Source organism: Pseudoxanthomonas fibrivorans, from assembly GCF_041464125.1.
Classification (GTDB): domain Bacteria; phylum Pseudomonadota; class Gammaproteobacteria; order Xanthomonadales; family Xanthomonadaceae; genus Pseudoxanthomonas.
Genome location: NZ_JBGNUG010000002.1, coordinates 280,249 through 393,576, shown reverse-complemented (window position 1 = coordinate 393,576; position 113,328 = coordinate 280,249). Strand labels below are relative to the sequence as shown.

The 113,328-nt window shown below is 71.6% G+C and carries 95 protein-coding genes, 1 other RNA gene, 1 pseudogene and 1 riboswitch (2 of these 98 cut by a window edge); of the genes and pseudogenes, 45 read left to right on the top strand and 52 right to left on the bottom strand.

Annotated features, from left to right (window positions below; genetic code table 11):
* Window positions 1–908: the 5' portion of a LysR family transcriptional regulator gene (locus ACA089_RS15255; protein WP_372018456.1), read on the bottom strand. 76 nt of this gene lie to the left of the window's left edge; 908 of the gene's 984 nt are visible here — the first part of the coding sequence; it begins with the start codon at window positions 906–908; the stop codon falls past the left edge of the window.
* 194 nt (window positions 909–1,102) lie between these two features.
* Here ACA089_RS15255 and cobA point away from each other — a divergent pair.
* Both cobA and cysK read left to right on the top strand, forming a co-directional pair.
* Window positions 1,103–1,894, top strand: a pseudogene (cobA, locus tag ACA089_RS15250) (uroporphyrinogen-III C-methyltransferase); the annotation flags it as partial.
* A 49-nt stretch (window positions 1,895–1,943) separates the two neighbouring features.
* Complete coding sequence (gene cysK, locus ACA089_RS15245) at window positions 1,944–2,903, top strand: cysteine synthase A (protein WP_372018453.1); 960 nt, start codon at window positions 1,944–1,946, stop codon at window positions 2,901–2,903.
* A 597-nt stretch (window positions 2,904–3,500) separates the two neighbouring features.
* Here cysK and ACA089_RS15240 read toward each other — a convergent pair.
* The 7 genes from ACA089_RS15240 to ACA089_RS15210 form a co-directional block, all read right to left on the bottom strand.
* Window positions 3,501–5,012: an acetyl-CoA hydrolase/transferase family protein gene (locus ACA089_RS15240; protein WP_372018450.1), complete on the bottom strand. Its 1,512-nt coding sequence runs from the start codon at window positions 5,010–5,012 to the stop codon at window positions 3,501–3,503.
* Between the two features lie 133 nt (window positions 5,013–5,145).
* Window positions 5,146–5,532 carry an SMU1112c/YaeR family gloxylase I-like metalloprotein gene (gene gloA2 / locus ACA089_RS15235; RefSeq protein ID WP_372018447.1) on the bottom strand — a complete coding sequence of 129 codons (387 nt, stop codon included), beginning with the start codon at window positions 5,530–5,532 and terminating at the stop codon, window positions 5,146–5,148.
* Between the two features lie 34 nt (window positions 5,533–5,566).
* Entirely contained in the window at window positions 5,567–7,108 is a 1,542-nt protein-coding gene (locus tag ACA089_RS15230; RefSeq protein WP_372018445.1) for an MDR family MFS transporter, read from the bottom strand.
* A 46-nt stretch (window positions 7,109–7,154) separates the two neighbouring features.
* The gene (locus tag ACA089_RS15225; RefSeq protein ID WP_372018444.1) at window positions 7,155–8,258 is read right to left on the bottom strand and encodes an efflux RND transporter periplasmic adaptor subunit; all 1,104 of its coding nucleotides are present in this window, start codon (window positions 8,256–8,258) and stop codon (window positions 7,155–7,157) included.
* 6 nt (window positions 8,259–8,264) lie between these two features.
* Window positions 8,265–8,735, bottom strand: coding sequence for a MarR family winged helix-turn-helix transcriptional regulator (locus ACA089_RS15220; protein WP_372018442.1), 471 nt, complete (start codon window positions 8,733–8,735; stop codon window positions 8,265–8,267).
* A gap of 167 nt (window positions 8,736–8,902) precedes the next feature.
* Window positions 8,903–10,228 (bottom strand): aminopeptidase P N-terminal domain-containing protein, encoded by a 1,326-nt coding sequence (locus ACA089_RS15215; RefSeq protein ID WP_372018974.1) that lies wholly within the window; start codon window positions 10,226–10,228, stop codon window positions 8,903–8,905.
* Window positions 10,229–10,496: 268 nt separating this feature from the next.
* A complete protein-coding gene (locus ACA089_RS15210) occupies window positions 10,497–11,045 on the bottom strand; it encodes a UPF0149 family protein (protein ID WP_372018439.1) in 549 nt (182 codons plus the stop codon).
* A 178-nt stretch (window positions 11,046–11,223) separates the two neighbouring features.
* On the opposite strand from ACA089_RS15210, the gene ACA089_RS15205 reads away from it, so the two are divergent.
* The 9 genes from ACA089_RS15205 (at window position 11,224) to ACA089_RS15165 (ending at window position 17,541) form a co-directional block, all read left to right on the top strand.
* On the top strand, window positions 11,224–13,377 hold the full coding sequence (locus ACA089_RS15205) for a putative bifunctional diguanylate cyclase/phosphodiesterase (protein ID WP_372018437.1): 2,154 nt from the start codon (window positions 11,224–11,226) through the stop codon (window positions 13,375–13,377).
* Between the two features lie 62 nt (window positions 13,378–13,439).
* Window positions 13,440–13,664, top strand: coding sequence for a TIGR02449 family protein (locus ACA089_RS15200; RefSeq protein ID WP_372018434.1), 225 nt, complete (start codon window positions 13,440–13,442; stop codon window positions 13,662–13,664).
* Entirely contained in the window at window positions 13,661–13,957 is a 297-nt protein-coding gene (locus tag ACA089_RS15195; protein ID WP_372018431.1) for a cell division protein ZapA, read from the top strand. The genes ACA089_RS15200 and ACA089_RS15195 overlap by 4 nt, the downstream gene beginning before the upstream one ends.
* A gap of 113 nt (window positions 13,958–14,070) precedes the next feature.
* Window positions 14,071–14,253: non-coding RNA, 6S RNA (ssrS, locus tag ACA089_RS15190), on the top strand.
* A 122-nt stretch (window positions 14,254–14,375) separates the two neighbouring features.
* The gene (locus tag ACA089_RS15185) at window positions 14,376–14,978 is read left to right on the top strand and encodes a 5-formyltetrahydrofolate cyclo-ligase (protein WP_372018429.1); all 603 of its coding nucleotides are present in this window, start codon (window positions 14,376–14,378) and stop codon (window positions 14,976–14,978) included.
* On the top strand, window positions 14,975–15,445 hold the full coding sequence (locus ACA089_RS15180; RefSeq protein WP_372018426.1) for an EVE domain-containing protein: 471 nt from the start codon (window positions 14,975–14,977) through the stop codon (window positions 15,443–15,445). Before ACA089_RS15185 ends, ACA089_RS15180 begins: the two co-directional genes overlap by 4 nt.
* Before the next feature lie 33 nt (window positions 15,446–15,478).
* Entirely contained in the window at window positions 15,479–16,126 is a 648-nt protein-coding gene (rpiA, locus tag ACA089_RS15175) for a ribose-5-phosphate isomerase RpiA (RefSeq protein ID WP_372018423.1), read from the top strand.
* Window positions 16,127–16,151: 25 nt separating this feature from the next.
* Window positions 16,152–16,610: a DUF192 domain-containing protein gene (locus ACA089_RS15170; RefSeq protein ID WP_372018420.1), complete on the top strand. Its 459-nt coding sequence runs from the start codon at window positions 16,152–16,154 to the stop codon at window positions 16,608–16,610.
* Window positions 16,611–16,710: 100 nt separating this feature from the next.
* Window positions 16,711–17,541 (top strand): SirB1 family protein, encoded by an 831-nt coding sequence (locus tag ACA089_RS15165; protein ID WP_372018418.1) that lies wholly within the window; start codon window positions 16,711–16,713, stop codon window positions 17,539–17,541.
* Between the two features lie 13 nt (window positions 17,542–17,554).
* On the opposite strand, the gene ACA089_RS15160 is transcribed toward ACA089_RS15165, so the two are convergent.
* A complete protein-coding gene (locus ACA089_RS15160) occupies window positions 17,555–17,743 on the bottom strand; it encodes a rubredoxin (protein ID WP_372018415.1) in 189 nt (62 codons plus the stop codon).
* Window positions 17,744–17,817: 74 nt separating this feature from the next.
* Between ACA089_RS15160 and thiE the strand changes: the two genes are divergently transcribed.
* The 3 genes from thiE (at window position 17,818) to ACA089_RS15145 (ending at window position 20,495) form a co-directional block, all read left to right on the top strand.
* Entirely contained in the window at window positions 17,818–18,447 is a 630-nt protein-coding gene (gene thiE / locus ACA089_RS15155; RefSeq protein ID WP_372018412.1) for a thiamine phosphate synthase, read from the top strand.
* A gap of 58 nt (window positions 18,448–18,505) precedes the next feature.
* Window positions 18,506–19,798 (top strand): glutamate-1-semialdehyde 2,1-aminomutase, encoded by a 1,293-nt coding sequence (gene hemL, locus ACA089_RS15150; protein WP_372018410.1) that lies wholly within the window; start codon window positions 18,506–18,508, stop codon window positions 19,796–19,798.
* Window positions 19,799–19,868: 70 nt separating this feature from the next.
* The gene (locus ACA089_RS15145) at window positions 19,869–20,495 is read left to right on the top strand and encodes an HAD-IA family hydrolase (RefSeq protein WP_372018408.1); all 627 of its coding nucleotides are present in this window, start codon (window positions 19,869–19,871) and stop codon (window positions 20,493–20,495) included.
* Window positions 20,496–20,549: 54 nt separating this feature from the next.
* On the opposite strand, the gene ACA089_RS15140 is transcribed toward ACA089_RS15145, so the two are convergent.
* Window positions 20,550–26,690 carry an autotransporter domain-containing protein gene (locus tag ACA089_RS15140; RefSeq protein ID WP_372018405.1) on the bottom strand — a complete coding sequence of 2,047 codons (6,141 nt, stop codon included), beginning with the start codon at window positions 26,688–26,690 and terminating at the stop codon, window positions 20,550–20,552.
* Between the two features lie 103 nt (window positions 26,691–26,793).
* Between ACA089_RS15140 and ACA089_RS15135 the strand changes: the two genes are divergently transcribed.
* The gene (locus ACA089_RS15135; protein ID WP_372018403.1) at window positions 26,794–26,973 is read left to right on the top strand and encodes a hypothetical protein; all 180 of its coding nucleotides are present in this window, start codon (window positions 26,794–26,796) and stop codon (window positions 26,971–26,973) included.
* A gap of 531 nt (window positions 26,974–27,504) precedes the next feature.
* On the opposite strand, the gene ACA089_RS15130 is transcribed toward ACA089_RS15135, so the two are convergent.
* Window positions 27,505–28,752, bottom strand: a complete 1,248-nt coding sequence (locus tag ACA089_RS15130; protein WP_372018401.1) for an acetylornithine transaminase — start codon at window positions 28,750–28,752, stop codon at window positions 27,505–27,507.
* A gap of 152 nt (window positions 28,753–28,904) precedes the next feature.
* Here ACA089_RS15130 and ACA089_RS15125 point away from each other — a divergent pair, with 152 nt between their 5' ends.
* Entirely contained in the window at window positions 28,905–30,032 is a 1,128-nt protein-coding gene (locus tag ACA089_RS15125; RefSeq protein WP_372018399.1) for a trans-sulfuration enzyme family protein, read from the top strand.
* A 39-nt stretch (window positions 30,033–30,071) separates the two neighbouring features.
* On the opposite strand, the gene ACA089_RS15120 is transcribed toward ACA089_RS15125, so the two are convergent.
* Genes ACA089_RS15120 through ACA089_RS15110 form a run of 3 tightly spaced genes read right to left on the bottom strand, consistent with a single transcriptional unit; the run spans window position 30,072 to window position 31,797 of the window.
* Window positions 30,072–30,509 carry a VOC family protein gene (locus ACA089_RS15120; protein ID WP_372018396.1) on the bottom strand — a complete coding sequence of 146 codons (438 nt, stop codon included), beginning with the start codon at window positions 30,507–30,509 and terminating at the stop codon, window positions 30,072–30,074.
* Window positions 30,506–30,916, bottom strand: a complete 411-nt coding sequence (locus ACA089_RS15115) for a DoxX family protein (protein WP_372018393.1) — start codon at window positions 30,914–30,916, stop codon at window positions 30,506–30,508. Before ACA089_RS15115 ends, ACA089_RS15120 begins: the two co-directional genes overlap by 4 nt.
* 59 nt (window positions 30,917–30,975) lie before the next feature.
* Window positions 30,976–31,797, bottom strand: coding sequence for an SDR family oxidoreductase (locus tag ACA089_RS15110; RefSeq protein WP_372018390.1), 822 nt, complete (start codon window positions 31,795–31,797; stop codon window positions 30,976–30,978).
* Between the two features lie 127 nt (window positions 31,798–31,924).
* Between ACA089_RS15110 and ACA089_RS15105 the strand changes: the two genes are divergently transcribed.
* Window positions 31,925–34,024: a bifunctional DedA family/phosphatase PAP2 family protein gene (locus ACA089_RS15105; RefSeq protein ID WP_372018387.1), complete on the top strand. Its 2,100-nt coding sequence runs from the start codon at window positions 31,925–31,927 to the stop codon at window positions 34,022–34,024.
* Here the strand turns inward: ACA089_RS15105 and ACA089_RS15100 are convergent.
* The 3 genes from ACA089_RS15100 to ACA089_RS15090 all read right to left on the bottom strand — a co-directional run bounded on the left by ACA089_RS15100 (window position 33,933) and on the right by ACA089_RS15090 (window position 36,672).
* Window positions 33,933–34,547 (bottom strand): LON peptidase substrate-binding domain-containing protein, encoded by a 615-nt coding sequence (locus tag ACA089_RS15100; RefSeq protein ID WP_372018384.1) that lies wholly within the window; start codon window positions 34,545–34,547, stop codon window positions 33,933–33,935. The genes ACA089_RS15105 and ACA089_RS15100 overlap by 92 nt on opposite strands.
* Window positions 34,548–34,592: 45 nt before the next feature.
* The gene (gene mpl / locus ACA089_RS15095) at window positions 34,593–35,996 is read right to left on the bottom strand and encodes a UDP-N-acetylmuramate:L-alanyl-gamma-D-glutamyl-meso-diaminopimelate ligase (RefSeq protein ID WP_372018383.1); all 1,404 of its coding nucleotides are present in this window, start codon (window positions 35,994–35,996) and stop codon (window positions 34,593–34,595) included.
* Between the two features lie 109 nt (window positions 35,997–36,105).
* Window positions 36,106–36,672 carry an adenylate kinase gene (locus ACA089_RS15090; RefSeq protein ID WP_372018381.1) on the bottom strand — a complete coding sequence of 189 codons (567 nt, stop codon included), beginning with the start codon at window positions 36,670–36,672 and terminating at the stop codon, window positions 36,106–36,108.
* Window positions 36,673–36,823: 151 nt separating this feature from the next.
* Here ACA089_RS15090 and ACA089_RS15085 point away from each other — a divergent pair, with 151 nt between their 5' ends.
* The 3 genes from ACA089_RS15085 to ACA089_RS15075 all read left to right on the top strand — a co-directional run bounded on the left by ACA089_RS15085 (window position 36,824) and on the right by ACA089_RS15075 (window position 39,407).
* Window positions 36,824–38,092 carry a 6-phosphofructokinase gene (locus tag ACA089_RS15085; protein ID WP_372018379.1) on the top strand — a complete coding sequence of 423 codons (1,269 nt, stop codon included), beginning with the start codon at window positions 36,824–36,826 and terminating at the stop codon, window positions 38,090–38,092.
* Between the two features lie 4 nt (window positions 38,093–38,096).
* The gene (locus ACA089_RS15080; protein WP_372018377.1) at window positions 38,097–38,885 is read left to right on the top strand and encodes a helix-turn-helix domain-containing protein; all 789 of its coding nucleotides are present in this window, start codon (window positions 38,097–38,099) and stop codon (window positions 38,883–38,885) included.
* 81 nt (window positions 38,886–38,966) lie between these two features.
* Window positions 38,967–39,407: a VOC family protein gene (locus ACA089_RS15075; protein WP_372018374.1), complete on the top strand. Its 441-nt coding sequence runs from the start codon at window positions 38,967–38,969 to the stop codon at window positions 39,405–39,407.
* Window positions 39,408–39,413: 6 nt separating this feature from the next.
* Here the strand turns inward: ACA089_RS15075 and ACA089_RS15070 are convergent, their stop codons facing one another.
* Window positions 39,414–39,992, bottom strand: a complete 579-nt coding sequence (locus ACA089_RS15070) for a hypothetical protein (protein WP_372018371.1) — start codon at window positions 39,990–39,992, stop codon at window positions 39,414–39,416.
* A gap of 217 nt (window positions 39,993–40,209) precedes the next feature.
* On the opposite strand from ACA089_RS15070, the gene ACA089_RS15065 reads away from it, so the two are divergent.
* The 3 genes from ACA089_RS15065 to ACA089_RS15055 all read left to right on the top strand — a co-directional run bounded on the left by ACA089_RS15065 (window position 40,210) and on the right by ACA089_RS15055 (window position 44,263).
* Window positions 40,210–42,237 carry a sodium-translocating pyrophosphatase gene (locus ACA089_RS15065; RefSeq protein WP_372018368.1) on the top strand — a complete coding sequence of 676 codons (2,028 nt, stop codon included), beginning with the start codon at window positions 40,210–40,212 and terminating at the stop codon, window positions 42,235–42,237.
* Between the two features lie 152 nt (window positions 42,238–42,389).
* The gene (ppa, locus tag ACA089_RS15060) at window positions 42,390–42,923 is read left to right on the top strand and encodes an inorganic diphosphatase (RefSeq protein WP_372018366.1); all 534 of its coding nucleotides are present in this window, start codon (window positions 42,390–42,392) and stop codon (window positions 42,921–42,923) included.
* 233 nt (window positions 42,924–43,156) lie between these two features.
* Complete coding sequence (locus ACA089_RS15055; RefSeq protein WP_372018363.1) at window positions 43,157–44,263, top strand: HDOD domain-containing protein; 1,107 nt, start codon at window positions 43,157–43,159, stop codon at window positions 44,261–44,263.
* A gap of 22 nt (window positions 44,264–44,285) precedes the next feature.
* Here ACA089_RS15055 and ACA089_RS15050 read toward each other — a convergent pair whose 3' ends face one another.
* The 5 genes from ACA089_RS15050 to thiC all read right to left on the bottom strand — a co-directional run bounded on the left by ACA089_RS15050 (window position 44,286) and on the right by thiC (window position 49,038).
* Window positions 44,286–45,179 (bottom strand): sulfotransferase family protein, encoded by an 894-nt coding sequence (locus ACA089_RS15050; protein WP_372018361.1) that lies wholly within the window; start codon window positions 45,177–45,179, stop codon window positions 44,286–44,288.
* On the bottom strand, window positions 45,176–46,162 hold the full coding sequence (locus ACA089_RS15045) for an aspartyl/asparaginyl beta-hydroxylase domain-containing protein (protein WP_372018359.1): 987 nt from the start codon (window positions 46,160–46,162) through the stop codon (window positions 45,176–45,178). The genes ACA089_RS15050 and ACA089_RS15045 overlap by 4 nt, the downstream gene beginning before the upstream one ends.
* Before the next feature lie 63 nt (window positions 46,163–46,225).
* Window positions 46,226–46,909 (bottom strand): ion channel, encoded by a 684-nt coding sequence (locus ACA089_RS15040; protein ID WP_372018357.1) that lies wholly within the window; start codon window positions 46,907–46,909, stop codon window positions 46,226–46,228.
* A gap of 2 nt (window positions 46,910–46,911) precedes the next feature.
* Complete coding sequence (locus tag ACA089_RS15035) at window positions 46,912–47,076, bottom strand: hypothetical protein (protein WP_372018354.1); 165 nt, start codon at window positions 47,074–47,076, stop codon at window positions 46,912–46,914.
* A gap of 84 nt (window positions 47,077–47,160) precedes the next feature.
* Window positions 47,161–49,038 (bottom strand): phosphomethylpyrimidine synthase ThiC, encoded by a 1,878-nt coding sequence (thiC, locus tag ACA089_RS15030; RefSeq protein WP_372018352.1) that lies wholly within the window; start codon window positions 49,036–49,038, stop codon window positions 47,161–47,163.
* Window positions 49,039–49,142: 104 nt separating this feature from the next.
* Window positions 49,143–49,243: riboswitch (TPP riboswitch) on the bottom strand.
* Window positions 49,244–49,339: 96 nt separating this feature from the next.
* On the opposite strand from thiC, the gene ACA089_RS15025 reads away from it, so the two are divergent.
* The gene (locus ACA089_RS15025) at window positions 49,340–50,890 is read left to right on the top strand and encodes a BCCT family transporter (RefSeq protein WP_372018349.1); all 1,551 of its coding nucleotides are present in this window, start codon (window positions 49,340–49,342) and stop codon (window positions 50,888–50,890) included.
* 12 nt (window positions 50,891–50,902) lie between these two features.
* Here the strand turns inward: ACA089_RS15025 and ACA089_RS15020 are convergent, their stop codons facing one another.
* The 5 genes from ACA089_RS15020 to ilvD form a co-directional block, all read right to left on the bottom strand.
* A complete protein-coding gene (locus ACA089_RS15020) occupies window positions 50,903–52,312 on the bottom strand; it encodes a glycoside hydrolase 5 family protein (protein ID WP_372018346.1) in 1,410 nt (469 codons plus the stop codon).
* A 123-nt stretch (window positions 52,313–52,435) separates the two neighbouring features.
* Window positions 52,436–54,145: a gamma-glutamyltransferase gene (gene ggt / locus ACA089_RS15015; RefSeq protein ID WP_372018344.1), complete on the bottom strand. Its 1,710-nt coding sequence runs from the start codon at window positions 54,143–54,145 to the stop codon at window positions 52,436–52,438.
* A gap of 77 nt (window positions 54,146–54,222) precedes the next feature.
* Window positions 54,223–55,260, bottom strand: a complete 1,038-nt coding sequence (locus tag ACA089_RS15010) for a hypothetical protein (protein ID WP_372018341.1) — start codon at window positions 55,258–55,260, stop codon at window positions 54,223–54,225.
* A 67-nt stretch (window positions 55,261–55,327) separates the two neighbouring features.
* Window positions 55,328–56,161: a phosphate/phosphite/phosphonate ABC transporter substrate-binding protein gene (locus ACA089_RS15005; RefSeq protein ID WP_372018338.1), complete on the bottom strand. Its 834-nt coding sequence runs from the start codon at window positions 56,159–56,161 to the stop codon at window positions 55,328–55,330.
* 14 nt (window positions 56,162–56,175) lie between these two features.
* A complete protein-coding gene (gene ilvD, locus ACA089_RS15000; RefSeq protein WP_372018335.1) occupies window positions 56,176–58,017 on the bottom strand; it encodes a dihydroxy-acid dehydratase in 1,842 nt (613 codons plus the stop codon).
* Between the two features lie 463 nt (window positions 58,018–58,480).
* Between ilvD and ilvC the strand changes: the two genes are divergently transcribed.
* The 8 genes from ilvC (at window position 58,481) to gdhA (ending at window position 67,108) form a co-directional block, all read left to right on the top strand.
* Window positions 58,481–59,494, top strand: coding sequence for a ketol-acid reductoisomerase (gene ilvC, locus ACA089_RS14995; protein ID WP_372018332.1), 1,014 nt, complete (start codon window positions 58,481–58,483; stop codon window positions 59,492–59,494).
* Window positions 59,491–61,233, top strand: a complete 1,743-nt coding sequence (ilvG, locus tag ACA089_RS14990) for an acetolactate synthase 2 catalytic subunit (RefSeq protein ID WP_372018329.1) — start codon at window positions 59,491–59,493, stop codon at window positions 61,231–61,233. The genes ilvC and ilvG overlap by 4 nt, the downstream gene beginning before the upstream one ends.
* The gene (locus ACA089_RS14985; RefSeq protein ID WP_372018326.1) at window positions 61,217–61,492 is read left to right on the top strand and encodes an ACT domain-containing protein; all 276 of its coding nucleotides are present in this window, start codon (window positions 61,217–61,219) and stop codon (window positions 61,490–61,492) included. The genes ilvG and ACA089_RS14985 overlap by 17 nt, the downstream gene beginning before the upstream one ends.
* 96 nt (window positions 61,493–61,588) lie before the next feature.
* The gene (locus ACA089_RS14980; protein WP_372018323.1) at window positions 61,589–62,734 is read left to right on the top strand and encodes a threonine dehydratase; all 1,146 of its coding nucleotides are present in this window, start codon (window positions 61,589–61,591) and stop codon (window positions 62,732–62,734) included.
* Entirely contained in the window at window positions 62,731–64,305 is a 1,575-nt protein-coding gene (locus ACA089_RS14975; protein WP_372018321.1) for a 2-isopropylmalate synthase, read from the top strand. Before ACA089_RS14980 ends, ACA089_RS14975 begins: the two co-directional genes overlap by 4 nt.
* A gap of 139 nt (window positions 64,306–64,444) precedes the next feature.
* A complete protein-coding gene (locus ACA089_RS14970) occupies window positions 64,445–64,624 on the top strand; it encodes a hypothetical protein (RefSeq protein ID WP_372018318.1) in 180 nt (59 codons plus the stop codon).
* A gap of 40 nt (window positions 64,625–64,664) precedes the next feature.
* The gene (leuB, locus tag ACA089_RS14965; protein ID WP_372018316.1) at window positions 64,665–65,723 is read left to right on the top strand and encodes a 3-isopropylmalate dehydrogenase; all 1,059 of its coding nucleotides are present in this window, start codon (window positions 64,665–64,667) and stop codon (window positions 65,721–65,723) included.
* Between the two features lie 44 nt (window positions 65,724–65,767).
* Window positions 65,768–67,108, top strand: a complete 1,341-nt coding sequence (gene gdhA / locus ACA089_RS14960) for an NADP-specific glutamate dehydrogenase (protein WP_372018314.1) — start codon at window positions 65,768–65,770, stop codon at window positions 67,106–67,108.
* Between the two features lie 76 nt (window positions 67,109–67,184).
* On the opposite strand, the gene ACA089_RS14955 is transcribed toward gdhA, so the two are convergent.
* The 8 genes from ACA089_RS14955 to ACA089_RS14920 form a co-directional block, all read right to left on the bottom strand.
* Window positions 67,185–68,786 (bottom strand): serine hydrolase, encoded by a 1,602-nt coding sequence (locus tag ACA089_RS14955; RefSeq protein WP_372018312.1) that lies wholly within the window; start codon window positions 68,784–68,786, stop codon window positions 67,185–67,187.
* Between the two features lie 19 nt (window positions 68,787–68,805).
* A complete protein-coding gene (locus ACA089_RS14950; protein ID WP_372018309.1) occupies window positions 68,806–69,921 on the bottom strand; it encodes a YkvI family membrane protein in 1,116 nt (371 codons plus the stop codon).
* Window positions 69,918–70,958, bottom strand: coding sequence for a DUF1611 domain-containing protein (locus ACA089_RS14945; protein WP_372018307.1), 1,041 nt, complete (start codon window positions 70,956–70,958; stop codon window positions 69,918–69,920). Before ACA089_RS14945 ends, ACA089_RS14950 begins: the two co-directional genes overlap by 4 nt.
* 61 nt (window positions 70,959–71,019) lie before the next feature.
* Window positions 71,020–73,359 carry a TonB-dependent receptor gene (locus ACA089_RS14940; protein ID WP_372018305.1) on the bottom strand — a complete coding sequence of 780 codons (2,340 nt, stop codon included), beginning with the start codon at window positions 73,357–73,359 and terminating at the stop codon, window positions 71,020–71,022.
* 146 nt (window positions 73,360–73,505) lie between these two features.
* Complete coding sequence (locus tag ACA089_RS14935) at window positions 73,506–75,260, bottom strand: N-acyl-D-amino-acid deacylase family protein (protein ID WP_372018304.1); 1,755 nt, start codon at window positions 75,258–75,260, stop codon at window positions 73,506–73,508.
* A 26-nt stretch (window positions 75,261–75,286) separates the two neighbouring features.
* Window positions 75,287–76,549 (bottom strand): peptide MFS transporter, encoded by a 1,263-nt coding sequence (locus ACA089_RS14930; RefSeq protein ID WP_372018302.1) that lies wholly within the window; start codon window positions 76,547–76,549, stop codon window positions 75,287–75,289.
* Complete coding sequence (locus ACA089_RS14925) at window positions 76,546–77,547, bottom strand: dipeptide epimerase (protein ID WP_372018300.1); 1,002 nt, start codon at window positions 77,545–77,547, stop codon at window positions 76,546–76,548. The genes ACA089_RS14930 and ACA089_RS14925 overlap by 4 nt, the downstream gene beginning before the upstream one ends.
* Before the next feature lie 58 nt (window positions 77,548–77,605).
* Window positions 77,606–79,621: a serine hydrolase domain-containing protein gene (locus ACA089_RS14920; RefSeq protein ID WP_372018297.1), complete on the bottom strand. Its 2,016-nt coding sequence runs from the start codon at window positions 79,619–79,621 to the stop codon at window positions 77,606–77,608.
* Window positions 79,622–79,832: 211 nt separating this feature from the next.
* Between ACA089_RS14920 and ACA089_RS14915 the strand changes: the two genes are divergently transcribed.
* Window positions 79,833–80,600, top strand: a complete 768-nt coding sequence (locus tag ACA089_RS14915; RefSeq protein ID WP_372018295.1) for a helix-turn-helix domain-containing protein — start codon at window positions 79,833–79,835, stop codon at window positions 80,598–80,600.
* Between the two features lie 39 nt (window positions 80,601–80,639).
* On the opposite strand, the gene leuD is transcribed toward ACA089_RS14915, so the two are convergent.
* Window positions 80,640–81,287 (bottom strand): 3-isopropylmalate dehydratase small subunit, encoded by a 648-nt coding sequence (gene leuD, locus ACA089_RS14910; RefSeq protein ID WP_372018292.1) that lies wholly within the window; start codon window positions 81,285–81,287, stop codon window positions 80,640–80,642.
* 14 nt (window positions 81,288–81,301) lie between these two features.
* Window positions 81,302–82,744: a 3-isopropylmalate dehydratase large subunit gene (gene leuC, locus ACA089_RS14905; RefSeq protein ID WP_372018290.1), complete on the bottom strand. Its 1,443-nt coding sequence runs from the start codon at window positions 82,742–82,744 to the stop codon at window positions 81,302–81,304.
* A gap of 150 nt (window positions 82,745–82,894) precedes the next feature.
* On the opposite strand from leuC, the gene ACA089_RS14900 reads away from it, so the two are divergent.
* Window positions 82,895–83,770: a LysR family transcriptional regulator gene (locus ACA089_RS14900; protein WP_372018287.1), complete on the top strand. Its 876-nt coding sequence runs from the start codon at window positions 82,895–82,897 to the stop codon at window positions 83,768–83,770.
* A gap of 357 nt (window positions 83,771–84,127) precedes the next feature.
* Here ACA089_RS14900 and ACA089_RS14895 read toward each other — a convergent pair whose 3' ends face one another.
* Window positions 84,128–87,292 carry an efflux RND transporter permease subunit gene (locus ACA089_RS14895; protein WP_372018284.1) on the bottom strand — a complete coding sequence of 1,055 codons (3,165 nt, stop codon included), beginning with the start codon at window positions 87,290–87,292 and terminating at the stop codon, window positions 84,128–84,130.
* Window positions 87,293–87,295: 3 nt separating this feature from the next.
* Window positions 87,296–88,423: an efflux RND transporter periplasmic adaptor subunit gene (locus ACA089_RS14890; protein WP_372018282.1), complete on the bottom strand. Its 1,128-nt coding sequence runs from the start codon at window positions 88,421–88,423 to the stop codon at window positions 87,296–87,298.
* 77 nt (window positions 88,424–88,500) lie between these two features.
* On the opposite strand from ACA089_RS14890, the gene ACA089_RS14885 reads away from it, so the two are divergent.
* The 3 genes from ACA089_RS14885 to ACA089_RS14875 all read left to right on the top strand — a co-directional run bounded on the left by ACA089_RS14885 (window position 88,501) and on the right by ACA089_RS14875 (window position 91,439).
* Window positions 88,501–89,163: a TetR/AcrR family transcriptional regulator gene (locus tag ACA089_RS14885; RefSeq protein WP_372018279.1), complete on the top strand. Its 663-nt coding sequence runs from the start codon at window positions 88,501–88,503 to the stop codon at window positions 89,161–89,163.
* Window positions 89,164–89,302: 139 nt separating this feature from the next.
* Complete coding sequence (locus ACA089_RS14880) at window positions 89,303–89,968, top strand: protein-L-isoaspartate O-methyltransferase family protein (protein ID WP_372018277.1); 666 nt, start codon at window positions 89,303–89,305, stop codon at window positions 89,966–89,968.
* 88 nt (window positions 89,969–90,056) lie between these two features.
* Window positions 90,057–91,439: a TolC family outer membrane protein gene (locus ACA089_RS14875; protein WP_372018276.1), complete on the top strand. Its 1,383-nt coding sequence runs from the start codon at window positions 90,057–90,059 to the stop codon at window positions 91,437–91,439.
* Between the two features lie 67 nt (window positions 91,440–91,506).
* Here the strand turns inward: ACA089_RS14875 and waaA are convergent, their stop codons facing one another.
* Window positions 91,507–92,841 (bottom strand): lipid IV(A) 3-deoxy-D-manno-octulosonic acid transferase, encoded by a 1,335-nt coding sequence (gene waaA, locus ACA089_RS14870; RefSeq protein WP_372018274.1) that lies wholly within the window; start codon window positions 92,839–92,841, stop codon window positions 91,507–91,509.
* Window positions 92,842–92,915: 74 nt separating this feature from the next.
* Between waaA and ACA089_RS14865 the strand changes: the two genes are divergently transcribed.
* Window positions 92,916–93,848, top strand: coding sequence for an LpxL/LpxP family Kdo(2)-lipid IV(A) lauroyl/palmitoleoyl acyltransferase (locus ACA089_RS14865; RefSeq protein WP_372018271.1), 933 nt, complete (start codon window positions 92,916–92,918; stop codon window positions 93,846–93,848).
* 10 nt (window positions 93,849–93,858) lie between these two features.
* Here ACA089_RS14865 and ACA089_RS14860 read toward each other — a convergent pair whose 3' ends face one another.
* The 5 genes from ACA089_RS14860 to ACA089_RS14840 form a co-directional block, all read right to left on the bottom strand.
* On the bottom strand, window positions 93,859–95,169 hold the full coding sequence (locus ACA089_RS14860; RefSeq protein ID WP_372018268.1) for an O-antigen ligase family protein: 1,311 nt from the start codon (window positions 95,167–95,169) through the stop codon (window positions 93,859–93,861).
* Window positions 95,150–96,265: a glycosyltransferase gene (locus tag ACA089_RS14855; protein ID WP_372018267.1), complete on the bottom strand. Its 1,116-nt coding sequence runs from the start codon at window positions 96,263–96,265 to the stop codon at window positions 95,150–95,152. Before ACA089_RS14855 ends, ACA089_RS14860 begins: the two co-directional genes overlap by 20 nt.
* A gap of 43 nt (window positions 96,266–96,308) precedes the next feature.
* A complete protein-coding gene (locus ACA089_RS14850; RefSeq protein WP_372018264.1) occupies window positions 96,309–96,506 on the bottom strand; it encodes a zinc-finger domain-containing protein in 198 nt (65 codons plus the stop codon).
* A gap of 149 nt (window positions 96,507–96,655) precedes the next feature.
* Window positions 96,656–97,237, bottom strand: coding sequence for a YceI family protein (locus ACA089_RS14845; protein WP_372018261.1), 582 nt, complete (start codon window positions 97,235–97,237; stop codon window positions 96,656–96,658).
* A 44-nt stretch (window positions 97,238–97,281) separates the two neighbouring features.
* Window positions 97,282–97,869 (bottom strand): malonic semialdehyde reductase, encoded by a 588-nt coding sequence (locus tag ACA089_RS14840; RefSeq protein WP_372018259.1) that lies wholly within the window; start codon window positions 97,867–97,869, stop codon window positions 97,282–97,284.
* A 114-nt stretch (window positions 97,870–97,983) separates the two neighbouring features.
* On the opposite strand from ACA089_RS14840, the gene ACA089_RS14835 reads away from it, so the two are divergent.
* On the top strand, window positions 97,984–98,946 hold the full coding sequence (locus tag ACA089_RS14835; RefSeq protein ID WP_372018258.1) for a mitochondrial fission ELM1 family protein: 963 nt from the start codon (window positions 97,984–97,986) through the stop codon (window positions 98,944–98,946).
* A gap of 31 nt (window positions 98,947–98,977) precedes the next feature.
* Here ACA089_RS14835 and glnE read toward each other — a convergent pair whose 3' ends face one another.
* From glnE to groES, 6 genes are all read right to left on the bottom strand, one after another.
* Window positions 98,978–101,680: a bifunctional [glutamate--ammonia ligase]-adenylyl-L-tyrosine phosphorylase/[glutamate--ammonia-ligase] adenylyltransferase gene (glnE, locus tag ACA089_RS14830; protein ID WP_459077398.1), complete on the bottom strand. Its 2,703-nt coding sequence runs from the start codon at window positions 101,678–101,680 to the stop codon at window positions 98,978–98,980.
* A gap of 495 nt (window positions 101,681–102,175) precedes the next feature.
* Complete coding sequence (locus ACA089_RS14825; RefSeq protein ID WP_372018253.1) at window positions 102,176–104,416, bottom strand: AsmA family protein; 2,241 nt, start codon at window positions 104,414–104,416, stop codon at window positions 102,176–102,178.
* A 100-nt stretch (window positions 104,417–104,516) separates the two neighbouring features.
* On the bottom strand, window positions 104,517–105,593 hold the full coding sequence (locus ACA089_RS14820) for a 3-deoxy-7-phosphoheptulonate synthase (protein ID WP_372018250.1): 1,077 nt from the start codon (window positions 105,591–105,593) through the stop codon (window positions 104,517–104,519).
* 264 nt (window positions 105,594–105,857) lie between these two features.
* Window positions 105,858–106,466 (bottom strand): DUF6445 family protein, encoded by a 609-nt coding sequence (locus tag ACA089_RS14815; protein WP_372018247.1) that lies wholly within the window; start codon window positions 106,464–106,466, stop codon window positions 105,858–105,860.
* A 193-nt stretch (window positions 106,467–106,659) separates the two neighbouring features.
* Window positions 106,660–108,300: a chaperonin GroEL gene (gene groL / locus ACA089_RS14810; RefSeq protein WP_372018244.1), complete on the bottom strand. Its 1,641-nt coding sequence runs from the start codon at window positions 108,298–108,300 to the stop codon at window positions 106,660–106,662.
* Between the two features lie 57 nt (window positions 108,301–108,357).
* The gene (gene groES, locus ACA089_RS14805; RefSeq protein ID WP_052631102.1) at window positions 108,358–108,648 is read right to left on the bottom strand and encodes a co-chaperone GroES; all 291 of its coding nucleotides are present in this window, start codon (window positions 108,646–108,648) and stop codon (window positions 108,358–108,360) included.
* A gap of 198 nt (window positions 108,649–108,846) precedes the next feature.
* Between groES and cutA the strand changes: the two genes are divergently transcribed.
* The 6 genes from cutA to accC form a co-directional block, all read left to right on the top strand.
* The gene (cutA, locus tag ACA089_RS14800) at window positions 108,847–109,164 is read left to right on the top strand and encodes a divalent-cation tolerance protein CutA (RefSeq protein WP_372018241.1); all 318 of its coding nucleotides are present in this window, start codon (window positions 108,847–108,849) and stop codon (window positions 109,162–109,164) included.
* Between the two features lie 11 nt (window positions 109,165–109,175).
* Entirely contained in the window at window positions 109,176–111,473 is a 2,298-nt protein-coding gene (locus ACA089_RS14795) for a protein-disulfide reductase DsbD family protein (protein WP_372018240.1), read from the top strand.
* Window positions 111,470–112,063, top strand: coding sequence for a TlpA family protein disulfide reductase (locus ACA089_RS14790; RefSeq protein WP_372018237.1), 594 nt, complete (start codon window positions 111,470–111,472; stop codon window positions 112,061–112,063). The genes ACA089_RS14795 and ACA089_RS14790 overlap by 4 nt, the downstream gene beginning before the upstream one ends.
* Window positions 112,064–112,205: 142 nt before the next feature.
* Window positions 112,206–112,646: a type II 3-dehydroquinate dehydratase gene (gene aroQ, locus ACA089_RS14785; protein ID WP_372018235.1), complete on the top strand. Its 441-nt coding sequence runs from the start codon at window positions 112,206–112,208 to the stop codon at window positions 112,644–112,646.
* A gap of 50 nt (window positions 112,647–112,696) precedes the next feature.
* Window positions 112,697–113,185, top strand: coding sequence for an acetyl-CoA carboxylase biotin carboxyl carrier protein (accB, locus tag ACA089_RS14780; RefSeq protein WP_372018233.1), 489 nt, complete (start codon window positions 112,697–112,699; stop codon window positions 113,183–113,185).
* A gap of 80 nt (window positions 113,186–113,265) precedes the next feature.
* Window positions 113,266–113,328, top strand: partial view of an acetyl-CoA carboxylase biotin carboxylase subunit gene (gene accC, locus ACA089_RS14775; RefSeq protein WP_372018231.1) — the beginning only. Its footprint extends 1,305 nt past the window's final position; 63 of the gene's 1,368 nt are visible here — the first part of the coding sequence; the start codon lies at window positions 113,266–113,268; its stop codon lies off the right edge, out of view.

Here is a 113,328-nt window from a genome sequence, read left to right as displayed (position 1 = left end):
ACGCGCCGCAGGTCGCGCTTGTCGATCTGCGGCGCCAATACGTTGACCAGCTCCAGCGCGTAGTCGCGCAGCACCCGCTCGCGCGGCAGCACCGCCCAGGCCACGCACGCGGTGATCTCGGTCGGCGCCGGCCACCCGCGCAGGTCGGTGTCGCCGACGCTCACCGCCATCTCGGCCAGCAGTCCCACGCCCAGGCCGGCGCGCACGTAGGTCTTGATCAGGTCGGCGTCGAGCGCGGTCAGGGCCAGGTTCGGCTCCAGGCCGACGCTGCTGAAGGCGCGTTGCAGCGACGACTCCGGACGGGTGGAGGATTCGTAGCTGATCAGCGGGTACTGGGCCAGCTCCTGGATGTCCGGCGGCTTGCCGGCGCGGTCCAGCGGGTGCCCGCGCGGCACCAGCGCCAGGCGGCGCCAGCTGTACAGCGGCACCGCCACCCCGCCCTGCGGCTCGCCGCCGGCGGTGCTGATCACGGCCATGTCGGCATCGCCCTGGCCGAGCAGGTCCAGCGCCGCGCCCTCGGTCGACTGCTGCAGGTGCACGCTCACCTGCGGGAAGTCGCGCTTGATCCGGGCGATGGCCGGCGGCAGGACGAAGCGGGCCTGGGTATGGGTGGTGGTGATGGTGAGCTGGCCCTGGCTCTCGCGGCGCTGGTTGGCGGCGTAGGCGCGGATGTTGGCGGTCTCGGCCAGGATCACCCGCGCGCGCTCCAGCACTTCGGCGCCGGCGGGGGTGATCGCCTCCAGGCTGCGGCCCTTGCGCACGAACAGCAGGAAGCCTAGCTCGTCCTCCAGCTGCTTGAGCTGCTTGGACAGCCCCGGCTGGGTCGCATGCACGCGCGCGGCGGCCAGGGTGATGTTGAGCCCTGCATCGGCGATGGCGACGAGGTACCGGAGCTGGGTCAGCGTCATCGGGCGGGGGAACCGGGCGCGGCGGGGGGTCTGGGCACTGTAGTGGCAATCAGCACCCCGATCTTATAACCGGGGAGCATGAGCATTGTGCGGCAAGTTATTTCCGCCGGTTTTGGACGGGGGTTACGGTCGGTGTCCCTTCTTTCCGGGCCTCCACCGTGAGCCTGAATGCGCCCACCGCCCCGTCCTTCGCGCTGCCGCCCGGGAGCGTCGCCCTGGTCGGCGCCGGGCCGGGCGACCCCGGCCTGCTCACGCTGAACGCGGTGCGCGCGCTCGAGGCGGCCGACGTCGTGCTGCACGACCGGCTGGTCGGCTCCGGCGTCCTGGCCCTCGCAGGTCCGGGCGCGCGGCTGGTCGAGGTCGGCAAGTCCGCCGGCCGGCACAGCATGCCCCAGGAACAGATCCACGCCCTGATGCTGGAACACGCGCGCGCCGGTGCCCGGGTGGTGCGGCTGAAGGGCGGAGACCCGTTCGTGTTCGGCCGCGGCGGCGAGGAACTGGAATTCCTGCATGCGCACGGCATCCCGTTCCAGGTCGTCCCCGGCATCACCGCCGCCCTGGCGTGCGCGGCCTATGCCGGCATTCCCCTGACCCATCGCGACCACGCCCAGTCGCTGCGCCTGCTCACCGCGCACTGCCGGGACTCGGTCGACACCGTGGACTGGGAGTCGCTGGCCCGCGACCGCCAGACGCTGGCGGTGTACATGGGCGTGGCCGCACTCGACCACCTGCGCCAGCGCCTGCTGGACGCCGGCCGCGACCCGGGCACGCCCTTCGCGCTGGTGGAAAACGGCTCGCGCCCGGAGCAGCGCGTCGTCACCGGTACGCTCGGCGACCTGGCCGACACTGCCCGCGCGCATGCCGTGGCCTCGCCGGCGCTGCTGATCCTGGGCGAAATCGCGGCGCTGGCCGCGCAGCTGCACTGGTTCGGCGCCGCCCCGCTCGGCCCGCTGCCCGCTGAACCCGTGCTGGCCCGGGCCGCCTGAATCCGACGTACTCCACCCCATCCCCGTTTCCTGGAACCCGGAACCACCCATGGCCATCCACGACAGCATCCTCGACACCATCGGCCGCACCCCGGTCGTCCGCCTGCATCGCGTCGCACCCGCCCATGTCGAGCTCTACGCCAAGGTCGAAGCCTTCAACCCGGCCGGCTCGGTCAAGGACCGCCTGGCACTGGCGATCGTCCTCGACGCCGAGGCCAAGGGCCTGCTGAAGCCCGGCGACACCATCATCGAGGCCACCTCCGGCAACACCGGCGTGGCGCTGGCGGCGGTGGCCGCCGCACGCGGCTACCGGTTCGTGGCGACGATGGTCGAGACCTTCTCGATCGAGCGTCGCAAGCTGATCCGCGCGTATGGCGGCAAGGTGATCCTGACCCCGGCCGCCGAACGCGGCAGCGGCATGGTCCGCAAGGCCGAGGAGCTGGCGAAGAAGCACGGCTGGTTCCTCGCCAGCCAGTTCGAGAACCCGGCCAACCCGGCCTACCACCGGCAGACCACCGCGGCGGAAATCCTGCGCGACTTCGCCGGCCGCCGCCTCGACCATTTCGTCAGCGGCTGGGGCACCGGCGGCACCCTCACCGGCGTGGGCGAAGTGCTGCGCGTGGCCCGTCCGGAGGTGAAGATCACCGCCGCCGAGCCGGTCAATGCCTCGCTGCTGGCCGGCAACGAATGGAAGCCGCACAAGGTCCAGGGCTGGACCCCGGACTTCATCCCGGCCGTGCTCAACCGGGAAGTCGCCGACCAGATCCTGGGTGTGTCGGACGACGAGGCCATCTCCACCGCGCGCCGGCTCGCGGCCGAGGAAGGCATCTTCGTGGGCATCTCCTCCGGCGCCACGGTGGCCGCGGCGCTGAAGGTCGCCGCCGATGCCCCGAAGGGCACGGTGCTGCTGGCGGTCCTGCCGGATACGGGCGAGCGCTACTTCTCCACTCCGCTGTTCGAGGGCGTCAACGAAGGCTCCGACGACGAGTGGCTGGCCTCCCTGGGCTGAGCCCGTTGCGGCCACGTCCACGATGACGGGCGGCACGCAGGTGCCGCCCGTTTTCTTTGCCATGCCGGTAACGGGTCGGCGGCCCCGGGGACGGAGACAGGGCGTCACGGGCTGCGATGCGGGCATCCCCTTCCGCGAATGTCCCCGGCCATCGCCCGCCGGCGATGCCTCCCCATGGTTTCGCTGCAGCAGGTACCCGCATCGCCTGGAGTGGATGGCGATCGACGGCGCTCCGCGGGGAGGAATCCAACGGAGCGCGGGCACCCGCCCCGGATGCGTGTGCCCGGCCCGGGAAGCGACCGCTTCCTGACGGGGCGTGGGGCGAAATCGAGGAGGAGGCGCCGCCTCACCGGCGCCGGAGGACATTTCGTCCCTGAGGGCATCACGCGCCGTCACCCCGGACCTGTCCGCCTGCGATCGGCCGGCGCCACGTCGCATCCCTGAGCGAAGCGGAGACACGCGGCCGCGAGATCGGTCCCGACAGCCACTGCGGCAGAGCCCCGGCTGCGCCGCGCGCGCAACACACGGCTGCCCACCGGCCGCCACGCCGCCCCGCGCTTCGGCGGGGCGGCGAAGGCGGATGCAGCCGGCGGGCGATCAGGTCCGCATCGTGCCCGTGTCCAGGAAGCGCTGGTGCCAGGACAGCGCCTCGGGCAGCAGGTGCGGCGTGTGCCGGCCGCGGCTGTGCAGGCAGGCGCGCTCGAAGTAGTCCTGCAGCATCGGCCGGTAGTCCGGATGCGCGCAGTTCTCGATGATCTTGCGCGCGCGCTGCTTGGGCGACAGGCCGCGCAGGTCGGCCAGGCCCTGCTCGGTGACGATCACCGCCACGTCGTGCTCGGTGTGGTCGACGTGGCTGACCATCGGCACGATCGCCGAGATCGCCCCGTTCTTGGCCGTGCTCGGGGTCAGGAAGCAGGACAGGAAGCCATTGCGGGCGAAGTCGCCCGAACCGCCGATGCCGTTGATGATGCTGGTACCGGCGACATGGGTCGAGTTGACGTTGCCGTACAGGTCGGCCTCGACCATGCCGTTCATGCCGATCACGCCAAGGCGTCGGATCAGCTCGGCGTGGTTGGACATCTCCTGCGGGCGCAGCACGATCCGCTCGCGGTACCGGTCGATGTTGGCGACGAAGTCCTCCACGCCCTGCGGGCTGAGCGCGAACGAGCTGGCCGAGGCGACCTCGATGGTGCCGTCGCCGATCAGCTCGAGCATGCCGTCCTGGATCACCTCGGTGAACGCCGTCAGGCCGCGGAAGCCGGCTTCGCGCAGCCCGGCCAGGACCGCGTTGGCGACGTTGCCCACGCCCGACTGCAGCGGCAGCAGCTGCTCGTGCAGGCGCCCGGCGCGGATCTCGTGGCGGAAGAAGTCGACCAGGTTGGCGGCGATGCGGCGCGAGGTGTCGTCCGGCGGCGCGAAGGCGCCGAGCCGGTCCGGCGCATCGGTTTCGACCACCGCGATCACCTTGTCCGGGTCGCAGCGCAGGTACGGCTCGCCGATGCGGTCGCCCGGGTGCACCAGCGGGATCGGCTTGCGCGCGGGCGGCAGCGCGGTCCCGTAGTAGATGTCGTGCATGCCGTCCAGGCCCAGCGGCTGGCGGTGGTTGACCTCGATGATCACCTTGTCGGCCAGGTCCAGCCAGGTCTTGTTGTTGCCCACCGAGGTCGATGGCACCAGCCGTCCGTCCGGCAGGATCGCGCTGACTTCCACCACCGCCACGTCCATGTGCCCGAGGAAGCCGAACCAGGTGTACTGCGCGACATGGCCCAGGTGGATGTCCATGTATTCGATCTCGCCGGCGTTGATGCGCGCGCGCAGCTCGGGATCGGACTGGTACGGCAGGCGGAAGTCGATGCCGCCGGCCCGGGCGAGCGCGCCATCGAGCTCGGGCGCGGTCGAGGCGCCGGTGAGGATGCGCAGGGCGAACGGCTCGCCGCGGTCGTGCGCGGCGGTGATCCGGGTCGCCAGGGCCAGCGGGATCGCCTTCGGGTAGCCGGCGCCGGTGAAGCCGCTCATGCCGACCGACATGCCCGGGCCGATCAGCGCGGCGGCCTGTCCGGCATCCATCCGCTTCGCGGCCAGTCCGGCGTGCGCGATCCTGTTGCTCATTCGACGTGGTCCAGTGGGGGGAATACCCGGAGTTTACCGGTGCACCACGCCCGCTCCGTGACCGCGAACATTGCAGCCGCTGCGATCTTCGGCTAATTGCACCGCGCCCATGCCCGTGTCCTCGCGCGATGGCTCAGGCTTCGTAGAGCTCCAGCGGGAGCCCGTCCGGATCGGCGAAGAAGGAGAAGCGGCGGCCGGTGTATTCGTCCACCCGCACCGGCTCGCTGTCCACGCTATGCGCGTGCAGGTGGGCCAGCGCGGCGTCCAGGTCGGCGACCCGGAACGCCAGGTGGCGCAGGCCGCAGGCCTCCGGGCGCGACACCCGCGGCGGCGGCGCGGGGAACGAGAACAGCTCCAACTGCGTGCCGTCGGCCAGGCGCAGGTCGAGCTTCCAGGAGTCGCGCGCCGCGCGGTACGCCTCGGCGACCACCTCCAGGCCCAGCACCTCGACGTAGAAGCGCTTCGAACGCCGGTAGTCTGAGGCGATGATCGCGACGTGGTGGAGGCCTGCGAGGTTCATCGGCCGATCATCGCCCGGATCCGTCCGCCCGTGTTCAATGCGCGGCCGCCGCCGCGTCCGACGCGCTGCCGCCGGGGTCGTGGCGCCCGCTGTGCATCAGCAGCACCAGCGGCATCGAGCACAGGGTCAGCACCATCATCAGCCAGAAGTCGTTGGCGTAGCCGATCGCGGCCGCCTGGCGCGTCACCTCGCCGTTGAGCAGCGCCGCGCCGGAAGCCGTCGCCGGATTCCAGATCGAGGGCAGCAGGCCCTGCTCGGCGCCGTAGGCGGGGATGCGCGCGGCGATCTCGGCGTGGTTGGTCTGGGTGGCGCGCGCCAGCAGCGCCACCACCATCGAGATGCCGACCGACGAACCGATGTTGCGGACCAGGCTGAACAGGCCCGCGGCCTCGGTGCGCTGCGAGGCATGCAGCGTGGAATAGGCGATCGTGGAAATCGGCACGAACACCAGGCCCAGGCCCATGCCCTGGACCACGCCCAGCCAGACCACCGCCTCGATCGAGGCCTCGGTGCCGAACTGCGACATGCCGTGCAGCGACAGCACCATCAGGCCCATGCCGGCCAGGATCGGGATGCGCGCATCGACCCGTCCCAGCATCCGCCCGACCAGCATCATCGTGAACATCGTGCCGATGCCGCGCGGCGCCAGGACCATGCCGATGGTCAGCACCGGGTAGTGCATCAGCGTGCTCAGGTACGGCGGCATCAGCGCCAGGGTGGCGAACAGGACGATGCCGACCACGAAGATCAGCACGCAGCCCACCGCGAAGTTGCGGTTGCCCAGCAGGCCCAGGTCCAGCAGCGCGTGGTCGCGGCGGTTCCACCACCACAGGCCGTAGAGGTACAGCGCCAGGAAGGCGATCGCCGCCTCGACCTGGATTTCCAGGCTGCCGAACCAGTCCATGGTCTCGCCGCGGTCCAGGAACAGCTGCAGCGAGCCGATGCCCAGTGCCAGCAGGGCGAGGCCGACGGCGTCCAGCGGGCGCGCGCGCGGCACTTCGGCCTTGACGCTGGCCATGATCCCGACCAGCGCGACCGCGCCGACCGGCAGGTTGATCAGGAACACCCAGTGCCAGCTGTAGTACTCGGTCAGCCAGCCACCCAGCGGCGGGCCCAGGATGGGACCCACCATGATCCCCATGCCCCACATCGCCATCGCCGCGCCGTGCTTCTCCTTCGGGAACGCGTCGAGCAGCAGCGATTGCGAGATCGGCACCAGCGAGGCGCCGAACACGCCCTGCAGGATCCGGAACAGGACCATCTGGCCGATGTCGCCGGCCATCGCGCACAGCAGCGAGGCGACGGTGAAGCCGCTGACGGCGATGATCAGCAGGCGCCGCCTACCGAGCCGCGAGGCCAGCCAGCCTGTCACCGGGGTAAGGATGGCCGCGGCCACGATGTAGCTGGTCAGCACCCACGACGCCTGGTCCTGGGTCGCCGACAGCGAGCCCTGCATGTCCGGCAGGGCCACGTTGGCGATGGTGGTGTCCAGCGCCTGCATCAGCGTGGCCAGCATCACCGAGCCGACCAGCAGCGCGCGGCTGCCGCCCTCGGAGGAGTTCAGGCGGGAAATCATGTCGGTGTCCGGAATGCGTCCGCGCCCGGCCGCGCCGGGCGGAGTGTCAGTGCTGGCCGGCGGCGACCGCGGCGGTCGCCTCGCTGCGGGCCGCGCCATCGCGCAGGTCGACCCTGACCTCGGCGCTCATGCCGGCGCGCAGCTGCGGCGCGTCGCTGCGGTCGGCGCCGTCGATCTCCAGCCGCACCGGGATGCGCTGCACGATCTTGACCCAGTTGCCGGTGGCGTTCTGCGCCGGCAGCACGCTGAACTCGGCGCCGGAAGCCGGGGCGATGGAGGCCACGTGCGCCTTCCATTTCACGCCCGGATAGCCGTCGACCTCGATGGTCGCCTTCTGGCCGACCTGCATCTTCGCCAGCTCGGTCTCCTTGAAATTGGCCTCGATCCAGACCGGGTCGGTGGCCACCAGCGGCATCGCGGTCTGGCCGACGTTGAGGAACTCGCCCACCTGCAGGTCATGGGTGCCGATCACCCCGTCCACCGGCGCGCGCACCTCGGCGTGCGCCAGGTCGAGCTTGGCCTTGGCCAGCATCGCCAGCGCGGCGCGGTAGTCGGGCAGCTCCTCGGTCGGGGTGCTGGCCTTGCCGCTGAGCGACGCGGCGGCTTCGCTCTGCGCGGCGATCGCGTCGGCCAGGTCGGTGCGCGCCTCGGCCACGGCATGGCGGGCGTCGTCGACCATCTTGCGCGAGACCAGCTGCTGCTCGCCGAGCTGCTGCAGGCGCTGCAGGTCGCGCTGGGCCCACGACAGGGTTTCGCGCGCGGCCTGGATCGAGGTGCCGGTGCCGGTGACCTTGGCCCGGCTGGCGTCCACGGCATTGGCCATGTGCGCGAGCAGCGCCTCGTTCTGCGCCACCGCGATCTCCAGCGGCTGGGCGTCGATCCGGAACAGCAGGTCGCCCTTCTTCACCGGCTGGTTCTGGGCCACCGCCACCTCGACCACGCGGCCGCCCACCTGCGGCGCGACCAGGATCCGCTCGGCCTTGACGTAGGCGTTGTCGGTATCGACCTCGCGCCCGGCGTTGACCCACTGCCAGCCGAAGAAACCGGCCACCGCGAGCGGACCGGCGACCCACAGCCATGCCGGAACGCGGCGCTTGCGGACGGGAACCTGGGCCGCGGCGGGCGCGGCGGAATCGGACGTGCTGGTCATGGGGTTTCAGCTCTGCGAGGAGGATTCGCCGCGGTCTTCGCGGTCGATCCGGGTGAGGTTTTCGCGGACGCGGTCGAGCACCGACAGCGTGGTCGCCAGTTCTTCGGCGGAAATGCCTGCCGTCGCGTCCTTGCGCAGCGCCTGGGCCACCGCTTCGACCGGGCCCATCACCTGCGCCGACTGCGGCAGCAGGTATAGGCGCCAGACCCGCCGGTCGGCCGGATCGGCACGACGTTCGACGAAACCGGCCTTCTGCAGGCGGTCGATCACCCGGCCCAGGGCGATCGGCTCCACGTCGAGCCGGTCGGCCAGTTCGACCTGGGTGGCGCCCTCGGCGTGGCCCAGGTGCTTGAGCGCGCGCCATTGCACGCGGGTCAGCTCCAGGTGGGCGACGCGGCGGTCGAACACGCGGCCGAACAGGCGGTGCAGGTCGGCGACCTGGTAGCCGAGGCTTTCGCGGGGATCGGTCTTGTTCATGGCTGCACAGGATATAGATGCCTAGGCAGGTATTTCAAGGGCCGGTCCCGTGGCGCCAGCCGGCGTTCAGGTGTGGAAAGCGCGGGCCCGGCACCGCGGCGGCCAGGACGGAAGACCGTGGCGCGGGTCCAAGGCCGGCAGTCCGGACCCGGGACGCGTGCGACGGGCTAGGCGCCCGCCATGAACGCCTCGATCTCGTCGGCCGAACGGGCCAGCCCGGCCGTCAGGACGCGATGGCCTTCGCCGGTGATCAGGACGTCGTCCTCGGTGCGGATGCCGATGCCGCGCCACTTCGCGTGGACCGATGTGTCGTCGGCGCCGACGTACAGGCCCGGCTCGATGGTGAAGACCATGCCCGGCTCCAGCAGGCGCGACTCGCCGTCGATCCGATAGTCGCCGACGTCGTGCACGTCCAGGCCCAGCCAGTGGCCGCTCTTGTGCCGGTAGAAGCGCTTGTAGTGGCCGTCGGCGATGTTCTTCGCCAGCGAACCCTTCAGCAGCCCCAGCCGGAGCAGCCCGTCGGTGAGCGTTTCCACCGCCGCCTCGTGGATCGCCGACCAGGCCGCGCCCGGCCGCGCGCAGGCCAGCGCCGCCGCCTGCGCCGCGCCGACCAGGTCGTGGAGGGCGCGCTGCTCCTTCGAATAGCGGCCGTTGACCGGGAAGGTGCGGGTGATGTCGGCGGCGTAGCCCCGGTACTCGGCGCCGGCGTCGACCAGCACCAGCTCGCCATCGGCGGCGCGGGCGTTGTTGGCCACGTAATGCAGCACGCAGCCGTTGGCGCCGGCACCGACGATGCTGCCGTAGGCCGGGCACGCGTCGGCGGCGCGGAACACCCGCTCGACCTCGGCCTGCAGCTCGTACTCGTGGATGCCGGGCCGCGCGGCGCGCATCGCCGCCTCGTGGGCCCGCACGCTGATCTCGGCGGCCTTCTGCATCAGCTTCAGTTCGTCGCGCGACTTGAACAGGCGCTGCTCGTGCAGCAGGTGGCCCAGTTCGAGGAACTCGTGCGGCGGCTGCGCGCCATGGCGCACCTGCGCGCGCACGCGGTTGACCCAGCCGATCAGCTTGAGGTCGAACTCGGCGTCGCGGCCGAAGTGGTAGTAGACGCGCGAACGGCCCTCCAGCAGCCCCGGCAGGATCTCGTCTAGGTCGTCGATCGGGTAGGCGTCGTCCATGCCGAACGCCTCGACCGCGCCCTCCTGGCCGGCGCGCGCGCCATCCCAGCCCTCGCGCTCGGGATCACGCTCGCGGCAGAACAGCAGCGCCTCGCCGTGGCGGCGGCCCGGCACCAGCACCAGCACGGCCTCCGGCTCGGGGAAGCCGCACAGGTACCAGAAGTCGGAATCCTGCCGGTACGGGTAGTGGGTGTCGTGGCTGCGCACCCGCACCGGCGCCGCCGGCAGGACCAGGATCGCGTCCTCGCCGGCCATCCGCATCAGCTGGCGGCGGCGGCGCGCGAACTCGGCCGGGGTGATCCCGGTGATCGAGCGCAGCATCAGGGCCTGCCGACGCTGGTGGTGCAGGCCACGTTGCCGTGTCCGGCCGCCAGGTGGTCGTGCGCGGCGCCGTGGCAGGCGGGCCGCCTGTCCAAGCCGTGCGCGGCCGGCTGGCGGCCGGACGCGGCAACCCGAAGGGCCGCGCTTGAATGCGCGCAGTACCGCATCATCACCCGGTCACTTGTCGGCATACGTTCGCTCGTTCTTCCTGGGTCCTGCACGCGTCCAGGCGCAGCGTGGCCTGTTCCACCAGCGTTGACAGGTCCTAGTTCAGGCTGCGGCGGTGGCGCGGCCCGAGCACGCAGTCCCCGTGCAGCAGCAGCACCGCGACGCGCACGAACTCTTCCAGTTCGGAGAGCGCGTCCTCGTCTTCATCCTCGTCCTCGTCGATGTCCTGGACGCTGGCGCCGGCCAGGCGGGCGATGTCCTGGAGCGCCTCGGCCCCCTCCTCCGACAGCGGCGGCTTGGCGCCTGCCGCCAGCCCGAACCCGCCGAGGAAGCTGCGGCACCAGTCGAACAGCGCCTGCGCGCGGTCGCGCAGCGCCATGCCCTCGTCGCCGAGCAGCAGCTGGAAGGAGAACTCCCCGTCCCCCAGCTGCGCGACCACGCCGCGGCGGAGGCGGTCCAGCGCGCTCCCCGGCGCCGGCGCCGGGACGCCGTCGTCGGCGAGCACCCGCGCCGGCCAGGCCACCGTATCCTCGCCGCCACCGGCGAGCCAGCCGCAGAGCGCGCCATGCAGTTCGGGAACCGTGGCACCGAGGGCCAGTTCACGGCCGGCGTCGGCGACTTCTTCGGGGGCGGGGAGGTCGGGCATGCGCTGCGGAGAGGGGTTGCGGTCGATCCGGTGAAGTGTAGCGCCTCGCGCGGTACGGCTTGTCGCCATTCCCCGGCCATGCCTACACTCGTGAAGATCACCCATTCCGCCGCCATCCCATGCCGTCCGACGTCGCTGTGCGATACCGCCAGACAGGACCCGCCCGGATGGGCCGCCCATGACCGCCGCGTTGCTGGCCCTGGCAGGCGGGCTGATGGTGGCGGTGCTGATCCTGTTGTGGCGCTGGCGTACCAGCCACCTCAAGCAGCACGACGCGCTGCAGGCCCGCGAGGAACACCTGACCGTCGCCCTGTGGGGCTCCGGCGAGCAGTTCTGGGACTTCGACCTGGCCCGCCGCGAACTGCACCTGCTGCACGCCGACGAATCGGGCTCCGAACTCGGCCTGGCGGTCACCACCCGCCAGGCATCGCTGCCGCTGGTGCACCCGCACGACCGCGCCAGCCTGCGCCGCCGCCTGCGCGCGCACCTGCGCGGCCACGAGCCGCTGTTCACCACCGAGCACCGGGTGGACCCGGACGGCGACGGCAACTGGGTATGGATCCGCATCCATGGCCGCACGGTCGAGCGCGACCACCGCGGGCGGCCGCGCCGCCTGGCCGGCACCGCCCGCGACACCACCGCCAACCGCCATGCCGACGCCGAGCGGCGCATCGCCAGCGAGGTGCTGCGCAGCATGAGCGAGGCGGTGGCGGTGCTGGACCGCGAGCTGCACTTCGTCGCGGTCAACCCGGCCTTCAGCCAGATCACCGGCTACAGCGACGTGGAGGCCCTGGGCCGGCCGTTCGCGATGCTCGACAGCGACGGCGAGGGCCGGGGCGGTTCGCTGAGCCGCGACCCGAACCGGCAGCACTGGCAGGGCAACGTGTGGATGACCCGCCGCGACGGCGAGGAGATCCTCTGCCACGTCAAGCACAACGGCATCCCGGACGCCGGCGGCGAAGTCAACTTCCACGTCGTCGTGCTCAGCGACATCACCGAACAGAAGCGGGCCGAGCAGGAGCTGCGCTACCTCGCCAACTACGACGCCCTGACCAGCCTGCCCAACCGCTCCCTGCTGTCCGAACGGCTGGCCCGCGCGATCGTGCGGGCGCGGCGCGAGGGCGGCCACGTCGCGGTCCTGTTCCTGGACCTGGACCGCTTCAAGGACGTCAACGACTCGCTGGGCCACGCCACCGGCGACCGGGTCCTGCGCGCGGCGGCCGAGCGGGTGCAGCATGCGGTCGGACCCCAGCACACCGTGGCCCGGCTCGGCGGCGACGAGTTCACCGTCGTGCTGGAGGGGCTGGCCACCCCGGGCGAAGCCGAGGACGTGGCGCGCCGGGTGATCGAGTCCTTCTCGCTGCCGCTGGTGCTCGACGAGCACCACGAGATCACCGTGTCGCCCTCGATCGGCATCAGCCTGTTCCCGGACCATGCGCAGGTCCCGACCGAACTGCTCAAGCACGCCGACACCGCGATGTACCAGGCCAAGGCGGCCGGCCGCCGCACGTGGGAGGTGTACTCGGCGAGCATGGACGAGGCGACCCGGCGCCGTGCCACCCTGGCCGGGCTGCTGCGCCGGGTGGTCGAGCGCCAGGAGCTGACCCTGGCCTACCAGCCGCGCTACTCGCTGCATGAAGGCCGGGTGGTCGGGGCCGAGGCCCTGCTGCGCTGGAACAACCCGGAATTCGGCTCGATCCCCCCGGACCACTTCATCCCGCTGGCCGAGGACACCGGCCTGATCATGGAGATCGGCGAGTGGGTGCTGAAGGAGGCCTGCACCACGCTGCGCCAGTGGCACGAGGCCGGCATCGAGGGCATGCGCATGTCGGTGAACGTCTCGCCGGTCCAGCTCATGCGCGGCGACCTGGCCGCGACCCTGGCGCGGATCCTGGCCGAGACCGGCGTGGCCTCGGGCCAGCTGGAGCTGGAGCTGACCGAGAGCGCGATCATGGCCAACGTCGGCCGCAGCGCCAGCGTGCTGCATGCCTGCCGGGTGCTCGGCGTCGGCGTGGCGGTGGACGATTTCGGCACCGGCTACTCCTCGCTGGCGTACCTCAAGCGGCTGCCGCTGACGACCCTGAAGATCGACCAGGAATTCGTCGGCGACCTGACCCGCGACCCCGACGACGAGGCCATCACCAGCACGGTCATCGCCATGGGCCACTCGCTGCAGCTGACCGTGGTCGCCGAGGGCGTGGAAACGGCCGGGCAGCTGCAGTTCCTGCGCGACCACGGCTGCGACGAGGTGCAGGGCCATTACATCGCCGCGGCGATGGATCGCGACGCCTGCCTGGCCTTCCTGTCGAGGCCGGCCGCCGTCCCGGCCTGAGCGCCGCGCCGCGCCGGGGCGCCGCTTGACCGCCCGCACGACCGCTGCCTATCGTGGCCGCCATGGACCCCTCCGCCGACGCCCTCTCCCAGCTCCGTGCACTGGCCGCGCGGGTCGAGGCGCTGGTCGAGCGCAGCCAGCGGCTGGCCGACGAGAACCGCAGCCTGCGCCAGCAGCAGGAGCAGCTGTTCGCCGAACGTGCGCAGCTGCTGAACAAGAACGAACAGGCACGTTCGCGGGTGGAAGCGATGATCGCGCGGCTGAAGTCGCTGGAGCAGCACACGTGAGCAGCCACGCCGAACCGGTCAGCGTCCGCATCCTCGACCGCGAATACACCGTCGGCGTGAACGCCGACGAACGCGACGGGCTGGTCGCCGCCGCGCGCCTGCTGGATGCGCGCATGCGCGAGATCCGCGGCAACAACCGCATGGTGGCGCTGGACCGCGTCGCGGTGCTCGCCGCGCTCAACCTGGCCCACGAGGTCCAGCAGCTGCGCCAGGAGCGCGATGCGCAGCAGCGCGAGCTGGCGGGGACGCTCGACACGCTGAACCGCCGCCTGGACGGCCTGCTCGGCGGCTGAATGCGCGCGGCCATAGGCCGCCTCTTGCGTCGCTGAACTGCGCATTGCCGATGCCTTCGCCGACACCGACGGACGGGCTAGGCAGTCGACGCCGCCGCGCTATACTTCACCTGCGTTCTCTGCCGTGTTCGACAGCTGGCAAAACATTCGCCTTGTCCCTTAAAAACGACACCGGGGATGCGACGACGCCGGGTGTGCATGTCCGCCATGCAGCGGAAAGCCCGATGGCTTCCAAGCATTCCCACTTGGACCCCGGGTTCAAGGTCGTTTCGCCGCATCGGCATGGTGGAGAATGCCTTATCCGACAACGCCTCCCCCGGGAGGCGTTGTCTTTTCCGGGCCGGCCGCGGACGCGGCCGGCCTTGGCGGCCGCCCGCGCGTCCGCGATGATGCACGGCCCCTTGCCCGCCCAGGCCCGATGACCCAGGACCGCGACACGCTGCGCCGCCAGCTGCGCCAACGCCGCCGCGAACTGCCGGCGCCGGCGCGCATCGCCGCCGCCGAAGCGCTCGCCGCGCGCATCCTCGCCCTGCCGTTCCTGCCGCGCGAAGGCTACGTGTCCGGCTACTGGGCGATGGACGGCGAGGTCGGCCTGCACGTACTGCAGCTGCGCCTGCCGCCGGGCCTGGTGTGGTGCCTGCCCGTCCTGCACGAGGACGGCACCTTGCGCTTCGCGCCCTGGCGCGCCGGCGATCCGCTGGTCACCAACCGCTTCGGCATCCCCGAACCCGACGTCGAGCCCGCGTCCGCCCTGCCGGCCGGGGCGCTGGCGCTGGCGGTGATGCCGCTGGTGGGCTTCGACGCGCAGGGCCACCGGCTGGGCATGGGTGGCGGCTGGTACGATCGCAGCTTCGCGTTCCGGCGCGCCCGGGCCGCGCCGCCATGGCTGGTCGGCGCCGGATTCGGCGTCCAGCAGGTCGACGCGCTGGCACCGGCCGACTGGGACGTCCTGCCCGACGCGATCTGCACCGAGGCCGCCACCCTCCTTCCCCGCCGCGAACCCGGAAGCGACCCCGCATGACCGCCCGCAAGCGCTACTGGCTGATGAAGTCCGAACCGGACGCCTTCTCCATCGACGACCTGCAGCGGGTCGGCACCGAACCGTGGAACGGCGTGCGCAACTACCAGGCGCGCAACTTCATGCGCGATGGCATGAAGGTCGGCGACGGCGTGCTGTTCTACCACTCCAACGCCAAGGTGCCCGGCATCGCCGGCATCGCCCGCGTGGCCAGCGCCGCCTACCCGGATGCGACCCAGTTCGACCCGAAGTCGGACTACCACGACCCCAAGGCCACGCGCGAGCAGCCGCGCTGGTTCCTGGTGGACGTCGCGTTCGAGCGCAAGCTCAAGCGCACCATCCCGCTGGAGGAGATCAAGCAGCACGCCGACGAGCTGGGCGAGGCCTTCCCGCTGGTCGCCCGCGGCAGCCGCCTGTCCGTGTTCCCGGTCACCGCCGCGCAGTGGAAACTGCTGCTGTCGCTGGAATGACCGCCCCGCCCGTTTGCCCCGAAGACTGATCCCATGAGCGAAGCGAAGCGCCTGGCCGGCGAGAAGGCCATCGATTACGTCGAGGACGGCATGGTCGTCGGCGTCGGCACCGGCTCGACCGTGGCCTACTTCATCGATGCGCTCGGCCGCATCCGCGACCGCATCGCCGGCGCGGTGTCCAGCTCCGAGCAGAGCACCGCGCGGCTGAAGGCGCTGGGCATCGAGGTGATGGACGCCAATGCCGCCGGGCCGCTGAAGCTGTACGTGGACGGCGCCGACGAATGCGACCCGCACAAGCGCCTGATCAAGGGCGGCGGCGCCGCGCTGACCCGCGAGAAGATCATCGCCGAGGCCAGCGAGACCTTCGTCTGCATCGTCGATCCGGCCAAGCGCGTGCCGGTGCTGGGGAAGTTCCCGCTGCCGGTGGAGGTGGTGCCGATGGCGCGCAGCCTGGTCGCCCGCCGCATCCTCGCCCTGACCGGCGGCCAGCCGGTGTGGCGCGATGGCGTGGTCACCGACAACGGCAACTGGATCCTGGACGTGCACAACCTGTCGATCACCGACCCGGTGGCGATGGAAACCGAGCTCAACCAGATCCCGGGCGTGGTCAGCGTCGGCCTGTTCGCCCGCCGCCCCGCCGACATCGTCATCGTCGGCGGCGAACCGCCGCTCGTCCTCTGACGCCCACGCTCCCGGAACCGCACCCATGCCCCTGCCCGCCCGCCTGCTGGCCCTGCCCCTGCTGCTGCTCCTGAGCGCCTGCGCGTCCGCGCGCACGCCGTGGGTCGAACTGGGCGGTGAACGGTTCAAGGTCGAGATCGCGGACGACGACGACGAACGGGCGCGCGGGCTCATGTTCCGCGACGTGCTCGACCCCGGCCACGGCATGCTGTTCATCCACGACCGCCAGGAACGGCAGGCGTACTGGATGAAGAACACGCGGATCCCGCTGGACATCCTCTACTTCGACCAGGACCGGCGGCTGGTTTCGCAGCAGCGCGACGTGCCGCCGTGCTCGGCCGGCGACCGCTGCCCGCCGTATCCCAGCCGCGGCCCGGCGCGCTACGTGCTGGAGCTCAACGCCGGCGAGGCGGCGCGGCTGAAGCTGGAGGATGGCGCCGAGCTGCGTTTCGGTCCCGGGATCGCGCCCGCGCCCGGCGGCTGAACGCACTCAACCCGACCCGTCGCCCGCCGATAGCGGAAGGCAGACGGGACTTGATCGCCACGCGCGCCGGCCCCAGTCTTGGCACATGGGGAACCGGAACATGCACCTGCCCGACTGGACCACGCTGGTCGCCCTCGACGACGAAGCACTGCCCCTGCTGCCGGCGGCGCTGCTGATCGCCCGCGACGAATATCCCGACCTGGACCCGGCGCCCTACGACGCGCTGGTCCAGGCCCACGCCGAGCACCTGCGCGCCGAAGTGGCGGCGATCGAGCTGCAGCCGCTGAAGATGGCGGCGATCAACCGCCACCTGTTCGACGAGCTGGGCTACACCGGCAACCACGACGAGTACTACGACCCGCGCAACAGCTACCTCAACCAGGTGCTGGACCGTCGCCTGGGCAACCCGATCTCGCTGGCGATGGTGCAGATGGAGGTCGCGCGGCGACTGGACATCCCGCTCGACGGGGTGTCCTTCCCTGGCCACTTCCTGGTCCGCCTGCCGGTGGACGGCGGCCTGCTGGTGATGGACCCGTTCAACGGCGGCCGCCCGCTGGCGGTGGAGGAGCTGCGCGAGCGCGCCAAGCCGCACCTGGGCCAGGCCCCGGACGACAGCACGCTGCTGCAGATCCTCAGCCCGGCGACTCCGCGCGCGATCCTGGTCCGGGTGCTGCGCAACCTGCACGGGCTGTATGCCGAAACCGGCGAATGGGACCGCGCCGCGCGCAGTGCCGACCGGGTGCTGCGGCTGACGCCGGCCCAGCCCGAAGCCCTGCGCGACCGCGGCCTGGCCTACCTGGAACTGGACTACCTGCCGGGCGCCCGCCAGGACCTGGGGCGCTACCTGGAGCTGGCGCCGGAGGCGACCGACGCCGAGCAGATCCGCGAGCGGCTGATCGACGCCGGCGGCATCCGCACCGCCCTGCACTGAGGGCGGCGGGGCGTCACAGCGCGACCATCTCGAAGTCGTCCTTGGTCACGCCGCAGTCCGGGCAGGTCCAGGTGTCGGGGATGTCCTCCCAGCGCGTGCCCGGGGCGATGCCCTCCTCGGGCAGGCCCTCGGCCTCGTGGTAGATGAATCCACAGACCACGCACATCCAGCTGCGGTAGGTGGTGGCGTCGGCGTCGCTCATCGGATAATGCGGGGATTCGGCACAGGTGCGCGGGACCGCATTGTCCCACCGCCGCCGCCGCTGCGGAAACCCCGATGGACCCCCGGCACGGCCGGCCGCCGCGCGGCCTCTACCTGATCACCCCCGACGACGCCGACACCGCACGCCTGCTTGCGCGGGTGGCGCCCCTGCTCGGCGAGGGCGTCGCCTGGCTGCAGTACCGCAACAAGGCCGCCGGCCCGGCCCTGCGCCGGGAGCAGGCCACGGCGCTGCAGGCGCTGTGCGCGGCGGCCGGCGTGCCGCTGCTGGTCAACGACGACCCCGCCCTGGCGCTGGCGGTCGGTGCCGCCGGCGCGCACCTGGGCGAGGACGACGGCGACATCGCCGCCGCGCGGGCATTGCTCGGAACCGGCGCGATCATCGGCGCCTCGTGCTACGACCGCCTGGACCTGGCCACCCGTGCGGTCGCCGCCGGCGCCGGCTACGTGGCCTTCGGCGCGTTCTTCCCCACCACCAGCAAGGCCACCACCCGACGCGCCGCGCCGGGGCTGCTGCGCGAGGCGGCGAGCCTGGGCGTGCCGCGCGTGGCGATCGGCGGCATCACCCCCGGCAACGCCGCGCCGCTGGTGGCGGCCGGCGCCGACCTGGTGGCCGTGATCGGCGGCGTGTTCGACGCGCCGGACCCGGTCGCCGCGGTGCGCGCCTATGCGCGCTGCTTCGCCTAGGGCCCGCCCGCGCCGCCCGCCTACAATTCCCCTTTCGCCGTACGCACAGGACCACCCCATGAACCATGACCGTTCCCACGCCCTCTTCTCGCGCGCCCAGCAGCTGCTGCCGGGCGGGGTGAACTCGCCGGTGCGTGCGTTCAAGTCGGTCGGCGGCGAACCGTTCTTCGTGCAGCGCGCCGACGGTCCCTACCTGTTCGACGTCGACGGCAACCGCTACATCGACTACGTCGGCTCCTGGGGCCCGATGATCGTCGGCCACAACCACCCCGCGGTGCGCGCGGCGGTCGAGCAGGCGATCGGCAACGGGCTGTCCTTCGGTGCGCCCTGCGCGGCCGAGGTGACCATGGCCGAAACGATCACCCGCCTGGTGCCGTCGTGCGAGATGGTGCGCATGGTCAACTCGGGCACCGAGGCCACGCTGTCGGCGATCCGCCTCGCGCGCGGCGCCACCGGCCGCCAGCGCATCGTCAAGTTCGAGGGCTGCTACCACGGCCACGGCGACTCGTTCCTGGTCAAGGCCGGCAGCGGCATGCTGACCCTCGGCGTGCCGACCTCGCCGGGCGTGCCGGCGGGACTGAGCGAGCTGACCGCGACGCTCAGCTACAACGACTTCGAAGGCGCGACCCGGCTGTTCGAGGAGATCGGCGGCGAGATCGCCGCGCTGATCATCGAGCCGGTGGTCGGCAATGCCAACTGCATCCCGCCGCGCGAAGGCTACCTGCAGCACCTGCGCGAGCTGTGCACGAAGCACGGCGCGCTGCTGATCTTCGACGAGGTGATGACCGGCTTCCGCGTCGCCCTCGGCGGCGCGCAGGCGCACTACGGCATCACCCCGGACCTGACCACGTTCGGCAAGATCATCGGCGGCGGCATGCCGGTCGGTGCCTACGGCGGCCGCCGCGAGCTCATGCAGCAGATCGCGCCGGCCGGCCCGATCTACCAGGCCGGCACGCTGAGCGGCAATCCGGTGGCGATGGCCGCCGGCCTGGCGATGCTCGAACTGGTGCAGGCGCCCGGCTTCCACGACCGCCTCGCCGCCGCCACCGCGGCGCTGTGCGAGGGCCTGGAGGCGGCCGCGCGCGAGGCCGGCGTGGCCGTGACCACCACCCGCGTCGGCGCGATGTTCGGCCTGTTCTTCACCGACCAGAAGGTGGAGACCTACGCGCAGGCGACCGCCTGCGACATCGGCGCGTTCAACCGCTTCTTCCACGCCATGCTCGAGCGCGGGGTATTCCTGGCGCCGTCGGCGTACGAGGCCGGCTTCCTGTCCAGCGCGCACGACGAGGCGGTGGTCGCCGCCACGATCGCCGCGGCGCGCGACGCGTTCAAGGCCGCCGCCGCGGGTTGATGCAGCCGCCGCCCGCCACGGCCTGGCGAGCACCGGCCGCCATGCCACGCCGCCGGTCGCCTCCCGCACGATGATCGTCCCGCGCCTGGAGCTGTTGCTGCTCGACTTCGACGGCGTGCTCGCGCGCTATGAACGGGCGCGGCGCTGCGCGCACCTGGCGGCGGGCGCCGGCTGCGCCCCGGCGCGGGTGATGGAGGTGCTGTTCGCTTCGGGCCTGGAAACGGCCTACGACAGCGGCGCGCTGTCCACCGGCGACTACCTGCGTCGGCTAAGCGAAGGACTCGGCGCCCCCATCGACGAGGATGCCTGGACCGCCGCGCGCGTCGCCGCCTGCCAGGCCGAACCGCGGATCCTCGCGATGGTCGCGGCGGTAGCGGAACAGCTCCCGGTGGCGGTGCTCACCAACAACGGCCCGCTGATGGCGCGGGCGATCCCGCGCATCGTTCCCGGGCTTTTCCCGATGCTCGACGGCCGGGTGCTGTGCAGCGGCATGCTGGGCGGCCGCAAGCCGCAGGCCACGGTCTACCGGCAGGCGCTCGAACAGCTCGGCGCGCGCGCGGCCGCGACGCTGTTCGTCGATGACCTGTTCGTCAACGTGCAGGGCGCGCGCCGCGCCGGCCTGCAGGCCGACACGGTGCGCGATGCGCGTTCGATGCGCCGCGTGCTGTCGCGCTACGGCCTGCCTGCCAGCGCCTGACGCGGCGGCGGCCGGGATTCCCGGCCGCTGCGTGATGCCCGCGGTGGGCGCCGGTCAGTTGCCCACGCCACCCGCGTTGCAGCGGCCTTCCTGGCCACGGCAGCGGCCGCGGGGACCGTCCTCGTAGCCCAGGCCGGGCTCATCCACGTACATCGGCGCGGCACCCGGCTGGCTGCCGTAGCGCACCTGCAGGCCGATGCTGTTGCTGCGCAGGCTGTTGCGCCCCTGCTCGTGGCCCAGCAGCAGCGAGAACATCCAGCCGCTGTCCAGCTGCAGGTCCATGCCCGCGCCCAGCGCCAGGGTGTCGTCGTTGTAGCTGCGCATCGACATCGTGTAGTCGTTGCCGAGCGGGCGCTGCACGTAGTTCATGGTCGCATCGCCCTGGTTCTCCAGCGCCAGCCGGTATTCGACCGTCCAGAACGGACGCCAGCTGGCCTGGTCGCCCTTGAACGGATGGTCGCCTTCCAGGCCGACCGCCAGCGCGCTGTTGTCCACGCGCTGGCGCCCGTACGCCAGGTCGTACTGGCCGAGGCCGCTTTCGCGGTAGGCATCCAGTTCGGAACGATGGCCGTCATAGCGGCCGTAGCCGGTCAGGCCCATTCCGCGCTGGCTGCGGTGCTCGTAGCCGAAGGTCAGCGAACCGAACCACTGGTCGCCATCGCGACTCGCGTGCGCGGTCGCGCCTGCGACCTCGCTCCAGCGCGCCAGCTCGTAGTCGAGCCGCCCGGTGGCGAGCATGCCATCCAGGAACAGGTGCTCGCCCGCGCGCCACAGGCCGTAGACCGCCAGCGAACGCTGGTCGGCATCGACCTTCGACGGAGTGCCGTCGAAGTCGGTGCCCTGCCGGCCCCAGCTGGCGGCCATGCCCAGCAGTACCTGCTCGCCGACGGCACGGTCGGCACCAAGGGTGATGCCGCCGGTGTCGAAGTCGAACGCACCGCCGGAACTGCCGGTGCGGCCGCTCTTGCCGAACGTGGCGGTACCGGCCAGCCACACGCCCCAGCCCTGCGGCAGGGCCGGGATCGCGCCGGTGGCCCCCTGGCCCGCCGGAACCGACAACCCGGGGGCGCCCTCGCTGCCGGCGTAGGCCAGGGTCAGCTGGGTACTGGACGGATTGGACCCGTTGCGGACCTGGCGCAGGCGGTCGCGGATGTTGGCCTGCTGCACCTGGGCGAAGCGCACCGCCGCGTCGACCTGGGCCTGCAGCCCGCCGGCGACCTGGCGGTCGGTGGTCGGATCCGGGCGCGCCGACACGGTCAGCTGCACCTGCACCGAAGCGGCCAGGTAGCTGCCGCTGGCGGCCTGGGTGGCGACCAGCACGGCGGTCCCTTCACCGACCACGCGCACGGTGCGCCCGCTGACCGTGGCCACGGCCGGGTCGCCACTGGAGAAGGTGAACGCGCCGGTGCTGGTGCTCTGCGGATCGGGCAGGTCGAAGTCCTGGTCGCCGACCACCTTGTCCAGCGCGTCGACCCAGGCCAGGACCGGCATGGCCGCGCCGATGGTCACGTCCAGCCGCACCTGGGGCGCGGCCTGGTATGCGGCGTTGCCGGCCTGGTCGGCGGTGAGCGAACACACGCCCGAGGCGAGCATCGTCACCGTGCCGCCCTGCACCGTGCACACCGCCGGCGTGGTGCTGGCGAACACCACGGCATTGCCCGACGCCCCGCCGCTGGCGGAGACGCTGAAGCGGCCGCCCGGGGCGTAGACCGGCTCGACCGGGTTGGCGAGGAAATCCACGATCGCCTGCGCGGCCGCTTCCACCGTCACCGTATAGGCCTGCGTGCCGGCGAAGCCGTTCGCATCGGTGGCCTGCACCGTGAACGCATAGTCGCCGGCAGCCGTGGGCGTGCCGGCGAGTTCGCCGGCGCCGGCCAACGCCAGGCCCGGCGGCAGCTGGCCGGCGCTGATGGCGAACTGGTACGGCGCCACGCCACCGCTGGCGGTCAGCAGCTGCTGGTAGGCCGCTGCACCGGTCGCGACCGGCAGCGTCGCCGGACCCACCGTGATCGCGGGCGCGTCGACCTGCAAGGTGTAAGCGCGCGTCGCCGTGAACGGCCCGGTGCCGGTGCTGCTGTCGGAAATGGTGATGCCGACGGTGAACGCACCGGCCACCGTCGGCGTGCCCGACAGCTCGCCGCTGGCCGACAGGCTCATGCCCGCCGGCAAGGCGCCGGAGGTGACCGCGTAGCTGTACGGCGCGGCACCACCGCTGGCCGACAGCGCCTGCACGTAGGCGGTCCCCGCCGTAGTCGCCGGCAGGGTCGCGGTGTCGATGGCCACGGCCGGAGCCGACACGGTGATGCTCACCGTGGCCGCCGTCGACGTGCTGTACGCGTCGCTGGCGGTATAGGTGAAGCTGTCCGGGCCGGCATAGCCGGCGGCGGGCGTGTAGCTGATCGTGGTGCCGCTCACCGCCACGGTGCCGTGCGACGGCGGCGAAGGCACCGCCACGCTGCCCGGCGTACCGGTGATGGCCAGTGCCACGGGCGTGGCCACCGCGCCATAGGCCACCGTGGCGCTCACCGGTGCGGCGACCAGCACCGGCACCACGGCCACGCTGTTGGAGACGGCGGAGGGCGACCCCGTGCCGGCGGCGTTGGTCGCCGTGACCCGGAACGTGTAGGAGCCCCCCGGACTGAGGCCGCCCATGCGGATCGGGCTGGCGCTGCCGGACTGGGTGAGGCCGCCCGGAGTGGCGGTGACGGTGTAGCCGGTGATGGCCGAGCCCCCGCTGGACGCGGGCGCGGTGAACGAAACGTCGACCTCGTCCCCGCCGGCGAAGACCGCCGTGCCGATGGTCGGCGCACCCGGCACCACCGCGTTGACCGGGAACGACCGGGTGACCTGCGTGGCGGACAGGTAGCTGCCGTTGCCCGCCTGGTCCGCGTTGATCGTGCAGGTCCCCGAGGCGACGAAGGTCAGCGCACCGCCGGCGGTGATGGTGCACACCCCGGTCGTGGATGAAGTGAAGCTCGGGGTCAGTCCGGAATCGGAGGTCGCGGTCAGGGTCGGCGTGGTGCCGAAGTTCTGCGCGCCGGGATTGTTGAAGGTGATGGTCTGCGTGGCCTTCGGCGTGATGCTGTTGGACGAAGACGAAGACGGACCGGTGCCGGCGACATTGTCGGCGGCGACGGTGAACGTGTAAGCCTGGCCGTTGGTCAGGCCGGTGACCACGATCGGCGAGCCGGCGCCGTTCACCGGCGCGACATCCGCCGGACTGACGGTGACGGTGTAGCCGGTGATGGAACTGCCGCCGGTGCTGGCCGGCGCGGTGAACGCCACGCTGGCCTGGGTGTCGCCGGCCGTGGCGGTGCCGATGGCCGGCGCGCCGGGAACGACCGCGTAGACCATGAAGGTGCGGCTGACCTGGGTCGCCGCCAGGTAGGCGAAGTCGCCGGCCTGGTCGGCGTGGATCGTGCAGCTGCCGGCGGACACGAAGCCCAGCACACCCTCGGACGTGACCGTGCAGACCCCGGTGGTGGCCGAGGTGAAGGTCACATCGTTGCCGGAAGTGGAGGACGCGCCGCCGTTCACGACCCGCAGGTCGGGGCTGGTGCCGAAACTCTGCGATCCGGGGTTGGCGAAGGTGATGGTCTGCGGCGCCTTCGGGATCACCGCATTGGATGCGGCCGACGCCGCACCGGTGAGGGGCGCGCTGTTCGTCGCGGTGACGGTGAAGGTGTAGCTGACGCCGTTGGTCAGGCCCGTGACGGTCAGCGGCGAGCTGGCACCGGTGCCGGTTGCGCCGCCCGGATTGGCGGTGACGGTGTATCCGGTGATGCTGGCCCCGCCGCCGGACGCGGGCGCGGTGAACGAGACCGTGGCCTGCTGGTCGCCTGCCGTTGCGGTGCCGATCGCCGGCGCGCCGGGCGCGACCGCGTTGACGGTGAAGCTGCGGGTCACCGTGGTCGCCGCATGGGTGGCCCCGTTGCCAGCCTGGTCGGCGTCGATGGTGCAGGTGCCGGCGGCGACGAAGGTCAGCGCGCCGCCGGAGGTGATGGTGCACACACCCGTGGTCGACGAGGTGAAGCCGACCGTCAGGCCCGAACTGGAGGTCGCGACCAGGCTCGGCGTCGCCCCGAAGTTGTAGTTCGTCGGCTGGGCGAAGGTGATGACCTGGCTGGCCTTGGGGGTGACGCTGTTGGACGCCCCGGAGGCGCTGCCGGTGCCGATGGCATTGGTCGCAGCCACGCTGAACGTATAGGCCGTGCCGTTGGTGAGGCCGCCGACCGTGATGACGCATGCCGTCGGACCCGCGCATGTGCCGGTCGCACCGCCAGGACTGGCGGTCGCGGTATAGGTGGTGATCGCCGAACCGCCGTTGCTGCCCGGCGCGGTGAAAGTCACCGTCGCCTGGCCCTCGCCGGCCGTGGCGGTGCCGATGGTCGGCGCACCGGGCGCGGTCGGTACGGCCACGGTATGGGTCGACCCGCTGCTGTAGGACGGGATGCGGTTCCCGGCGTCGTCGGCGATGTTGGTCGATCCGTTGAGGTTGACCTTGATCGTGCCGTTGCCGCTGATGCCGGCGATGTTGACGTCGATCGAGCTGCCGCTGGAGGCCGACACGCTGGCGATGGTGCCGGTGGCGCCACCGCTGCCGACCAGGGTGAAGTCGTCGGTGGAAACGTTCTGCACCGCTTCGTCGAAGGCCACCGTGAACGCCATCGAGGTGTCGGTCGACGCGGGGGAGCCGCTCGCCACGATGCTCGTCACCGAGGGCGGGTCGTTGTCGACGGTCGCGTTGGTCGAGTCGCTGGTCGTCCTCGCATTGCCCGCATTGTCGGTCACGGTCACCGAGACATTGCGGTTGGTCGCGTCGATGCTCCCGGACACCACCGTGTAGGTCGCCGTCCACGTGCCGGACCCGTTCGTCGCCAGCACCGCCGGGCCACCCCCGAAATCGGAGAAATTGACGACCACGCTGCTGATGGTGTCGAGGTTGTTCTCGCCGCCGGGCGTGTTGTCCCAGGTGGCCATGACCGTGTCGCCGATCCTGTAGGCGCCGGCGGTTCCGGAGGCGCCGCCGATGCTGATCCGCAGGTCGGTGACCGCCGGCGCCATGGTGTCGACCGTGGCGTTGGCGGTGTCGGTGGTGGTGGCGCTGCCGCCGGGTCCGGTGGCGGTCACGCTGACGTTGCGGCTGGTGGCGTCGATCGCGCCGGCGGTGAGGGTGTAGGTGGCCGACCAGGTGTTGCCGCCGTTGGTCGCGGCCACGGAGGCGCCACCGCCGAACTGGCTGAAATCGACGGTGACGCCGGTGACGCCGCTGTTGTTGTCGCCGCCGGCCGTGTTGTTCCAGGTCGCGGTGACGGTGTCGCCGATCCTGTACGCACCGCCCGTGCCGCTCGCGCCGCTGATGCTGATGTTGCCGGCGGTGACCGTGGGCACGCCCAGCGTCACGACCAGGCTGAGATTGCCGCTGACCCAGGTGTAGGGGCCCGTGCCGGTGGAGCTGTCGGTGACCTGGGCCGTGAAGTTGAACGTGCCCGTCTGCGAAGGCGTGCCGGTGAGCGTGCAGTCGGAATTGAGCTGCGTGCCGGACGGCAGCGCACCGGACGCCAGCGTGGTGGCGCAGGTGTAGGGCGCCCGCCCCCCGCTGCTTTGCACGGAGACGCCCGACAGGGGAGTGCCGAGCACGCCCGAGCCGCTCACACTGGAGGAAGGCGCCGGATTTCCGACGACCATGGTGACGGTCGCCGGGCTCGAGGTGCCGCTGGCGTTGGTCGCCGTGTAGGTGAAAGTATCGTTGCCACGGAAGCCGGCCGGTGCCGTGTACGTGATATCGCCGGTCGAATTGATGGCGACGGAACCGCCGTTGGCGGTGGTCGCCGAGCCCACCGCGTAGCCGGTCGGCGAGTTGCTTGCCGCGAAAGCCAGGTTGAAGCCGTACGGGAGGTCGGCGCCATCGTTGTAGGCGACCAGCGAACCGTGGGTGAAGCTGGTCGCGACCGGGGCCGCGTTGTAGCTGACGTTGAATGTGTTGAGCGTATTTGCCGGTGCGTAGGGCGGACCACCGCCGGGCAGATCGGGGCCGTCGTACGAATAGAGGGTGATGGCGTCGGTACTGCCGGCAGGTGCGGTCTTCAGCGTGATGCTCACCACGCCGGTACTCAGGTTGTGCGAGAACGTATAGACGCCGCCATTACTGACATTGCTGCCGTTGACGTCTGTCGGCTGGGGCGCACCGTTCACGGCATCGACGCCTACGCCATATACATCCTGCGCATCCGTTCCCGCGACTCGGAACAACCCGCCATACTCGCCCGCGGTGGCAGCGTAGGCATCGCAGCTGCTGGTGTTCACCTGGATCGTCTGGCCGACGCTGGTGAAGTTGAGCGGCCAGTCGCATGCGGCCACGGCGCTGGCGGCCGGGACAAGCCAAGCCAGCAGGAGTGGCAAAGCGTTGCGCGTGATCCTCGACAGGAACGAGTGGGGCATCTTTCCGGGCATGCGGGTGTCCTGGTGCGTGCGTTGATCGTCCGCCTCGGTGCGGATGGCATCCGGGCTGGCTATGCGGTTTGCGTCGACGAGGGGGTGCGCCGCATGTCTTCGTTCCACGGCGATGCTTTCCCGTTCGCCGGAACATGGGCGGGTGTCCGCACCGGGTCCAGCCGACAAGTCGTCTGCCCCCAACCTCACCGCAGTTGCGCACAGAGGCACGATCGCCCCGACGTCCAGCGCGTGGACGGGCCTGGCCAATGACATCTATTTCCCCCTGACTCATCGATACGCGGGCCACGCACGTCGATGGACGTGCGTCCCCTGCATTCCGGTGCCGCAAATCCAGTTACAGGACTACCGCAAAAAGCGGGCGAACCCCATCACCCATGGAAAACCGGGACTGCGTCACAGTCCGCGCGGGCGCAAGTCTACAGGTTCGAAGGCCTCGTGAGTCCGGCCTTCGAGCGGATGCCCGTCCCGTCGTGTATGCCGACCCCGTCCGAGTCGGCCGTGCGCCATCACGAACCTGGGCGCGAATGCACCCGGATTGGCGGGTGCACGCAGTTCAACCGCAACCAATGAACCCCGCGACCGCCGCGCGCAGCCGCTTCAGGCCTTCGGCGACGTCCGCGTCGGTGAGGTTCAGCGCCGGCACCAGGCGCAGCACGTCCGGGCCCGCCTGGAGCAGCAGCAGGCCGTGGGCGGCGGCGTGGTCCAGGACCTCGCCGGCACGACCGGCATGGGCCGGCTTGAGCACCGCGCCGAGCATCAGCCCGCGGCCGCGGACCTGCTCGAACAGGTCGAATTCGGCGCCGATCGCCAGCAGCCCTTCGCGCAACGCGTGCGACTGCCGCGAGACGTTGGCCCCGACCTGCGGCGAGGCGATCTTGCGCAGCGCCACGCGCGCCACCGCCGCGGCGAGCGGGTTGCCGCCGAAGGTGGTGCCGTGCGCGCCGAACTGCATGGCCTGGGCGACCTTCGGCCCGGCCAGCATCGCGCCGATCGGGAAGCCGCCGCCGAGCGCCTTGGCCAGGGTCACGATGTCCGGCACCACCCCGTCCTGCCAGTGCGCGAACAGCGTGCCGGTGCGGCCCATGCCGGCCTGGATCTCGTCCAGCACCAGCAGTGCGCCGTGGTGGTCGCACAGCGCGCGGACCTGCTGCAGGTAGCCGGACGCCGCCGGCATCACCCCGCCCTCGCCCTGCACCGGCTCCAGCATCACCGCGGCCACGTCCCCCGCCGCCATCGCCGTTTCCAGCTGGGTGATGTCGTTGAAGTCGACGTAACGGAAGCCGCCGGGCAGCGGCTCGTAGCCTTCCTGGTACTTCGGCTGCGCGGTGGCGGTCACCGCGGCCAGGGTGCGGCCGTGGAAGCTGCCGCGGAAGGTGACGATCACCCGTTGCTGCGGCGCGCGCCCCTGCGTGCTGGCCCACTTGCGCACCAGCTTGATCGCCGCCTCGTTGGCTTCGGCGCCGGAATTGCACAGGAACACGCGCTCGGCGAAGCGCGAGGCGGCGACCAGCTCCTCGGCCAGTCGCAGCGGCGGTTCGCTGTAGAACACGTTGCTGGTGTGCCACAGCTTGCCGGCCTGCTCGACCAGCGCGGCGCGCAGGTCCGGGTCGTTGTGGCCCAGGCCGCACACGGCGATACCGGCCGCCAGGTCCACGTACTCGCGGCCTTCGCTGTCCCACAGGCGCGCGCCCTGCCCTCGCTCCAGCACCAGCTCGCGCGGGCGGTAGACGGGCAGGTAGTACTGGCGGCCGAGGTCGAGCAGCGCGGCGGTGTCGCCGGCGGGCGGCAGGGGGGCGTTCATGGCGTGCGGCAGTCTCCGTGACGGGGGCCGGCGGCCGCCGGCCGGCGCATTATCGGGCCACCGGCCCGGACCCGCCATGGAGGGCGGCGCATAATGCCGCGGCGCGGACGCCGGTCCGTCCGAACCCGACTCCGACCCCGTCCGACTCCGCCATGCCCCGCATCGAGACCCTCGCCGCCCGCGCCGGCAGCGCGCCCGACCCCCGCAGCGGCGCGCTTTCGCCGCCGCTGCAGCTGGCCACCACCTTCGAGCACACGCCCGACGCGCAGCTGCCGCACGGCTACCTGTACCAGCGCTACGACAACCCGACCCAGCACGACACCGAAGCCGCGCTGGCCGCGCTCGACGGCGCGGCGCGCACGCTGCTGTTCCCGACCGGGATGGCCGCCGGCGCCACCGCGCTGCAGTCGCTGCCGCGCGGCAGCCACGTGCTGCTGTGCGACGACAGCTATTTCTCGTTCCGGGTGCTGGCCCGGCAGCAGTTCCCGCGCTGGGGACTGGAGCACGACGTGGTCGACTTCACCGACCTCGACGCGGTGCGCGCGGCATTGCGCCCGCAGACGGCGCTGCTGTGGGCCGAAACCCCCTCCAATCCCCTGCTCAAGGTCAGCGACATCGCCGCGCTGGCGGAGATCGCCCACGCCGGCGGCGCGCGCCTGCTGGTCGACGGCACCTTCGCCCCGCCGGTGCTGCAGCAGCCGCTGGCGCTGGGCGCCGACGTCGTCCTGCATTCGGCGACCAAGTATCTCGGGGGCCATGGCGACGTCATGGGGGGCGTGCTCTCGTTCCGCGAGGACGACGCCCACGCCGCGGCCTGCCACGGCCTGCGCCTGCTCGGCGGCGCCACCGCCTCGCCGTTCGCGGCCTGGATGATCCTGCGCGGCGTGCGCACCCTGGCGGCGCGGATGGCCTGGCACTGCCGCAACGCGCGCGTGGTGGCGGAATTCCTCGAGGGCCACGCGCGGGTGGCGAAGGTCCACTTCCCCGGGCTGGCCTCGCATCCTCAGCATGCGGTGGCGGCACGGCAGATGCGCGACTACGGCGGCATGCTGTCGCTCGAGGTGGCGGGCGGGCGCGACGCGGCGCTGGCGGTGGCCGGCCGGCTACGGCTGTTCACCAACGCCACCTCGCTCGGCTCGACCGAATCGCTGGTCGAGCACCGCGCCTCGGTCGAAGGCCCGGCCTCGACCACGCCACCGGGCCTGCTGCGCCTGTCGGTGGGGCTGGAACACGCCGACGACCTGGTCGCCGACCTGGCCCGGGCGCTCGGCGCGGGTTGACGCCGGGCGATGCCCGGCGGCGCGCCGGGCATCGAGGACTCACCAGCTGCCGGTGTTGGGCATCGACCGCCACGGCTCGGCCGGGGCCAGCGCACCGCCCTTCTGCAGCAGCTCGATCGAGATCAGGTCGGGCGTGCGCACGAACGCCATGCGTCCGTCGCGCGGCGGGCGGTTGATGGTGATCCCCAGCGACTGCAGGTGGGCGCAGGTGGCGTAGATGTCGTCGACCTCGAACGCCAGGTGGCCGAAGTTGCGCGCGCTGCCGTAGTCCTCGGCCGGCGAACCGTCGGCCGCCGGCCAGTTGTAGGTGAGTTCCACCTCGGCCTCGGGGTTGGCCGGCGCGCCGAAATAGACCAGGGTGAAGCGACCGGCCTCGTGGTCCATGCGCCGGGTCTGGACCAGGCCCAGGCCTTGGGTGAAGAAGCGGCTCGTGGCTTCCAGGTCGTGGACGCGGATCATCGCGTGCAGGTATTTCATGGTACGGCTCCATCGTGCGGAAGGATTCGGCGGCGGTGCGCCCATGCATTGGCCAGCAGGCCGGCGATGAGCAACACGCTGTATTCGGCCCCGTTGCGGCCCAGGCCCACGACGAACCACCCGGCGGGGGCATGCACCAGCCATATGCCACAGGCGTAGATCCCGCTGAACACGAGCGCCAGCGGCGTGACCCAGCGGCCCCATGCCAGGAGGGGCGCGGCGAGCAGTTCGAACAGGGTGACCGCCCAGGCCAGCGCCACCCCGAGCGGGAACCCGCGCGCCTCGAGGAACCCGCCGAACGGGACCACGCCGTCGGCGAGGACGCGCGCCACCCCGTGCACGAAGATCAGCGCTGCGAGCACGCAACGGATGAAGGCCAGGCCCTGCCGGGCGGATGTCGTGGTCATGGTCGCCGGTCTCCTCGGTGGGCGTGCACGCCGGACGCAGGCCCGATGGCGGGTGCCGATCAGGCGTCCAGGAACAGGTCCGGCAGCAGCGGCTGGGCGGGATCGACCGCGTAGCCGGACAGGTCGGTGACGCCGGCTTCGGCGAGCACCTCGTCGTCGACCAGGAAGCGGCCGTTGAAGCCGCGCGCCTCGCGCACCAGCACCGCGTGCGCGGCGTCGGCCATGATCTCGGGCCGGCGGCCGTTGGCGGCGCTCACCCCGGGGATCATGTTCAGCGCGTCGGTGCCGATCAGGGTGCGCGGCCACAGCGCGTTCACCGCCACGCCCTGCGGCCCGAACTCGGCGGCCAGGCCCAGGGTGACGAAGCTCATGCCCATCTTGGCCAGGGTGTAGCCGGTATGCGCGCCCCACCACTTCGGGTCCAGCGACGGCGGCGGCGCCAGGGTCAGGATGTGCGGATTGGGCGCCTGCAGCAGGTACGGCAGGCAGGCCTGCGCGCACAGGAAGCTGCCGCGCGCGTTGACCTGCTGCATCAGGTCGAAGCGCTTCATCGGCGTGTCGAGCGTGCCGCGCAGCCAGATCGCACTGGCGTTGTTCACGAGGATGTCGATGCCGCCGAAAGCGTCGACGGTGGCCGCCACGGCCGCGTGCACCTGGTCCTCCTCGCGGATGTCGCACTTCAGGGCCAGGCCCTGGCCGCCGGCGGCGGCCACCGCCTCGGCGGCGCTGTGGATCGTCCCGGGCAGCCGCGGGTTGGGCACCGAGGACTTGGCGGCGATGGCGACGTTGGCGCCGTCGCGCGCCGCGCGCAGGGCGATGGCCAGGCCGATGCCGCGCGAGGCGCCGGTGATGAAGAGGGTCTTGCCGGCCAGGGTGGTCATGGCGTGGGGCTCGGGCGGTCGGACGGACCGCCATTGTCGCCCGCCCGGGCCGGCGGCGGCACCCGGCGGCGCGCCGGCCATCCGCGCTTAAGCCTGGCGCCGGGGGGCGCCTTCTATAATCCGCGCCATGGATTCCTCCTGGATGGACGCTGTGCTGGCGTGGATCGGGAACCACCCCGTCCTCGCCGGCGCGGTGATCTTCGCCATCGCCTTCTGTGACGCGCTGATCGTGGTCGGCGCCGTCGTGCCCGCGCTGCCGCTGCTGTTCGCGGTCGGCGTGCTGATCGGCATGGGCGAGATTTCGGGCCCGTACGCGGTGGCCTGCGCGACGCTCGGCGCGTTCCTCGGCGACGGCCTGAGCTACTGGGTCGGCCGGCGCTGGGGCGGCCGCCTGCACGGGGTCTGGCCGTTCCGCCGCTATCCGCAGCTGCTGGGGCGCGGCGAGATCCTGTTCCGCCGCAACGCCTTCAGCAGCATCCTGGCGGCGCGCTACGTCGGCGCGGTGCGCCCGTTCGTGCCGGCGATCGCCGGCATGGCGCAGATGCCGTTGCGCCGCTACGCGCTGGCCAGCGGCGTCGCCTCGCTGTCGTGGGGACTGCTGTTCCTCGCCCCGGGCTGGGTGCTGGGCCGCGCCTACGACGCGGTCGCCGCGGTGGCCGGCCACCTGGTGATCGTGCTCGGCCTGCTGCTGGTGGTGCTCGCCGTCGCCTGGGCCTGGGTCCTCTACACCTACCGCTGGTTCGCCGACCACGCCGACTCGCTGCTGGCGCGGGCGCTGGACTGGTCGCACCGGCACCCGGTGCTGGGGCGGCATTCGATCGCCGTGTTCGACCCCTCGCACCGCGAGTCGGTGTCGCTGGCGCTGCTGGCGGTGCTGCTGCTGGCGATCGGCTGGGCGTGGTTCGCGCTGCTGCTGGCGGTCATCGGCCACGGCGAACCGCTGGGCGTCGACCTGGCCGTGCACCAGATGATGCTGGCGCTGCGCAATCCGCTGGCCGACTACGCGATGGCCGCGCTGGCCTCGCTCGGCGACTGGCCGGTGCTGGCGCCGGCCTGCGTGCTGGTGCTGCTTTACTTCATCTGGCGCCAGCGCTGGATGGCCGCCGCGCACTGGCTGGCGGCGCTGGCCTTCGGCCTGGCCCTGACCTGGCTGCTGGGCACGACGGTGGACGTGGTGCGGCCGCCGGGCGCGAGCAGCGGCTTCGGCTTTCCCTCGATCGCGGTGACCATGTCCACGATCGCGTTCGGCTTCTTCGCGGTGCTGATCGCGCGCGAGATGCCGGGCCGCGACCGGGTCTGGCCCTACCTGGTGTCCGGCGTCACCGTGGCGGTCATCGGGTTCGCCCGGCTGTACCTGGGCGCGCACTGGCTCAGCGACGTGGTCGGCGGGATGCTGCTGGGCATCGTCTGGCTGCTGGTGCTGGGGATCGCGTATCGCCGGCGCTTCAACCGCTCGTTCTGGGTCAAGCCGGTGGCGTGGGTCTTCTATGGCGCTTTCGCCGTCGCCGCGGTGTGGTACGCGCCGCGCAACGTCGAGGTCAAGCTGGCCAAGTTCGAACCGCCGCCGGCGCTGCCGGTGCTGGCCGACCTGGAGGACTGGTGGAGCCACGAATGGATGCTGCAGCCGGCCCGCCGCAACGAGTTCGACGACGAGCTGCGCTGGCCGCTGGACGTCCAGGTCGCCGGCCCGCTGGCCCCGGTGCAGGCGCGGCTCGAGGCGTCCGGGTGGCGGCTGCAGCCGCAGGCCCGCTGGGTCCAGGCGGTCAGCCTGTTCGACACCGACGGCGACCCGGACCAGGTGCCGGTGCTGCCGGCCACCCTGGACGCGCGCACCGAGGCGCTGCTGATGGTCCGCGACGTGCCGGGCCAGCAGGTGCGGCACGTGTTGCGGCTGTGGCCCACACCGGTGCAGCTGCAGCCCGGCGACGTGCCGCTGTGGGTCGGCACCGCACAGACGCTGCATTTCCACCACGAACTGGGCCTGGTCGTGACCTGGCGCCCGCAACGCGGCGCGGACCCCGCGCTGGAGCAGGTGATCGCGCCGCTGCGCGACCTCCCGCACGCGGTCGCCCCGCACCCGGGTTCGCAGCTGCCGGTGCTGCGCGTGCTGACCGACGACGCCGGCGGCCCGCCGGCTACGCGTCCTCGTCCATCCACTCCAGCACCCGGTCCAGGCGCCGGTGCGGATCGTCCTCCTGCAGCAGCGCCAGGCGCTGCTCGTCGCTGACCGGCAGCAGTTCGGCCAGCCGCCATCCGACCCAGGCGGCGTCCTCGAGCTGGCGCAGGTTGGCGCTGGCATGCCCCAGGCTGGGATGGGCGCCGCCGACCTTGTCCAGCAGCTCGGCCAGCAGCGTGGCCAGCGCGGCGTGCTGCGGACGCAGCGGCGCGGCAGCGGGCTCCTCGGACCACTGCACCTCGCCGACCAGCAGGCCACTGTCGCGCACCCGCGTGCGGACCACGCGGAAGCGGCGCGCGCCCCGCACCTGCAGCGTCAGCAGCCCGTTGCGGTCGTTGCCGAAATCCTCGATCCGCGCCTCGACGCCGAACGCGGCCGGCGTGGCCGGCGCGCCGACTTCCTCGCCGTCCAGGATCAGGCAGACGCCGAAGCCCTTGCCGTTGCGCCCGCACTCGGACACCAGGTCCAGGTAGCGCCGCTCGAACACCCGCAGTCCCAGCGGCGCACCGGGCAGCAGCACCGCGTGCAGCGGGAACAGCGGCAGCGCTTCGGTCGCGGTCACGGGCGAGGGCATGGACGCAGGGTAGCGCGCGGCGCGGCGACCGGCGTCACGGGCGCGTCATTGCCCGCCGGCGAGCAGGGCGACGAACCGCCGCGGCGCGCCGTCGAAGCCGCCGTTGGACATGAACACGACGTGGTCCCCCGGGCGTGCCGTGGCCTGCAGCGCCTGCAGCAGCGCATCGGTGTCGGCCGCGGTGCGCGCGTCGCCACGCACGGCGGCGACCACCTTGCCGGCGTCCCACGCCAGTTCGGGCCGGTGCAGGAACACCACCGCGTCGGCGAGGTCGAGCGAGGGCGCCAGTGCGTCGGCGTGCGCGCCCAGGCGCATCGAATTGCTGCGCGGCTCCATCGCCACCACGATCCGCGCGTCGCCGACCTTCGCGCGCAGGCCCTCCAGGGTGGTGCGGATGGCGGTGGGATGGTGGGCGAAGTCGTCGTAGACGGTGACGCCGCCCTGCGTGCCCAGCACTTCCAGGCGACGCTTGACGCTGGCGAAGCCGGCCAGCGCCGGGATCACCCGCGCCGGTTCGACCCCGACCGCATGCGCGGCGGCCAGCGCGGCCAGCGCGTTCATGACGTTGTGGCGGCCGACCAGCGGCCAGCGCAGGGTGCCGGCCTCCACCCCGCGGTGCCGCACCACGAACGCGCTGCCGTCGGACGCAAGCAGGCGCGCGCTCCAGTCGAAGCCGGCGCCGCCATCGGCGCGCGGGATCGCCACGGCGGCATCGTCCAGCCCGAACGTCTCCACCGGCGTCCAGCAACCCATCGCCAGCACCTGCGCCAGGTGCGCGTCCTCGCCGTTGACCAGCAGCCGGCCGGCGCGCGGCACGGTCCGCACCAGGTGGTGGAACTGGCGCTGGATCGCGGCCAGGTCGGGGAAGATGTCGGCGTGGTCGTACTCGAGGTTGTTGAGGATCGCCACCGTCGGCCGGTAGTGGACGAACTTGCTGCGCTTGTCGAAGAACGCGGTGTCGTACTCGTCGGCCTCGACCACGAACTCGCGCCCGCCGCCCAGCCGCGCCGAGGTACCGAAATCCTCGGCCACGCCGCCGATCAGGAAGCCCGGGTCGCGCCCGGCCGCCTGCAGCAGGAAGGCCAGGATGGTGGTGGTGGTGGTCTTGCCGTGGGTGCCGGCCACCGCCAGCGTGGTGCGGCCGGGCAGCACGCGCTCGGCCAGCCACTGCGCGCCGGAGGTGTAGCGGCGGCCGTCGTCCAGCACCTGCTCGACCGCCGGGTTGCCGCGCGAGAGCGCGTTGCCGACGACGACCTCGTCCGCGTCGGCGGCGACGTGCTCCGGCAGGTAGCCCTGCTTCAGGGCGATCCCGAGCTGTTCCAGCTGGGTGGACATGGGCGGGTAGACCGCCTGGTCGCTGCCTTCGACGGTGACGCCCAGTTCGCGGGCCAGGGCGGCCACGCCGCCCATGAAGGTGCCGGCAATGCCGAGGATGTGGATCTTGCTCATGCGCCGATTGTCGCCCAAGCCCGGCGCGATGTGCGTGCCGCGGCGGCGCCCGGGCAAAAGAAAACGCGCGCCGCCCGGAGGCGGCGCGCGTCGGGTGTCGCGCGGCGGCTCAGGCCTTCTTCAGCGCGGCGAGCACGCGCGCGGTGATCTCGTCCATGCTGCCGACGCCATCGATCCGGGTCAGGGTGCCGCGGCCCTCGTAGAAGCCGATCACCGGCGCGGTGGAATCGTTGTAGACCTGCAGGCGCTTGCGCACCGATTCGGGGTTGTCGTCGGCACGGCCTTCGGCCTGGGCGCGGCCGGCGATGCGCTCGACCAGCAGGTCGGTGCCCACGTCCAGCTGCACCACCGCGTCCAGCGGCTGCCCGATCTTGGCCAGCAGCCCGTCCAGCGCGCCGGCCTGGGCCAGGTTGCGCGGGTAGCCGTCGAGGATGAAGCCGGCGTCCACGTCCTCGCGGCCCAGCCGCGATTCGAGCATGCCCAGCAGGATCTCGTCGGAGACCAGGTCGCCGCGGGCCATCACTTCCCTGGCCTGCAGGCCCAGCGGGGTGCCGGCGGCCACTTCGGCGCGCAGCAGGTCACCGGTGGAGATGTGCGGGACGCCGAGCGTTTCCTTCAGGCGCGCCGCCTGCGTTCCCTTGCCCGAGCCGGGCGGGCCCAGTAGTACCAGTCGCATCGATTGCTCCCAGGAAGAAATGTCCCGTGGCGGCCGGGGGCGCTAGACTTCCGTCGCTGCGCACCACCGCATTGCACCGCACCATCGCGGTGCAGCTTACCCCATCCGGTGGCACTGTCCCAGAATTGTCCCCTCCGGAGGAACCGCGTCCATGGCCCGAGCCACCCCGCAAGGCACCCTGCTCTACGCCCAGTCCGGCGGCGTCACCGCCGTCATCAACGCCACCGCCAGCGGCGTGATCGGCGAGGCGCGGGCCCGCGGCATCAAGGTGCTGGCGGCCCGCAACGGCATCCTGGGCGCACTGCGCGAGGACCTGGTGGACACCTCCAGGGAGTCGGCCGCGGCGATCGCCGCGCTGGCCCACACCCCGGGCGGCGCGTTCGGTTCGTGCCGCTACAAGCTCAAGTCGGTCGATGCGGACCGCGCCAGGTACGAGCGCCTGCTCGAGGTGCTGAAGGCCCACGACGTGCGCTGGTTCCTCTACAACGGCGGCAACGACTCGGCCGACACCGCGTGGAAGGTCTCGCAGCTGGCGGCCGAATTCGGCTATCCGCTGACCTGTATCGGTGTTCCCAAGACCATCGACAACGACCTGGCGGTGACCGACACCTGCCCGGGCTTCGGCTCGGCGGCCAAGTACACCGCCGTGTCGGTGCGCGAGGCCGCGCTGGACGTGGCCGCGATGGCCGAGACTTCGACCAAGGTCTTCGTCTACGAGGCGATGGGCCGCCATGCCGGCTGGCTGGCCGCCGCCGCCGGCCTGGCCGGGCAGTCGCCGGACGACGCGCCTCAGGTCATCCTGTTCCCCGAGCGCGCCTACGACGAGGCCGCGTTCCTGGCCCGGGTCGACCAGGTGGTGAAGAAGGTCGGCTGGTGCGTGGTGGTGGCCAGCGAGGGCATCCGCGACGCGGACGGCAAGTTCGTCGCCGACGCCGGCGGCGGCAAGGACGCGTTCGGCCACACCCAGCTCGGCGGCGTGGCTTCGTACCTGGCGGGCAAGGTCAAGGACCGCCTCGGCTACAAGGTCCACTGGACCCTGCCCGACTACCTGCAGCGCTCGGCCCGGCATGTCGCCTCGAAGACCGACTGGGAACAGGCGCAGGCGGTCGGCAGGGCCGCGGTGCAGTACGCGCTCAAGGGCATGAACGCGGTGATGCCGGTGATCGTGCGCACCTCGTCCGTGCCCTACCGCTGGAAGATCGAACCGGCGCCGCTGTACAAGGTCGCCAACCACGAGAAGACCATGCCGGCCGGTTTCCTGCGCAGGGACGGCTACGGCATCACCGCGAAGGCACGCGAATACCTGGAGCCGCTCATCCGCGGCGAGGCGCCGCTGCCGTATGGCCGCGACGGCCTGCCGAAGTACGTGACGCTGAAGAACGTGGCGGTGAAGAAGAAGCTGCCGGCCTGGGAAGGCTGATGCGGTGAACGCACGCGCGCCGCTGCCGGCCGCGCTGCGGCCGTACGTCGGCAACGTGTGGGTGGGCCAGTCCCTCCGCGCGCGGCGCGAACACGTCATTCCCTCCGGCGAAATGCACCTGGCGGTCCGCGTCGACGGGCCGCCGCTGCAGCTGTATGCCGGCCGCGACGACGAGGCCGGCCAGGCGATCGCCACCGCGGTGGTCTGCGGCGCGCGCAGCCGGTACTACGCCAAGCGCACCGAGCCGGGCTGCACGGTCGGCGCGCAGCTGCTGCCGGGCGCCACCCGCGCCCTGCTGGGCGTCTCGGCCGCCGCCGTGGCCGAACGGCACGCGCCACTGCGCGAGTTCTGGGGCGGCGCCGTCGATGCACTGCACGATGCGCTGGCCCGCGCGCGAACCCCCGAGGCGCGGCTGGATGTGTTCGAGCGCGCCCTGCTGGCGCAGTTGCGCCCGGCCCCGCCGCTGCCCGGCGGCGTGGGGCGGGCGATCATCGCGCTGGACCGCGGCGCCGACCTGCAGGACGTGCTGGCACAGGCCGGCTGCAGCCACCGCCATTTCATCGCCCGGTTCCGCGACGCGACCGGCCTGGCGCCCAAGCGTTACGCGCGGCTGCGCCGGTTCCAGCGCGTGCTGGCGCAGGTGGACGGGCAGACCGACTGGAGCGGGCTGGCGGCCGAGCACGGCTACTGCGACCAGGCCCACCTGGCGCGCGACTTCCGCCAGTTCGCCGGGCTGCCGGCGCGCGCCTACACCGGCGGGCGCCTGCACACGCGCCACGTCCGGGTGGACTGAGCGGTCAGTTTTTTCCAAGCACCGGCGCCGTCCCCGCCCCATCCTGCCGGCACCGCCAGACGTCCGCGAAGGAGGCACCGCATGGCTACCCACGAACTGTTCGCCTACATCTGCGTGGCCGACGCCGCGCGCGCGATCGACTTCTACCGGCAGGCGTTCGGGGCCACCGAGAAGTTCCGGCTGGTCGAACCCGGCGGGCGCATCGGCCATGCCGAGGTCGACTTCGCCGGCACCATCCTGATGGTGTGCGAGGAATTCCCCGAGTTCGGCATCCGCAAGCCCGATCCGGCGCAGGGCCACAGCACCACCCTGCACCTGCACGTGGACGATGCCGATGCGACGATCGAACGCGCCGTGGCCGCCGGGGCCTCGCTCGACCGGCCGGCCAGCGACGCGTTCTACGGCGAGCGTTCCGGCGTGGTGGTCGACCCGTTCGGACACCGCTGGAACATCGGCCACAGCATCGAGGATGTCACCCCGGAGGAGATGCAGCGGCGGTACACCGCGCTGCTGGGCGGTTGACCGCCCTCAGCCGCAGCGGCCGGCGACGTCCAGCTGCGCGGTGTATTCGGGCAGCGCGCGCACCTGCCCGGCCGCGGCCTGCTTCTGTGCATCCTGCAGGTAGATCCGCACCTGGCCCTGTCCGTCGCGGGCCAGGTCCTGCGCCACCGGCTTGCGCCAGACCTTGACCACCGCCTCGCGCCCGGCGCAACCGGCCTGGGGGATGCGGGTCTCGGTGTTGAGGATCCAGCCGCTGGCCGGCGACGGGGCCGCCTGCGCGGCCTCCACGAAGCGTGCGCGCGGCTGGCAGGCGGGCGCGGTCTGCACCGCCTGCATCCGGTAGGGCTGCGCGTCCTGGCCGGTGAACAGTCCCTCCAGGCGGGTGCAGGCCTCGGGAATGGTCCGCACCGAATGCAGCGCGCCCACCGCCTGCGGCGCGCCGGCCTGCGTGTGTTCGGCCCTCGGCGCCTGTGCACGCAGTGGCGAGGCCACCGCCAGGACCGCCACGAGCACGGCCAGCAGGAAGGCCTGGCGGAAGCTCTCGGCATGGGCACGCTCGGCCCGGGCGAGACTGGAACGCGGGACGGGAGGACGGATCTGGGTCACGGCGGCGGATGCAGGTCGGGAATGTCGATCCTGTCACCGGCCGCATGAACGCCGTGTGGCCTTCGGACGCCGCCTGCGGTCATACTCGGGACGCTCCAGGGATGTTGAACAGTGCGACGCGCCTCGTTTACGGGACCGCTCCAGTGCTTCAGGCCCCAACGGCGTGCCCTCCTGTTCACCCTCGCTGGGTGGCATCCATCAACCTTGGGAGGGGTTCATGCTGGAACAATACGGTTTGGCGTTGGCACTGCTCTGCGCCGTCCTCGCAATCCTCTACGGCATCGTGTCCGCGCGCTGGATCCTGGCGCAACCGGCGGGCAACGAACGCATGCAGCAGATCGCCGCTGCCATCCAGGAAGGCGCGCGCGCCTACCTCAACCGGCAATACCTGACGATCGCCATCGCCGGCGCCGTGCTGTTCGTGCTGGTCGGCGTGTTCCTCAGCTGGTACACCGCGATCGGCTTTGCGATCGGCGCGGTGCTCTCGGGCGCGGCCGGCTACATCGGCATGAACGTCTCGGTCCGCGCCAACGTGCGCACCGCCGAGGCGGCGCGGCGTGGCCTGGGCCCAGCGATGGACGTGGCCTTCCGCGGCGGCGCGATCACCGGGATGCTGGTGGTCGGGCTGGGCCTGCTGGGCGTGGCCGGCTACTACTGGCTGCTGCAGCGGCTCGGCCTGAGCCAGGCCGACAACCTGCACGCGCTGGTCGGCCTGGCCTTCGGTTCCTCGCTCATCTCGATCTTCGCCCGCCTGGGCGGCGGCATCTTCACCAAGGGCGCCGACGTGGGCGCCGACCTGGTCGGCAAGGTCGAGGCCGGCATCCCCGAGGACGACCCGCGCAACCCGGCGGTGATCGCCGACAACGTCGGCGACAACGTCGGCGACTGCGCCGGCATGGCCGCCGACCTGTTCGAGACCTACGCGGTCACGGTGATCGCGACCATGCTGCTGGGCGGGTTGATGATCGACGAGGTCGGCCGCAACGCGGTGCTCTATCCGCTGGTGCTGGGCGGCGTGTCGATCGTGGCCTCGATCATCGGCGCGTTCTTCGTCAAGGTCAGGCCGGGCGGCTCGATCATGGGCGCGCTGTACAAGGGCGTGATCGTGTCCGGCGTGCTGGCGGCGATCGCGTTCTGGCCGATCACCACCTCGCTGATGGCGGACAATTCGCACGGCGCGATCAACCTCTACATCTGCGCCCTGATCGGCCTGGTCCTGACCGGCCTGATCGTCTGGATCACCGAGTACTACACCGGCACCCAGTACGGACCGGTCAAGCACGTCGCACAGGCCTCGACCACCGGCCACGGCACCAACATCATCGCCGGCCTGGGCGTGTCGATGAAGTCGACCGCGCTGCCGGTGGTGGCGGTCTGCCTGGCGATCTGGTTCGCGCACCTGCATGGCGGCCTGTACGGCATCGCCATCGCCGCCACCGCCATGCTGTCGATGGCCGGCATGATCGTGGCGCTGGACGCGTACGGCCCGATCACCGACAACGCCGGCGGCATCGCCGAGATGTCCGAACTGCCTCCGGACGTGCGCAACGTCACCGACCCGCTCGACGCGGTCGGCAACACCACCAAGGCGGTGACCAAGGGCTATGCGATCGGTTCGGCCGCACTGGCCGCGCTGGTGCTGTTCGCCGACTACACCCACAACCTGCAGGCCAACAACCCGGGCCAGGTGTTCGCGTTCGACCTGTCCGACCACACCGTGATCATCGGCCTGCTGATCGGCGGCCTGATCCCGTACCTGTTCGGCGCGATGGCGATGGAAGCGGTCGGCCGCGCCGCCGGCGCGGTGGTGGAGGAAGTGCGCCGCCAGTTCCGCGACATCCCCGGGATCATGCAGGGCACGGCCAAGCCGCAGTACGACAAGGCCGTGGACATGCTGACCCGCTCGGCGATCCGGGAAATGATCGTGCCCTCGCTGCTGCCGGTGGCCGTGCCGATCGTGGTCGGGCTGCTGCTGGGACCGAAGGCGCTGGGCGGCCTGCTGATCGGCACGATCGTCACCGGCCTGTTCGTGGCGATCTCGATGACCACCGGCGGCGGTGCCTGGGACAACGCCAAGAAGTACATCGAGGACGGCCATTTCGGCGGCAAGGGCAGCGAGGCGCACAAGGCCGCGGTCACCGGCGACACCGTCGGCGACCCGTACAAGGACACCGCCGGCCCGGCGATCAACCCGCTGATCAAGATCATCAATATCGTGGCGCTGTTGCTGGTTCCGCTGCTGTAAGCCATTGATCCTGCTGGATCCGAAGCCCCGGCCTGGCCGGGGCTTCGTCGTTTCCGCGGCCGCGGGACCGGGGTCGCCGGCTTTGTGCGCCGCAGCAGCCGAAGGCGTAAAATGGCCGCCTTTTCCCACCCCGCATCACCACGGAGCAGCACATGGGCCTCGACCAGGTCAGCGCCGGGCGCAATCCGCCCGAGGAAATCAACGTCATCATCGAGATCCCCAAGGACTCCGAGCCGGTGAAGTACGAAGTGGACAAGGAAAGCGGCGCGATCTTCGTCGACCGCATCCTCTCCACCCCGATGCGCTACCCGTGCAACTACGGCTACGTGCCCGACACCCTGTGCGGCGACGGCGACCCGGCCGACGTGCTGGTGGTGCTGCCGCTGCCGCTGATCCCGGGTTCGGTGGTGCGCTGCCGTCCGGTCGGCGTGCTGAAGATGACCGACGAGGCCGGCAGCGACGAGAAGATCCTCGCCGTGCCGGTGGCCAAGATCTTCAACGGCTACGCCCATGTCGAGGACATCGGCCAGGTGTCGCCGCACTGGCTGGAGCGGATCGGCCACTTCTTCGAGCACTACAAGGACCTGGAGAAGGGCAAGTGGGTCAAGCTCGACGGCTGGGGCAACGCCGCCGAGGCCAAGCAGATCCTCGTCGATGCGATGAAGCGCGCGGCCGACAAGGCCTGACGCGGCACGACGGTCGCCGGCCACGCCGGCGACCGTGGTCCCGGCCCGGGACTGCACGGCCGGCGCCGCTGGCGCGCCGCCGGCAAGGCAAAGCGGAACTGGCGCACAGATCCGCACATCGGCCCCCGCCCGCCCCGGTGCGGCCCTCAACTTCCCCGACACTGGCCCGATAACGGCCTACGAGCGCCCGGCATCCGCCGGCGCGCGCCGTTTCGACCTGTCTGGAGGTGTCCGTGCGCATTCTGTTCGTCGGCGACGAGGCCGTGTTCCCGGCCTCGCTGGTGGAGCTGGTGTCCGAACTTGGCGCGGACTGGACCGTGGAAAGCTGCGCCGACGGCGGCACCGCCATGGCCCGCGTGTCCGCCTCGCCGCTGGACGTGGTGGTGGTCGGGCCGGGGCTGCCGGACATGCCGGCCGCCACCCTGCTCGGGCAGGTCCGCACCCTGCGCGCGGAAGCCTCGCGCGTGGCGGTGATCGACGGCGGGCAGACGCCGCCGACCCGGATCATCGGCATGGCCCACCGCTTCCTGCCCACGCCGCTGGCGCCGGAGCTGCTGCTGGAAGCCATCGGCAGCCTCGAGGAACTGCGCGACCTGCTGGGCAACCCGCTGCTGCGGGAACGCATCGGCCGGGTCGAACAGCTGCCGTCGCCGCCGCAGCTCTACCTGCGCCTGATGAACGCGCTGGAGACCGACGAGCACACCAGCGCCACCGACATCGCCCGCCTGGTGTCCGGCGATCCGGCGATCGCGGCCAAGGTTCTGCAGCTGTGCAACTCGGCCTACTTCTCCAACGGGCGCACCATCACCGACCTGCGCGCGGCGGTGACCCGCCTGGGCATCGCCACCCTGCGCGACCTGGTCCTGGCCAGCGAGGTGTTCTCGCTGCCGGGCGCCGCCGGGGTCGACCGCAGCGCCCTGCAGCAGCGCGCCCTCGTCGCTTCGCGGCTGGCCAAGCGCATGCTGCCCGAATCCAGCGCCGAACTCGGCGCCACCGCCGCGCTGCTGGCCGACATCGGCCTGCTGCTGCCCGGCGTGCGCGACGAGCGCCAGCCGCTGGTGGACGGCGACGACCGGCCGGGCCACGCCGAGGCCGGTGCCTACCTGCTCGGCCTCTGGGGCCTGCCGATGCCGATCATCGAGGCGGTCGCGTTCCACCGCGCGCCCTCGCGCTCGAGCACCCGCAGCTTCTGGGTCACCGGCGCGGTGCACGTGGCCATGGCCCTGGCCGCTGGCGAGGAGCCGGACGAGGCCTACCTGTCCAGGACCGGCGTGCTGTCGCGGCTGGGCGACTGGCGCGATTACGCCGAATCGCTCAGCGCCACGCCGATGGCGGCCTGAGGCCGGGAGGCCTGCCGCGCGGTCACGTTTCCGGTGGCCGCGCCTGGCCGGCGCCGCCCGCGGCCAGCACCTGGCGCGCACGCGCCACGGTCGGCTCCAGCCCCGGCAGCAGCGGCTCGATCAGGCCGGCGTGCTTCTTCCACTTGTCCGGATCCGGACGCGTCAGCGTGTAGCGCGACAGCGGCAGCCGGGGCCCCAGCTCGCGGTCCCAGTCCAGCTCCAGCGCGGCGCACACGCGCTTCACCTCCGCGCCGGGATCGGCGAGGAAGCGGGCGTGGTCGATCGCCGTCCAGCGGCCGGCCGGCAAGGCCCCGAGATCGTCGAGGATCCGCTCGAGCGTCACCTGCCACTGCGTGCGCACGATCTCCTGCAGCGGCCTGGACGCCAGTTCGCGCCATCCCGGCACCAGCAGCAGCGACCAGGCCGGCAACGTCGGCGGCCAGCCCGGCAGGCGCGGATAGGTGACGAAACGCCCCGAGCGCCATGCGTCGATCATGCTGGCCAGGGTCGACCGCGGATCGCGGTACAGGAAGATGAAACGCGCCTCCGGGAACACCTCGCTCAGGAAGCGGATGCGCAGCGCGTTCTTCGGGGTCTTCTCCAGCATGCGAACCGGCCCGGCCGGCGGCGCCAGGCCATCGCGGTCGCGCAACGCTGCGCGGAAGTGCCGGCGCAGCGCGTCGACGCGTCCGGGAGAGGCATCCTGGGCCTCGAGCACGTTCGAATCGAAGCCACGGTCCCGCGGCGCGAGCCCCGCCACCTGTTCGATCATCTGGTGGCTTTCCCCGCCGATCGTGAACACCCCCGGCGCCTGGGACAGGGTCTCGAACAGGAGCGTGGAGCCGGAACGCGGCGAGGAGAGGATGAAGACGGGGCGGTCGAAGGACGGATCGCGCACCGCATCGCCGCCGGTCATGCGTACGCGCCCGGCCGGCTCCGCTGCGCCGCGGCCGGCACCGCACCCGGCACCGACGCGCGGACCACCATGAGCATGATCGCGGGCATGAGCGGCAGCTCGTTGCGCAGCGTGGCCATGCCGACAAGCGGCTTCACCTGCTCGACGAACGCCTGCACGCGGCGGCGGTAGTGCGGCAGCGCGCCGGCCTCGTCGCCATGCGCCGCCCACAGGCCACGCCAGTCGAGGCAGAACTGGTGCGCCTGCGCGCGCGCGGCCGCCAGGCCGGGGAATGGCGCCGCTTCGTCCAGCAGGAACTCCAGGTGCCGGCGCAGCTCCCACGGGGTCATGACCGCCGGGACGTTGTAGCGTTCGTAGTCGATCGCCGGCGCCGCGCCCGGTACGAAGCCGAGCGGGCGTGGCGCCCATTGCGCCGGCTCGCGCGCCCCGGCGTCCACGCGCTGGCCCTGGTCGACGAGCTTCCAGAAGCCTTCACCGCCCACCGAGTCGCAGACCAGATGGATGCGCGAACGCTCGTCGGCGTTGAGCACGCGATGCTGGCGCCAGGTGTCGAAGATCCAGCATTCGCCCGCGGCCATGTTGACCACCGAGGTGTCGCATTCGAAGCGGACCGTGGGCTGGGTGACGATCGGCACGTGGATCCGCACGCGCTCGGCCCAGTAGTACCCCTGGTCGGCGTGGCGCTTGACCTCCGCGCCCCCGGACAGCCGCATCAGCCGCGTGCGCCCGACCGTCGCGCCGAACGAACCGATGACCTGCAGCAGGTAGGGGCAGCCCAGCAGCTCGGCGGTCGGCTGCATGCACCCGGCGAACTCCTCGTTCGCCGGATCGCCATCCACCGCCACCAGCGGCAGCATCGAGTTACCGGGGAACTTCTGCGGATGCTCGCGCCAGGCCGACTCGGCGACCGCGGCAACCTCGGCGGCGAGCCGGTCCGCATCGAAGCGGATGGGCAGCTGGATGAACGGGGCTTGGAGTTTCATGGGACCGGCCTGCACGACAGGACCGGGATGGTAGCCAATCGCCGGGAGCCAGTCCCGTGCCGGTCAGGAGGGATGCCGGTCCCGCCGGGTGACCGCGAGGCCGATCAGGCGCGACACCACCAGCGCGATGTACATGACCCCGGCGAACTGGGCCAGCATGGCCAGCGCGCGCGCCTGAGGCAGCACCGGCACCACGTCGCTCAGGCCCACGCCCGACAGCAGGCTGAAGCTCAGGTACAGCAGTTCCATCCAGGTGCGCTGCGGCAGGTCGGAGGCGGCGTCGAAGCTGCCCGGATTGACGATCTGGCAGACCGAGAACGCGAATGCGAACGCCCAGGCCAGCAGGGTGAAGGTCGCGCCGGCAGCGTACAGCTCGTCGCGGGTGACCTCGTGGTCCTCGAGCATGTACGCGGTGAGGCTGCCGGCCGTGTAGAAGTACAGCAGGCTCTCCAGCGCCTGCGACATCGCCGTCAGCGCCGGCTTGCCGAGGACGGCCGCGGCGATGGACAGCAGCACCGCCGGCATCGCCAGGCACCACGCCACCCAGCCCAGCGCCGGGCTGCGCTTGACCACCCAGACCGCCAGCAGCAGGACGACGATGCCGAAGGCGCCGAACAGCGCGCGGCCGGCGGCGGCCTGCTCCATGACCGGGTACAGCAGCACGCCGAGCAGCTGCACCGAAAGCAGCAGCGCCGACGGGTGCCGGCGCGCCCTCACGACCCATCGCAGCGGCGAGAACACGCGCACGGTCAGCCGAAGTGCTTGAACAGCGCGTAGTAGACGACGTAGATCCAGCCGAGGATGCCGTGCACGATCACCCAGAACAGCGACTTGTTCGCCGTCCAGGAGATGGTGATCGCCAGGGCGGTGCCGAAGCCGACGCCCACCTTGACCACGCTGCTGCCTGCGCTCATCGCCGCTCCCCGGTGTTTCGGACAGCGGGACGATAGCGCATCGCCGCCGTGGCGGGCAGGGGCCGCGGCGGCCCGCCGCCGGCCTCACCCCGGCCGGTAGACCTGCGCGCCCTGCTCCAGGAACTGCGCCGACTTCTCGGCCATGCCGGCCTCCAGCGCCGCCTGCTCGTCGACGCCGTGCTCGGCGGCGTAGTCGCGCACGTCCTGGGTGATCTTCATCGAGCAGAAATGCGGTCCGCACATCGAGCAGAAGTGCGCGAGCTTGTGCGCGTCCTTGGGCAGGGTCTCGTCGTGGAACTCCTTGGCCTTCTCCGGATCCAGGCCGAGGTGGAACTGGTCTTCCCAGCGGAACTCGAACCGGGCCTTGCTCAGCGCGTTGTCGCGCACCTGCGCGCCCGGATGGCCCTTGGCCAGGTCGGCCGCATGGGCGGCGATCCTGTAGGCCATGATCCCGTCGCGCACGTCCTGGCGGTTGGGCAGGCCCAGGTGCTCCTTGGGCGTGACGTAGCAGAGCATCGCGGTGCCGAACCAGCCGATCATCGCCGCGCCGATCGCCGAGGTGATGTGGTCGTAGCCCGGTGCGATATCGGTCGTCAGCGGGCCGAGCGTGTAGAACGGCGCCTCGCCGCACTCGCGCAGCTGCTTGTCCATGTTCTCCTTGATCAGCTGCATCGGCACGTGGCCGGGGCCTTCGATCATGGTCTGCACGTCGTGCTTCCAGGCGATCTTGGTCAGCTCGCCCAGCGTTTCCAGTTCGCCGAACTGGGCCGCGTCGTTGGCGTCTGCAATGCAGCCGGGGCGCAGGCCGTCGCCCAGCGAGAAGGCCACGTCGTAGGCCTTCATGATTTCGCAGATGTCCTCGAAGTGCGTGTAGAGGAAGTTCTCCTTGTGGTGCGCCAGGCACCACTTGGCCAGGATCGAGCCGCCGCGGGACACGATGCCGGTGACGCGCCTGGCGGTGAGCGGCACGTAGCGCAGCAGCACGCCGGCATGGATGGTGAAGTAGTCCACCCCCTGCTCGGCCTGCTCGACCAGGGTGTCGCGGAAGATCTCCCAGGTCAGCTCCTCGGCGCGGCCGTCGACCTTCTCCAGCGCTTGGTAGATCGGCACCGTGCCGATCGGCACCGGCGAGTTGCGGATGATCCACTCGCGCGTTTCGTGGATGTGCTTGCCGGTGGACAGGTCCATGACCGTGTCGCCGCCCCAGCGGATCGCCCAGACCAGCTTCTCCACTTCCTCGGCGATGCCCGAGGACACCGCCGAGTTGCCGATGTTGGCGTTGATCTTGGTCAGGAAGTTGCGGCCGATGATCATCGGCTCGCTTTCCGGGTGGTTGATGTTGTTGGGCAGGATCGCGCGGCCGCGCGCGATCTCGTCGCGCACGAACTCCGGGGTGATGATCTTCTGGATGCTCGCGCCGAAGCTCTCGCCCGGGTGCTGGGCCAGCAGGCCGGCGTCGCGGACCGCGTCCAGGCGCTGGTTCTCGCGGATCGCCACGTATTCCATCTCCGGGGTGACGATGCCGCGGCGCGCGTAGTGCATCTGGGTGACGTTGGCGCCGGCGATGGCCTTGCGCGGCAGCACCCGGCCGGGGAAGCGCACCGCGGCCAGCTTCGGATCGTGCTCGCGGCCACGGCCGAACTCGGAACTCAGCGCGGCCAGCAGCTCGGTGTCGCCGCGCTCGGCGATCCATTGCGCGCGCAGCGCCGGCAGCCCGGCGGCCAGGTCGATCGGCGCCTCCGGGTCGGTATACGGGCCGGACGTGTCGTAGACGGTGACCGGCGCGTTTTCCTCGCCGCCGAAGATGGTCGGCGTGCGGGTCAGCACGATCTCGCGCATCGGCACGCGGATATCGGCGCGCGAACCTTCGACATGGATCTTGCGCGAGCCCGGGATCGGGCGGGTCACGGATTCGGAAAGCTGCTCGGTCTGCTGGATCAGCGAGGCGGGGACTGCGTTCATGGCCTTCGTCCTATTCGTTCCCGCACGGCGATGCGGGGTCTGCGAGGGATTCGCACAACTGGGACGAAGCGGCGGCGCATGCCCCGGTCCGCGCGCTGGCGCAGGAACCGGGTCGCGAAGCTTCCCTACGGCGGTATCAACCGCGTCAGGTTCGAAGGGTCTGTCTCAACCACCGGGCTGGCCGGCGGTACCCCCGCTTCGGCGCCTATTGAACCACACGACCGCCCGCCGGTCGCGGTCCGTCACCGGCCGCCGGGGTGCCCGCTGCTAGAGTCCTCCCTCCCCCGCCACGGGCCGGCCCATGGTCTTCCGCGCCTCGTTCCTGCTGATCGCCCTGCTGGCCATCGCCGCCGGGATGGCCCCGGCGCGCTTCGACGACGCGGTCAGCTGGATCCTGGCGGGCATGGTCCACAGCACCGGCTGGCTGTACCTGCTGGTGGTGTTCGCCACCCTGGGCTTCATGCTGTACCTGGCCTTCGGCCGGCTCGGGGAGCTGCGCATCGGCGGCCCCGACGCCGAGCCCGCGTTCTCGGTGGCCAGCTGGCTGTCGATGCTGTTCGCCGCCGGCATGGGCATCGGCCTGGTGTTCTGGGGCGCGGCCGAGCCGCTGTCGCACTACTTCGCCCCGCCGGAAGGATTGCCGCCGGAGAGCTGGGCCTCGGCGCGCGCCGCGATGCGCTACGCGTTCTTCCACTGGGGCCTGCATCCGTGGGCGATCTACGCCCTGATCGGACTGGCGATGGCCTGGTTCCAGTACAACCGGCACGGCCGCGGCCAGCTCAGCGACCTGCTGCAGCCGGTGCTGGGCCGCTTCCACCGCGGCGCGGTCGGCCATGCCGTGGACATCGCCGCAGTGGTGGCCACCGCGATCGGCGTCGCGACCACGCTGGGCTTCGGCACGCTGCAGATCACCGCCGGGCTGTCCCGCGTGTTCGGCGTACAGGGCGGCGTGGCCGTGCAGCTGACGGTGATCGTGGTCGCCTTCGTCCTGTACATGGCCTCCACGCTCAGCGGCGTGGACCGCGGGATCAAGTGGCTGAGCAACTTCAACCTGGCCCTGGCCGCGCTGCTGCTGGCGATGGTGCTGGTGCTCGGGCCGACCGCCTACCTGTTCGACGTGTTCACCACCACCCTGGGCAGCTACCTGGACGAACTGGTCGGCATGAGCCTGCGCCTGTCGCCGTTCTCCGGCAGCCAGTGGGTCGCGGACTGGACGATCTTCTACTGGGCCTGGTGGATTTCCTGGGCGCCGTTCGTGGGCAGCTTCATCGCCCGGGTCTCCTACGGGCGCACGATCCGCCAGTTCGTCGCCGGCACGGTGCTGGCGCCGAGCCTGCTCGGGTTCTTCTGGTTCTCGGTGTTCGGTGGCACCGCCCTGTGGCAGCAGCGCTCCGGCATCGACCTGCAGCCGGCGCTGGAAGCCGGCTACCAGAACGTGCTGTTCGAGCTGCTGGCGCACCTGCCGCTGGGCACGGCGATGAGCGTCCTCGCGCTGGCCCTGCTGGTGATCTTCTTCGTCACCTCGGCCGACTCGGCGGTACTTGTGCTGGCGAGCATGTCCGGCACCGAAGCCGGCGATCCGCCGCCGTGGCGCAAGCTGGCCTGGGGGGTGGCGATCGCGGTGGTCGCCGCGGCATTGCTGCTGGCCGGCGGGCTCGATGCGCTGCAGGGCCTGGTGACCGTCTCGGCGCTGCCGTTCGCGCTGCTGATGGCGCTGGTGATCCTGGCCCTGCACCGGACCCTGTCCCACGCCCAGCAGGTGCGCCGACGCCGCGAACGGCGCATGCGCCATGCGCTGGAGCGCTGGCTGTACGGCCCGGAGGGCGGCCGCGGCGCGGCCCCGGAGGAATAGCCCGGCCGGCGGCTAGGGCACCGCGCGCACCGCCCGGGCGTGGCGGGACACGATCCCGAGGGTCGAGGCGTCGCTGTCGAACAGCGAGAACAGGCCCTGCGCCTCCTGCGGCGGATCGCCGGTGAACGGGTCGCCGGCCTTCCACATCCAGTCGGCGTTGGCGGTCCGGCCGCGACCACCCCAGGCCCAGAAGTTCGAGCCGGCGATCGCGTCGCCGGCCTTCATCCGTTCCAGCACGCGGTCGTAGATGGCCTGGTAGAAGCGGTCGCGCGCCTGCACGCCGGAGGCGGGATCGTACGCACCCTGGTCGCGGTTGAGCCCGAACTCGGACAGGACGATCGGCTTGCCCATCTTTCCGGCCACGTCGATGTGGCGGTCGATGTAATCCAATGAGGTCGCCAGGCCCGGCTCCAGGCGCGCGGCCGGATCCTTGTGGTCGATCCAGCTCCAGTTGGACGGCCACAGGTGGAAGGTCAGGTAGTCGACGTTGGGCGTGGCGTGCGCGCGGATGAACAGCTCCATGTCGCCGGCCGAGCCCTTTTCGCCTTCGCTGCCGGTGCTGACCAGCTGCCTGGGCGCCAGTCCGCGGATGAAGCCCGCGGTCTCGTCGATCCAGCGCACGTACGCATCGGCGTTGGCCCGGCCATCGGCATCGCTGCCCGGGCGCGGCTCGTTGGCCAGCTGCCAGGACATCACCGTCGGATCGTCGACGTAGGCCACGCCGGTAATGCTGTTGGTGCGGCCGACCACCGTGCGGATCGCGTCGCGGTACCAGGCCTGGGCCTCGGGGAGCGCGTAGAAGCGCGCCGAGTTCTGCATGAAGCCGTTCCAGTCGCCGGTCAGGTCAGGGTCGTGCTCCGAAACCGAACCACCGGTGGCCCAGGCCACGTACTGCGACATGCCGCCCGACCACTGCCAGAAGTTGTTGAGGTAGAGCACCGCCTTCATGTCGCGTGCGGCCATCTCCGCCAGCAGGTAGTCCAGGCCCACCAGCAGCTGCTCGTCGTACGTGCCCGGCTCGGCCATGATCGCCGGCCGCACCCCGCGCTTGAAGCCGCTGGCTTCCGACATCGCCAGCACGCGCAGGTTGTCGATCCCGGCGGCCTTGAGCTGGTCGAGCTCCGCACGCAGCCGCGCGCGGTCGCCCACGCCATCCGGCGCGCCGAGGTAGGCGCCGTACCAGAAGTTCGCGCCGGCGAAGCGGTACGGCTTGCCGTCGAGCACGAAGCGGGTGCCCTCGACCTGGACGAAGCCCGATCGCGTCGCCGGGGACGTGGCGTCCGCGGGCGCGTGGGCCGTCTCCGCAGGCACGGCCGCCGATCCGGGCTTTCCGGAACACGCCGCCAGCAGCGCGGACAGGGCCAGCGCACCGATCAGGGCGAGGCGGCCGGAGCCGCTCGATCGCAGGGCAGGCACGTGCATGGGTTCGATCCTTGTCCGTCAGCCGTGGTCACACACGGATGCGACGCACCTTACACGCGCTTCGGCGCCGGCAAAACGCATGTTGCCAGCGCATAACTCCTATTCCCGCAGCGCCATCCCCGCTCAGTAGCCCGCGGCCTGCCCGTCCTTGCGGCTCTCCGATGCGCCGAAGTACACGCCGGTCTCCGGGTCGCGCAGGATCGCCTGGTAGCCGCCGTAGGGGCCGTCGGCGAAGACGATGCGATGGCCCTTGCGCATCAGCGCGCGCACGGTCTCGTACGGGAATCCCGTTTCGAGGTTGACCTCGCCGCCGTCGCCCATCGCGGTGGCCTGCCCGGTCGGCTCGGTCGAGCCCTCGTGCTGGATGCGCGGTGCGTCGCCGGCTTCCTGCAGGTTCATGCCGAAGTCGACCAGGTTCATCACGATCTGCACGTGCCCCTGCGGCTGCATCGCCCCGCCCATCACGCCGAAGCTCACCCACGGCTTTCCGTCCCGGGTGATGAAGGCCGGGATGATGGTCTGGAAGGGGCGTTTGCCCGGCGCGTAGGCGTTCGGATGCCCTTCCTGGAGGACGAACATCTCGCCGCGGTCCTGCAGGATGAAGCCCAGCCCCGGCGGCGCCATTCCGCTGCCCATGCCGCGGTAGTTGGACTGGATCAGCGAGACCATCATGCCGTCCGAGTCGGCGGTGGTGAGATAGATGGTGTCGCCCTCTTCCAGCTGCTTCGGCGTGCCCGGCTGCACCTCGCGCAGGGCCTTGTCCATCGACACCAGCTGGCGGCGCTGCGCGGCGTACTCCTTCGACACCAGCCGGGCCACCGGCGCCGGCTGGAACGCCGGATCGGCGTAGAACCGGGCGCGATCGGCGAAGGCCAGCTTCTTGGCCTCCACGAACAGGTGCACGTGCTCGGGCGAGCCGAAGGCGATCTTCGAGAAGTCGTAGCCCTCGAGCACGTTGAGCATCTGCAGTGCGGCGATGCCCTGGCTGTTGGGCGGCAGCTCCCACACGTCGTAGCCGCGGTAGTTCGTGGACACCGGCTCGACCCACTCGCCCTGGTGGGCGGCCAGGTCCTCGTAGGAGAGGAAGCCGCCGTTGGCGCGGAAGTAGGCGTCGATGGTGCGGGCGATGTCGCCCTTGTAGAACGCGTCGCGGCCGCCTTCGGCGATCTTCTGCAGGGTGTCGGCCAGGTTCGGGTTCTTCCACAGCTCGCCCTTGCGCGGGGCGCGGCCGTCGATCGTGAACTGCTCGCTGAAGCCCGGGTACTGCGACAGGCGCGGCACCGAACGGTCCCAGTAGTACGCGATCACCTCGTGCACCGGGTGACCCTCGCGTGCGTAACGGATCGCCGGCGCCAGGGTGTCGGCCATCGGCAGCCGGCCGAAGCGGCCATGCAGCGCGAACCAGCCATCGACCGCCCCCGGCACCGAGACCGGCAGCGGGCCGGTCGGCGGGATGTCCTTCAGGCCGCGGCGCTGGAATTCGGCCAGGGTCAGCGACTTCGGCGAACGGCCCGAACCGTTGTAGCCGTAGAGCTTCTTCGTCTTCGGGTCCCACACGATCGCGAACAGGTCGCCGCCGATGCCATTGCCGGTCGGCTCCATCAGGCCGAGCGCGGCGTTGGCGGCGATCGCCGCATCGACGGCGCTGCCCCCCTGCTTCATCACGTCCAGCGCGACCTGGGTGGCCAGCGGGTGCGAGGTGGCGGCCATCGCGTGCGGCGCGATGACCTCCGAGCGGGTGGCGAACAGTTCGCCGGTGACGCGGTCGGCGGCGGAAGCGGCGGCGGGCAGCAGCAGCGCGGCGCACAGCAGGGAACGGCGGAGCACGGACATGGCGGAAGACAGGGACGGGATCGCCGAAAGATAGCCGATCCCCCGTGCCCGGCGCCCTGCCGGCGGTCGCGGTCCGGTCAACCCGCCGGGATGGTGACCAGCGGCGAGCGTGCGCCGTCGCCGGTGTCGGCGATCGACAGCATCACCTGGGTGATCAGGAACATCTGCTTGGAGGCCTCGTCGCGGCCGTCGATCCAGTACCAGCGTTCACGGAAGCGCACCGCCACGTGCGCGTCGGCCGGTGCGGCGGCACCGCTGTGGATACGGACCAGCGAGGGCCCCGGAGCCGGCGGCGCCCCGTCGACCTCCACGCCCTGCGCCAGTTCCATCAGGATCTCGAACATCGAGCGGGTGGCGATGGCCAGCTCGTCCGGGTCGTGCGCATAGGTGGAGAACACCACCCGCAGCTCGCCGACCCCACGCTGGATCGCGAGCCGGTCGGCGAGGAAGGCGATGTCCGCCTGCTCCTGCGCGCTCAGGGCCGGACGCACCCGCGCCAGCGCGGAGAAGGTTTCCTCCTTCTGCCGCACCCGCACCGCCAGGCCCTGGCTGCGCTGCAGCCGGCGCAGCGCGGCGACGACCTCCATGAAATCGTCGTCGGCCTTCTGCTCGAACAGCGGCGCGCGGCTGGTGTTGCCGACGCCGTTGATCGAACGCACCGCCAGCGGGAACAGCAGGTCCGAGGCCCAGCCGGCCTCCATCATCGCCAGCACCGCGGCCGGCGGCAGCGGCGCGAGCAGGTGCCGGGAAAAACGCTCGCCGGTCACCGGCGTGTAGGTCACCGTCGGCGTCTCGCGCAGGACCACCGCGCCGCCGATGGAGCCGCCGTCGTTGTCCACCGCCGGCGCGATCGCGGCATGCAGCTCGCCCGAACTCTCGCGCGTGTACTGGCTGATCACCGAACTGACGCCGAGGAACATCGGCGGGTCGCCATAGCGCAGCGCGACGATGTTGGTCAGCAGCTGCTCCTTCTCGCTCTGCCGGAGGCGCTCGGTGTAGTCGGTGCGGTCGATCCCGACCCGGGCCGGCCCCAGTCCCGTGCAGCCGGCCAGCAGCCCGGCCAGCAGTGCGGCCGCCAGCGCGGCCCGCCCATCCTTCGCATCGTGGTGCGCCATCGGCCGATCCCCGTCCCGGAGCCCGCGCCAGATTACGCCAACGGCGCACGCGGAGCGGTTCGCGGGGTCATTCGGCCGCGGGCAGCCCCAGGGGCGGCGGCAGCGTGAATGCCTCCGCATCGCCGAATTCGGGCCAGCCGGCGCGCAGAGCCGCCATGACCGCCGGATCCCGGCCATGCGCTTCCAGCAGCCAGCCGACGATGGCATCGCAGGGCACGCCATCCCTGCCGTGGCACAGCAGCGGCCCCGGCGGGATCGGCGCGGAGCGCCACAGCTCGCGCGTGCCATCGGCGCGGGCGGCGTCGTAGACGTCGGCGGCAAGCGCGGCCACGTCGGCGCGCCCTTCGAGCAACGCCTGCAGCGCCGCCGCGTGCGAACCCGCGTAGGCCAATCCGGCGAACCCGGAGCCGGGAGGCAGCCCCAGCGCCGTCAGCTCCGCGGCCGGCACGAACCCGCCGGAAGCCGAGTCCGGGCCCACGAGGACCAGCCGCAACCCGGCCGCGCGGCTTCGCAAGTCTGCACTCGACCCGATCTCCGCGCGCGCGACGATGACCGACCGGTAGCGGTCGGCCTGCGCGGGCGGCACGGCCGGCACCGGCAACGCCACGATGCCGTCCGTGCCCGGCCGGGCCTGCAGGTAACCGTGCAGGTTCGGAACCGCGACATCGACCTCGCCCCGGCGCAGGGCCTCGACCAGCGCCGTCGGCGACGGCAGCACGCGCACCTCCACCGCGCGGCCGCCACGCACGGCCAGGTAGTCGGCCAGCGGCCGGATCGCCGCCGCGCGGTCGCGCTGCGGGTAGGCGTAGGTGGCGACGACCCAGGCCGCGGGCCCGGGATCCGCCGCAGGCAGCGGCAGGGGGAACGCAAGCGCCGCCAGCACCAGCAGCCAACGCGGCACGGGCGCCAACGCGATCAGACGCCGTCGAGCAGCGCCTTGTCGCGCACCGCTCCCTTGTCGGCGCTGGTCGCCAGCAACGCGTAGGCCTTCAGCGCGGTAGTCACCTTGCGCGGACGCGGGTGCTCGGGCTTCCAGCCCCTGGCGTCCTGGGCGACGCGGCGTGCAGCCAGTTCCTGCCCGGACACCAGCAGGTCGATGGTGCGCGCGGGGATGTCGATGCGGATGCGGTCGCCATCGCGGACCAGGCCGATCGCGCCACCGGCCGCCGCTTCCGGCGAGGCATGGCCGATCGACAGGCCCGAAGTGCCGCCGGAGAAGCGCCCATCGGTGAGCAGTGCGCACTGCTTGCCCAGCCCCTTCGACTTCAGGTAGCTGGTCGGGTACAGCATCTCCTGCATGCCCGGCCCGCCCTTCGGCCCTTCGTAGCGGATCACCACCACGTCGCCGGCCTGCACCTCGTCGGCGAGGATGCCCTTCACCGCGGCGTCCTGGCTTTCGTAGACGCGCGCGCTGCCTTCGAACACGTGGATCGATTCGTCCACGCCGGCGGTCTTCACCACGCAGCCGTCGACGGCGATGTTGCCGTGGAGGACGGCCAGGCCGCCCTCCTTCGAGAACGCGTGCTCCATGTCGCGGATGCAGCCTTCGGCGCGGTCGACGTCCAGGCTCGGCCAGCGCGTGGCCTGGCTGAAGGCGACCTGGGTCGGGATACCCGCCGGGCCGGCCTTGAAGAACGTGTGCACCGCTTCGTCGTCGTTGGTGGCGACGTCCCACTTGGCGATCGCTTCGCCCAGCGTCTTTTCATGCACGGTCGACACCGAGATATCGAGCAGCCCGCCGCGCGCCAGTTCGGCCAGGATCGCCATGATCCCGCCGGCGCGGTGCACGTCCTCGATGTGGTACTTCTGCGTGTTCGGCGCGACCTTGCACAGCTGCGGCACGCGCTTGGACAGCCGGTCGATGTCGCGCATGCCGAAGGGAACCTCGGCCTCCTGCGCCGCCGCCAGCAGGTGCAGGATGGTGTTGGTCGAGCCGCCCATCGCGATGTCCAGGGTCATCGCGTTCTCGAACGCGGCGAAGGTCGCGATGCCGCGCGGCAGCGCGCTGGCGTCCTCGGCCCCGTACCAGCGGTGGCACAGCTCGACCGCGGTCACGCCGGCGCGCCTGAACAGCGCTTCGCGGTCGGCGTGGGTGGCCAGCACGGTGCCGTTGCCCGGCAGCGACAGGCCCAGCGCCTCGGTCAGGCAGTTCATCGAGTTGGCGGTGAACATGCCCGAGCACGAACCGCAGGTCGGGCACGCACTGCGTTCCACCGCGGCGACCTGCTCGTCGCTGGCGCTGGGGTCGGCGGCCATCACCATCGCGTCGATCAGGTCCAGCTTGTGGTCGGCCAGGCGGGTCTTGCCCGCCTCCATCGGCCCGCCGGAAACGAACACGGTGGGGATGTTGAGCCGCAGCGCGGCCATCAGCATGCCGGGGGTGATCTTGTCGCAGTTGGAGATGCACACCAGCGCGTCGGCGCAATGGGCATTGACCATGTACTCGACCGCGTCGGCGATCAGCTCGCGGCTGGGCAGCGAGTAGAGCATGCCGTCGTGGCCCATCGCGATGCCGTCGTCGACGGCGATCGTGTTGAACTCCTTGGCCACGCCGCCGACCCGCTCGACCTCGCGCGCCACCAGCTGGCCGAGGTCCTTGAGGTGGACGTGGCCGGGCACGAACTGGGTGAACGAGTTGGCGATGGCGACGATCGGCTTGTGGAAGTCGTCGTCCTTCATGCCGGTGGCGCGCCACAGCGCGCGCGCGCCGGCCATGTTGCGGCCGTGGGTGGAGGTCCTGGAGCGGTAGTCGGGCATGGGAACGCGGGCGGAAGCGGCGGGCGGGGGAGCGCGGGGGAGCGCGGGCGTGCACGGGCCGGGGCGAAGCGGGCACGGATCGTGCGTCGATTGTGCGATGACTTCACGGTTGCAGCTGCAACAGTAGCGCACGCGCCCGGATCGCTTGACAAGCCGCAAACAGGCGTGCTTTCCTCCGATCCATGCTGCGTCGCCACACGCCCTCGACCTTCGACCGCAACGCGCCCGCCGGCGCGGCGTCGCTTGTCGTCCTCGTCCTTATTACCTCGCCAACAGGTGCGGGACGAACCGGCGCGTAAGCAGAAACAGGACGCCAGATTCGCAAACCCCGCACCGAAAGGCGCGGGGTTTTTTGTTGGCCGCGACGGCGCCCGGAAATTATCAGCAGAAACAAATCGTTTACGGCACATTCCACCCCCTTCGCTTCGCACCACCCCTTCAACGCAACCGCACAGGACACGCCATGACCAGCAGCACCTCTCCCAAGATCGCGATCGTCGGCTACGGCAGCCAGGGACGCGCGCATGCGCTGAACCTGCGCGATTCCGGCTTCGACGTGACCATCGGCCTGCGTCCGGGCGGTCCGACCGAGGCCAAGGCGCAAGCGGACGGATTCGTGGTCAAGGCGCCGGCCGAGGCGGTCAAGGACGCCGACCTGGTCGCGATCCTGACCCCGGACATGGTCCAGAAGAAGGTCTACGAGGACGCCGTCGGCCCGAACATGAAGCCCGGCGCCTGCCTGCTGTTCGCCCACGGCCTGAACGTGCACTTCGACATGATCAAGCCGCGCGCCGACCTGGACGTGGTGCTGGTCGCGCCGAAGGGCCCCGGCGCGCTGGTCCGCCGCGAGTACGAGATCGGCCGCGGCGTACCGTGCATCTATGCGGTCTACCAGGACAAGTCCGGCAAGGCCGAGCAACTGGCGCTGGAGTACGCCGGCGGCCTGGGCGGCGCCCGCGCCAACATCATCAAGACCACCTTCAAGGAAGAGACCGAGACCGACCTGTTCGGCGAGCAGGCCGTGCTGTGCGGCGGCGCCTCCTCGCTGGTCCAGGCCGGCTTCGAGACGCTGGTCGAGGCGGGCTACCAGCCGGAGATCGCCTACTACGAGGTCCTGCACGAGCTGAAGCTGATCGTCGACCTGTTCTACGAAGGCGGCATCACCCGGATGCTGGAGTTCATCTCCGAGACCGCGCAGTACGGCGACTTCGTCAGCGGCCCGCGGGTGATCGACGCCTCGGTCAAGGCGCGCATGAAGGACGTGCTGACCGACATCCAGAACGGCACCTTCACCCGCAACTGGCAGGCCGAGTACGACGCGGGCCTGCCGAACTACCGCAAGTTCCAGCAGGCCGACAAGGACCACCCGATCGAGAAGGTCGGCAAGGAACTGCGCGCCAAGATGGTCTGGCTGCAGGCCAACGCCGCCCAGCCGGATACCGACGACGCGACCACGAAGAGGACCGCAGCCGCATGAACGCCGACACCCCGACAGCGGCGGCCGGGCTGCGCAATGGCGCGGCCTGGGTCGCGCACGCGCTGGAAGCCGAAGGGGTGGACACGATCTTCGGCTACCCGGGCGGCGCGATCATGCCGTTCTACGACGCGCTGGTGGATTCCGGCCTGCGCCACATCCTGGTCCGCCACGAGCAGGGCGCGGCACTGGCCGCCAACGGTTACGCCCGCGCCAGCGGCAAGGTCGGCGTCTGCGTGGCCACCTCCGGCCCGGGGGCGTCCAACCTGGTGACCGGCATCGCCGACGGGCTGCTGGATTCGGTGCCGATGGTCTGCATCACCGGCCAGGTCGCCACGCCGCTGCTGGGCACCGACGCGTTCCAGGAACTGGACGTGTTCGGCATGACCATGCCGATCGTCAAGCACAGCTTCCTGGTGCGGAAGGTCGATGACCTGCCGCAGGTGCTGGCCGAGGCCTTCCGCCTGGCCCGCGAGGGCCGGCCGGGGCCGGTGCTGATCGACCTGCCCAAGGACGTGCAGGTCGGCAGCGCGAAACACCTGCCTGCGCACGTGCCGGCCGAGGTCGCGCCCGAACCGGCGCCGGCCGACGCCGCGCTGGCCGAGGCGATCGCCGCGATCGCCGCCGCCGAGAAGCCGGTGATCTACGGCGGCGGCGGCATCGGCATCGCCGACGCGGTGGACGAGTTCCGCCGGTTCGTCGACGCCACCCGCATCCCGACCGTGCTGACCCTGCGCGGCCTGGGGGCCCTGCCGGGCAACCATCCGCAGTTCCTCGGCATGCTGGGCATGCATGGCACCCGGGCGGCGAACATCGCCGTGCAGGAATCGGACCTGCTGGTCGTGGTCGGCGCGCGCTTCGACGACCGCGCCACCGGCAAGCTGGCCGAGTTCGCGCCGTTCGCGCGCGTGATCCACCTGGACGCCGACGCCTACGAGATCTCCAAGCTGCGCACCGCCGACATCGCCCTGCCCGGTGACGTCGCATCCGGCCTGCGCGCGTTGACCGGCATGCGCACCTGGGCCGCCAGCAATGCGCAGGATGACTGGCGCCGGCGCTGCGCCAAGAACCGGGAGAAGCACGCCGCGCGCTACGACGCCCCGGGCCAGGACATCTACGCGCCGGCGCTGCTCAAGCGCCTGAGCGAGCTGTCGCCGGACGCGGTGATCGCCTGCGACGTCGGCCAGCACCAGATGTGGGTGGCCCAGCATTGCCGCTTCAGCCATCCGCGCAACCACCTGACGTCCGGCGCGCTGGGCACGATGGGCTTCGGCCTGCCGGCGGCGCTGGGTGCGCAGTTCGCCTGCCCCGGGCGGCCGGTCGTGCTGGTCTCCGGCGATGGCAGCTTCATGATGAACGTGCAGGAGCTGGTCACCGTGGCCCGCTGCAAGCTGCCGGTGAAGATGATCCTGCTGGACAACAGTTCGCTGGGCATGGTCCGCCAGTGGCAGGAGCTGTTCTTCGACAAGCGCTACAGCGAGATCGACCTGTCCGACAACCCGGACTTCGCCGCGCTGGCGCGGGTGTGCGGCATTCCCGCCACCCGGATCGACAAGCGTGCCGACGTCGAGGACGCCCTGGCCGAACTGCTGGCCTCGCCGGGGCCGGGCCTGCTGCACGTGGCGATCGACGCCCGCGCCAACGTCTGGCCGCTGGTGCCGCCGAACACGGCCAACAGCACGATGCTGGAGTCCAACCCCAACGAGCAGAAGGCGGAGTCCGCGCATGCGTTACCGGCTTGACCTGGTGCTGAAGCCCGTGGAGGGCGCGCTGGTCCGGGTGATCGGGATGACCGAGCGCCGCGGTTTCGCGCCACGCTCCATCGCCGGCGGCCCCGACGGCGCCGACGGGCGCTGGCGCCTGCAGCTGGTGGTCGACGGCGGCCGCCCGGCCGAGACGCTCAAGCGCCAGCTGCAGAAGGTCTACGACTGCGAGTCGGTGGAGATCAGCCCCGTGGACGCCGGCCCCCTCGACGCGACCGTGCAGGGGGCCGTGCAGTGAACACACGCGCCGCCACTTCCGCCATCGCCACGGCCTCCCCCGCGGGGGCCGTGGTGCGGAGGTGCCTTCTTCGCCATCGCCCGAAGGCCCGCGGCGATGCCTGACAGCGCCAGCCCGGGCAGCGGGGAACCGGACGTCGGCGACGTCGGCGTCGCCGACGTGCTCGCCGCGCAGTCGCGGCTGCGCCGCTACCTGCCGGTCACCCCGATGCACCATGCCGAGCGCTTCGGCGTGATGCTCAAGCTGGAGAACCTGCAGCGCACCGGTTCGTACAAGGTGCGCGGCGCGCTCAACGCGATGCTGGCCGCGCGCGAACGCGGCGACCTGCGGCCGGTGATCTGCGCCTCGGCCGGCAACCACGCCCAGGGGGTCGCCTGGGCGGCCTACCGGCTGGGCACGCAGGCGATCACGGTGATGCCGCATGGCGCGCCGGAGACCAAGATCGCCGGCGTCGCCCACTGGGGCGCGACCGTGCGCCAGCACGGCGACAGCTACGACGAGGCCTACGCCTTCGCCCGCCAGCTGGCCGAACAGAACGACTACCGCTTCCTGTCCGCGTTCGACGATCCGGACGTGATCGCCGGCCAGGGCACGATCGGCATCGAGATCGCCCCGCACACGCCCGACGTGGTCATCGTGCCGATCGGCGGCGGAGGCCTGGCCTCCGGCGTGGCGCTGGCGCTGAAGTCGCAGGGCGTGCGCGTGGTCGGCGCCCAGGTCGAGGGCGTGGATTCGATGGCCCGCGCGATCAGGGGCGATACCGCCGCGATCGACCCCGCCCGTACCCTGGCGGATGGCGTGCGGGTCAAGGTGCCCGGCTTCCTGACCCGGCGGTTGTGCGCGCGCCTGCTCGACGACGTGGTCATCGTCCGCGAGGCCGAGCTGCGCGAGACCCTGGTCCGGCTGGCGCTGGAGGAAAACCTGATCGCCGAGGGCGCCGGCGCCCTGGCCCTGGCGGCCGGCCGCCGCGTCGCCGGCAAGCGCAAGTGCGCGGTGGTCTCCGGCGGCAACATCGACGCGGCCCGGCTCGCCACCCTGCTGTCCGAGGTCCGGCCGCGGGCGCCGCGCAAGCCGCGCCGGCGCACGGCCGGGCTGAACATTCCGGACGGGACCGCCGAACCGCGACCGGGACCGCTGGAAAAGCGCCGCCCAACCGCTACCCTGTCCGCCCCATCCACCATTCCCGCCCCAACGGCGCCGACCGCGCCGCAGCCCGTCAGCGAAGAGGAGTTCACCTGGTGAACGCGCCCCAGTCCCAAGCCCACCCCCAGGTCTCCCCGGCCCGCATCCGGGTGTTCGATACCACCCTGCGCGACGGCGAGCAGTCGCCCGGCTGCAGCATGACCCCGCCGCAGAAGCTGGTGATGGCGCGCGCGCTCTCCGAACTCGGCGCGGACATCATCGAGACCGGCTTCCCGGCCAGCTCCCAGTCCGACCGCGAGGCGATGTCGCTGATCGCGCGCGAGCTGCGCGAGCCGGTGCTGGCGGTGCTCTCGCGCTGCCTGCGCGCCGACGTGGACACCTCGCTGCGCGCCCTGGAAGCGGCCGCGCGTCCGCGCCTGCACGTGTTCGTGTCGACCAGCCCGCTGCACCGCGAGCACAAGCTGCGCATGAGCCGCCAGCAGGTGCTGGACATGGCGGTCGAGAGCATCTCCTACGCCAGGCAGTTCATCGACGACATCGAGTTCTCCACCGAGGACGGCACCCGCACCGAGGAGGACTTCCTGCACGAGGTGGTCGGCGCGGCGATCGCCGCCGGCGCCACGACCATCAACGTGCCGGACACGGTCGGCTTCACCACGCCGGAGGAGATCCGCGGCCTGTTCCAGCGGCTGATCGGCAACGTGCCCGGTGCCGGCGACGTGGTCTTCAGCGCGCACTGCCACAACGACCTGGGCCTGGCCGTGGCCAACACCCTGGCCGCGATCGAGGGCGGCGCCCGCCAGGTCGAATGCACCATCAACGGCATCGGCGAGCGCGCCGGCAACTGCGCGCTGGAGGAGATCGTGATGGCGCTGAAGGTGCGCGGCGCGTTCTTCAACGTCGACACCGGCATCGATTCGCGCCGGCTGGTCCCGACCTCGCAGCTGCTGCAGCGCCTGATCGGCATGCACGTGCAGCGCAACAAGGCGGTGGTCGGCAGCAACGCCTTCGCCCATGAGTCGGGCATCCACCAGCACGGCATGCTGCGCCACCGCGGCACCTACGAGATCATGCGCCCGCAGGACGTGGGCTGGCCGGACACGCAGATGGTCCTGGGCCGGCACAGCGGACGCGCCGCGGTCGAGCAGCGCCTGCGCGCGCTCGGCTACTACCTGGAAGACGGCGAGCTGGACCACGTCTTCACCGACTTCAAGGCGCTGTGCGAACAGCAGCGCGTGGTCACCGACGCCGACCTGCAGGCGCTGATGCAGGACACCGGCGACGCCGAGGGCTACCGGCTGGCCTCGATGACGGTCAGCGACCGCGGCCAGCGCGCGATCGCCACGGTCGAGCTGTCCGACCCGGATGGCAGCCGCGTGCTGGAGAGCGCCGAGGGCGACGGTCCGGTGGACGCGCTGTTCGCCGCGCTGTCGGCGGCCACCGGCGTGCGCCTGGCGCTGGAGAGCTACCGCGTGCACAGCGTCGGCCTGGGCGCCGACGCGCGCGGCGAGGCCAGCCTCAGCGTGCGCCACGGCGAGGCCGAGTACGAAGGCACCGGCACCAGCCGCGACATCATCGAGGCCAGCGCGCTGGCCTGGCTGGACGTGGCCAACCGGCTGCTGCGCCAGCGTCGCGGGGCGACGGCAGGCGAGCAGCTCGCCACCGCCTGACCGGCCGCGGCATGCGCCTTGCACGACACCCGGCGACGGGCCTCCCGTCGCCGTCCCGGTCGCGTCGCCGGCCGGTCGCCGCCTTCCCAACCACCCACATGCGGACGCCGCCGCGCGTCCACCGCAGGAACCGTTGCCGATGCCCCTCGCCGACACCACCCAGGCCGCCGCGCTGACCTTCGACGCCGCCGTGAACCGCGCGCTCGCCCGCCGCCTGTCCGACACGCCCTATCCGCACAACGGCGCCGCGACGCCGTCGCCGGCCGCCGGCGAACGCGACGCGGCCGCGCCGGACGATACGGCCACGCCGGCGGGCTGAGCGCCCGCGCGGTTCCCCTTCCCACCACCAACGAGGCCCCATGCACGCCAACATCGTCGTCCTGCCCGGTGACGGCATCGGTCCGGAGATCGTCTCCGCCACCCTGCCCGTGCTCGAAGCCGTCGCCGCGCGCCACGGCCACACGTTCGCCTTCGAGGAGCACGACATCGGCGGCATCGCCATCGACCGGCACGGCGTGCCGCTGCCGGAGGCGACCCTGCAAGCGGCGAAGAAGGCCGACGCGATCCTGCTCGGCGCAGTCGGTGGCCCGAAGTGGTCCGACCCCAATGCCGCGGTCCGGCCGGAACAGGGCCTGCTGGCGATCCGCAAGGGGCTCGGCCTGTTCGCCAACCTGCGCCCGGTGGCCCCGCATGCGGCCGCGCTGGGCGCCTCCCCGATCAAGGCGGAGCTGCTCGCCGGCGTGGACATCATGGTCGTGCGCGAACTGACCGGCGGCATCTACTTCGGCGACAAGACCCGCAGCGAGAGCGATGCCACCGACCTGTGCCGCTACACCGTGGCCGAGGTCGAGCGCGTCGTGCGCAGCGCGGCCCGCCTGGCCCGCCAGCGCCGCGGCCACCTCACCTCGGTGGACAAGGCCAACGTGCTGGAAACCTCGCGGCTGTGGCGCGACGTGACCAGCCGGATCATGCGCGAGGAATTCCCGGACGTGACCGTCGAGCACCAGCTGGTGGACTCGATGGCCATGCACCTGCTGTCCAAGCCGCGCGCCTACGACGTCATCGTCACCGAGAACATGTTCGGCGACATCCTCACCGACGAGGCCTCGATGCTGGCCGGTTCGCTGGGCCTGCTGGCTTCGGCGTCGCTGGGCGACGGCAAGGTCGGCATCTACGAACCGATCCACGGGTCGGCCCCGGACATCGCCGGCAAGGGCATCGCCAACCCCTACGCGACCATCCTCAGCGCGGCCCTGCTGCTGCGCCATTCGCTGCGCCTGGAGACGGAAGCGTCGGCGATCGAGGCGGCCGTTTCCGCCGCCCTGGACGCGAGGGTGTTCACCGCCGACCTGGCCCCGGCCGGGCAGGCGGTGGGCACCGCACAGGCCGCGCAGGCCGTGATCGAGCGGCTGGGCTGAAGCCCGCCGCACCGCCCCTACCACCGCACCACGGGAACGAACACGTGCCAGCCTCCAGAGACGCCTTCCTGGACCGCCTGCAACGCCGCGATCCGGGCCAGCCGGAATTCCTGCAGGCGGTCCGGGAAGTCACCGCCAGCCTCTGGCCGTTCCTGGAACGGCATCCGGAGTACGCCCGCGATGGCCTGCTCGAGCGCCTGGCCGAACCCGAGCGCGTGCTGCAGTTCCGGGTGAGCTGGGTCGACGACCGCGGCCAGGTCCAGGTCAACCGCGCCTTCCGCGTGCAGCACAGCTCGGCGATCGGCCCGTACAAGGGCGGCATGCGCTTCCATCCGTCGGTGAACCTGTCGATCCTCAAGTTCCTGGCGTTCGAGCAGACGTTCAAGAACGCATTGACCACGCTGCCGATGGGCGGCGGCAAGGGCGGCGCGGATTTCGACCCGAAGGGGAAGAGCGACGGCGAGGTCATGCGCTTCTGCCAGGCGCTGATGCTGGAGCTGTACCGGCACCTGGGCCCGGACACGGACGTGCCCGCCGGCGACATCGGCGTGGGCGCGCGCGAAGTGGGCTACATGGCCGGCATGATGAAGAAGCTCTCCAACCAGGCCGGCTGCGTGTTCACCGGCAAGGGCGTGGCCTACGGCGGCAGCCTGATGCGTCCGGAAGCCACCGGCTTCGGCACGGTGTACTTCGTCGAGCAGATGCTGCACCACGCCGGCCGGCCGACCCGCGGCGCGCGCGTGCTGGTCTCCGGCTCCGGCAACGTGGCCCAGTTCGCCGCCGCCAAGGCCAGCGACCTCGGCGGCAAGGTGCTGACCTTCAGCGATTCGGACGGCACCCTGTACGCGCGCGACGGCTTCGATGCCGAGGCGATCGAGCAGGTCGCCCGGCTGAAGAACGTGCGCCGCGGGCGCCTGGCCGAACTGGGCGAGGATCCGCGCTTCGATTACCTGCCCGGCCGCCGGCCCTGGCACATCCCGGCCGAGATCGCCCTGCCCTGCGCCACCCAGAACGAACTGGACGCCGACGACGCACGCACCCTGGTGAAGAACGGCGTGTTCTGCGTGGCCGAGGGCGCGAACATGCCCTCGACCCTCGAGGCGGTGGACGTGTTCCTCGAGTCCGGCACGCTGTACGCGCCGGGCAAGGCGTCCAATGCCGGCGGCGTGGCGACCTCGGGCCTGGAGATGTCGCAGAACGCGATCCGCATGTCCTGGCACCACGCCGAGGTGGACGAGCGGCTGCACGCGATCATGAAGGACATCCACGGCCACTGCGTGCGCCATGGCCGGCGCCGCGACGGCAGCGTCAACTACGTGGACGGCGCCAACATCGCCGGCTTCGTCAAGGTCGCCGACGCGATGCTGGCGCAGGGCGTGTACTGAGGCCGCGGCCGCGGGACGCGCACGCGAAGACGCCGCCCCGGGGCGGCGTCTTCGTTCCGGGGTTCGACCGCGCGCGCTACTCCGCCGTCTTCGGCTGGAACAGCAGGTCCTGGTAGTCGTAGCTGAAGTCGGCGAGCGGCGAGACCGCCTTCATCGTGATCCGTTCGACCTTGCCGTCCGCGTCCAGGGCGAAGGTCACGTAGGCCGGCTCGATCGAGGCGTCGTCCCAGTCGGCGCGGAAGGTGTCGTACTGCCAGTGGCTCAAGGTGCCGGCCATGTCCGGCGTCTGCCTGAAGTCGATCCGCAGCTTGCCATCGCGTTCGGCGACCGCGATCGGCCCGTACCAGGCGTCGGCATAGTCGCCGGCATAGCCCGCGGCCGGCAACGAGGGCCGCGACGCCTTGCGCGAAGCCTTGCCCGCGCCTTCCAGCGCGGCGAGGCCGCCGGCCAGGCGCTCGCGGTTCCAGGTCGAGAACGCCGCGACCCAGTCGCGCGGCTCGAAGCCCAGGTAGTGGTCGAGCAGCTCGAAGCCGAGGCCCCGCTGCACGTCAACGTCTTCGGAGTTGATCATCAGCGCGATGCCCAGGTCGTGTTCCGGCACCAGCACGACGAAGGCCAGCACGCCGAACACCGCACCGCCGTGCTGGATGACCTTCACCCCGCGGTAGTCCTGCACGTTCCAGCCGAGCGCGTAGCCGGAGAACTGCGGGGTGATGTCGCTGATCGGCGCCGGGTACGGGCGGATCGGCACCGGCACCTGCGGGGTCCACATCTCGTTCGCGGAGGCCTCCCCGTACAGGCGCTTGCCGCCATCGCTGCCCGGCACCACGCCCTGTCCCAGCTGCAGCTGCATCCAGCGCGCGAAATCGTTCGCGCTCCACGACAGGCCGCCGGCCGGCGCGCCCACCTGGCCCAGGCCCTCGCGCTCGGGCAGCACCTGCTGTTCGCCCAGGCCGCGCAGGCGCGGGTCCAGCCGCGCGTGCGGCTGCACCCGGTTGGCGGTGGCGAAGCGGTCCTTCTCGTCGCTGACCGCGGTCTTCATGCCCATCGGGACGAAGATGCGCTCGCGCACGAAGCGCTCCCATGGCTGCCCGCTGACCTGGGACACCAGCTCGCCGGCGACGATGTAGAGGATGTTGTCGTAGGCGTAGCCGCTGCGGAAGCTGGTCGCCGGCTTGATGTGGCGCAGCGCGCGGACGATGTCGGCACGGCTGCGCGAGGTGCGCGGGATGAACAGCAGGTCGCCCGCACCCAGGGCCAGCCCGCTGCGGTGGAGCAGCAGGTCGCGCACGGTCATCTCGCGGGTGACCCAGGGGTCGTACATCCGGAAGTCCGGCAGGTGGTCGGCGACCTTGTCGTCCCAGCCGAGCTTGCCGTCGTCGACCAGGATCGCCAGCGCCGCGGCGGTCACCGCCTTCCCGGTCGAGCCGGTGGGGAAGATCGTGTCCGCGTCGACCGGCTCGGCGCCGCCCAGGCGGCGCACGCCGTACCCGCGCGCGTGCACGATCTCCCCGCCCTTGACCACCGCGATCGCCATGCCCGGGACGTCGCGCGAGCGCATCGCCTCGGCGACCCGCTGGTCGAAGCCGGCAGGCATCGTGCCGGTCGCGGCGCCCGCGCCGGCGGCCACGGACAGCAACCACGCGCAGGCGGCGCTGCGCAGGAACCGCGAGCTCATGCCCATGTTCGATCTCCTCTCACGAAACCGGTGCCGGCGACGCCTGCACGCGCCGGCGCCACAGCAGCCACACGCCCCAGGTCAGCAGCGGCAGCACGTAGATGGCCAGGAAGTACCAGGTCAGGGTGCCGTAACCCTTGGCGACCAGGTCCACCAGGCCGACCGCGGTGGCCGCGTACACCGCCACCAGCATCACCACCACCGCAAGCGCGGGGCGCAGCGACCGCGGCATGGCGCGTCCGCGCTCCTCCCAGGCGTTCGCCACCCGCTCGTTGATCGCGTGCAGCAGGGCCACGCCGGTGTCGACCAAGGTCAGCATGACCGCGAGCTGGAAGGCCCATTCGAACCAGGGCGCCTGCAGCTTGGCCAGCAGGAACGCCGAGGGCAGCGCCTGGTCGGCGACCTCGGTGACGTAGCCGGCCATGGCGATGAAGAACACCACGCCCGGCAGCATGCCCAGCGGCCCCGCCAGCGCGCCGGCGACCAGCGCGTCGCGGCGGCCGCCGAAGTGGCGCACGCAGAACAGCACGGCCGGAATGGTGGCGACGTTGTATCCCGCGTAGGTGACGCCCGCCATGAACCAGTTGCCACCCACCGGGATCGACGCGAAGTTGGCCTCGATGCGGTCGCCGAACGCGGCCAGGCACCAGACCACGAACACCAGGTAGACCAGGTAGAGGTAGCCCACAGAGGCGACCAGGAAACGTTCGATCGCCGCCGTGCCGAAGAAGAGCAGCGCTCCGGTGGCGGCGATCATCGCCAGCGATCCGGCCAGCCTGGGCAAACCGAACAGGCTGTGGGCGATCTCCCCGGCCGCGGCGCCCATCACCGCCATGATCACCAGCATCAGCAGCACGTAGCCGACCTCGAAGGCGAACCAGCCGCGGCCGAGCAGCACCCGGAAGAACGCGCGATAGTCGTAGGCACGCGCGATCCGCGCCAGCTCGAAGCTGAGCATCAGCACCACGCTCCACACCGCCATGCTGACCGCCATGCCGAGCAGGCCGCCCCACGGCCCGGCCGGCAGGAAGAACTCGACCAGTTCGCGCCCGGTGGCGTAGCCGCCGGCGATCACCGCGGCCTGGAACACGAAGCCCGGCAGCAGGTAGCGCTGGAACGCGCCGGACGGCCTCATGCCAGGCAGGCGTCGACCAGGCGCGCGAACGGCTCGCCGCCGCGCATGGGATCGGCCACGTGCAGGCCGAGGCGCGCGGCGATCTCCCCCATCGCCCGCTGCGCCTCGGCCTCGTCCAGACCTGCGGTGTTCAGGCTGACTCCCGCGCACCGGATCGCGGGGTTGGTGCGCGACCCGAGGCGCAGGGCCAGGTCGATGGTGTCCTCCAGCGTCGGCAGCCGGTAGTGCGGATGGCCCAGCACGTGCTCGCGTCCGTGCGCGTGGCAGACCACGACCACGTCGGGCTGGCTGCCGTGCAGCAGCGCCAGCGACACGCCGGCGTAGGCCGGGTGCGACAGCGAACCCTGCCCTTCGATCACGTCCCAGTGGCCCGGTTCGGCATCCGGCGAGAGCAGCTCGGCCGCACCGGCGGCGAAGTCGGCGACCACCGCGTCCATCGGGATGCCTTCGCCGGCGATCAGGATGCCGGTCTGGCCACTGGCGCGGAAATCCGCGTCCAGCCCGCGCGAGCGGAACGCACGGGCCAGGGCGAGGGCCGTGTACTTCTTGCCCAGCGCGCAGTCCGTGCCGACGGTCAGCAGGCGCTTGCCGCTGCGCTTGCGGCCGCTGGCGACCGGCAGGCCGGGCGGCGGTTCGCGCACGTCGATCAGGCGGCGGCCGTGGGCCAGGGCGACATTGCGCAGCGACTCGATCCCGGACAGGCGCGCGTGCATGCCGCCGACGAGGTCGAGCCCGGCCTGCAGCGCTTCGATCAGCAGCGGCAGCCATGCGCCGGGAATGCGCCCGCCCGGGTTGGCCACGCCGATCACCATCGCCCTCGCGCCCGCCAGCCGTGCCTGGGCCGGGGTCATGGCGGGCAGCCCCGTGCTGACCGACGCGCCCGCGCAGGCGTATTCGCCGACGCAGCGCTCGCCCGCCCAGTCGCGCAGGCCGAACGCGGTCTTGGCGTAGCCCGGTTCGGTCGTGTCGCCCAGGAACAGCAGGTAGGGCTGCGGCAGCGCATCGGGCTCGCGCAGCACGGGTACGGCGTTGGACATGCGGGTGTGCTCGGGTCCGGTCGGGAAGTGCGCCGCGCGCGTCGAAGCACGGCGCGCTCGGTCAGAAGCGCACGTCGAATTCGAGGCCGAAGGTGCGCGGCAGGATCGGCACGGCGACCGCCTGCACCGGCGCACCGGTCACCTCGCTGCTGATCAGCTCCACCGACGACCAGCCGTCCTCGCCGGTGACGTTGTTGACGTAGGCGCGCACTTCCCAGTTGCCGCGACCGATGCCGGCATACAGGTCGAGCGCGGCGTAGCTGTCCAGCGGCAGCGGCGCGACGATCTCCTCCATCAGCACGGTCGACGGGTCGCCCGGGGCGGTGGCGCGGGTGCGCTCGGTGGTGCCGTTGACGCGGTCGCCGATCCAGCGCACCGCGCCGCCGACCTGCCCGGCCAGGCCCGCGCCGGCGCTGAACGCGTATTCGGCGGTGGCCGACCACGACCATTCCGGCACATAGGGAATGCGGTCGCCGGCCAGGCCCGAATTGAGGACGACGTCGTAGCCGTCCTGCGGGATCACCGCCGGCTCGAAGTCGTCCTTCAGCGTGGCCTTGTTGTACGCGCCGTTGATCCCGAACTGCAGGTTCGACGTGGCGCGGAACTGGGCCGACAGCTCGACGCCTTCGCTGGTCGCCTCGCCGCCGTTGACCAGGCCGCCGATGCCGTTGAACGAGGCCGCGACCTGGATGTCTTCCCAGTCGATGCGGTAGGCGGCCACGTCCAGCAGCACGCGCTGTTCGGCGAAGGCGGACTTCAGCCCGAGCTCGTAGCTGGCCAGCATCGAGGAGTCGACGGTGGGCGGCATGCCGGGCAGGGCCACGTTCGGGCCGCCCGGCTGGTAGCCCGTCGCCGCCCGCAGGTAGACCATCGCGTCCTGGTTGATCGCGAACTGCGGGCTCAGGCTCCAGGTGAACACGTCCTCGCTCGACTCGCCCGGGAAATCCCCGATCGGCACCAGGATGCCGGCGTCGCCGTTCTGGCTGAACCACTGCTCGTTGCGCGCCTGGCGCAGGCCGGCGTCGATCTTGAAGCGCTCGCCCACGCGCCACGAGCCGTTGGCGAACACCGCCAGTTCCTCGTAGGTGCTGGGCATGTTGAGCAGCGCCAGCGTGCCGAACATCTCGGCGTACGGCGCCGGCAGCGCCGAACCGTCCAGCTGCTGCAGCCACACGAACTGGCTCTGCAGCGCGTCCTCCTCGGTGTAGAACACGCCGACCATCCACTCGAACGGGGCGCCGCTCTTGGACGTCAGCCGGAACTCCTGGGTGATCTTGTCCAGGTCGAAGTCGTAGCGCAGCGCCGCGCTGCCCGGCTCGGGCAGGCCCAGCATCAGGTTGGCGACCTCGCCGAACTGGATGGTGGCGTCGAGCGTGCTGGAGGTTTCGGTCTGCGACCAGCCGGTGGCGGAGACGAAATCGCCCCAGCCCAGGTCCCAGTCCAGGTTCAGCGAGGTCAGGGTGAGCTTCTTGGAGAACGGCTGCGGCTGCCAGGTGCGGTCGACGTGGTCGCCGAACAGCGGCTGCAGCGTGTCCGGGTCCAACGCCACGCCGGCGCGGCCGTCGCTGTGGATGCGCTGGTGCAGCACCCCCAGGTCGGCGTCGAACGCCTCGCCGTCCCACGCCAGCGCCACGCGCGCGCCGATCTGCTCGGCGTCGTTGACGTCCCGGGCGCCGTCGACCTGGTTGTCGGTGTAGCCGGGCAACCCGTTGCGGGCGAAGCTCATCCGCAGGCCCAGCCGGTCCTCCTGCAGCGGCACGCTCGCGCCCAGCCGCAGGTTCCAGGCATCGCCGCCGTCCTGCACCGTGCGCAGGCCCACGCCCGCGCGCAGCTCGTCGCCGGCCAGGTCGGGGGCGCGGGTCACGTACTTGAGCAGGCCGCCGATGGCGCCCGCGCCGTACAGCGTGCCCTGCGGGCCACGCATCACCTCGACCCGGCTGATGTCGTAGGGCAGCAGGTCGAGCATGAAGGCGTTGGCCGCCTGGTAGATGCCGCTGGAGCCGACCGGCACTTCGTCGATGTACGTGGCCACGGTCGCGCTGGGCGACATCGCGGCGATGCCGCGCAGCGAGATCGCGGTCTGGCCCGGGTTGCCGTTGCTCTGCACCTGCATGCCCGGGACCAGCGCGGCGAAGTCGGTCAGCGAGCTGGCGCCGATGTTCTCGAGCTGGCGCTCTCCGATCACGCTGATCGAGGCGCCCACCTCGCGGATGTTCTCCACGCGCTTGTTGGCGGTGACCACCACCGTGTCGAGCGTGGTGGCGCTGTCGGTCGCCCCCTCGGCGGCCGCGGCGTCCTCGAAGGCCAGCGCGGGCATCGCGACGCCCCACGCCAGCACGCCGGCGATCGCGAGGGAAAGGGGCGAGCGGAGCCCGGTGCGGGCAGGCTGGAACGCGTTCATCTCAGGTCTCCCGGAAGCGAGCGTCGGATCGATGGCAGCGCGACGGGACGCCCCGCCGCATGTCCGGCACCGCATGCACGTTGCGGCGCGGACCCCCTGATCCGGATCATGATCCCAATCAGAGAATTGTCAATACGTTCGGAAAATCATTTTCCAGGCGGGTGGCGGGCTCCGGCCGCCTCCGGCGCACGCCCGGCGCCTGCCCCTCGCCAGCCCGGCCCGCGCACCACCCGGCCCGGGGTCGCGCCGGTGTGCTCGCCGTCGCGCAGCACCTGCACCCCGTTGACGAACACGTGCGTCACGCCGGTCGCGTACCGCCGCGGGTCCGCGTAGGTCGCGTGGTCCGCGATCCGGGCCGGATCGAACACCACGATGTCGGCATGGCATCCCGGCCGCAGGCAGCCGCGGTCGCGCAGCTTCCAGTTCTCCGCCGGCAGGCCGGTCAGCCGGCGGATGCCCTCCTCCAGCGGCATCAGCCCGCGGTCGCGCACGTAGTGGCCGAGGAAGCGCGCGACGTTCCCGTAGGCGCGCGGGTGCGTGCTCGACTGCAGGAACACGCCTTCGGCGGCCGACGATTCCGCGTCCGAGCCTAGACTCACCCAGGGCTGCCGCAGCCCGAGCTCGACGTTGTCCTCGCTCATCAGAAAGAACGCCGCGCCGACCGGCGAGCCGTCCTCGATGACCAGGTCGATCGCCACATCCTCGGCGCTGGTACCGCGCTCGCGCGCCACCTCGGCCAGGGTGCGGCCGGTCAGCGGCTTGAGCGCCGCGTTGCGGAAACCGATCAGCGTCACGCGCTCGTCGGAGCCGGCGAGCAGGCGCAGGTTTTCCCAGTCCGCCGCGGGATCGCGCATCTCGGCCAGCACGCGCGCGCGGATCGCCGGGTCGCGCAGCCGCCCGACCAGCGCCTCGTAGCCGCCGGCCTGCACCCATGGCGGCATGGTCGCCGTCAGCATGGTGGCGCCGGCGGTATAGGCATACATGTCGGCACTGACCTGCAGGCCTTCGGCGCGCGCGGCATCGATCCGCGCGATCGCCTGGGCCATCTTCGGCCAGTTCTCCCGGCCGGCCGCCTTCAGGTGGTAGACCTCGGCGCGCTGTCCGGTGGCGCGGGCGATGGCGATCGTCTCGTCCAGCGCCTCGAGGAAGCGGTCCGCCTCGCTGCGCATGTGCGAGATGTAGCCGCCGCCCGATTCGGCCGCCGCCTGCGCCAGCGCGGTGATCTCGGCGCTTCCGGCGAAGGCCGCCGGCGGATAGATCAGCGAGCTGCCCACGCCGAGCGCGCCCTCGGCCATCGCCTCGCGCACCCGCCCGCGCATCCGCTCCAGCTGCGCCGGATCGGGATCGACGTCGTCCTCCCCCAGTTCGTGGATGCGCACGGTGGTGGCGCCGACGAACGAGGCCACGTTCGGGGTGACGCCGCGGCGCTCGAGGTGTTCGAGGTACCCGCCGAGCGTGGTCCATTCGACCGGATAGCGCAGGTCGCCCTGCGCCCTGGCCGCCTCGGCCTTCATGCGCGGGTTGAGCGGGCCCATCGACCAGCCTTCCCCGAAGATCTCCAGGGTCACGCCCTGGCGGGTGTCGCTCATGCCACGCCCGTCGACGAGCAGCGATTCGGTCGCCCAGCTGAGGACGTTGATGAAGCCCGGCGCCACCGCCTGGCCACGCGCATCGAGCACCACCTCGGCCGAGGCATCGCTGCCCGCGGGCAACAGCGCCACCACCCGGTCGCCACGCACCGCCACGTCGACCCGCTGCGAGGGTGCGCCGCTGCCATCGTGGACCATGCCGTTGCGCACCAGCAGGTCGAAGTGCGGAGTGGCCGCGCCGGCAGGGGCCGGTATCCCGGAGACGGCGCTGGCGAGGGCGAGCGCCAGGACGATGGACGGACGGCGGGACATGGCGGTGCTCCGTCAGGACGGGCGGTTCATTCCAGTGCGCGGATCGGCCGGTCCAGCCGCCACAGCAACGCCGCGGCGGACACGGCCAGCGCGGAGAGGACCAGGAAGAAGCCGGCGTGGCTGGTCCGCGACCACAAGGTGCCCACCGCACCGGCCAGCAGGCTGCCGCTGAACACGGCCAGGAACCACGACGCCACCGTGGTCGCGCCCAGCCGCGGCGGCGCCAGCTTGGCGAACAGCCCCAGCCCGGTCGGCAGGATGAACAGCTCGCCCAGGGTCAGGACCACGAAGAACGCCACCAGCCAGCTCCAGCCGGCAAGCGCGTCGCCGGCCACGGCGGCCGCGATCGCCAGCAGCGCATAGGCCGCGGCCACGATCAGCGCGCCGGTCGCCATGCGGATCGCCGGCGTGGATTCGCGGCCGGCCGCGGCGCGGTTGCGCCAGACCATCAGCAGCAGCGGCGTCATCGCGATCACCAGCAGCGGATTGAGCGACTGGAACCAGGTCATCGGAATGGTCCACGCGCCCCAGGCGCGGTCCACGCGGGTGTCGACCCACAGCGGGAGCGTGTTGCCGATCTGTTCGTAGGCGCCGCGGAAGATGGTGGCCGCGATGCCGACACCCAGCAGCAGCCACCAGACCCTGGCGTTGCGCTGGCCGGCCTGCGCGGCGGTATCCGCCGGCAGCGCGGGGCGCGCGGCCTCCGGCGGCAGGTAGCGCCGCCCGGCCACGTAGATGAGCAGGCCCACGAACATGCCCACGCCCGCCGCGCCGAAGCCGTAGTGCCAGCCGTACAGCTCCCCGAGCGTGCCGCACACCAGCGGGGCCATCAGCCCGCCGATGTTCAGCCCGACGTAGTAGACGTTGTAGGCGCGCCCGCGGCGTGGATCGTCGCCCGCGTAGAGATCGTTGATCTGGCTCGGCAGGCTCGGCAGGAACAGGCCGTTGCCCAGCGCGATCGTGGCCAGGGCGACGAAGAACAGCGGCTCGAACGCCATCAGGAAGTGGCCCAGCGCCATGACGCTGCCGCCCAGCACCACCGCGTTGCGCTTGCCGAGCCAGCGGTCGGCGACCATGCCGCCCAGGATCGGCGTGAAGTACGCCATCGCGGTGTAGCTGCCGTAGATCAGCGAGGCCTTCTCCTGGGCGAACAGCAGCTGCTTGGTCATGTAGTAGACCAGCAGCGTGCGCATGCCGTAGTAGGAGAACATCTCCCACATCTGGGTCAGGAACAGGATGGTCAGCCCGCGCGGCTGGCCGAACCAGGTCTTGTCGGCGACGGTGCTCACGCGACGCCCTTCGGCCCCCACACCTCGTCGCCGCAGCTTATGCAGCCGCCTTCGTAGCGCACCGAGGGCGTCCGGTCCTGCTTCAGGAAGACCGGCCCGTCGAGGTCGACCACGTCGCAGAACTGCCCGAGCACGAACGCGGGCGCCGCCGCGAGGCTGGTGCCGCACATGTTGCCGACCATCACCTGCTTGCCCAGTTCGCGCGCGCGCCGGGCCATCATCAGGCCTTCGGTCAGTCCGCCGCACTTGTCCAGCTTGATGTTGATCACGTCGAAGCGGTGGTGGCGCGCCTCGAGTTCGGCCAGGTCGAGGATGCTCTCGTCGGCGGCGAACGGCAGCGGCCGCGCGATGCCGTCCAGGTCGGATTCGCGTCCGCGCACGCACGGCTGCTCGAGCAGCGAGACTTTCGCCTCGACCAGCACCGGCAGCAGCGCCGGCAGCGTGGTCGCGTGGTAGCCCTGGTTGGCATCGACCCCGATCCAGGCCGAGGGACAACGGGCACGCACCGCGCGCACGCGCGCGGCGTCGAGCTCCGCTTCGCCGGTCAGCTTCAGCTTGAGCGCGCGCGCCTGGGTATAGGCGGCGGCGCGCTCGGCCATCACCGACGGTTCGTCGGCGCCCACGGTGAAGGTAGTCAGCAGCGGGCGCACGCCATCCAGCCCCGCCAGCCGCCACACGGGCACGCCGGCACGCTGCGATTCCAGCTCCCACAGCGCGCAGTCCAGCGCATTGCGCGCGCCGCCGGCCGGCAGCAGCGCGCGCAGGCTTTCGCGGTCGATGCCCGCCTCGATCCGCGGGCGCAGCGCCTCGAGCGTGGCCAGGATCCGGTCCGGATGGTCGTCGTTGTAGTACACCCCGGCCGCCTCGCCGCGCCCGCGCCACGCGCCCTCGCGCAGGGTCACCACGGTCGCCGGCATCGCCTCGAACACATGGCCGGCGATGCGGAACGGCGCCGACATCGGCAGCGGTTCGTTGTGCAGTTCGAGCGCAAGCGGCATCGGATCACGGCTCCTGGCAGGACGGGACGGGGGCCGGGCGATGCCGGCCCCGCGGCGCTCAGTAGTTGGCGCCGAAGCCGATCACGTGGTTGGCGAAACCGATCCACAGCAGGAACAGGCAGGACAGGGCCAGCAGCACCGCCCATGCCTTGGCCAGCCAGCCGCGCCGGCCACGCAGCGCCTCGAATGCGTTCCACAGCGAGATGGCCGCGCCCAGCGGCAATGCCACGGTGGCGAACAGCCGCAGCGCGACGATCAGGCCGTCGTTGCCGGGGCTGGTCATCTCCAGCTTGCCGAGCATCGCGACCACCAGGCCCAGGGCGCCACCCATCGCCAGCAGCACCAGCAGCGAGGCGATGCGCGCCCAGCGGTGTGCACGGGCGTCGGTGCCCTGCAGGCGGTAGCGTGCGCCGTAGTAGCGGCGCACCAGCGCCGACACCGGCCAGGCCAGCACGGTGAGCAGCACCACGACCAGGCTCGCGGCCAGCAGCGGCATCGCCAGCGCGTTCCAGGCCGACAACCGCTCGAACACCATGATCGGCGCGTACGGCTCCATGCTGAAACGGGTCACCTGGCCATCCACCACGTCCGCGGCCAGGCGGTCGCTGCTGGTGGTGTCCTGCCAGAGGTACGGGGCGACCTCGCGCCACTTCTTCGGCGCCCCGCCCGCGCCGAGCGCCAGGGTCACGCTGATGGTGCCGTCCTCGTTGGCCACCACCTTCACCGGCCCGAGCAGGTTGGCCAGCGACAGGATGTTGCTGTCCGGCCGCCGGCTGCTGGTGTACGTGCCGGCGATCTGCTGCGCGTGCAGTGTCGCGTCTTCGGCGGGTACGCCCTTGTCGGCCGCGCCGGGCGCCGCGGGGAAGTAGCGGTCGGCGAATCCGCGCGACAGCGCGTAGCGGATGTTGCCGGTGGCGCCATCGCGGCCGGAACTGTTCATCGACACGAACAGGCCCACGCCGTCGTCCAGGAACAGCTGCAGGTCGCTGTGGAACCACTGCGTGTCGCCGCCGTGGGAGATCGCGCGATGGCCGTTGACCGAGGTCTCGTAGAAGCCGAGCATCATCCGGTTCAGCGGGCCGACCGACGCCTGGCCGGTGGAGTGCATCTTCCTCGCGGTCTCCGCCTGCAGGATGCGGGCATCGCCGAAGGCGCCCTCCTGCAGGTGGGCGATCATGAAGCGGGCCATGTCCGCGCCGCTGGAGGCCAGGCTGCCCGCGGGCGCCAGGCTGATGAACTCGTAGGGCTTGGGCTCGGCTTCCGAGGCCCTCGCATACCCGTTGGACATGCGCGCCAGCAGCGCCGGCGGCAGTGGCTGGCGGAAGCTCGAGCTGGCCATGCCCAGCGGCTGGAAGATGTTGCGCTCGACGTAGTCGTCGAACGGCATGCCCGAGACGCGTTCGACGATGTAGCCGGCCAGCGCCGTGGCGTAGTTCGAGTACGCCGGGGTGGCGCCGGGCACGTGGATGCGCTCGGGCACCCAGTGCTTGAGCGCCTCGCCCAGGGGCGTGATCTCCGCCGGGTCGGCGGTGATCAGGCCGCGGATCTGTTCTTCCAGGCCGGTGGTGTGGGTCATCACCTGGCGCAGCGTCATCGGCTTGCCGTCGCGCGCCGGAATCGGGAAGTCGAGGTACTGGTTGAGGTCGGCGTCCAGGTCCAGCTTGCCCTGCTCGACCAGCTGCATCACCGCCGTCCAGGTGAAGAGCTTGGAGACCGACCCCGGGCGGAACAGGGTGCGCTCCGGATCGACCGGCGCGCGCTCGGCCAGGTTGGCGTAGCCGTACCCCTTCTGCAGCAGCACCTGGCCGTCCTTGACCACGACGACCACCGCGCCGGCGACGTCGCCGGCGGCCAGCGCATACGGGAAGAAGCCGTCGAGCCAGGCCTCCGCGTCCTCGCGGGTCAGCACCGGCGCACCCGTCGCCGCGGGAGCGGCGGGCGCCGCATCGACCGCAGCGGCGGGCACCGGCGGCGCGGCCGTGGGCACGGCGGCCGCGGGATCCTGCGCCGCCAACGGGAAGGCCAGCATCGCGGAGAGCACGGCTCCGCACAGGATCGGGGAAATCGCGCGCATCGGCAGGGCCTCCGGCTCAACGGGTGTGATGGCCGCCGCGGCGACCGACTTATCCTGATTTGGCGATAATGATCCCAATCAGAGAATTGTCAACCCGTGGCGAAAGTCCCGCCGGCCTCGCCCCTTTCCATCGCGCGCCCGGCGGGGCGATGATGATCCCGCACAGGACATGCCGGCCTGCCGCGGACGTTTCAACGGAGATCCCGCAAGGATGACATCGCAGCACCCCACGCCGAACTCCACGCCGCATCCGACGATCGGCGGCCTGCTCCGCTCGCTGCGCGCGCGCAGGGGCTGGACCCTGAAGCAGATGAGCGAGCACTCCGGGATCCCGCTGTCGACCCTGTCCAAGGTCGAGCACGACCGCCTGACCCTGACCTACGACAAGCTGCTGCAACTGAGCCAGCGCCTGCAGCTGCGCATGTCCGAGCTGTTCGCCGAGCAGGAGGACGAGGCGCCGGGACCGGCGGTGACCGCGCGGCGCAGCATCGGCCGGATCGATGACGCCATCCGCGTCACCACGCCCAACTACGACTACTACTACCTGTGCCCGGAGCTGCGCCGCAAGCGCATGATCCCGGTGCTGACCCGCGTGCGCGCCAAGACCATCGAGGAGTTCGGCGAACTCGTCCGGCACTCCGGCGAGGAGTACATCCACGTGCTCGAGGGCCGCATGGAAGTGCACACCGAATTCTACGACCCGATCGTGCTCGAGACCGGCGAGTCGGTGTACATCGACTCCAACATGGGCCACGCCTACATCGCCGCCGAAGGCTGCGACGAGGTGCTGCTGCTGGGCGTGTGCTCGAGCGCGGACGAGGCGCTGATGGAATCGCTGCTCACCCTGCACGGGGAGGAAGGCGCGTCCAGGAAGACCGGCCCCAGGCGCCTCCAGGCACCGGCCGCGAAGCCCGCCAGGGCCGGCAAGCCGGCGAAGCCCGCCAGGACGCCGGCGCGGAAGCCGGGCGCCCGGAAGTAGCCCGGCGGCCGCCGCGCGCGCGCCGGATGCCCGCGCCGCTCAGCGACCGGCCTGGAACAGCCAGGGCTGCGCGGCGCGATGCCGGGTTTCGAACGCGGCAATCGCGTCGCGCTCCTGCAGGGTCAGGCCGATGTCGTCCAGCCCGTGCAGCAGGCAGTGCTTGCGGAACGCGTCGATCTCGAAGCCGTACTGCACGCCGTCCGGCCGGGTGACGGTCTGGGTGGCCAGGTCCACGGTCAGCGAGTAGCCCTCGTTGGCCTCGCACTGCGCGAACAGCGCTTCGACGTCCTCGTCCTTCAGCACGATCGGCAGCAGGCCGTTCTTGAAGCTGTTGTTGAAGAAGATGTCGGCGAAGCTCGGCGCGATGATCGCGCGGAAGCCATACTCGTCCAGCGCCCACGGCGCGTGTTCGCGCGAGGAGCCGCAGCCGAAGTTCTCGCGCGCCAGCAGCACGCTGGCCCCGCGGTAGCGCGGGAAGTTCAGCACGAAGTCCTGGTTGAGCGGACGGTTCGAGCTGTCCTGGCCGGGCTGGCCTACATCGAGGTAGCGCCATTCGTCGAACAGGTTCGGGCCGAAGCCCGAGCGCTTGATCGACTTCAGGAACTGCTTGGGGATGATCTGGTCGGTGTCGACGTTGGCGCGGTCCAGCGGGGCGACCAGGCCGGTGTGGGTGGTGAAGGCTTTCATCTCGGCAGGTCTCCTCAGGCGGGGCTCTGGACAGGTGCGACCAGCTCGCGCACGTCGACGAAGCGACCGGCCACCGCGGCGGCCGCGGCCATCGCCGGGCTGACCAGGTGGGTACGCCCACCGGCGCCCTGGCGGCCTTCGAAGTTGCGGTTGGAGGTCGAGGCGCAGTGCTCGCCACTGCCGAGCTTGTCGGGGTTCATCGCCAGGCACATCGAGCAGCCCGGCTCACGCCACTCGAAGCCGGCCTCGAGGAACACCTTGTCCAGGCCCTCGGCCTCGGCCTGCGCCTTGACCAGGCCCGAGCCCGGCACGACCAGCGCCTGCTTCACGCTGGCCGCCACCTTGCGGCCCTTGGCCACTTCGGCGGCCGCACGCAGGTCCTCGATCCGCGAATTGGTGCATGAGCCGATGAACACGCGATCCAGCCTGATCGTGGTGATCGGCTGGTTCGGCTGCAGGCCCATGTACTTCAGCGCGCGCACGATCGAGTCCTTCTTCACCGGATCGGCTTCGCGCTCGGGATCGGGCACGTTCTGGTCCACCGCCAGCACCATCTCCGGCGAGGTACCCCAGCTGACCTGCGGCCTGATGTCCTCGGCGCGCAGCTCGACCACGGTGTCGAAATGCGCGTCGGCGTCGGAGACCAGGTTCTTCCACACCGCGACCGCGGCATCCCAGTCGGCGCCCTTCGGCGCGAACGGACGATCCTTCACGTAGGCGATCGTCTTGTCGTCGACGGCGACCATGCCCACCCGCGCGCCGGCCTCGATGGCCATGTTGCAGATGGTCATGCGGCCTTCGACCGACAGGTCGCGGATCGCACTGCCGGCGAACTCCAGCGCATGCCCGTTCCCGCCGGCGGTACCGATCTTCCCGATGATCGCCAGCACGACGTCCTTGGCGGTGACGCCGGGGCCCAGCGTGCCTTCGACCCTCACCTGCATGTTCTTCATCTTCTTGGCGACCAGGCACTGGGTCGCCAGCACGTGCTCGACCTCGGAGGTGCCGATGCCGTGCGCCAGGGCTCCGAAGGCACCATGCGTGGAGGTGTGCGAGTCGCCGCAAACCACGGTCATGCCCGGCAGCGTGGCGCCCTGCTCCGGGCCGACCACATGGACGATGCCCTGGCGGACGTCGTCCATCTTGAACTCGAGGATGCCGAAGTCGTCGCAGTTCTCGTCCAGGGTCTGCACCTGCAGGCGCGAGACCTCGTCGACGATCGCCTGCAGCCCGCCGGCGCGCTCGGCGCGGGTGGTCGGCACGTTGTGGTCGGGGGTGGCGATGTTGGCGTCGATCCGCCACGGCTTGCGGCCGGCCAGGCGCAGGCCTTCGAACGCCTGCGGCGAGGTGACCTCGTGGAGGATGTGCCGGTCGATGTAGATCAGCGAGGAGCCGTCGTCGCGACGGGTCACCTCGTGCATCTCCCACAGCTTGTCGTACAGGGTCTTGCCGGCCATCGCATGCCTCGTTCGTCTGGCGGTGGCGGATCGGGCGTCGAAGGCCCGGACCCGCCGGCTGGACAGCCATCCTGCCCACTTGCTATCGATAGCTCAAATTCATATTTTTCATCCACTGGATTCCCATCTGGAATCAAACGGAAGCTGCGGATGGACTGGGCCGGACTCAACGCGTTCGTCGCCGTCGCCGAACACGGCGGCTTTTCCGCCGCGGCCGAGCAGCTGCACCTGACCCAGCCGGCGGTCAGCAAGCGCATCGCCCTGCTCGAGGAATCGCTCGGCACTCGGCTGTTCGACCGGCTCGGTCGCCAGGTCGTGCTGACCGAAGCCGGCCGCCTGCTGCTGCCGCGCGCCCGGCAGATGCTCGCCGAGGCCGAGTCGGCGCGGCGCGCGCTGCAGGACCTGGGCCACGACATCGGCGGACGGCTGAGCCTGGCCACCAGCCACCATGTCGGCCTGCACCGTCTGCCCGCGCTGCTGCGCCGCTTCACCGCGCTGCATCCGCGCGCCGCCCTGGACATCCGCTTCATGGATTCGGAGCAGGCCTACGCCCAGGTGCTGCATGGCGAGGTCGAACTGGCGGTGACCACGCTCGGCCCGACCGAAGCGCCGCTGCGCGCGATGCAGGTGTGGAACGACCCGCTCAGCTTCGCGGTCGCCCCCGACCATCCACTGGCCCGATTGCCGAAGGTGTCGCTGGCCGACGTCGCCGCGCACCCGGCGGTGCTGCCCGAGCCGGGCACGTTCACCCACCGGATCGTGGCGGAGACCTTCGCCCGCCGCGGCCTGTCGCTGCAGCTGCGCATGACCACCAATTACATGGAGACGATCAAGATGATGGTCTCCGTCGGCCTGGCCTGGAGCGCGCTGCCCAACACGATGCTCGACGCGCAGGTGCAGGTGCTGCCGGTCGCGGGCGTGCAGCTGTCGCGCCAGCTCGGCTATGTCGTGCACGGCGGCCGCACGCTGTCGCGCGCGGCGCAGGCGTTCATCGGGCTGCTGCAGGCGGAGGCTTCGTCAGCCTGATCCCGGAATATGCAGAAAGCGGCGGCGAGGTTGCCTGGGGTCCGCCGTGATGCCTCCCGACCTCCATGTCCCCCGGCGCGGGCCTGCGGCCCGCACCTGCTCCTTTACTTCCGGTCAGGAGGCATCACGACAGACCTTCCCGACGTGGTTTGCGCTTTGTCTTCAAAGCCGACGACAGATGCGGCAATCGGCGCCAGTGCCCGGGAAACTGCCTGCCACCTCCAAGCACTCCGATGCGAGGCCTGCCGACGGGAGGTAAAGGAGGCGGCTGCGGCCGCAGGCCGATGCCGGGGACACGAGCGGCGGCAGGCCTCGCGCCGGAGTGCCGCCGCCACCTCGCCGGCTTTCCCGCTTCCGTCAGCCCGCCGCTTCCTCCGGCTTCACCCGGAACCAGGCCGCGTACAGCGCCGGCAGGAACAGCAGGGTCAGTGCGGTCGCGACCACCAGGCCGCCCATGATCGCCACCGCCATCGAGCCGTAGAACGCGCTGCGCGACAGCGGGATCATGGCCAGCACCGCGGTCAGCGCGGTCAGCACGATCGGGCGGAAGCGACGCACGGTGGCATCGACGATCGCATGCCAGCGGTCGTGGCCGGCGGCGATGTCCTGCTCGATCTGGTCGACCAGGATCACCGAGTTGCGCATCACCATGCCGGCCAGCGCGATCGTCCCGAGCAGGGCGACGAAGCCGAACGGCATGCGGAACATCAGCAGGAACCAGGTCGCGCCGATCAGGCCCAGCGGCGCGGTGACCAGCACCATCAGCGTGCGCGAGAAGCTGCGCAGCTGCAGCATCAGCAGGGTAGTCACCACGATCAGGAACAGCGGCATGCCCGCGGCGATCGAGTTCTGGCCGCGCGCCGAATCCTCGACCGAGCCGCCGACCTGCAGCAGGTAGCCCTGCGGGAGGCGTCCGCGGATTCCGTCCAGGGTCGGGTCGATCTGCGCCGTCACCGCCGCCGGCAGCAGCTCGTCGCTGAGGTCGGCGCGGATGGTGATCGTCGGCAGGCGGTCGCGGTGCCAGATGATCCCGTCCTCGAATACCTGGCGCAGCCGCGCCACCTGCGACAGCGGCACGCTGCCGCCGTCGCCGGTCGGCACCGCCAGGCTGCCGAGCAGCTCCAGCTGGTCGCGGTCGCCGGCGCCGCCGCGCAGCATGATCCCGACCAGCTCGTTGCCTTCGCGGTAGGTGCTGGCGGTGTAGCCGGACAGCTGCGCGCTGAGGAACTGCGCAAGTTGGGCGCTGCTGATGCCCAGCGCGCGGGCGCGGTCCTGGTCGACCTCCATCCGCACCACCTTGCTCGGTTCGTCCCAGTCGAGGTTGACGTTGGTGGTGTGCGGGTTGGCGCGCACCTGCTCGGCGACCTCGCGGGCGATCGCCCGCACCTGCGGGATGTGCTCGCCGGAGACGCGGAACTGCACCGGATAGCCGACCGGCGGCCCGTTCTCGAGCCTGGTCACGCGCATCTGCAGCTCCGGGAAGCGCGGCACGACCTCCTTCAGCAGCCAGTTGCGCAGCTCCTCGCGGGCGCGGGCGTCCTCGGCCAGGACCACGAACTGGGCGAAGTTGGTCGCCGGCAGCTGCTGGTCCAGCGGCAGGTAGAAGCGCGGCGAGCCGGTGCCGACGTAGGCGACGTAGTTGCGGATGTCCTTGCGTTCCTGCAGCAGCAGCTCGAGCTTCTTCGCCTGCGCTTCGGTGGCGCGCAGCGACACGCCCTCGGCCAGCTCCAGGTCGACCATCAGTTCAGGCCGGGTGGAGTCGGGGAAGAACTGCTGCGGTACGAAGCGGAACATCAGCAGCGAGAGCACGAACAGGCCGGCCGTGGCGGCGATCACCCACCAGCGCCGGCGCAGGCAGGCATCGAGCAGGCGGCGGAAGCGGACGTAGAACGGCCGCTGGTACGGGTCCTGGTGGTGCGCGTCGAGCGGCGCCGGCGCCAGCGCGAAGGCGAACTGCGGCCAGCGGTCGGCCAGCCGCTCGCGCCACGCGCGGCGACGGAACGCGAGGCTGCCCGGCTTCGGCGGCTGCGGGTGCGCCAGGTCCGGCAGCAGCTTGTCGCCCAGCCACGGGATGAACAGCACCGCGGCGATCCACGACACCAGCAGCGCGATCGTGACCACCTGGAACAGCGAACGGGTGTACTCGCCGGTGCTCGAGGCGGCGGTGGCGATCGGCAGGAAGCCGGCCGCGGTGATCAGCGTGCCGGTGAGCATCGGGAAGGCGGTCGACTCCCAGGCGAAGCTGGCCGCGCGCAGGCGGTCGAAGCCCTGCTCCATCTTGATCGCCATCATCTCCACCGCGATGATCGCGTCGTCCACCAGCAGGCCCAGCGCCAGCACCAGTGCGCCCAGCGAGATCTTGTGCAGGCCGATGCCGAAGTAGTGCATGACCGCGAAGGTCATGGCCAGCACCAGCGGGATCGACACCGCGACCACCAGTCCGGTGCGGAAGCCCAGCGAGAAGAAGCTGACCAGCAGGACGATGGTGACCGCCTCGGCCAGCACGCGCACGAATTCGCCGACCGATTCGCGCACCGCCTCGGGCTGGTCGGAGACCTTGCGCAGCTCCATGCCCGCCGGCAGCGTGTCCTGCAGGGTCGCGAACCGCGCCTCCAGCTCGTCGCCCAGGCGCAGGATGTGGCCGCCGTCCTTCATCGCCACCGAGATGCCGATCGCGTCCTGGCCCATGAAGCGCATGCGCGGCGCGGCCGGGTCGGAGAAGCCGCGGTGGACCCGGGCCACGTCGTCCAGGCGGATGGTGCGGCCACCGGCGCGGATCGGGAACGCGCGGATTTCCTCGACGCTGCGGAACGGCCCGTCCACGCGCAGCTGCACGCGCTCGCCGGCGGTCTCGAAGAAGCCGGCCGGCACCACCGCGTTCTGCCCCTCCAGCGCCTGCTGCACGGCCTGCAGCGGGATGCCCAGCGTGGCCAGCTTGGTGTTGTCGATCTCGATCCAGACCTTCTCGTCCTGCAGGCCGACCAGCTCGACCTTGCCGACGTCCGGCACCCGCTGCAACTCCAGCTGGATGCGGTCGGCGTAATCCTTGAGGATCGCGTAGTCGAAGCCCGGCCCGGTCAGCGCGTAGATGTTGCCGAAGGTGTCGCCGAACTCGTCGTTGAAGAACGGGCCGACCACCCCGTCGGGCAGGGTCGGGCGGATGTCGCCGACCTTCTTGCGCACCTGGTACCAGAGATCGGGCACGTCACGCGAGGGCATCGAGTCGCGCGCCATGAAGATCACCTGCGACTCGCCCGGGCGCGAGTAGCTGCGCACGAACTCGTACTTGCCGGTGTTCATCACCGCCTTCTCGACGCGCTCGGTGACCTGCCGGGACACCTCCTCGGCGGTGGCGCCCGGCCACAGCGTGCGCACCACCATCGCCTTGAAGGTGAACGGCGGGTCCTCGCTCTGCCCCAGGCGCAGGTAGGACCAGGAGCCGATCACCGCCAGCGCGATCATGAAATAGAGGACCAGCCCGCGGTTGTGCAGGGCCCACTCGGAGACGTTGAAGCGGCGCACGGCTCAGTCCGCCTTCGGCTGCGCAGCGGCGGCGACCGGACGGTTGTCGCGGTCCACCGGCGCCACCGGCTCGCCCTCGCGCAGCAGGTGGCCGCCGGCGGCGACCACCCAGTCGCCGGCCCGCAGCCCGCCGCGGACCGGCACGGTCTCGCTGCCGAGGGTGCCGGCGGTGACCGGCACGCGCAGCGCCTTGCCGTCGCGCACCACCCACACCGCCGCCGCGGCGGCGTCCTCGCCGCGCTGCAGCGCCGACAGCGGCACGCGCAGGCTGCCATCGCCGGCGGCCTGCGACAGATACACCCGGGCGCTCTGGCCGAGCTCGACCTGGTCGACCGCATTCCCGTCCAGCGCCACGCGTGCGGCGAAACTCCGGGTCTGCGCGTCGGCCGCCGCGGCGATCTCGCGGATCGTGCCCGGCAGCCGCGCGCCGGGCGTGTTCCACAGCTCGACCTGCGCGGCGTCGCCGACCTTGAACTGGCGGATGCGGTCCTCGGGCAGGTCGATGGCCACCTCGCGACCGCCGTCCGCCGCCATCACGAACACCGTCTGCCCGGCGGCGACAACCTGCCCCGCTTCGGCCTGGCGCGAGGCGATCACGCCGGCGCGCGGCGCGCGCAGCTCGGTGTAGCCGGCCTGGTTGCGACTCACGTCGCGTTGCGCGCGGGCGGCACGCGCCTGTCCGGCGGCCGCCTCGTAGGCGGCCTTCTGGGCGTCGTAGGCCGAGCGGCTGACCAGCTGCTGGTCGACCAGCTTCGCGTACCGGTCCAGGTCGCCCTTGGCCCGCGCCAGTTCGGCATCAGCGGCGGCCAGCTGCGCCTGCGCCGCCTGGGCCTGGAGCGCCTGGTCGGCGGGATCCAGCTCGGCCAGCAGCTGCCCCTGTTCGACCCGCGCACCGGCATCCACGAGCCGGCGCACCAGCTTGCCGCCGACCCGGAAGGACAACGGGCTCTCCTCCCGCGCCCGCACTTCGCCGGGGAATGCCAGCGCCGGGGCGGTGCCGTCGCCCTGTGGCTGCACCACCCAGACGGGACGTGCCGCCGGCGCGGCTTCATCCTTGCCGCCGCATGCGGCCAGCGTGCCCACGGCCATTACCATGGCCGCCAGGCCGGCCTTCCGGAATCCGTTCTTCATCGCCGCCATCCCGCTGTTCAATATTGAACCAGTCGGTATGGTATAAATAGAAAACCGAGTAGTCCAGTATTGCCGCAATGACCCCGAAGCACGCCCCCGCCAACGCCTCCCCCGCCCCGGCCAAGGCCGCCGGCCCCGGTCGTCCCAAGGACCTGGGCAAGCGCGCGTCGATCCTGGAAGCGGCCAAGCGTCTGTTCCTGGAACAGGGCTACCAGGGCGTGAGCATGGACCAGATCGCCACCGCCGCCGGCGTGTCGAAGCTGACCGTCTACAGCCACTTCGGCGACAAGGAGACGCTGTTCTCCGAGGCCATCGCCGCCAAGTGCCAGGAGGTGCTGCCGGACGAGCTGTTCGTCAGGCCGCCGGAGGGGCCGCTGCGCGAGCAGCTGCGCGCGATCGGGCATGCCTTCTTCGCGCTGATCACCAGCGAGGAGGCGATCAGCATGCACCGCATGATGAACACCCCCGGCACCGCGGAAAACGCGCTGCGCGAACTGTTCTGGAATGCCGGGCCGCGCCGGGTGCAGGAAGCCTTCGCCCAGTTCCTGCAGGCGCGGATCCAGCAGGGCCAGGTGCGGATCGACGACACCGCGCTGGCGTCCTCGCAGTTCTTCAGCCTGCTCAAGGGCGAGCTGCATCCGCTGATGGCGTGCGGGCTGTGCACCGAACCCACCCCGGCCGAGGTGGCCCGGCACATCGACGCCACCGTCGAATTCTTCCTGAGGGCGTATGCGGCCTGAGGCGCGCGCCGGCGCGGGGACGGAGGTCGCGGTGACTTCCGGCACTGCGATGGCCCCGCGGGCCACGGCGATCCTTGCCGGCAAGCTGCGGTCCGGCCCGGTAGAATGCCCGGCCTCCCGCGTTGGATGACCCTACCCCATGACGATCGACTACGCCCGCGCCCGTGAACTGATGGTGGAACAGCAGGTCCGCCCCTGGGACGTGCTCGACATGGGCGTGCTCGACGTGATCAGCCGCCTGCCGCGCGAGGCGTTCGTGCCGGAGGCGCACCGCGCGCTGGCCTATGCCGACCTGGAGCTCCCGCTCGGCCATGGCGCCAGCATGATGAAGCCGGTGGTCGAGGGCCGGATGCTCCAGGCCCTGCAGCTGCAGCCCGGCGACAGCGTGCTCGAAGTGGGCACCGGCAGCGGCTACATCAGCGCCTGCCTGGGCGCGCTGGCCCGGGAAGTGGTCAGCCTGGAACTGGTCCCGGAACTGGCCGCCGCCGCGCGGGCACGCCTGGATGCGACCGGCCTGGGCACCAACGTCCGCATCGAAACGGCCGACGCGCTGTGCTACCAGCCCGGCGAGCGCCGCTTCGACGCGGTCTGCGTGACCGCGGCCGTGGCCGATGCGCCGGAACGCTTCCTGCCCTGGCTGCGTCCCGGTGGCCGCCTGTTCGTGGTCCGTGGCCGCGCCCCGGTCATGGAGGCCGTGCGCCTGACCCGGGGCGAGGCGGTCAACGCCGCGACCACCGAATCGTTGTTCGAGACCGAGCTGGCCTACCTGTACGGTGCCGAGCCGGTCCCGCAGTTCCTGTTCTGACCGTCGCCCCGCGGCGCGGCCAGCACGACATTCCCCCTCGACGGCCTGCAGTCCAGCGCAGGCCGCACACCTAGAAAGGAAGCCGCTGATGATCCGCCGTTCCCTCGCCCTGGCACTGGCCGCCGCCCTCGCCACCGGGCCTTTCGCCAGTGGTGCCGCCCAGGCCGCCGACCTGCTGCAGACCTACGAGATGGCCCGCAACGGCGATCCGCAGCTGGCGATCGCAGAATCCAGCTCGCTGTACGACAAGGAAGGCGAGGTCCAGGCCCGCGCCCTGCTGCTGCCGCAGCTTTCCGGCGACGCCTCGATCCGCAGGTCGCGCACCGAGTACGACGGCGTCAGCGGCACCTTCACCGGCACCAGCCGCAGCTACGGCGTCACCGCCAGCCAGACGCTGTTCAACTGGGGCCAGTTCTCCAACCTGCGCGCGCAGCGCTCGCTGAGCGAAGCGGCCGACTTCACCCTGGACGCCGCCAACGACGACCTGATGGTGCGCACCGCCGCCGCCTACTTCGACGTGCTGGTGGCGATCGAATCGCTCGCCGCCGCCGAGACCAACGAAGCCGCCGGCAAGCGCCAGTTCGACTACGCCGACAAGCGCCTGGAAGTGGGCCTGGCCCCGATCACCGACGTGCACGAAGCCCGCGCCCAGTACGACGACGCGCGCGCCAACACCATCCTGGTGCGCAACGCGCTGGCCGACGCCTACCAGGCCCTGGCCGAACTGACCGGCCAGCCGGTCAACAGCCTGCGCGGCCTGCCGGTCGACTTCCGCCCGGAACTGCCGGCCCAGCATGCCGACGCCGACGCCTGGGTTGCCCGCGCCGTGGACAACAACCCGGCCCTGCGTGCGACCCAGCTGCAGGGCGACGCGGCCGAGGCCAGCGTGCAGACCGCGCGCGGCGGCCACTACCCGACCCTGTCGCTGGGCGGCGGCTGGGGCAAGGACGCGGCATGGGGCGACAGCGTCGGCGGCGGTGGCGGTGCCACCGGCGACAGCACCGGCACCAGCATCGGCCTGACCCTGAGCGTGCCGATCTTCAGCGGCGGCGCGACCCAGTCGCGCGTGCGCCAGGCCCTGGCCCAGCGCGACGTCGCCCAGGACCAGTACGAGCAGCAGCGCCGCGCGCTGGACCGCAACACCCGCAACCTCTACCAGGCGCTGGTCGCCGGCGTGAGCGAGGTCGAGGCGCGCCGGCTGGCCGTGGTCTCGGCGCAGAGCGCGTTCGACGCCTCGCAGGTCGGACTGGAAGTCGGCACCCGCACCGTGCTGGACGTGGTCCAGAACCAGCGCACCCTGTTCCAGGCGCAGGTCGAGTACGCGCGCTCGCGCTACAACTTCCTGCTCAACCGCCTGCTGCTGGCCCAGGCCGTCGGCGAGCTGGATATCGAGCAGATGCGCATCGTCAACAACATGCTCACCGTCGACGCGGAAGCGCAGCTGGCCAATCCGGCGGCGACCCAGCAGTAACGCCGCGCCGGAGCGCGGAGACGATGCAGGGCCGCCCCCCGGGGCGGCCCTGTTGTTTTTCGACCGGTCAAACCGCCAGGGTCGCGTCCGGGAAGGCGGGCGCGGATGCGGCGGCTGGCAGGTCGTCGGCCACCAGGCCCAGGGTGCGCTCCAGCGCCCCGCGCCCCTGGTCGACCAGGGCCCCGCCGGCGATGGCCATGGCCCCGCGCGCCTCGCGGTCGGCCAGCAGCGCCTCGAGCGCCGCCGCCACCCCATCGGCATCGGCGCCGATGCGCAGCGCGCCGGCCTCGTCCATGCGCCGCGAGATCTCCGCGAAGTTGTGCAGGTGCGGTCCGGTCACCGCGGGCGTGCCCACCGCCGCGGGCTCGAGCAGGTTGTGGCCGCCGATCGCCTGCAGGCTGCCGCCGACGAAGGCGACATCGGCGCAGGCATAGAACGCCATCAGCTCGCCGAGCGTGTCGATCACGAAGACATCGTCCGCCGGTTGCGGCCAGGTCCCGCGGGTGCGGGTACCGACCCGCCAGCCCGCATCGCCCGCCAGGGCCTGCACGCGCGCGAAGCGCTCCGGGTGTCGCGGTGCCCACAGCAGCAGCAGGTCGGGCCAGCGCGTGCGCAGGCGCCGGTGGATCGCCACGACGTCGGCCTCCTCGCCCTCGTGGGTGCTCGCGGCCAGCCATGCCGGGCGCGGCGTGCCCAGCGCGGCGGCGAACGCGCGCTTGAACTCGTCCAGCCCGTCCGGCACGGCCACGTCGTATTTCAGGTTGCCGAGCACCCGCACCTGGTCGGCGCGGGCGCCGAGCTTCTGGAACCGCCGCGCATCGGCGGCCGACTGCGCGGCCACGCACTTGACCGTGCGCAGCGCGCGGCCGATCAACGGCCGCAGCAGGCGGTAGCCGCGCAGCGAGCGCGCCGACAGCCGCGCATTGAGGATGTAGACCGGGATGCGCAGGTCGCGGCAGCCGAACAGCATGTTCGGCCACAGCTCGGTCTCCATGATCAGCGCCAGGCTGGGCCTGAAATGCTGCAGGAAGCGCGCGGTGCTGCCCGGCAGGTCGTAGGGCAGGTACACGTGCTCGACCCGCTCGCCCCACAGCGCGCGCACCCGGTCCGAGCCGGTCGGCGTGATCGTGGTGATCACCCAGCGGATGTCCGGCCGCTGCTTCAGCAGCGCGTTGACCAGCGGCGCGGCGGCGTTGACCTCGCCGACGGATACCGCGTGCAGCCACACGCACGGACGCCCGGGCTGGCGCCCGTAGGTGGCGTACCGCTCGTCCCAGCGGCGGAAGTATTCGTGCACGCGGAAGCCGCGCGAGATCAGGTGGTAGAGCGTGAAAGGCGAAAGCAGGTACAGGGCGAACGAATACAGCGCGCGCAACGCGCCTTCGCCCGGTTCCTTCCGCATGGCTACGTTCGGCATGCGCGGAGCATAGCCGAGGCCACGCCTCGCCATCGTGGAGGAAGCCGTAGAATCGACGCATGACCGCGCCCGACTCCCCGCCGCCGCGCCCGCCGCTCACCCCCCGCCACTGGCCGATGTGGCTCGGCCTGGGCCTGATGGTCGCCGCCGCGCGCCTGCCGTGGCTGTGGCAGCGCGCGATCGGCCGTGGCATCGGCTGGCTGGCCTTGCGCCTGGCCCGCACCCGCCGGCACGCGGCCGAGGTGAACATCGGGCTGTGCTTTCCCGACCAGTCGCCACAGTGGCGCGCGCGCCTGCTGCGCGACAGCTTCGACGCGCTGGGCGTGGGCCTGTTCGAGTTCGCCCGCGCCTGGTGGGGCGGCATCGGGCCGGTGCGACGCGGCCTGGACTTCGAGGGGCTGGAACACCTGCAGGCACTGCGCGACGAGGGCCGCGGCGTGCTGCTGGTCTCCGGCCACTTCATGACCCTGGAGATCTGCGGCCGGCTGATGTGCGAGCACGTGCCGCTGGCCGGCATGTACCGCCGCCACCGCGACCCGGTGATGGAATGGGCGGTCAAGCGCGGCCGCCTGCGCTACGCGACCGCCATGTTCGGCAACGGCGACATCCGCGGCGCGGTCCGCCACCTCAAGCGCGGCGGCTTCCTCTGGTACGCGCCCGACCAGGACATGCGCGGCAAGGACACCGTGTTCGCGCCCTTCTTCGGCATGCCCGCCTCGACGATCACCGCCACCCACCAGCTGGCGCGGCTGACCGGATGCGCGGTGGTGCCCTTCTTCCACCGCCGCGAGGGGGGCCGCTACGTGCTGCGCGTCGCCCCGCCGCTGCCCGATTTCCCGGGGGATGACGTGGTGGCCGACACCGGCCGGGTGAACGCGGCGATCGAGGCGATGGTGCGCGAGGCGCCCGCTCAGTACCTGTGGATCCACCGCCGCTTCAAGCGGCAGCCGCAGGGACGCAGCGACTACTACGACCGCCCGCCGGCGGAGTGAGCGCGGCGCATCACGCGTCGCCGCGCCCGTGCAGCGCGCCGGCGTACAGGCCGCACAGCAGCAGCGTGAGCCCGCCCCAGAAGGTCGAATAGAAGGCCAGGTGCGTGTTCAGCGGGAACACGGTCGCGGCGAGCGCGAGCAATGCGGGCCGCGCGCGTTCGCGCGCCGCGACGTCCGCCGTGCGCCAGCTGCGCCACACCAGCCACGCGCCAGCGAGCCACAGCAGCAGCCCGGCGGCGCCGGTCTCGCTGAGCAGCTCCAGCACCAGCTGGTGCGCATGGTAGGCCTCGCCGCTCCCCCAGGCGGGCGCGTCCTGCGGCGCCGGGTCGCATGCGGGCCAGGCCACGCGGAAACCGCGGACGCCGACGCCATTGAGCGGATGCGCGGCCGCCATGCAGGCCGCGCCCTGCCAGATCCGCGCACGGCCCGAGAGCGCGCCGTCGACGCCGTCAGGGCCCGCCTGGAACACCATCGCGGTGCGTTCCACGCGCTGCTGCAGCTGCGGCGAGATCATGTACAGCGTGGTCATCGCGACCACGCCGGCGAGCGCTACGGCGAGCAATCGCCGCATTCCGAGCACCCGCCAGCCGGAGAAGGCCAGCACCAGCCCGTAGGTCAGCCATGCCGCGCGCGCGCCCCCGAGCAGGATCGCCACGCCCAGCACCAGCGCCGCCGCGCACCACCCGGCCACGCCCAGCCGGCGCGTGGCCGCTGCCAGCACGAACGGCGACAGGCTGGCCAGCACCAGGCCCAGCTTCAGGTTGCACGGCCCGAACACGCCGCCGAGCCGGTCCGCCGCGAGCAGTTCGGCCGCGCTGCAGAAGCCCTCGCCCCCGGCGGCACGCTTGAGCGCATCCAGGCTCCAGAACATCGGACTGGTGCCGGTGGCGGCCTGCAGCCACGCGTCGATCGACCACGCGCCGGCCACCACCGCCACGCCCGCGAAAACGATCCTTCGCCCGCGCACGCCATGCAGCGCGATCGCCACGCCCCACAGGAACGGCAGGTAGCGCAGGTCGGCGGCGACTTCCTTCAGCGCGCGCCCGCGGTCCAAGGCGTCGGGCGCGGACAGCACTTCGGGCAACCAGTAGGCGGCGAAGAGCGCGCTGGCCAGCCACGCCGCGCGCCGGTCCAGCGGCATCGGGCCACCGCGCGCGGTGGTGGCCAGCATCTGCGCCAGGACCAGCATTGCGCCCAGTCCGAGCCATGCCTCGGCCGGCCCCGGCAGCGGCCACAGCGCGACGAACCCGACGATCCAGTACGGCGTCCATGCAAAGGCGGGCGCCTCCACCGCCTGCCGCTCAGCCGGCCAGTTCGGCATACAGCTCCAGGGTCGACTGCTGCATCGCCTGCAGCGTGAAGGGGATGGTATCGGGCATGCGCGGAGGCGCGCGCAACAGCGAGGCGGCCGCCACCACCAGCGCGGCCGCGTCGAAGGGCGCCACCGCACCCTGGGGCTGCATCCCGGCCAGCAGTTCACCCACGCCGCCGTGGGCCCAGCCCGCCACGGGCCGCCCCACCGCCAGCGCCTCGACCACGGTGCGGCCGAAGGCTTCGGGCTTGCGCGACAGCTGCAGCACCAGGTCGCTGGCGGCGTAGGCCTCCGCGATGCGCGACGTGGGCGGGGTGAACGCCACCGCGCCATCGAGTCCGAGCCCGGCCGCCAGCGCTTCCAGTTCGCCGATGTAGGCTCCACGCCCGGCCTCGCGCGCCCCCGGCAGCCACAGGCGGGCACCGGGGAACGGCCCGGCGCGCAGCGCGGCCAGCAGGTGCAGCGCATCGGCATGCCCTTTCAGCCGCGTGCCGCGCCCGGGCAGCAGGAGCAGCGGGCCATGGCCGGCCAGTTCCGGGTGGCGCTGCGCCACGTACTGCCGCGCCGCGGGGTCCGGATGCGGGCGCCGCGGGAACTGCCCGGGCTCGATGCCGCGCGGGATCACCCGCAGCCGAGCCGGGTCGGTGGCCGGATAGTGGCGCAGTACATGCTCGCGCACGGTCGCCGAGACGCACACGACACGCTCGCCGCTGGCCATCACCTCGCTGTAGCGGCCGGGCGAGTTGAGCCCGTGGACCGTGGTCACCCAGCGTGGCCGCCGCCCCGCGGGCAGGGTCGCCAGCGCCATCCGGCCCAGCCACGCCGGCAGGCGCGATCGCGCATGGACGATGTCGACGCCCTCGTCGCGCAGCAGCCGGCGCAAGGCCGGCACGCGGCCCAGCACGGCCGGCGACTTGCGGCCGATGTCGATCGTGACGTGTTCGGCGCCGGAGGCCAGCAGGGCCGGGACCAGCCGTCCACCGGCGGATACCACGATCGCGCGGTGGCCGGCCGATACCAGGGCGGCGGCGATCTCGAGGGTGGACCGTTCCACGCCGCCGGACTCCAGCGCCGGCAGCAGCTGGACCACGGTCAGGCGGCGCATCGCCGGGCGGCCCGGTCCGGCGCGGGAATGCGGGGCCGGGGCGTCAGTCGACCAGCTGGTAGACGGCGCCGCAGTACGGGCACTGCGCCTTCAGGCCGGGTTCGTCCTGGATCGGCAGGTAGACGCGCGGGTGCGAGTTCCACAGCGCCATTTCCGGGGTCGGGCAGCTCAGCGGCAGGTCGGCGCGGTGCACGGTGTAGTGCTTCTCGGCGTTGGCGGGCGCGTTGGCTGTCGTGGTCATGGCGTGCGGTCGGATGCGGCGGAACAGGCCCGGATTCTAACAGTGCGGCGGGGGCGGGTCGCAGGGCGGCTCACGTGGCGCACCCGCAAAAACGCCGGCCCGTGATCCACGGGCCGGCGCGCGGCGGGGGGGAGGGGGAGACCGCCGGCTTACTTGGCCTTGGCCGCCGCTTCGGTGGTGATGCGCAGTGTCACCTTGTCGCCGACGTTGGGCACGTAGGCGCCGACGCCGAAGTCGGTGCGGCTGATGGTGGTGGTGGCGTCGAAGCCGATCGCCTGGGCCTTGCTCATCGGATGCACGCCGGCCTTGTTCAGGGTCACGTCCAGCACGACCGGCTTGGTCACGTCCTTGATGGTGAGGTCGCCGGTGACCTTCAGCTTGCCCTCGCCGGCGGCCTCGACCCGGGTGCTCTTGAACGTCGCGGCCGGGTACTTGGCGGCGTCGAAGAAATCGGCGCTGCGCAGGTGCTCGTTGAACTTGGCGCTGAAGGCCTCCAAGCCCGACAGCGGCAGCGTCACCTGGACGCTGGACGCGCCGACGTTGGCGGCGTCGTACACCAGGGTGCCCTCGACGTCGCCGAAGTTGGCGAACGGATTGGAGAAGCCCAGGTGGTTCCACTGGGCCAGCACGTTGGTGTGGGTCGGGTCGAGCGTGTAGGTGACCGGCGCGGCGAAGGCCGGGGCGACGGCGAACGCGAGCAGGGCGGCGGCGGAAAGCAGGCGGATGCGCATGGGAAGGCTCCTTCGATGGCGGGTGGGTGGGTGGGCGGCGCGCGTCAGGCGATGCGCGCGGCCTCGTCGAACGACAGGCGCGGGGAACGCGGGTAGATGCTGGCCGGATCGCCGTGGCCGAGGTTGACCAGGATGTCGGACTTGACGCGGGTGCCGGCGAAGAACGCCTCGTCCACCTTGGCGTTGTCGAAGCCGGTCATCGGGCCGGCGTCCAGGCCCAGCGCGCGCGCGGCGACGATCAGGTAGGCCGCCTGCAGCGAGCTGTTGCGCAGCGAGGGCTTTTCGCGGCCGTCGCGCGGTCCGTCGAACCAGGCCTTGGCGTCGGCGTGCGGGAACAGGTACGGCAGCTTCTCGTGGAAATCCTCGTCGCGGCCGATGATCACCGTCACCGGGGCGGCCATGGTCTTCTTGTAGTTGCCTTCGGCCAGCGCCGGGCCCAGCTTGGCCTTGGCTTCCGGCGACTTCACGAACACGAACCGCGCCGGCGTGGTGTTGGCCTGGGTCGGGCCGAACTTCAGCAGGTCGTAGAGCTGGCGCAGGGTTTCGTCGCTGACCTCGCCGGAGAATGCGTTGTAGGTGCGTGCGGTGCGGAACAGCTGGTCCAGCGCGGCATCGTTCAGCGGGTGCGGCATGATCGGTCCCTTGGAGTTCGGTCTGGCGCCGGGCCGTGCGGCCGGCGGCTCGAAAGTGGCGCCAGTGTAGAGTGTTGCACCCATGGTTTTGTGAAGCCTTTGCGGAACGAATTAATGTCGTCTACGCAACAAACAGGGGGCGGTGCCGATGCCTGGCTGCTCACCGACGGCCACGCCGGCAACGTACGCCAGGCCGCGGCGCTGGCTGGCGCCCTCGGGCTTGGCGCGTCCGCGCCCGCGCTCGTCCCCCGTGCTCCGTGGCGCTGGCTGGCGCCGCGACGCCTGCCCGGCGCCGCGCAGGCATTCGGCGAGGGCTTCGCCGCCGCGTTGCGCCAGCCCCCCGCGCTCGCGATCGGCTGTGGCCGCCAGGGCGCGCTGGCCACCCGCCTGCTGCGCGAACAGGGCGCGCGCGTGGTCCAGATCCTGGATCCGCGCCTGGATCCCCGTCACTGGGACGTGGTCGTGGCCCCGGAGCACGACGGACTGCGGGGGGCGAACGTCCTCACCCTGCTCGGCAGCCTCAATCCGGTGGACGAGGCCTGGCTGGCCGACGCGGCGCACCGTTTCCCCGCGCTGATGGACCTGCCGCGCCCGCGCACCGTGCTGCTGGTGGGCGGCCCGACCCGGCATGCGCCGTGGCGGGACGACCGCCTGCGGCACCTGCTCGGCGTGCTGGCCGGAAGGGTGCGCAGCGAAGGTGGCAGCCTGCTCGCGACCGTGTCGAGGCGGACGCCGGCGACCGCGCGCGCGCTGCTGCACCGGCACCTCCAGGGCCTGCCCGGCCTGCTGTGGGACGGCAGCGGCGTCAATCCCTACGCGGGGATGCTCGCGTGCGCGGACCGGATCGTCTGCACCCCCGACTCGGCGAACATGCTGTCCGAGGCATGCGCGACCGCCGCGCCGGTGCACGTGGCCGACGCCGGCGTCGCCGGAGGCCGCATCGGTTCGCTCGTGCGCGCGCTGCAGGCGCGCGGGCGCATCCGCGAGGCCGGCGGGGACCTCGAGCCGTTCGCCGCCGAACCGCTGCGCGAGACCGCGCGGATCGCCACGCAGCTGCGGCAGATGCTGACGTCCTGATTCCTCGCTGCCCCGGCGTGCGACGCCTGCGTCAGGGATCGAATGCCAGCCCGTGCGCGGCCACCGCCGCGACCACCTGTCCACGCGCCGCCTGCACCTCCGCGCCGGGCTCCGCCAGCCGCGGGCGGCGGTCGAGCGTGCAGGCGAGGCCGACGTCGAGGAACACCGCATGCGCCTGCGCGAGCGCATCCACGGATCCGGCGTCGAGCACGCCTTCGCGCCCCAGCGCCGCGAGCAGGCCGGCGGTATCGCGCGGCTGCTGCAAGGCCGGGCGGTCCGCCGCCTCGCGCAGGACCAGGTACTGCACCAGGAACTCGAGGTCGACCAGGCCTCCCGCGCCCTGCTTGAGGTCGAACCGCGCCGCGTCGCTGCGGTCCAGCTCGGCGCGCATGCGCTGCCGCATCTGCGACACGTCCGCGGCGAGCGCGGACCCGTCGCGCACCCGGCCGAGCGTGCCGGCGCGGATGCGCTCGAAGTCCGCGCGCAGCGAGGCATCGCCGGCCACCGGCCGGGCGCGCACCAGGGCCTGGTGCTCCCACGTCCATGCGCGCTGCAGCTGGTAGTCCTCGTAGCTGGCCAGGGTGGACACCAGCAGGCTCTTGCCGCCGTCCGGGCGCAGCCGCATGTCGGTCTCGTACAGGCGACCGGCGCTGGTCACGGCCCCCAGCAGCGCGACGATCTTCTGCGCCAGCCGGGCATACCAGCGCGCCGGCTCCAGCGGCCGCTTGCCGTCCGACACCGCCGACGGGTCGGCGTCGTAGAGGAACACCAGGTCGAGGTCCGAACCGAATCCGAGTTCGGATCCCCCGAGGCTGCCGTAGCCGACCACGGCGAAGCGCCCGCCCGGCAGCGCGCCATGGGCGGCGGTCACTTCGGCGTCGGCCATGCGCAGCACTTCCACCACCACCGCGTCGGCCAGCGCGGCCAGCTGCCGCGCGCTGTCCTCGGCCGGCTGCCGCCGGTCCAGCGTGGCCAGGGCGATGCGGAAACTGAGCGCCAGCCGCACCTCGTTGAGCGCACGCAGCGCCGTCTCCGGGTCGTCGGCCTGGGCCTGCGCCGCGGCCGCGCACGCCGTGGCCATCGCCGCCGCATCGGGCATGGGCCCGGCCACGCGCGTATCGAGCAGCTCGTCGAGCAGCAGCGGATAGGCGGCGATGCGCTCGGCCAGCAGCGCGCTGCGTGCGAGCACGTCGACCAGGCGCGCCAGCGCGCTGGGCTGTTCGTCGAGCAGGGCCAGGTAGCTGGCGCGGCGCAGGACCGCCTGCAGCAGGCCCAGCAGGCGCCGCAGCGCCGCATCCGGTTGCGCCGAACGCGCCGCCGCGCCCAGCAGCGCCGGCACCACCCGGTCCAGCCGCGTCCGTGCCGCATCCGACAGCGCACGCACGCCGTTGCCGCGGGCGAAATCGCGCAGTGCCGCGTCCGCACCGGCGGCATCGGCGAAGCCGGCATCGGCGAGGACCCGCGTTTCGCCGCCATCGGGCAGCGCGCGCCAGTAGCTTTCCAGCGCGTCAGGCGCGGCCTCGCCCCTGCGCGGCACCAGCAGCGCGTCGAACTCGGCGGACACGCCCGCGCGGCATTTTTCGAGCACCGGCTGCAGCGCATCCCAGCCGTCGTAGCCGAGCGCCAGCGCGAAGCGCTCGCGCTCTTCCTCGCCTCCCGGCAGCGCATGGGTCTGCGCATCGCGCAGCATCTGCACGCGGTTTTCCAGTCGGCGCAGGAACCGGTAGGCGTCGGCCAGCGCACGGCCGTGGTCGGGCGCGATCTGGCCGGCCGCCACCAGCGCTTCGAGCGCCGGCAGCAGCCGTCGGCCGCGCAGCGCCGGCTCGCGGCCGCCGCGGATCAGCTGCAGCGATTGCACCAGGAACTCGACCTCGCGGATGCCACCGGGTCCGCGCTTGAGGTCGTCGGCCATGTCGCGGCGCTGCACCTCGGCCACGATCGCCGCCTTCATGGTGCGCAGCCCGTCCAGCGCGGTGTAGTCGAGGTAGCGGCGGTAGACGAACGGCCGCAGCGTTTCCAGCCATGCCTCGCCGGCGTCGATGTCGCCGGCCACCGCCCGCGCCTTCAGCCAGGCGTAGCGCTCCCAGTCGCGGCCCTCGCGCTGGAAGTACTGGTCCATCGCCGCGAACGACCACGCCACGCGCCCGGCGTTGCCGAACGGACGCAGCCTCAGGTCCACCCGATGGCAGAAGCCGTCGGCGGTGGCCTCGTCCAGCAGCTTGGCCAGGCGCTGGCCGAGTCGCGCGAAGTAGTCTTCGGCCGCGAGCGCGCGGCGTCCGTCGGACTCGCCGTCGTGCGGGTAGGCGTAGACGAGGTCGATGTCGGAGGAGAAGTTGAGCTCGCCACCGCCGAGCTTGCCCAGGCCGAAGACCACCAGCCGCTGTGCGACACCCTGCGCATCGCGTACCACGCCGTGGCGCCCGGCGAACTCGTCCTCGACCGCAGCCAGCGCCAGTCGCAGGCAATCCTCCGCCAGACGCGTGCTTCCGGCCAGGGTCGCATCGACGTCGTCCAGGCCCAGCACGTCCCGCCAGACGAGCCGGGTGGATGCCGCCGAGCGGTACTGGCGCAGCAGCGCGGGCCAGTCGGCCGGTTGCGCCGGGTCGAGCCGCGGCGCGGGCCATGGCAGCGGATCCGAAGCGGACAGGTGCTCGAGCAGCGCGGCCTGGCGGCGCAGCGTGTCGATCGCGAAGTCGCTCGCCAGCGCCACCTGCGCGACCCGGGCGCGCAGCATCGGATCCTCAAGCAATGCGGCGTGGCGCGGCGACGCAGCCGACAGCGTGGACAGCGCACGGTCGGCGATGCGTTGGCGCAATCCGGGCGTGGTGGCCGTGGCGTCCGGGGAGTCGGCCCTTGGGCCCGGCGGGATGCTCATCCCGCGATTGTGGCACGCACCCCGGCGTGGACCGGAGCGCGCGCGCCTCGCGCGGTCGAAGACCGCACGGCGCTCGCGGTCGGGGGATGCGGATCGAAGCGGGACGCCTTCGGCCTGCACGCGCGGTCACGCAGCCGCCGGAGACCGGACAAAAAAAAGCCCGCTTGCAGCGAACTGCCAGCGGGCCTGCTCCCTCCCCCACGTCGGGATGCGGGGCCATCGTGAAGGACCCGTTAGCCGCTTTGCACGCTGCACTGCAAAACAGCACCGACAGGTTCAATTTTTGCGTTTTCGCCGGGGAAAACTGAATACGCAAAACTCCGCGATTGACACCGGTAACAGCATTCTTCCCGATCAGTGCAGCATCGCGGGCTGGGCGTCGAACCACTCCCGGGCACGGACCAGGTGCATGTCCCGGCGGCCGTTCCGCAGCTCCATGCCCGCCGACAGCACGCCCATCCGCGCCAGCAACTGCCCATGACGCTCCTGCCCCTCCATCCGCAGCCGGGCCTGGACCTCGTAGCGCTCGTTGCTCGCATGCACGCTGTCCAGCACCAGCGCGTCGCCCTGCCAGTGCACGCGTGCCCGCGCCCGGGCCTGCCCCGAATCGACCAGCCGGTCCATCCAGCGCGGATACCCGTGGCCGCTGCCGAACAGGTCGACCAGGAAGCCGACGTCGCGCGCCGCCACCTCGACCGTGCCGGACACCGAATTCGGCGCGGCCAGGTCGATCCGCGCGCCCGGCATGTCGATATTGGCCCACCAGCCCTGCCGCGCCTGGCCGTCGGCGGCCCGGAAACTCACGTTGCGCAGCCGCACCTGGCTGCCGTCGAGGACGAACTGGCGTTGCGCCAGGTCCGCGCGCCTGAGCTGCGCGTCGAGCGCGACGTCGCCCTTGAGCTGGCGCCCGCCCATCGACATCCGCGCGCCATGGCCCTGCACGCTGACCGTGCCGTGGCCGATGTTGCCCACGCCGTCCAGCCGCAGGTCCGCGCTGGCCGTGCCGCTGCCGCCCTCGATGCGCATCTGCTCGGAAAGGAAGCGGTTGTAGACGCGCAGGTCGGGCACCTGCGCGCCACTGAAACGCAGGTGCGCGCTGGTCGCGCCCAGTGCCTGGCCTTGCATGGGGCGGCCCTCGACGACGACATCCAGCTGGAGATCGTTGCCTTTCGCATACGGCACGGCCGCCGTCGAGCCGCCGGCGATCGCGTAATCGTCCAGCTGGACCGACAGGCGGCTCTGCAACGGCCCGCCGTCCCCGGCGACCAGGTCCGCGCGCACCCGGCCATGTCCGCGGATGTGGTTGTCCATCACCACGGCGGCGACCGCGACCTCGGGCAGCTCGACATGGCTGCCCGGCGCCGGGCGCCCTGCTTCCATGCGCAGGTCGGCGACCAGTTCGCCCGAGCCGTCCAGCTGCAGCCAGGCCGGCGCGTTGAACATCGCCGGTACCCACGCCAGCGACGGGAAATGCCAGTGGCCGACCACGTGTCCCGACGCGCGCTGCAACACGGCCGGCAGTCCGCCACCGGTCGGCAGTTCGCGGCCCGGCAGGCGCAGCTCCGCATCCAGGTCGAGGATCCCGCCTTCGCGACGCGGCACCTGCAGGCGCAGCGCGATGTCATCGTCGACGCTGGCCCGTACCTGCATCTCGCCACCCAGCGGTGCACCGGTGATGCCCACCCCGTGCATGGGGGCGGTCCAGCTCAGCGTGCCGCCGGGTTGCAGCACGCCGTCGCGCATTTCCAGTCGCGCATGGAGCTGGCCGCCGCCGGGGATGGTGGCGACCTGGAAGCGGCCCTGCGGATCGACGTAGCCGCGCAGCGACGAGCCTTCGCCGTCGATCGACACCGTCCCGTCCGTGAGCAGCAGCTTGCGCATCCCGGGGGCCTGCGCGCGGGTGTGGCGCTTCATCGAGAACGTGCCGTCGAGCCTGACCCCGTCCAGCAGCTCGTCGCCGTCGGCCAGCAGGCGCGCGCTGTCGAAATGGACCGACGAGGGCAGGATCTGCATCGGCCCGCCGCGCAGCTGCTTGGAGAAGCCGAATACCGCCGTGCCGTCGCCCTCCAGCACCAGCTCGTCGAAGTGGCCGCGCAGGACATGGTCGGCGGCGATGCGGTCGAACAGCAGGGTCCAGCCGCCCTCACGCGGCGGTGGCGGCTCGCGGTTGCGTTCGACGTGGCGGGCACCGCCGGTCACGCCCGAGGCGACGATCGCTGGCACGCGGATTTCCTTGCCCAGCAGCGGCCACAGCGCCAGGCGCCCGCGCACGCGCTGCGCCTGCACGTCCCAGTAGAGGTGGCGCACCTGGCCCTGCAGGCGGACATCGCGTGCGACGACATGGCCGGGGTAGAGCGTGAAGGCCGGGCCCCATTGCGCCTGGAACTTCTCCGGCGTGCGGTTGGCCGCCCAGGGACCCAGCGGCGTGTTGAGGAACAGGTTGCCCAGCAGCAGGTAGAAGCCGTAGGCGACCAGCAGCGCCCATGCCGCGCGCCGCAGCCATCGCGGCCGGCCGCGCCAGAACGCCAGCCATCCGGCCCACCGGCGCCGGACCGCCTCTCGTGCCGTGCCAGACGTCCACGTGCGTGCTTCCATGGTCGGCGACCTTCCTGCAGCAGGGGCGCATGCACGCTACCGCGAATGCCGCCGCCGCGCACTGCGTGTAGGCACGCAGGCCGCGGCCCGGCGGAGAAGCTCAGGCCGCCACGCCCGTGCGGGCCTGCGCGCGCCGGGCACGCACCGCCTGCGCCAGGCGCTCGAGCACGGCGACCGAACGCTCCCAGTCCAGGCAGCCATCGGTGATGCTCTGGCCGTAGGTCGGCGCGCAGCCGTCGACCAGTTCCTGGCGCCCGCCGACCAGGTGGCTTTCCACCATCACCCCGATGATGCGCGCGTCGCCGCCCTCGACCTGGCGGGCGATATCCTCGACCACCGCCGGCTGGTTCTCCGGGTTCTTGCCGCTGTTGGCGTGGCTGGCGTCGATCATGATCCGCGCCGGCAGGCCGGCCTTGGCCAGGACTTCGCTGGCCGACTGCACGCCGGCGGCGTCGAAGTTGGGCGCCTTGCCGCCGCGCAGGATGACGTGGCCGTCGGGATTGCCCGCGGTGGCGGCGATCGCCGAGCGCCCGTCCTTGGTCACGGCCAGGAAATGGTGCGGGTTCGACGCGGCCATGACCGCGTCGGCGGCGATGCGCACGTTGCCGTCGGTGCCGTTCTTGAACCCGACCGGGCACGACAGGCCCGAGGCCATCTCGCGGTGGATCTGGCTCTCGGTGGTGCGCGCGCCGATCGCGCCCCAGGCGACCAGGTCGGCGATGTACTGCGGCGAGATCGTGTCCAGGTATTCGCAACCGGCGGGCAGGCCCAGCGCGTTGATGTCGCGCAGCAGCGTGCGCCCGACCTGCAGGCCCTTGTTGATGTTGAAGCTGCCGTCCAGGTCGGGATCGTTGATCAGCCCCTTCCAGCCGACCGTGGTGCGCGGCTTCTCGAAGTACACCCGCATCACGAGCTCCAGCGCGTCACCGAGCGTGTCGCGCAGCGGGCGCAGGCGGCGCGCGTACTCCATCGCCGCGACCGGGTCGTGGATCGAGCACGGGCCGATCACCACCGCCAGGCGGTCGTCGTGTCCGTGCAGGATGCCGTGCAGCGCACGGCGCGCGTCGGCGACGGTATCGGACACCTCGTCGGTGCAGGGGATCTGCGCGATCAGCTGCGCCGGGGGAACCAGCGCGTCGATGCGGCGGATGCGCAGGTCGTCGGTGTGGGGGGCCATGGGGGAAATGCTCCTGGTCGGGTATGCGTCCCGCCTGCGACCGGCGACAAAAAAGCCGCCAGGTTCGCTGGCGGCTTTCAGGGGTGTGTTCTGCTTCGGTACCGTCAGAACGCGCGTGCCCCTTCCTCCGCCTGTGGCTTCGGAAAGTAGTACCAAAAATAGAAGGGCGCGCGCGGCGTGTTCACGGCGCCATTGATAACAGCCGCTTCCGGGGCACGCAACCGTTACAGCGGCAACGGCGGAAGTCCCGGCGTCCCGGAGCGGTCAGACGACTTCGAAGAACAGCAGGTACACCAGTCGCCCGTTCTGCAGCGAATCGCCGAAGGACTCACCCGCGGTATGCCACAGCCAGGGCCGGAACATGACCAGGCGGTTGAAGCGCATCGGCACGCGCATGGTCATTTCCCACTTGCTGTCGTCGCAGGTGTCCCGGCCGACGATCTCGCGGTTCATCTGCTCCTGCGACTCGAAGCCGGCGGCGGCCAGTTCGGCGTCGGTCATCGGCGCCCGGTCGCTGTTGGTCGGCAGGTGCCGGTAGAACTCCGTCCCGCCACGGCAGTCCTCCGGCAGGCTCAGGTACAGCAGCCCGGACCAGTGCGCCTTGTCGATATGCACCTTGGACCGGCCCACGTCCTTTTCCAGGGTGATCCGGAACTTGGCGTGGGACTGGGGAGGGGGCGCCGGGCGCAGCCGTTCGCCGACCAGCCGCGAGATCGCCTCGTCGAGGCCGTCGATCTCGATCCGCTCGACCGAGTTGCGGCCGGGGAAGGCCCCCTGCAGGTCCGGATAGGTCAGCCGCAGGCCGGCCGCGCGCAGGGCCAGGGCGTCCCGTGGCCCGAGGAAGTCGTCAACGATCAACAGCGAGGTCGGCATGGTCCCGGAGGCTAACCGCCCTGCGCGCACCAACTCAAGGCGCCCCGGCGCGCCTGACCGCCACCGACCGCCACCGACCGCCGGCGCCCGGGGTGGCGGGGCCCCGCCGTGCCAGGCAGGTCCCGCCGGACCCGCAAAAAGAAACCCCGCCTTGCGGCGGGGTCTCCTGCATCGCTCGGTACGACCGGCCGGATCAGAAATCCATGCCGCCCATGCCGCCCATGCCACCGGCGCCCGGCATCGCCGGCTCGTCCTTCTTCGGGGCCTCGGCCACCATCGCTTCGGTGGTGATCATCAGGCCGGCGATCGACGCGGCGTTCTGCAGCGCGGTGCGGGTCACCTTGGTCGGGTCCAGGATGCCGAACTGCACCATGTCGCCGAACTCGCCGTTGGCGGCGTTGTAGCCGAAGTTGCCCGAACCGGCCTTGACCTGGTTCACGATCACCGACGGCTCTTCGCCGGCGTTGGTGACGATCTCGCGCAGCGGCGCTTCCATCGCGCGCAGGGCGATCTGGATGCCGTGGTTCTGGTCTTCGTTGATGCCCTTCAGGCCTTCGATGGCCGCCTTGGCACGGATCAGGGCGACGCCGCCGCCCGGGACCACGCCTTCCTCCACCGCCGCACGGGTGGCGTGCAGGGCGTCCTCGACGCGCGCCTTCTTTTCCTTCATCTCGACTTCGGTAGCCGCGCCGACCTTGATGACGGCGACGCCGCCGGCCAGCTTGGCCACGCGCTCCTGCAGCTTCTCGCGGTCGTAGTCCGAGGAGGTCTCCTCGATCTGCGCCTTGATCTGCTTGATGCGCGACTCGATCGCACCGGTATCGCCGGCGCCGTCGATGATGGTGGTGTTCTCCTTGGAGACCTGCACCTTCTTGGCGCGGCCCAGGTCCTTGATCGTGGCCTTCTCCAGCTGCAGGCCCACTTCCTCGGAGATCACGGTGCCGCCGGTCAGGGTGGCCATGTCTTCCAGCATCGCCTTGCGACGGTCGCCGAAGCCCGGGGCCTTCACGGCCACGACCTTGACGATGCCGCGGATGGTGTTGACCACCAGGGTCGCCAGGGCCTCGCCCTCGACTTCCTCGGCGACGATCAGCAGCGGCTTGCCGGCCTTGGCCACGCCCTCGAGGACGGGCAGCAGGTCGCGCACGTTGGAGATCTTCTTGTCGTGCAGCAGGATGAACGGATCATCCAGGTCGGCGCTCTGCGACTGCTGGTTGTTGATGAAGTACGGCGACAGGTAGCCGCGGTCGAACTGCATGCCCTCGACCACGTCCAGCTCGTTCTCCAGGCCCGAGCCTTCCTCGACGGTGATCACGCCTTCCTTGCCGACCTTCTTCATCGCCTCGGCGATGATGTTGCCGATCGACTCGTCCGAGTTGGCCGAGATCGTGCCGACCTGCGCGATCGCGTTGTCGTCGGCGGTCGGCTTGGACAGGTTCTTGAGCTCGGCCACGGCGGCCACGACCGCCTTGTCGATGCCGCGCTTGAGGTCCATCGGGTTCATGCCGGCGGCCACGGCCTTCATGCCCTCGCGGATGAACGCCTGGGCCAGCACGGTGGCGGTGGTGGTGCCGTCGCCGGCGTTGTCGGAGGTCTTGGAAGCGACTTCCTTGACCATCTGCGCGCCCATGTTCTCGAACTTGTCGGCCAGCTCGATCTCCTTGGCGACGGACACGCCGTCCTTGGTGATCGTCGGGGCGCCGAAGCTCTTCTCGAGCACGACGTTGCGGCCCTTCGGGCCCAGGGTCGCCTTGACGGCGTTGGCGAGCACGTTCACACCGCGGACCATGCGGGCGCGGGCGTCTTCACCGAAACGGATATCCTTGGCAGCCATTGCGGAATTACCTCAGTTCAATTGATGCGAATGGGGAAGTGCGGCGAAGCGGCGGGCTCAGCCCAGCACGGCGAAGATGTCGTCTTCCTTCACCACCAGGTACTCGGTGCCGTCCAGCTTGACCTCGGTGCCGGCGTACTTGCCGAAGAGCACCTGGTCGCCAACCTTGACCTTCGGCGCGCGCACGTTGCCGTTGTCGAACACCTTGCCCTCGCCGACGGCGACGACCTGGCCCTTGATCGGCTTCTCGGTGGCCGAATCCGGAATCACGATGCCACCGGCGGAGACCTTCTCTTCCTCGGTGCGCTTGATGACGACGCGGTCGTACAGCGGCTTGATATTGCTCATTTCAATCCCTCTCAAGTGATTGACTGGGTTGGAAAAAGGGCGGCTAGACTAGCACTCGCGGATGACGACTGCCAGCGCCACGGGCGGACAAAACCCGGTCTTGGGCCGGGATGTCAGGGCAGATGGGGGAGGCCGCCGCGGCTTTCAAGGGCCACCCGGCGGACCGGCACCCCGGGCCGCGGCCGTTACACTGGCGCGATGCCGGTCCACCTCGTGTTCTGCAGCTGCCCCGACCCCGAGACCGCCCAGCGCCTGGCGACCGCCCTGGTGGACGCGCGCCTGGCGGCGTGCGTGAGCGTGCTGCCGGCGATGCGCTCGGTGTACCGCTGGCAGGGCGCGGTGGAGCAGGCCGACGAGGTCCTGCTGCTGGCCAAGACGCCCGGCACGCAGCTGCCGGCGCTGGTCGAAGCGCTGCGCAGCCAGCACCCCTACGAACTCCCCGAGATCGTGGCGGTCGAAGCCGCCGCCGGCCTGCCCGCCTACCTGGACTGGGTGGCCGACGCCACCCGCGAGTGAACCTGTCCCCCATGTATTCCAAGCTTCGCCGGCGGATCGCCGCCTCCCTGCTCCGCCTGCCGCTGTCCCTGCTCGTCCTGGCGACGGCGCTGCCGGCGTGGGCGGTGGACGAAAGCGACCTGCTGCCGGTCGACCAGGCCTTCGTGCTCAGCGCCGGGGCCCCGGCCGCCGACCGCATCGAACTGCGGTGGAAGATCGCCGACGGCTATTACCTCTACCGGCACCGCACCTCGGTGAAGGCCAGCGCCGGTTTCAGCGGCGGCGAGCTGCAGCTGCCGGACGGGGCGCGCCATACCGACGAGTTCTTCGGACCGGTGGAGACCTATCGCGGCGAACTCGTCGCCACCCTGCCCGGCCGCCAGGCCGGGACCGGGCCGGTGCAGCTCGAGGTCAGGTACCAGGGCTGCGCCGACCTCGGGATCTGCTATCCACCGCAGACGCGGCGCCTGCAGGTCACGCTACCGCCGGCCGCGACCGCCGGGCTGCCCGCGCCCACCGCCGCGACCTTGCCCGGACTGGGCGGCAGCAGCGGCGCGCGCGGCCTGCGACTGCCCGGGCAGCAGGCGCTGCCCGACACCCAGGCCTTCGCGCTGGACGCGATCGCCGACGGCGGCAACCGCATCCTGGTCCGGCTGCAGCCCGCGCCCGGCTATTACATCTACCGCGACCGCAGCCACTTCGAACTGGAGGGCGACGCGGGCGTGCACGCCCGCGCGCCTCGCTGGCCGCAGGGCAGCCGCCACCACGACGAACACTTCGGCGACGTGGTCGTGTTCTTCGAGCCGGCCGAGGTCGACCTGCCGGTGCGCCGCGCCCACCCGCGCCCGACCCGGGTAACCGTGGTGGCGACCTTCCAGGGTTGCCAGACCGACGGCATCTGCTACCCGCCGATGACCCGCCGCCTCCCGGTCGACCTGCCCGCCGGCCAGGTCGACACCGACAGCGTGACCCCCGCCCAGCCGGCGGCACCGGTCGCCGCGGCCGTAGCCGGTAGCGGGGCGCCAGCGGCCGCGACTCCGCCGCCGGCCGCCGATGCCGACGGCCCGGTGCCGGACGCGTCGGCGGGCAACGCCATGCGCACGCGCGCGCCGCCGGCGGCGGACACCCCGGCACTGGCCGGCATCCTCCTGCTGGCCCTGCTCGGCGGCCTGCTCCTGAACCTGATGCCCTGCGTCCTGCCGATCCTGTCGCTGAAGGCGCTGGGCCTGGCGCAAAGCGGCGGGAGCCGTGAGCGGGCCCGCAGCCATGCGCTCTGGTACACCGCCGGGGTGCTGGTCGCCTTCGCCGCGGTGGGTGCGCTGGTGGTGGCGCTGCGTGCCGCCGGACAGGCGGCGGGCTGGGGGTTCCAGCTGCAGCAGCCCTGGTTCGTCGCCGCACTGGTCTACCTGATGTTCGCGGTCGGTTTGAGCCTGTCGGGGGTGTTCACGCTCGGTGCCGGGCTGGGCGGCGGCCTGGCCGCGCCGCGCAGCGGCCCTGCCGGCGACTTCCTCACCGGCGTGCTGGCCTGCGTGGTCGCCAGTCCCTGCATCGCGCCCTTCATGGGCCCGGCGCTGGCCTATGCGTTCGCCGCCCCGGCCCTGGCCGGGATGCTGGTGTTCCTGGCCCTGGGCCTGGGCCTGGCCCTGCCGTTCGTGCTGATCGGCTTCGTGCCGGCGCTGGCGCGGCGGCTGCCCCGGCCGGGCGCGTGGATGGAGACGCTCAAGCAAGTGCTGGCCTTCCCCATGTACCTGACCGCGATCTGGCTGCTGTGGGTGCTCGGACGGCAGCGCGGCGTGGATGCGATCGCGCTGGTGCTCGCCGGTGCGGCGCTGCTGGCGCTGGCGCTGTGGTGGTTCGAGCGCAGCCGCTGGCAGGGTCGCCGCGTGGCGGCGGCCCTGGCGCTGGGGCTGGCGGTGGTCGCGCTGTTGCCCGCCTGGGGCGTGACCCGGATCGTCCCGCCGGCGGCCGCGGCCGCCCAGGAAGGCGATGCGCTCGCGTATTCGCCCGATGCCCTCGACCGGCTGCGCGCGGCCGACGCGGTCGTATTCGTCAACATGACCGCCGACTGGTGCGTCACCTGCAAGGCCAACGAACGCAACGTGCTGTCCAGCGAGGCTTTCCACCAGCTGCTCGACCGCACCGGCGCGCGCTACATGCGCGGCGACTGGACCAATGCCGATCCGGCGATCAGCGCCTTCCTCGAGGAGCACAAGGCCGTCGGCGTGCCGCTTTACGTCGTCTACGGCCCGGGTGCGCCGCCGGCGGTGCTGCCGCCGGTGCTCACCCAGGCCATCGTCGAGGACGCGCTGCTGCGCGCGGCGGCACGATGAAGCCGGCAGCGCGCCTGCTGCTGGTGGCCGCGGCCGCCGGCGTGGCCGGCCTGCTCGCCGGGGTCTGGCACGGCCGCAGCCCGCTCCAGGACAGCGACGCTGGACAGCGCGCACTGCAGGCCATGGCCGACGCGACCGCGCCGACGCCCCCTGCCGGGGTGACGCCGGCCCGCCCGGGCGATCCGCTGCCCGCCATCCGCCTGCCGGGGCTGGACGGGAACGTCGTCGAACTCGCCGCGATCGCCCCCGGCCGGCCGTTGCTGGTCAATGTCTGGGCCAGCTGGTGCGGGCCGTGCGTCGAAGAGATGCCGGAGTTGCAGCGATTCGCCCGTGGACAGGGCGACACCGGGATCCAGGTGGTCGGATTGGCGCTCGACACGCCGGAAGGCGTGCGCGCCTTCCTCGAACGGGTACCGGTGCAGTATCCGATCCTGCTGGAGACGCCGGGGCCGGCCGACGCCAGCGTCTGGCTCGGCAACACCCGTGGGCTGTTGCCGTACACGGTGCTGGTGGGTGCGGACGGGCGGGTGATCCGGCAGAAGCTCGGTCCTTTCGCCAGCGGCGAGGTCGATCGCTGGGTCGCGAACTGAGACCGCCCCGGCACGGAAGGCGGGACGCGCGCCACGGTCCGGGCGGATTCAATCGTTCGCTTGAAACGCTGGCATCTTCGCCGAACTGGACAGTAATGACGCCTTCGCGCAGACTGCCGCCCTTTCCGGTTCCGCAGCCCCGATGTCCAAACTGCTGGTCCTGCACGGCCCCAACCTCAACCTGCTCGGAACACGCGAGCCGGAGGTCTACGGGCGCACCACGCTGGCCGACATCGACGCGGACCTGGCCGCCCGCGCCACGGCGGCCGGGCACGCGCTGGAGTCATTCCAGTCCAACGCCGAGCACGCCCTGGTCGACCGCGTCCAGGCCGCCCGCGGCGACGGCACCGCCTTCATCCTGATCAATCCGGCCGCCTTCACCCACACCTCGGTCGCCCTGCGCGACGCGCTGGCGGCGGTGTCCGTCCCGTTCATCGAGATCCACCTGTCCAACCCGCACGCCCGCGAACCGTTCCGCCAGCACAGCTATTTCAGCGACAAGGCGGTCGGCGTGGTCTGCGGCTTCGGCGCCGACAGCTACCGCTACGCCCTGGACGCCGCGCTGGCGCGCCTGCCGGGCTGACTTCCCCCTGTACCGCGCCCCGGCGCGGGGCTCCCAACACAGAGGCCACCATGGACCTGCGCAAGATCAAGAAGCTCATCGACCTGCTGGAAGAATCCAACCTCGCCGAAATCGAGATCAAGGAAGGCGAGGAGAGCGTGCGCCTGTCGCGCATCCCGACCGGCGTGGCCGTGGCCGCCCCGGCCGCCGCGCTGGAAGTGCGCTCCCCGGTCGCCGCCGCCCCGGCCGCGGCACCGATGCCGATGAGCTCGCCGACCGAGTCGGCCACCGGCGGCGCGCACAAGGCCGGCGCCGACCTGCCCCCGGGCCACGTGGTCCGCGCGCCGATGGTCGGCACCTATTACGCCGCGCCGGGTCCGGACAAGCCGGTGTTCGTCAGCGTCGGCCAGGCGGTCAAGGCCGGCGAGACGCTGGGCATCATCGAGGCGATGAAGATGTTCAACCCGATCGAAGCCGACGTCGCCGGCACGGTGGTCGCGATCCTGTGCGAGAGCGGCCAGCCGATCGAGTTCGACCAGCCGCTGTTCGTCATCGGCTGAGCAGCGGCGCGAGCCGCGCGCCTGCGAACGCCCGCCGGCGAGCAGCCCGGCGGGCCGGAAGAACGAACTGGGAAACGAACATGCTCGATAAAGTCGTCATCGCCAACCGCGGCGAGATCGCGCTGCGGATCCTGCGCGCCTGC

What these genes read in the sequence shown, in the direction of transcription:
- ACA089_RS14970 (WP_372018318.1), top strand. Translation starts at nt 64,445, where the DNA reads ATGCCCCTCGCCGACACCACCCAGGCCGCCGCGCTGACCTTCGACGCC.
- ACA089_RS15085 (WP_372018379.1), top strand. Translation starts at nt 36,824, where the DNA reads ATGGCCCGAGCCACCCCGCAAGGCACCCTGCTCTACGCCCAGTCCGGC.
- ACA089_RS15045 (WP_372018359.1), bottom strand. Translation starts at nt 46,162, where the DNA reads ATGAAACTCCAAGCCCCGTTCATCCAGCTGCCCATCCGCTTCGATGCG.
- ACA089_RS14920 (WP_372018297.1), bottom strand. Translation starts at nt 79,621, where the DNA reads ATGCGCGCGATTTCCCCGATCCTGTGCGGAGCCGTGCTCTCCGCGATG.
- ACA089_RS15025 (WP_372018349.1), top strand. Translation starts at nt 49,340, where the DNA reads ATGGTCTTCCGCGCCTCGTTCCTGCTGATCGCCCTGCTGGCCATCGCC.
- leuC (WP_372018290.1), bottom strand. Translation starts at nt 82,744, where the DNA reads ATGGCCGGCAAGACCCTGTACGACAAGCTGTGGGAGATGCACGAGGTG.
- ACA089_RS15205 (WP_372018437.1), top strand. Translation starts at nt 11,224, where the DNA reads ATGACCGCCGCGTTGCTGGCCCTGGCAGGCGGGCTGATGGTGGCGGTG.
- ACA089_RS14885 (WP_372018279.1), top strand. Translation starts at nt 88,501, where the DNA reads ATGACCCCGAAGCACGCCCCCGCCAACGCCTCCCCCGCCCCGGCCAAG.
- ACA089_RS14865 (WP_372018271.1), top strand. Translation starts at nt 92,916, where the DNA reads ATGACCGCGCCCGACTCCCCGCCGCCGCGCCCGCCGCTCACCCCCCGC.
- leuB (WP_372018316.1), top strand. Translation starts at nt 64,665, where the DNA reads ATGCACGCCAACATCGTCGTCCTGCCCGGTGACGGCATCGGTCCGGAG.
- ACA089_RS14850 (WP_372018264.1), bottom strand. Translation starts at nt 96,506, where the DNA reads ATGACCACGACAGCCAACGCGCCCGCCAACGCCGAGAAGCACTACACC.
- ACA089_RS15160 (WP_372018415.1), bottom strand. Translation starts at nt 17,743, where the DNA reads ATGAGCGACGCCGACGCCACCACCTACCGCAGCTGGATGTGCGTGGTC.
- ACA089_RS14880 (WP_372018277.1), top strand. Translation starts at nt 89,303, where the DNA reads ATGACGATCGACTACGCCCGCGCCCGTGAACTGATGGTGGAACAGCAG.
- ACA089_RS14945 (WP_372018307.1), bottom strand. Translation starts at nt 70,958, where the DNA reads ATGTCCAACGCCGTACCCGTGCTGCGCGAGCCCGATGCGCTGCCGCAG.
- ACA089_RS15105 (WP_372018387.1), top strand. Translation starts at nt 31,925, where the DNA reads ATGGATTCCTCCTGGATGGACGCTGTGCTGGCGTGGATCGGGAACCAC.
- thiC (WP_372018352.1), bottom strand. Translation starts at nt 49,038, where the DNA reads ATGAACGCAGTCCCCGCCTCGCTGATCCAGCAGACCGAGCAGCTTTCC.
- ACA089_RS15020 (WP_372018346.1), bottom strand. Translation starts at nt 52,312, where the DNA reads ATGCACGTGCCTGCCCTGCGATCGAGCGGCTCCGGCCGCCTCGCCCTG.
- ACA089_RS14925 (WP_372018300.1), bottom strand. Translation starts at nt 77,547, where the DNA reads ATGCCGCTTGCGCTCGAACTGCACAACGAACCGCTGCCGATGTCGGCG.
- ACA089_RS14840 (WP_372018259.1), bottom strand. Translation starts at nt 97,869, where the DNA reads ATGCCGCACCCGCTGAACGATGCCGCGCTGGACCAGCTGTTCCGCACC.
- ACA089_RS14860 (WP_372018268.1), bottom strand. Translation starts at nt 95,169, where the DNA reads ATGCCGAACTGGCCGGCTGAGCGGCAGGCGGTGGAGGCGCCCGCCTTT.
- ilvD (WP_372018335.1), bottom strand. Translation starts at nt 58,017, where the DNA reads ATGCCCGACTACCGCTCCAGGACCTCCACCCACGGCCGCAACATGGCC.
- ACA089_RS15145 (WP_372018408.1), top strand. Translation starts at nt 19,869, where the DNA reads ATGATCGTCCCGCGCCTGGAGCTGTTGCTGCTCGACTTCGACGGCGTG.
- ACA089_RS14940 (WP_372018305.1), bottom strand. Translation starts at nt 73,359, where the DNA reads ATGAACGCGTTCCAGCCTGCCCGCACCGGGCTCCGCTCGCCCCTTTCC.
- ACA089_RS15090 (WP_372018381.1), bottom strand. Translation starts at nt 36,672, where the DNA reads ATGCGACTGGTACTACTGGGCCCGCCCGGCTCGGGCAAGGGAACGCAG.
- ACA089_RS14845 (WP_372018261.1), bottom strand. Translation starts at nt 97,237, where the DNA reads ATGCGCATCCGCCTGCTTTCCGCCGCCGCCCTGCTCGCGTTCGCCGTC.
- ACA089_RS15130 (WP_372018401.1), bottom strand. Translation starts at nt 28,752, where the DNA reads ATGAACGCCCCCCTGCCGCCCGCCGGCGACACCGCCGCGCTGCTCGAC.
- ACA089_RS15065 (WP_372018368.1), top strand. Translation starts at nt 40,210, where the DNA reads ATGCTGGAACAATACGGTTTGGCGTTGGCACTGCTCTGCGCCGTCCTC.
- ACA089_RS14855 (WP_372018267.1), bottom strand. Translation starts at nt 96,265, where the DNA reads ATGCGCCGCCTGACCGTGGTCCAGCTGCTGCCGGCGCTGGAGTCCGGC.
- ggt (WP_372018344.1), bottom strand. Translation starts at nt 54,145, where the DNA reads ATGTCCGTGCTCCGCCGTTCCCTGCTGTGCGCCGCGCTGCTGCTGCCC.
- groL (WP_372018244.1), bottom strand. Translation starts at nt 108,300, where the DNA reads ATGGCTGCCAAGGATATCCGTTTCGGTGAAGACGCCCGCGCCCGCATG.
- ACA089_RS14835 (WP_372018258.1), top strand. Translation starts at nt 97,984, where the DNA reads ATGTCGTCTACGCAACAAACAGGGGGCGGTGCCGATGCCTGGCTGCTC.
- cutA (WP_372018241.1), top strand. Translation starts at nt 108,847, where the DNA reads ATGCCGGTCCACCTCGTGTTCTGCAGCTGCCCCGACCCCGAGACCGCC.
- ACA089_RS15200 (WP_372018434.1), top strand. Translation starts at nt 13,440, where the DNA reads ATGGACCCCTCCGCCGACGCCCTCTCCCAGCTCCGTGCACTGGCCGCG.
- ACA089_RS15230 (WP_372018445.1), bottom strand. Translation starts at nt 7,108, where the DNA reads ATGATTTCCCGCCTGAACTCCTCCGAGGGCGGCAGCCGCGCGCTGCTG.
- ACA089_RS15115 (WP_372018393.1), bottom strand. Translation starts at nt 30,916, where the DNA reads ATGACCACGACATCCGCCCGGCAGGGCCTGGCCTTCATCCGTTGCGTG.
- ACA089_RS15170 (WP_372018420.1), top strand. Translation starts at nt 16,152, where the DNA reads ATGCCCCTGCCCGCCCGCCTGCTGGCCCTGCCCCTGCTGCTGCTCCTG.
- thiE (WP_372018412.1), top strand. Translation starts at nt 17,818, where the DNA reads ATGGACCCCCGGCACGGCCGGCCGCCGCGCGGCCTCTACCTGATCACC.
- ilvC (WP_372018332.1), top strand. Translation starts at nt 58,481, where the DNA reads ATGACCAGCAGCACCTCTCCCAAGATCGCGATCGTCGGCTACGGCAGC.
- mpl (WP_372018383.1), bottom strand. Translation starts at nt 35,996, where the DNA reads ATGAGCAAGATCCACATCCTCGGCATTGCCGGCACCTTCATGGGCGGC.
- ACA089_RS15210 (WP_372018439.1), bottom strand. Translation starts at nt 11,045, where the DNA reads ATGCCCGACCTCCCCGCCCCCGAAGAAGTCGCCGACGCCGGCCGTGAA.
- ACA089_RS14985 (WP_372018326.1), top strand. Translation starts at nt 61,217, where the DNA reads ATGCGTTACCGGCTTGACCTGGTGCTGAAGCCCGTGGAGGGCGCGCTG.
- accB (WP_372018233.1), top strand. Translation starts at nt 112,697, where the DNA reads ATGGACCTGCGCAAGATCAAGAAGCTCATCGACCTGCTGGAAGAATCC.
- ilvG (WP_372018329.1), top strand. Translation starts at nt 59,491, where the DNA reads ATGAACGCCGACACCCCGACAGCGGCGGCCGGGCTGCGCAATGGCGCG.
- leuD (WP_372018292.1), bottom strand. Translation starts at nt 81,287, where the DNA reads ATGAAAGCCTTCACCACCCACACCGGCCTGGTCGCCCCGCTGGACCGC.
- ACA089_RS14955 (WP_372018312.1), bottom strand. Translation starts at nt 68,786, where the DNA reads ATGAGCTCGCGGTTCCTGCGCAGCGCCGCCTGCGCGTGGTTGCTGTCC.
- glnE (WP_459077398.1), bottom strand. Translation starts at nt 101,680, where the DNA reads ATGCTGCGCGCCCGGGTCGCGCAGGTGGCGCTGGCGAGCGACTTCGCG.
- ACA089_RS14950 (WP_372018309.1), bottom strand. Translation starts at nt 69,921, where the DNA reads ATGAGGCCGTCCGGCGCGTTCCAGCGCTACCTGCTGCCGGGCTTCGTG.
- ACA089_RS15180 (WP_372018426.1), top strand. Translation starts at nt 14,975, where the DNA reads ATGACCGCCCGCAAGCGCTACTGGCTGATGAAGTCCGAACCGGACGCC.
- ACA089_RS14875 (WP_372018276.1), top strand. Translation starts at nt 90,057, where the DNA reads ATGATCCGCCGTTCCCTCGCCCTGGCACTGGCCGCCGCCCTCGCCACC.
- waaA (WP_372018274.1), bottom strand. Translation starts at nt 92,841, where the DNA reads ATGCGGAAGGAACCGGGCGAAGGCGCGTTGCGCGCGCTGTATTCGTTC.
- ACA089_RS14890 (WP_372018282.1), bottom strand. Translation starts at nt 88,423, where the DNA reads ATGAAGAACGGATTCCGGAAGGCCGGCCTGGCGGCCATGGTAATGGCC.
- ACA089_RS15220 (WP_372018442.1), bottom strand. Translation starts at nt 8,735, where the DNA reads ATGAACAAGACCGATCCCCGCGAAAGCCTCGGCTACCAGGTCGCCGAC.
- aroQ (WP_372018235.1), top strand. Translation starts at nt 112,206, where the DNA reads ATGTCCAAACTGCTGGTCCTGCACGGCCCCAACCTCAACCTGCTCGGA.
- cysK (WP_372018453.1), top strand. Translation starts at nt 1,944, where the DNA reads ATGGCCATCCACGACAGCATCCTCGACACCATCGGCCGCACCCCGGTC.
- ACA089_RS15110 (WP_372018390.1), bottom strand. Translation starts at nt 31,797, where the DNA reads ATGACCACCCTGGCCGGCAAGACCCTCTTCATCACCGGCGCCTCGCGC.
- ACA089_RS14795 (WP_372018240.1), top strand. Translation starts at nt 109,176, where the DNA reads ATGTATTCCAAGCTTCGCCGGCGGATCGCCGCCTCCCTGCTCCGCCTG.
- ACA089_RS14980 (WP_372018323.1), top strand. Translation starts at nt 61,589, where the DNA reads ATGCCTGACAGCGCCAGCCCGGGCAGCGGGGAACCGGACGTCGGCGAC.
- gloA2 (WP_372018447.1), bottom strand. Translation starts at nt 5,532, where the DNA reads ATGAACCTCGCAGGCCTCCACCACGTCGCGATCATCGCCTCAGACTAC.
- ACA089_RS14900 (WP_372018287.1), top strand. Translation starts at nt 82,895, where the DNA reads ATGGACTGGGCCGGACTCAACGCGTTCGTCGCCGTCGCCGAACACGGC.
- ACA089_RS14915 (WP_372018295.1), top strand. Translation starts at nt 79,833, where the DNA reads ATGACATCGCAGCACCCCACGCCGAACTCCACGCCGCATCCGACGATC.
- ACA089_RS15240 (WP_372018450.1), bottom strand. Translation starts at nt 5,012, where the DNA reads ATGAGCAACAGGATCGCGCACGCCGGACTGGCCGCGAAGCGGATGGAT.
- ACA089_RS14825 (WP_372018253.1), bottom strand. Translation starts at nt 104,416, where the DNA reads ATGGAAGCACGCACGTGGACGTCTGGCACGGCACGAGAGGCGGTCCGG.
- ACA089_RS15125 (WP_372018399.1), top strand. Translation starts at nt 28,905, where the DNA reads ATGCCCCGCATCGAGACCCTCGCCGCCCGCGCCGGCAGCGCGCCCGAC.
- ACA089_RS15225 (WP_372018444.1), bottom strand. Translation starts at nt 8,258, where the DNA reads ATGACCAGCACGTCCGATTCCGCCGCGCCCGCCGCGGCCCAGGTTCCC.
- ACA089_RS15035 (WP_372018354.1), bottom strand. Translation starts at nt 47,076, where the DNA reads ATGAGCGCAGGCAGCAGCGTGGTCAAGGTGGGCGTCGGCTTCGGCACC.
- rpiA (WP_372018423.1), top strand. Translation starts at nt 15,479, where the DNA reads ATGAGCGAAGCGAAGCGCCTGGCCGGCGAGAAGGCCATCGATTACGTC.
- ACA089_RS15185 (WP_372018429.1), top strand. Translation starts at nt 14,376, where the DNA reads ATGACCCAGGACCGCGACACGCTGCGCCGCCAGCTGCGCCAACGCCGC.
- ACA089_RS14815 (WP_372018247.1), bottom strand. Translation starts at nt 106,466, where the DNA reads ATGCCGACCTCGCTGTTGATCGTTGACGACTTCCTCGGGCCACGGGAC.
- ACA089_RS15050 (WP_372018361.1), bottom strand. Translation starts at nt 45,179, where the DNA reads ATGACCGGCGGCGATGCGGTGCGCGATCCGTCCTTCGACCGCCCCGTC.
- ACA089_RS15120 (WP_372018396.1), bottom strand. Translation starts at nt 30,509, where the DNA reads ATGAAATACCTGCACGCGATGATCCGCGTCCACGACCTGGAAGCCACG.
- groES (WP_052631102.1), bottom strand. Translation starts at nt 108,648, where the DNA reads ATGAGCAATATCAAGCCGCTGTACGACCGCGTCGTCATCAAGCGCACC.
- ACA089_RS14820 (WP_372018250.1), bottom strand. Translation starts at nt 105,593, where the DNA reads ATGGCCCCCCACACCGACGACCTGCGCATCCGCCGCATCGACGCGCTG.
- ACA089_RS15165 (WP_372018418.1), top strand. Translation starts at nt 16,711, where the DNA reads ATGCACCTGCCCGACTGGACCACGCTGGTCGCCCTCGACGACGAAGCA.
- hemL (WP_372018410.1), top strand. Translation starts at nt 18,506, where the DNA reads ATGAACCATGACCGTTCCCACGCCCTCTTCTCGCGCGCCCAGCAGCTG.
- ppa (WP_372018366.1), top strand. Translation starts at nt 42,390, where the DNA reads ATGGGCCTCGACCAGGTCAGCGCCGGGCGCAATCCGCCCGAGGAAATC.
- ACA089_RS15100 (WP_372018384.1), bottom strand. Translation starts at nt 34,547, where the DNA reads ATGCCCTCGCCCGTGACCGCGACCGAAGCGCTGCCGCTGTTCCCGCTG.
- ACA089_RS15075 (WP_372018374.1), top strand. Translation starts at nt 38,967, where the DNA reads ATGGCTACCCACGAACTGTTCGCCTACATCTGCGTGGCCGACGCCGCG.
- ACA089_RS15010 (WP_372018341.1), bottom strand. Translation starts at nt 55,260, where the DNA reads ATGGCGCACCACGATGCGAAGGATGGGCGGGCCGCGCTGGCGGCCGCA.
- ACA089_RS14935 (WP_372018304.1), bottom strand. Translation starts at nt 75,260, where the DNA reads ATGTCCCGCCGTCCGTCCATCGTCCTGGCGCTCGCCCTCGCCAGCGCC.
- ACA089_RS14790 (WP_372018237.1), top strand. Translation starts at nt 111,470, where the DNA reads ATGAAGCCGGCAGCGCGCCTGCTGCTGGTGGCCGCGGCCGCCGGCGTG.